Genomic DNA, 106,179 nt, shown 5'->3' with positions numbered 1-106,179 from the left:
CTTCCGGCACGTCCCTCCTTTTCTAAAAAAATAACGTCTTTTTCTGTTATAGAACACAAAAAAAGAGCAAATGGCGGTAACCATTCGTACACATTAAATGTTGAAAACATATAATATAGTAGATAAATAGCTTTTCGACAAATTTCACAAGTTGTGGACAACTTTCTACACATGCTGTGTGAAATCAATCCACATCTTATCCACAGTTTGTGGATAAAGAGTGAAAGCAAGATTCGTAATCAAGAGTTAAAACACAAATATAATACCAAATTAAACGAGAGCTTGCAATGGTTGTCACAATCTTATCCACAAAGCAGACAACCTGTTGAAAAAAATTTGTCCACAGGAGTTAGCAGTGTGAAAATGTTGTCGATAACCTTTGTGGATATTAAAAAAAGGGAAAAAAGATATCCACAACACGAATTTTCAGCTCAGAATGTCATTTGTATCTGACTTTTTTTCGTTAAATTCAGGAATCTGAAAAAATAAGGTTTCGAAAGTCGAGAAGGTATGGTATCCTATTATGGTTGCAAGAAACAAAAGCACTAGTGAAGTTGACAATGAATAGGTAACGCAAATATAATAAGTAAGACTGTCTTTAACAGCTATTCCTCGAGGGAGGTGTCATAAATGAAAAGAACATTCCAACCGAATAACCGTAAACGCAGTAAAGTTCATGGCTTCAGAAGCCGTATGAGTTCAAAAAACGGTCGTCTAGTTTTAGCGCGCCGTCGCCGCAAAGGCAGAAAAGTATTATCAGCTTAGGCCACTGAATAATGTCAGTGGTCTTTTTTCACTTTAAGGGAAAAGATATATGTGATGTGTATGAGCGGGGGATATCCCTCTCTCTGCACATCTCATTTTCAAATAAAATTAAAAGTTTCTGCCAGCCAGTATCGGAGTGAGTCAATTTGAAGAAGCGAAATCGTTTAAAGAAAAATGAAGATTTTCAAAAAGTGTTTAAGCATGGCACGTCAGTAGCGAATCGCCAGTTTGTCTTATATACGCTTGATCAGCCTGAAAACGATGAGCTGCGCGTTGGTCTTTCCGTCAGCAAAAAAATTGGCAATGCAGTAATGCGAAACCGGATAAAACGTTTAATCCGGCAAGCTTTTCTAGAAGAGAGAGACAGGCTGAAGGAAAAGGATTATATTATTATTGCCAGAAAACCAGCAAGTCAGCTGACATTTGAGGAAACGAAAAAAAGTCTGCAGCATTTATTCAGAAAGGCCTCATTATATAAGAAAACTTCGTCAAAAAAGTAGGTGCCACTGCTTTCTTACAACTTTTAAAAGCGCTTCCTTTCTGGTTGAACAGAAAAAGACACCATTTAAAACTGAAAGATGCTAAAATACATACAAGTATGTTTTGTAATAAGAGAGTGTAAAGAATGATTATAGGAGGAAATGTTGTTGAAAAGGAGAATATGGTTGCTATTAAGTATGGTCGGCGTATTCATGCTTTTGGCTGGATGCTCGAGTGTCAAAGAGCCGATCACTGCAGATAGTCCGCATTTTTGGGACAAGTACGTAGTATTCCCATTGTCTGAGCTCATTACGTATGTTGCGAAATTGACGGGAGACAACTATGGACTTTCAATTATTATTGTTACAATTTTAATCCGTTTATTAATTTTGCCGCTGATGATCAAGCAGCTGAGAAGCTCGAAAGCGATGCAGGCTTTACAGCCGGAAATGCAAAAGCTTAAAGAAAAATACAGCTCAAAGGATCAAAAAACGCAGCAGAAACTTCAGCAGGAAACAATGGCTTTATTTCAAAAGCATGGCGTCAACCCATTGGCAGGATGTTTCCCGATTTTAATTCAAATGCCGATTTTAATCGGATTCTATCATGCGATCATGAGAACACAGGCGATTTCAGAGCACAGTTTCTTATGGTTTGACTTAGGGGAAAAAGATCCTTTCTATATTCTTCCGATTGTTGCCGGGGTTGCCACTTTCGTACAGCAAAAATTAATGATGGCGGGCAACGCGCAGCAAAATCCGCAAATGGCAATGATGCTTTGGATTATGCCGATTATGATCATTGTGTTTGCGATCAACTTCCCAGCGGCGCTTTCTCTTTATTGGGTAGTCGGTAACTTGTTTATGATTGCGCAAACTTTCCTCATTAAAGGGCCTGATATTAAAAAAGATCCTCAGCCGCAAAAAGCCGGAGGAAAGAAAAAGTGAGGAATGTGACTGCTGCAGGGCGAGATGTCGATGAAGCAGTACAGTCCGGATTACGTGAGCTGCAATTAACGAGAGATGAAGTTGACATTACCGTTATTGAGGAAGGAAACAAAGGCTTCCTCGGTATATTCGGCAAAAAGCCGGCAATCGTAAAGCTGGCTGAAAAATTTGATCCGATTCAGGAAACAAGGATTTATCTTAAAAGAATTGTCGAATCCATTGCCGGAGAGTCTGATGTGACTGTAAAAGAAAGCAAAAAGGCAGTATGTTTCCATATAACGGGTGAAAAAGCGGCATTGTTGATTGGGAAAAGAGGACAAACCTTAAATGCCCTTCAAACTTTGACCCAGCTTGTCCTTAATCGTTATTCAGATCAGTATAAAAATGTGACGGTAGATGCAGAAAACTACCGTTCGAAAAGGAAAGATACGCTGAGTCAGCTGGCTGTGAGACTGGCAGACCAGGTTTTGAAAACGAAAAAAGATGTTCATTTAGAACCGATGCCGTCCAGTGAAAGAAAAATCATTCATGATGCTCTTTCCAAATATGCAAATCAGCAGATCAATACGTATTCAATGGGTGAAGGCGATAATCGCCACCTCGTTATTTCCCAGAAAAGATAACATAAAACCGAAGTCCGGTAAAAATCGGAGCTTCGGTTTTTTTGTATAGAAAAATCTATTTTCCCTTGTAATATCAAGCTTTTTCCGTTTAAGTTTTTCTTTTTTAGGTGTATCCTGTTGATAAAAAGGAAGTTCAGGAAATAAAATTAATTGTTATTCACATGTGGATAAGTTAAAGTAATAAGGGATGAATTTCTAAGTCTGTGGATAACACATCTTCCACTTCGAACCAAACTATGTTATCTTTTAGTTTTGGCATAATAAAATATTTTTTTATATAGATGAATGAGAGTATAGAAAAGAGAGGTGAACAACATGGATACAATTGCGGCCATTTCTACACCGATGGGTGAGGGTGCGATTGCTATTGTACGGCTGAGCGGACCGGAAGCAATCCAGATTGCCGACAGGATTTATAAAGGGCCGAAAGGGAAAACGATCAGTTCGGTCGAATCACACACGATTCATTACGGCCATATCGTAGACAAACGTACCGATCGGGTCGTGGAGGAAGTAATGGTATCGGTGTTAAAAGCACCGAGAACTTTTACACGTGAAGATGTCATAGAAATAAACTGCCACGGGGGAATTGTGACAGTAAACCAAGTGCTCCAGCTCGCATTAAGAGAGGGAGCGAGACTGGCGGAGCCTGGTGAATTTACGAAACGCGCATTTTTAAATGGCCGAATCGACCTTTCACAGGCGGAAGCGGTAATGGACTTAATCAGAGCGAAAACGGATCGGGCAATGAACGTCGCTTTGAATCAAATGGAAGGGCGTCTCTCTGCTTTGGTGCGCCGTTTGCGCGATGATATTTTAGAAACGCTGGCCCATGTTGAGGTAAATATAGATTATCCGGAGTATGATGATGTAGAAGAAATGACACATCAGCTTTTAGTTGAAAAGGCAAGCTCCGTTAAAAAAGAAATTGAGGCGCTGCTTAGAACGTCTGAGCAAGGCAAAATTTTACGGGAAGGTCTTTCCACTGTCATTATCGGCCGTCCGAATGTCGGGAAGTCTTCTCTTCTGAACAGCCTGGTTCACGAGGCAAAAGCCATTGTTACCGATATTCCGGGTACGACACGGGATGTGATTGAGGAATACGTGAATGTGAGAGGTGTTCCGCTTCGTCTTGTTGATACTGCAGGTATTCGTGAAACAGAGGATATTGTTGAACGAATAGGTGTTGAACGCTCTCGTCAGGTTTTGAAGGAAGCAGACCTGATTTTACTTGTGCTCAATTATAGTGAAGAGCTTTCTGAAGAAGACGTGAAGCTTTTTGAAGCCGTTAAGGGAATGGACGTCATCGTTATTATGAATAAGACTGACCTCGAGGCGAAAATTGACATAGAACGTGTACGTGAGCTGGCCAATGGACGTCCTGTTGTAACGACCTCCCTTCTAAAAGAAGAAGGCGTTAATGATTTGGAGGAAGCGATTCAATCGCTGTTCTTTACAGGTGCTATTGAAAGCGGAGATTTAACGTATGTCAGCAACACACGCCATATATCAATTTTACAGGAAGCAAAACGCGCCATTGAAGACGCGCTTAGCGGCATCGAACAGGATGTCCCGATCGACATGGTGCAGATTGATCTAACAAGATGCTGGGAGCTTCTGGGCGAAATCATTGGAGACGCTGTCCACGAAAGCTTAATTGATCAGCTCTTTTCACAGTTCTGTTTAGGAAAATAATAAAAGGAGGAATTAGAATCATGGGGTATGAAGCAGGCCAATACGATGTGATTGTGATTGGCGCCGGGCATGCCGGTGTTGAGGCTGCCCTCGCATCAGCACGCCAAGGCGCCAAAACGCTTGTCTTGACCATCAACTTAGATATGGTTGCGTTTATGCCATGTAATCCGTCTGTCGGCGGCCCTGCAAAAGGGATTGTCGTCCGCGAAATTGACGCGCTTGGTGGAGAAATGGGCAGAAACATCGATAAAACGCATATTCAAATGAGAATGCTGAATACTGGAAAAGGTCCTGCGGTCCGTGCATTGCGTGCCCAAGCAGACAAATTCCAATATCAGCACGAAATGAAAAATACGCTTGAAAAAGAACCAAACTTAACGCTGCTGCAAGGAATTGTGGAGCGGCTGATCGTTGAAGACGGCGAGTGCCGCGGTGTCATTACACAAACCGGTGCGCATTATCGCGCGAAAGCTGTTGTCATGACGACTGGAACATATTTGAGAGGGCGTATCATTCTCGGTGATCTTTCTTACTCAAGCGGTCCGAACAACCAGCAGCCTTCTATTAAGCTTTCTGAGCATTTGGAAGAACTGGGCTTCGACCTTGTTCGTTTTAAAACAGGTACGCCGCCTCGCGTCAAAAGCGACACGATTGATTACAGCAAAACGGAAATTCAGCCTGGTGACGAAGTGCCTCGCGCTTTCTCATATGAAACGGTTGAATATATCACAGATCAGCTTCCTTGCTGGCTGACATATACGAGCCCTGAGACACATGAAATTATCGACAGCAACCTGCACCGTTCACCGATGTATTCCGGTATGATCAAAGGTACAGGTCCGAGATACTGCCCATCAATTGAAGATAAAGTTGTTCGTTTTAATGATAAACCGCGTCATCAAATTTTCCTTGAGCCAGAAGGCAGAAATACGCAGGAAGTTTATGTTCAAGGTTTGTCTACTAGTCTTCCAGAGGACGTGCAGCAAAGAATGCTTGCAACGATTCCGGGTCTGGAAAACGTTCAAATGATGAGAGCCGGCTATGCGATTGAGTACGACGCGATTGTCCCGACTCAGCTATGGCCAACGCTTGAAACGAAAAAAATTACAAATCTCTACACTGCCGGCCAAATTAACGGAACATCCGGTTATGAAGAAGCCGCGGGACAAGGCATTATGGCGGGAATCAATGCAGGACGAAAAGCGCTTGGAAAAGAAGAAGTGATTCTAAGCCGTTCTGACGCCTACATTGGTGTTCTCATTGATGACCTTGTGACAAAAGGAACAAATGAGCCATACCGTCTTTTGACATCTCGTGCTGAATACAGATTGCTTCTTCGCCATGACAATGCAGATCTGCGTCTGACAGAAATCGGCCACCGTATCGGATTAATTTCTGATGAGCGATTTGCGGCTTTTGAAAAGAAAAAAGCGGCGATCGAAGCGGAGAAAAAACGTCTGCATTCTGTGATTATCAAGCCGTCTCCAGAAAATCAAGAATATATCCGTTCTCTTGGCGGAAGCGAATTGAAAGATGGAGTACGCGGCACAGACTTGATGAAACGTCCTGAAATGAACTATGAAACTGTGACTAAACTTGCGCCGCCAGAAGTGCCGGTTCCGCAAGAAGTGGCAGAACAAGTAGAAATTCAAGTGAAATATGAAGGGTATATTGAAAAATCCCTTCAGCAGGTGGAAAAACTGAAGAAGATGGAAAACAAAAAAATCCCTGATCGAATTGATTATGACGCAATTAAGGGGATTGCAACTGAGGCTCGTCAAAAGCTGAAAAACGTACGGCCTTTGTCTGTTGCCCAAGCTTCCCGTATTTCCGGTGTGAACCCGGCAGACATTTCAATTCTATTGGTATATTTAGAGCAGGGCCGCATTGCGAAGATAGCCGAGTAGAAAGGATGACGGCATGAATATTGAAGAATTCACCTCTGGACTGGCGGAAAAAGGGATCTCCCTTTCTCCTCGTCAGCTGGAGCAATTTGAGCTGTATTACGATATGCTGGTTGAGTGGAATGAAAAAATCAATTTGACTTCGATTACAGAGAAAAAAGAAGTGTATCTGAAGCATTTTTATGATTCCATTACAGCTGCATTTTATGTCGACTTCAATCAGGTGAATACGATTTGTGATGTCGGAGCGGGAGCGGGTTTTCCGAGTCTGCCGATTAAAATATGTTTTCCGCACCTTCATGTCACAATTGTAGATTCATTAAACAAACGAATAACATTTTTAGAAAAGCTGTCTGAAGCTTTACAATTGGAGAATACGACATTTTGCCATGATAGAGCTGAAACATTCGGGCAACGGAAGGACATACGGGAAAGCTATGATATCGTGACAGCGCGAGCGGTTGCGAGACTATCTGTTTTAAGCGAGCTTTGTCTGCCTCTGGTGAAGAAAAACGGTTTATTTGTTGCTTTAAAAGCCGCATCTGCTGAAGAAGAATTAAATGCGGGGAAAAAAGCAATCACAACGCTTGGAGGAGAACTGGAGAATACCTATTCCTTTAAGCTGCCTATTGAAGAAAGCGATCGTAATATTATGGTGATACGCAAGATTAAAAATACACCTAAGAAGTATCCAAGAAAACCGGGAACTCCTAATAAATCGCCAATTGAAGGGTAATTTAGACAGCCTGATATGACAATACCATCATATTTTCTTCAAAATTAATGACGGTACAGCAGGAAAAACCATGAGAAAATAGAATTATAAAAATGGCAGTTTTTAAAGGTGGTGTAGGTACATGAAGCATTCATTCTCTCGTTTCTTCGGGCTTGGTGAGAAGGAACAGGAACCGGAGATTGCTGAACATGAGACAAACAAAGAAGAGATTCTTGAAATACCGGTAAATGCTATCGTTCCCAACCGTTTTCAGCCACGCACCATTTTCTCAGATGAAAAAATCAAAGAGTTAGCAATGACCATTCATACACACGGCATTATTCAGCCGATTGTTGTCAGGCATACAGAAGAAGAAGGCCAATACGAACTCATTGCAGGTGAAAGACGCTGGAGAGCGGTGCAATCGCTCGAGTGGGAAAAGATTCCGGCCATTATTAAGGATTTTTCCGACACGGAAACCGCTTCTGTGGCGTTAATTGAAAATTTGCAACGGGAGGAATTGTCTTCGATTGAGGAAGCGCATGCCTACGCAAGGCTCCTTGAGCTTCATGATTTAACACAGGAAGCACTGGCGCAGCGTTTAGGAAAAGGACAGTCAACGATTGCGAATAAGCTGCGGCTATTAAAGCTGCCTCAGCCGGTTCAAGACGCAATCATGGAGAAGAAAATCACTGAGCGTCATGCCAGAGCGCTGATTCCCCTGAAACAGCCTGAGCTCCAAGTCACACTGCTCACAGAGATAATTGAGAAAAGCTTAAATGTAAAGCAGACAGAAGACCGCGTGGTTAAAATGCTGGAGCAAGGCCAGAGAAAACCAAAGCCTAGACGCAAAGCGTTCAGCAGGGATACTAGAATTGCAATGAACACGATTCGCCAGTCACTGTCAATGGTTGAAGACAGCGGTGTAAAATTGAATACGGAAGAAGAAGAATTTGAAGAATATATTCAACTGACGATTCGCATACCAAAATAAAAGCTCTCCTGCTGTCCAGGAGAGCTTTTTCGCTAAAAGGAAATTAATCACTTTTATTTGCGATTATTATATTAGAATTCTTTTCTTTGAGCTGCTGGATAAATTCTTCCGTGTCTTTTGGAGAAATGACTGCATGTCCCCAGCCTCCCCGATAATAAATTGTAATCGCATGTCGTGAGCCAATAAGCCGAAAACCTGACCACAGCTTCTTTTGTTGAATCACTTTGTCGATTTTTTCATAAGGAATTTGATGTTTGATCAATCCGGCTTTAATGATCAAACGGTGCTCCTTCAATACATATTTCAGATCAATGAAACTCCAAATGATGAGCACATTTAAGAGAGTCAGAAGAACAAAAATGATTGAGTCGGATATCCTCATATTTCCCAGCACAAAAGGAACTATGGCATCTGCTTGTATCAGTAATATGAGAAACACAATCATAAGAGAAACGGGTGCATCTCTTTTTGTTTTGTAAACCATATGATCACCGTCCTGTTTGTACTTTCTGTCTTGTAACTTCTTCTTTTTTTCTATTTAAAATCCCTTTTTTAAGTCAAAAAAACATATAAGGATTAGAATTTATAAGAGAAAGCAATAAAGCGCTGATTGAATTTCCAAATATTCCTTTCTGATAAAAGACAAAATGATGAAAAAAGTGAAACGCTTTAATCTTTTTTTGATAAAATAGAAATATGACAGTACATGTTCATGTGAAAGTAGGTGACATCGTGGGAAAAATCATAGCAATTACGAACCAAAAAGGCGGAGTCGGAAAAACAACGACGTCTGTTAACCTTGGAGCATGCTTAGCTTACATAGGGAAAAGGGTTCTGCTGGTAGATATTGATCCGCAAGGGAATGCAACGAGCGGATTGGGGATTGAAAAAGCCGATGTAGATCAGTGTGTGTACGATATTTTAGTAGATGATGCAGATGTAATAGATATTATTAAAGCAACTTCAGTAGAGAATTTGGATGTGATTCCTGCGACGATACAGCTTGCAGGAGCTGAGATCGAGCTGGTTCCGACAATTTCAAGAGAAGTGAGACTTAAGAGAGCGCTTGAAGCAGTGAAGCAGAATTATGATTATATTATTATTGATTGTCCTCCGTCATTGGGATTGCTGACAATTAACGCGTTGACTGCTTCAGATTCAGTTGTCATACCTGTACAGTGCGAATACTATGCCTTAGAGGGACTGAGCCAATTATTAAATACAGTACGTCTAGTGCAAAAGCATTTGAATACTGATTTAATGATTGAAGGCGTATTGCTGACGATGCTTGATGCCCGGACAAACCTCGGCATTCAAGTGATTGAAGAGGTGAAAAAATACTTTAGAGATAAAGTATATCAGACTGTTATTCCGCGTAATGTCCGTTTGAGCGAGGCACCGAGTCACGGTAAACCCATCATTTTATACGATCCGCGATCAAGAGGAGCGGAAGTATATTTAGATTTAGCAAAGGAAGTGGCTGCGAATGGCTAAAGGCCTTGGAAAAGGGATTAATGCGTTGTTTAATCAGGTTGATTTGTCTGAAGAGACAGTTGAGGAAATCAAAGTTACCGATTTACGCCCTAATCCTTATCAGCCAAGAAAACACTTTGACAACGAAGCGCTAGCTGAGCTAAAGGAATCTGTGCTGCAGCATGGCATTCTCCAGCCGCTTATCGTCAGAAAATCTTTAAAAGGCTATGATATCGTTGCGGGTGAACGGCGCTTTCGGGCGGCAAAGCTTGCAGGATTAGAAACTGTTCCAGCGATTGTCCGTGAATTATCAGAGGCGTTAATGAGAGAAATTGCTTTACTGGAAAACCTTCAGCGTGAGGATTTATCACCGCTGGAAGAGGCTCAGGCTTATGACTCATTGCTTAAGCACTTAGATGTTACGCAAGAGCAGCTTGCAAAACGTCTAGGAAAAAGCAGGCCGCATATTGCCAACCATTTAAGATTGCTGACACTGCCTGAGAACATTCAGCAGCTGATTGCGGAAGGCACGCTCTCTATGGGGCATGGCCGCACACTTCTTGGTTTGAAAAATAAAAACAAGCTTGAACCGCTTGTGCAAAAAGTGATTGCAGAACAGCTTAACGTTCGTCAGCTTGAGCAGCTGATTCAGCAATTAAATGAGAATGTTCCACGTGAAACAAAGAAAAAAGAACCTGTGAAGGATGCAATTATCAAAGAACGGGAATCGTATCTCCAAAATTATTTTGGTACAACAGTAAATATTAAGAGACAAAAGAAAAAAGGTAAAATCGAAATTGAGTTTTTCTCCAACGAGGATCTTGAACGGATCTTAGAGCTTTTATCAGAACGAGAGTCGTAATGAAAGAAAACCATCTCTATTGAAGATGGTTTTTGTTTTATAATCGTCCTGTGAGTCTTTGCAGCGGACTAAGCCGTTCCTGCCTCCACTCTGTTCGATCTGTTAAACTCAGTCCTTCAGCAAGAACATTTGCCATACTCATGACCAAGTGGAGCCTTGTATTTTGTAAAACAAAGTACTCCATGAAGCCGCTCACATTTACAATTCCGTTCACATGGAGATCTCCTACCTCAGGAAGATCCTTCTGTACACCGGCCCCAGGCTTTAAAGGACCCTCTCCGATTTGGAATGAACCTACGCTTTTCACACGCCCTAAGCATGCATCCACCGCTATAATAAATGGGTTTTTATGTAATTTTTGAATTTCCATTAATTTATCCTTCATGTTTACAGCATGCACGGGATCTGACAGGGTGCCGTAGACGTGGAATCTGGTGAGCTGCATCTGATTGAGTTTCATTCCTACGAGCGGGCCTAATGAGTCACCAGTTGAACGGTCTGTTCCGATACAAACCACAACAATTGGTCTGCCGGCAGCTTTACGTAAGGATGAAGAAAGAATCGTTTGTATTTGTTTTGCTGCAGCTGTATCTGTATGTGAAACATATTGCTTTACTCGTTCCTGAGAAGAAAAAAGCCCGCCTTTTCGATTCATAGGTTTCACTTCCTTGTTAGGTATCGGAATTGCTAGGGATGTGTTTTTTTGGTATGTAAGGTTGTTTACATTATATCCAGCAGTTAGGTTTTTTATGCTTTGTGTCTGTTTACGGATTTTTGAATACAGAGAGGAGATGATAGAGGTTGTTTACAAGTATTGTGTCGCAGCGCTTCAGATGACGCAAGATTTGGTCTGCTGTCTAATTTGGTTATGGTTCTGGTAATGAAGCAATCATTTGAATACGGAACGCCTAATGAAGTTTACAATGATCGAAGGATTGAAATTGACTTGTAATACCGGAATTTTTGAATTTTTGGCATTGAGCCTGTCGAATATTATTTTAGGAAGTATCAGGATAGCTTGGTGAAGAAAAGTGGAGAATGGAATTCTGTGTTTTGACTGCCTGTTTAGGCGGTCTTTTTTTATGTGTATTTTGTATGATAATTTCACTCCAGTCATTATTTTTTGTTTTTCTATGAAAATAGGCATTTTTGTTATTAGCGTTTTATATAGTAACAATAACGGAAACAAGCTGAACTCTGTACCTATGAGGTGATAATGTTGTGGAGAGCCGGAATGAGGTGGATGCTCCTTATATTGGGCAGTCTGATCGGCGCCGGATATGCAAGCGGTCAGGAGATATGGCAGTTTTTTGGCGCAGAAAGCGGACTGGCTATTGTGCTGTTTACAGTAATGTTCATTTTCTCGTCTTATATTGTGATGAAAATCAGTTTTAAGGTTCAATCCACTCACTTTCTGCCGGTTCTTGAACATTTAATGGGACCGTGGCTGGCGAAAATTTATGATATTCTCATTGTCTTTTATTTATTTTCTACAACCATGGTGATGATCGCAGGAGGCGGAGTGACACTGCAGATGTACAAGCTCCCTTTTTGGTGGGGGATTGCGCTGCTGTGCATCGTGACGGTTTGTTTGTTTTTTTGGGATGTGAATGGGATTTTATCTGTGAATGCCATTTTAATTCCTATTTTAGTAGCGGGTCTGCTGTACGCGTTATTTTCATTTCAGAGCACTCATCACCATACGTGGACGATAGATTTGAGCCGGCAGTATAACTGGCCTGCCAGCATTACGTTTACTTCCTTAAATATTCTTTCGGTGGTCGCAATACTATCGTCTGTCGGGAAAGAAATGAAAGGGCTGGGGGAAGCTAAAATCGCCAGTGTGGCCAGCGGTCTTATTTTTGGCGTGATCTCTTTTGTTTATAATGAAACATTAGTGGAGCTGGCGGGCTCCCTTTCTCAATTTGAAATTCCGCTGTTTGCCGTTCTGGAAGGCGCCCCTTATTTTCTTTTTTTATGTATGACTGCGGTGCTGTGCCTTGCGATATATACGACGACAGTGGCTGGTTTATTCGGATTGTCCAGTCGGCTCATGGCATTTCTTCACATGCCGAGATGGATGATTGTATTGATTCTGTTAGTGTTGATGGTGCCTTTTACTTCTTTCGGTTTTTCAGATTTAATCGCTTTTCTGTATCCCATTTATGGAATGCTGAATCTCTATCTATTAGTTTGTTTGCTGTTATACCCTATTTTAAGTAAATGGAAATAAGAGGATGTTCTTCTTTTTGGGTATGATGATTGCTCTATTGATCAGTTTTTTTGTACAATAGATTCAGCAGTTTATGAAGAGAGGTGAAGGGTCTTGGCGGATAAAGACTTTGGCCTGAAAGATATTGTAGAAATGAAGAAACCGCACCCATGCGGAGCAAACAGATGGAAAATCATACGTATGGGAATGGATATTCGGATTAAGTGTGAGGGTTGCTCTCACAGTGTGATGATTCCGAGAAAAGAATTTGAAAGAAAAGTAAAAAAAGTACTGGTCAAGCATGAGGAGCCTACTTCATAAAAAGGCTGACACTCATGCTTTTTCATATAGAAGGTAAGGAGAAGACGGCGATGAGCAAAGTGCATCAGTCAGCATGCCCTCTGAATTGCTGGGACAGCTGCGGTTTTGTGGTGACTGTTGATGACGGAAAGGTAACAAAAGTGGACGGAGATCCAAACCATCCGATTACAGAAGGAAAAATCTGCGGCCGCGGCAGAATGCTAGAGACGAAAACAAACTCGCCTGATCGGCTTCGCTATCCGATGAAGAAACAAAATGGCGAGTTTGTGCGGATTTCCTGGAAGCAGGCTCTTGATGAAATTGCCGATAAACTTCGGGACATTAAGGAGACGTCAGAAACAACAGCAGTTTTGCACAGCCATGATTACGCCAATAACGGTTTGTTAAAAGCGCTAGATCAGCGTTTTTTTAATGCGTATGGCGGTGTGACAGAGATTGTCGGAAGCATTTGCTGGGGCTCTGGTATAGAGGCGCAAAGCTGGGATTTCGGCCGGTCGTATGGGCACGGGCCGCTTGATATTTACAACAGCAAACACGTCGTTGTGTGGGGCAGAAATGTATCAAGGACAAATATGCACCTTTATCACCATTTGCAGCAGGTAAAGAAAAAGGGCGCAACACTGACGGTTATTGATCCGATTTTTAATCCGACTGCAAAACTGGCTGACCGTTATATTTCTGTAAAGCCGGGAATGGATGGCTGGCTTGCCGCGGCTGTTTTGAAGGTTCTGATCGAGACGGGAAGAACGGATGAGGATTTTATTTCTCAGCATTCTGTCGGGTTTGATGATGTAAAAGAGCTTTTGAGTACCGTTTCTTTAGAAGAATTTACTGAGAAAACAGAGACAACGATGGAAGAGCTGGAGTTTCTTGCTGGTCTGTATGCCGATGGCCCGGTGTCTACTTTTATGGGGCTTGGTATGCAGCGGTACAAAAATGGCGGCGGGACGATTCGCTGGATTGATGCGCTTGTTGCGGCAAGTGGAAACGTTGGTATTAAAGGCGGCGGCGCAAATTTTGGCAATGTCCAGATTGGTGAAAGCTTTGCAAAAACAAAGCTGACAATGCCGGAATTAAAAACGACATCACGTTCTTTTTCAATGATGACACAGGCTGAAGAGGTTTTAACCGCTGCTGATCCTGCGATCGAGATGATTATCGTGACATGCGGGAACCCGCTGACTCAGGTGCCAAATACAAATAAAGTAAGAAAAGCATTTGAAAAGGTTCCGGTGACCGTAGCGATTGATTCCATCATGACCGATACGGCACAGCTGTGCGACTATGTTTTGCCGACTGCCACTGTTTTTGAAGAAGAGGATATTTACTATTCTAGTATGTACAATCATTATGTTCAGTATGGGAAGAAGCTGGTGGAACCGCAGGGCGAAGCGAAGCCGGACAGATGGATATGGGCAGAGCTTGCAAAACGCCTTGGGTTTGGAGAGCTTTTTGAACACAGTACTGAAGAACTTCTGAAGATGGGGCTTTCTTCATTGGAGGCAGACGGTGTAACGCTTGAGCGCCTAAAAGAAAAAGGCCATCTCCCGCTTCCGGTTAAACAGGTGCCTTGGGATGACTTTAAATTTCTGACGCCAAGCGGAAAATTTGAGTTTACCTCGTCTTTAGCTGAAGAAAAAGGATTTAGCGGTGCACTTCAATTGGAAGTGCCTGAGGAGTCTGTTTACCATAACGAAGAACTTGCCGAAAAATACCCATACACGCTTTTGTCTATTCATCCGCAGCGCTCTAATCATTCACAGCATATTCCGTTCATCGAGAAGCTTCAGCACATACACGTCGATATTTCTTCAGACATAGCGGCTGAGCAGAATCTTCAGGATGGAGACGAGGTTGTCATTTTCAATGATCGGGGCCGTTTGAATGGCAAAGTTAAAGTGATGAAACAGGCTCATCCGAAGACGATAAATATAGATGAAGGCATGTGGGCGGCTTTTGGCGGCTCCGTCAATACGCTGACAAATGATACAAATTCTGATAATGGAATGGGAAGTACCCTTTTTGACTGTTTAGTGGGCTTGAAAAAAGCATAATGAGAGGGTTCAGCAGGCTGAAGATGCTTTTTTGTCAGCTTGTCTTTTCCAGTGAACCTCCTTATAATTGCTCTAGGTTCAAAATACGTTAATGCAATACGGTTTTATATAGAGGAGATGAAAGAATGGCTTTAACAGCTGGAATTGTCGGTTTGCCGAACGTCGGGAAATCAACATTATTTAACGCAATTACACAGGCCGGTGCCGAATCAGCCAACTACCCGTTCTGTACAATTGATCCGAACGTGGGAATTGTAGAAGTACCGGACGATCGTCTGCAAAAGCTGACTGAGCTTGTCCAACCAAAGAAGACTGTGCCGACTGCTTTTGAATTCACTGATATTGCAGGAATCGTAAAAGGTGCGTCAAAAGGAGAAGGTCTCGGTAACAAATTCCTTTCTCATATTCGCCAAGTTGACGCGATCTGCCACGTTGTCCGTGCTTTTTCTGATGATAATATTACACACGTTTCCGGTAAAGTTGATCCGATTGATGATATCGAAACGATCAATCTTGAGCTGATTCTCGCTGATATGGAAACAGTCGAGAAGCGGATTACACGTGTCAGCAAGCTTGCAAAGCAAAAAGATAAAGAGGCTGTGTTTGAGTTTGACATTTTGTCTAAACTGAAAGAAGCGTTTGAGAATGAAAAGCCTGCTCGTTCTGCTGAGTTTACTGAAGAGCAGCAAAAGCTTGTAAAGCAGCTTCATTTGCTGACGTCAAAGCCTATTTTGTATGTTGCGAACGTAAGTGAAGATGAAGTGGCTGATCCGTCTGGCAATGAATATGTAGCGAAGATTCGTGAATACGCTGCCGGCGAAAACGCAGAAGTCATCGTCGTTTGTGCGAAGATTGAATCCGAAATCGCTGAGCTTGAAGGCGATGAAAAGCAAATGTTCCTTGAAGAGCTGGGTATTGAAGAGTCAGGTCTTGATCAGCTGATTAAAGCATCCTACTCCCTGCTTGGGCTGGCAACATATTTCACAGCCGGTGAACAGGAAGTCAGAGCTTGGACATTCAAAAAAGGCATGAAGGCCCCTGAATGCGCTGGAATTATTCATAGTGATTTTGAGCGCGGCTTCATTCGCGCTGAAACGGTTGCTTATGAGGATCTTCTTGCGGGCGGCGGCATGGCAGGAGCGAAGGAAGCCGGAAAAGTCCGTCTTGAAGGTAAAGATTACGTGGTAAAAGACGGAGATGTAATTCATTTCCGATTTAATGTATAGGATGCAGTTGTAAAGGGACAAGAGCTTTGGTATAATATAAAATTGTGAGTAATAGAATTATTGCTCCTTGCCCATTATGGGCCGCTTAGTCCAAAAGGAGGTGCAAACAGATGAGAAAGTACGAAGTTATGTACATTATCCGCCCAAACATTGACGATGAGTCTAAAAAAGCAGTTATCGAGCGTTTCAGCAACGTTCTGACTTCTAACGGTGCGGAGATCACTGGAACAAAGGATTGGGGTAAACGTCGTCTTGCTTACGAAATCAACGATTTCCGCGACGGTTTCTACCAAATCGTAAACGTTCAAGCTGATGCTGCGGCAGTTCAAGAATTTGACCGTCTAGCTAAGATCAGTGACGATATCATTCGCCACATTGTTGTTAAAGAAGAAGAATAAGCAATTTTGAAATATATAATGGTAAAAGGTGGTCTTTCTTATGCTTAACCGAGTTGTATTAGTCGGAAGACTGACAAAAGACCCAGAGCTTCGTTATACGCCAAACGGTGCGGCTGTTGCCACGTTTACTCTTGCTGTGAATCGTACATTTACGAACCAGTCAGGAGAACGTGAGGCCGATTTCATTAATTGTGTCACTTGGAGAAGACAAGCCGAAAACGTTGCAAACTTCCTGAAAAAAGGAAGCCTTGCAGGCGTAGATGGCCGTTTACAAACAAGAAATTATGAAAACCAGCAAGGGCAGCGTGTCTTCGTGACCGAGGTCCAAGCTGAAAGTGTTCAATTTCTTGAGCCGAAAAGCGGCGGCGGTTCTGGTTCAGGTGGATACAACGAAGGAAACAGCGGCGGAGGCCAGTACTTTGGCGGAGGCCAAAATGATAATCCATTCGGGGGAAATCAAAACAACCAGAGACGCAATCAGGGGAACAGCTTTAATGATGACCCATTTGCCAACGACGGCAAGCCGATTGACATCTCGGATGATGATCTTCCATTCTAATGAGAATATCACTAAATTGACAAAGAAAGGAGGGAAATGACAATGGCAGGAGGACGCAGAGGCGGTCGTGCGAAGCGCCGTAAAGTGTGTTATTTCACTTCTAACGGCATCACGCACATCGACTACAAAGATGTAGATCTTCTTAGAAAGTTTGTTTCTGAGCGCGGTAAAATTTTACCACGTCGTGTAACTGGAACAAACGCTAAATACCAACGTAAATTGACTGCAGCGATCAAACGCGCTCGTCAAATGGCTTTACTTCCATACGTAACTGGTGAGTAAGCTGATACGTAAAGAGCAAGGACCTTCGGGTTCTTGCTCTTTTTTATAGGGGGATAAAAAATGAAGCTCATTTCTTGGAATGTGAATGGCCTGCGGGCTGTCATGAGAAAAATGGATTTCCTCTCTTACTTGAAAGACGAGGATGCCGATATTGCATGTCTGCAGGAGACAAAGATTCAGGACGGCCAAGTGGATCTTGAGCCAGAAGGCTACCACGTATATTGGAACTATGCAGAGAAAAAAGGATATTCCGGCACGGCTGTTTTTTCAAAAAAAAAGCCGCTGAACGTCATGTATGGCATTGGAATAGAAGAGCATGATCAAGAGGGCAGAGTGATTACGCTGGAATTTGAAAACATGTATGTGATGACCGTTTACACGCCTAATGCAAAAAGAGGACTGGAACGCATCGATTACCGTTTGCAGTGGGAAGAGGCTTTATTAGCGTTTATTCTCGAATTGGACAAGAAAAAACCCGTTATCCTGTGCGGTGATTTAAATGTGGCTCATCAGGAAATTGATTTGAAGAATCCAAAAGCAAACCGGAATAACGCGGGTTTTTCTGATCAAGAAAGAGGAGCATTCACTCGTTTCTTGGAAGCCGGCTTTATCGACTCATTCCGTTATTTATACCCTGATCTGGAAGGTGCATATTCCTGGTGGTCGTATCGTGCGGGGGTCCGGGACAGAAATATTGGCTGGCGTCTGGATTACTTTGTTGTTTCTGAGCGGCTTAAGGGGCAGATTGAAGATGCCAAGATATCAGCACACGTCTTGGGCTCCGACCATTGTCCTGTTGAACTTACGATCAATATATGATGTGATAGCAGTAAGGATTGATCCTTACTGCTTTTTTATGATGAAAAAGGAGAAAGAGATGGCAAACATAAAAGAGATTGCAAGGCTGGCGAATGTATCTGTTTCGACTGTGTCACGCGTACTGAATCATCATCCGTATGTGTCTGAAGAAAAAAGGAAGCTGGTGCATCAAGTCATGGAGGAATTAGACTACACACCGAATCGAACTGCGATCGATCTCATTCGCGGCAAGACTCAAACCATCGGTGTAATCCTGCCTTACAGCGATCACCCTTGCTTTGATAAAATCGTAAACGGCATCACAAAGACGGCATTTAGACATGAATATGCAACAACCCTCCTCCCTACCAACTATAACCCCGACATTGAAATCAAATATTTAGAGCTGTTAAGAATGAAAAAAATAGATGGCCTCATTATTACATCACGAGCCAATCACTGGGACAGTATAATAGCCTATCAAGAATATGGACCGATTATCGCTTGTGAAGATACTGGAGACATGGATATTCCTTGCGCTTACAATGACAGAAAAGCAGCCTACATAGAAAGCTTTCGATATCTAAAGAATCGCGGACATGAGAATATCGCTTTTACTTGCGTGAGAAGCGCCGACAAGAGCCCGAGTACGGCGGATAAAGCAGCGGCTTATCAGGCCGTCTATGGCAGCCTGGAGGACCGCCATATGCTGACCGGCTGTAATCATATGGACGACGGAGAGCAGGCGGGTGCGTATTTCTATACAAGCGGCCGGGCTCCAACAGCTATTTATGCAAACAGTGATGAAGTGGCAGCGGGAATTTATGTATTTGCCAAAAAGAAAGACTGGGATGTTGAGATCCTTGGAGAAGGACATTCCTCTATCAGCCGTGCCCTCTGTTTCCCATCGCTTGACCTGAATCTTGAGCAGCTGGGCACCGCAGCATTTTCGTTATTTTTGCAGGAACATCCCATAGATATAAAAATTCAGCATCAATTCATGAAAAAAAGCTTGAACTGAAATGCATTTCATCCCTTATAACTTCATTGAAAGACAAAGGAGGAGGAAGACATGCATATTGAGCACACGGCCATCTGGGTCAGAGATTTAGAGCGAATGAAGGCTTTTTATGAAACGTATTTTAATGGCAAAGCCAATTCTCTTTATCATAATGAGAAGAAAGATTTTAAGTCGTATTTTATGACGTTTGATTCCGGAGCAAGGCTGGAAATCATGAAAAAAGGAGATGTGACTGATCAGCCGACACAAACGATGACAGGCTGGGCGCATATCGCCTTTTCCACTGGAAGCAAAGAGAATGTTGATGAACTGACAGAAAGGTTAAAGCAGGACGGATTCGCTGTAGTAAGCGGTCCAAGGACGACAGGGGACGGCTACTATGAAAGTGTAATTGAAGATGAGGAAGGAAATTTAATAGAGATTACAATTTAACATCTTGGAGTGAATTGAATGCTGACAGAAAAAGAAAAAATGGCAGCCGGAGAATTATACAACTCGGAAGACCGTGAATTATCACTAGAGCGTAAACATGCGAGAAATCTGATTAAACAATATAACGAATCACCAGAAGACGAGTCAGTGCGAACGGAGCTTTTGAAAAATCTGCTTGGTTCGATCGGTGATCAAGTCACCATTTTGCCGACATTCCGCTGTGATTACGGCTATCACATTCATATGGGGGATCGTACATTTGTTAATTTTGACTGTGTCATTCTTGATGTTTGTGAAGTTCGTATAGGATGTGATTGTTTGATAGCTCCAGGGGTGCATATCTACACGGCTGGTCACCCTCTCGACCCGCTTGTTAGGAAGTCGGGGAAGGAATTCGGTAAGCCTGTTACAATTGGAGATAATGTTTGGATTGGCGGGCGGGCAGTGATAAACCCGGGAGTGACGATCGGCGATAACGCGGTGATTGCTTCGGGTTCCGTAGTGACAAAGGATGTGCCTGCGAATACGGTTGTAGGAGGAAACCCTGCGAGAAAGCTGAAGGAATTGAATTGAAATCAGTGCGGTTAAACGCCGCACTGACTTTTTATATCTGCTTGGCATTCGTATTGGGACCAAAGCAGATTAACAAAATGGAGCATGCGAGCCAGCAGCCGCCTATAAAGAAAAAGACACTGACATAGCCGAGCTGAACGGCGATAAAACCGACGAGCAATGATCCGAAGATGTTCGAGAAGCGGCCGAGACCATAGGCTAAACCGCTGCCTGACGAGCGATACTCTGTTGGGAAAGGTTCAGATGTATACGCATATAAGTTTGATGTGAAAACCCGCTCCGTAATATTAACGATGAAACCAAACACGATAATCATGATGGGAATGAAGGTCATGCCATATAAAAGACCTGCGATGGCAGTCAGAAACGCACTGGCGGCCAATATCCATTTTCTCTGGAATTTTTCGGAAATCATTGAACCCAGCAACGCGCCGAGCGGAGCGCCGACCGAGTGCAATACGTTATACCATAATGTATTTTCCATCGTGACCCCGTTGCTTTTTAGCAGGCTGGGGACCCAAGAGGCAAAGCCATAGAATCCAAATGTTTCAAAAATCCATACCGCGGATAACACAATGGTTATTTTCAGGTTTCTCCCCTTTAATAATCCCGCGTAACCCGCATGTTGTACCTGTCCGCTTGCGGTTTGCGGCGCCGGAGCAGGAAGCGGGCCTTTTTCTTTTTCAACGCTTGCTTCAATCCTTTTCAGGATGGCATCGGCTTTTTCATATTCACCGCGATTTTCATGCCAGCGGGGTGATTCCTCCAGCCGCCGAATAAAGAAGAAATAAATAAGACCAACAGCGCCCCATACAAAGACAAGTCTCCATCCCCAAGAGCCGAGCGGAATGACAAAGGCTGATACGATATTGGTGATCGGAACGCCGATCAATCCGATCATGGCACAGAAAGAAATATACTTTCCGCGAACACTTGAAGGGAAAAATTCTGCTAAATAGCTATTGGTGATGACCATGGCAGCTGCGACGCCAAATCCAGTGAGGAAACGAAACGCCATTAAGGATGGGATGTCCCAAGCCGCGGCGTTACATAGCGATGCGATTGAAAAAACGAAGACAAATAAATTCAAGGCTTTTTTTCGGCCGATTCGATCTGAAAGCCGTCCCCCAAGTGATGCTCCCAAAAACATGCCTAGAAACGAAGCAGCAGTTACATTGGCTATGGTTGAAAGCTGGATGCCCCAATGCTCGATCAGCGCCGGCGCTACATTGCTGAGGGTAAATAAATCCGCAAGATCAAAGAAGTAAACAATGCCGAGAGCGGTTAATACTTGGAAGTGGACACGTGAAATCGGGAGGCGGTCTAAACGGTTTGCCGCGTTTGAAAAAGGATGTGTATGTTTCGGTTTGACGCCCGTATTCATAAAATACCCCCTTTATTAATAGAGGGAGAAAGACTGAACATTCTCCTCTTGGCATTATTATAAGTACCTGGAATCATTGGGAACAGTGTTCAAATCACTAGATGGAAGAACTAAATTCACACTTTTCGCCTTAATTTTGCTTAAAAGATTTCCAAAACAGTAGATTAATAGACCAAATTATGCAAATATATAGTAATATTCTCATTGAAAGGAAGAGTCATAGAAGGAATGAATTCATTTATCCGTCCTCTAGAAGGAAACAATACATTGTGGAGATATTTTTTCTCCTTTTTGGTGATGGTTGGCTTATTCTTTTTTGGAAGCATTGTTTATGTCTTTATGATGTTATTGACGGCACTTTTAAGTCCAAATATCGCGTTTGATGTGGATACAGGTATGTTAACCGATTCTTTGGCTGATTTGTTTTTAACTCATATCGTTTATGTATTTGCGATCCCAGGGGTTTGGCTGGCGGTGCGCTTTATCCTGAAACGTCCGTTTCGGTCAGTCATTACACCGCATGCAAAAATCAGCTGGCGCAGCATTTTCTTTGGCTTTATCGCTTATTTCTTGCTGATGGCTGTGGTTCAAGGGATTGATTATGCGATTCATCCGGCGAAATACACTTTTCAGGATTTTGACGCCTCTCGTTTTCTGTGGCTGCTTGTGGCATCTCTGTTATTGGTGCCGCTCCAGACTTCTGCGGAAGAACTGTTTTTCAGGGGATTTCTATTGCAGGCTTTTGGAAAAGTGATAAAGAACCCTTTTATATTGACGCTGATTGTCGGCGGTCTATTTGGGGCTGTACACTTTGGCAATCCTGAAATGAATAATGGCGCTTTTTGGGCAGGCATTGAGTATGTAACAATTGGGATTCTTTTAACGTATTATACGGTTAAAACAGGCAGCCTTGAAATTTCGCTTGGTGTGCATGCCGCGAATAATATGTTTTTATGTCTTTTTATTACTGAAAAAAACAGTGTATATGGAGATATTCCTTCATTATTTGCCATCACACGGGGAAATCCGATGTGGGAGACTTTCTTTACGGTTGTCATTAATCTTTTATTTGCATTTATCGTTGTACAATACCATAAGAGATCAAAAAGAAAGCAGCAAGGTGTTTAATCCCTGCTGCTTTTTAATGTTTGTAAGGCTTCTTCGATGTCTGTTGTCGGCTGCTGGCAGGCGAAATTTTCACAAATATACACGGTTGTTTGATCGTCTATGATGCGATAGTCAGCCGCGAATGGCGCAATGTCTTTGCACTGGTCGGGATGCTCTGCCACCAGGATGGAATCGTTTGGAATAAAGGCCTGTTGAAGCGCGCTTGTGATTTGTTTTCTGTCTGGATCGTCCGGGCGCCCAAAAATCACAATTTCCTTTTTAGGCGTCATATGTTTTAACACACTTTGCATAAAGAAAGAGTGGCCGCTCGGGTATGCCTCAATTTCAGGCTTGAACACGGAAAACATCGTTTCGGCTTTTTCAATCAGCGACAAATCACCTGTGACTTGCCCGAGGCGCAGAAGCTGAACGGCTGCCACGCTGTTTCCTGAAGGCACGGCGCCATCGTACACTTCTTTTTCTCTGACAATTAATGCTTCTGCATCATGTCCGGTAAAGTAGAATCCCCCATGCTCCTCGTCCCAAAACAAATCGATCATATCGTTTGACAGCTTCTTCGCTTTTTCTATATATGATAGATCAAACGAGGCTTCATAGAGATCGAGATAAGCCCATAAGAGAAAGGCATAATCGTCGATAAATCCTTTGTTTTTCACTTCGCCGTCACGATACCGAACCATCACCCGGCCGTCGATAATTACATTGTTTTCAATAAAGGTGATAGCGTCTTCAGCCAAGCTGAGGTATTGGGGTTCCTGAAATACCTTTGCCGCTTTAGCAAGACCCGCAATCATCAGGGCGTTCCATGACGTCAGCACCTTATCATCGACATGCGGATACGTTCTTTCTTCACGTGTCTTTAACAGCTTCAATCTTGCATCTTCAAGCTTGCGGCTGAGCTCTTCTTCGGTTAAGCCGCTATCCGCTTTGATTTGATCCCGCTTGGTATGAATGAGATTGGGAATGTTTTTGCCCTCAAAGTTGCCTTTTTCTGTGATGTCATACACGCTGCAATACAGCGTGCCGAGATCCTCTCCGAGCGTCTTCAAGATCTCTTCTTTTGACCACACGTAGTACTTTCCTTCTTCGCCTTCTGTATCCGCGTCTAAAGCGGAGAAAAAACTTCCGTCTTCATGGGTCATTTCCCGTTGAATGAACGTAATGATCTGCTCACAAATGTTTTTGTACCGGCTGTTTTGCGTAACTTGATAAGCTTCAGTATAAGCTGTCAGCAGCAACGCATTGTCATACAGCATTTTTTCAAAGTGAGGGACGAGCCACTCATCATCGGTCGAATAGCGGGCAAACCCATAGCCGATATGGTCATAGATGCCTCCATTTGCCATGCTGTCCAGTGTTTTCGTGACGTTGTACAAAGCGTTTTCCTGCCCCGTCGTGTGATAATAACGAAGCAAATACATGAGCATATGAGGCATAGGAAATTTCGGCGCCTGTCCGAAGCCGCCGTAGATTGTATCGAAACCATTGGCAAGCTGCTGGAATGTCCGGTGGATCGCTGATTCGCTCAACCCCTCGCTTGTTTTAGCTGCTGTTTTTGTCTGTAAATGGTTAGCGGCGTTTTCTGCAATATCCTCGACATGCTCACGATCGTTCGCAAACGTTTCTGAAAGATGCTCAAGCACGTCAACAAAACCCGGACGATTATATTTACTGGTCTTCGGAAAATATGTACCCGCGTAAAACGGCTTCTGATCAGGCGTGATAAACACATTCAGCGGCCAGCCGCCCTGTCCGGTCATCAGCTGGCAGATTCTCATATAAACAGAATCGACATCAGGGCGCTCTTCCCGATCCACTTTAATCGCAACAAAACGTTCGTTAAGAAGGCGGGCAATTTCCTCGTCCTCAAAGCTTTCATGAGCCATGACGTGGCACCAATGGCATGTTGAATAGCCGATGCTGACCAGAACAGGCTTGTTTTCGCGTTTTGCTTTTTCGAAGGCTTCTTCTCCCCAGGGGTACCAGTCAACTGGGTTGTGGGCGTGTTGAAGTAAGTATGGTGATTTCTCAGCGATTAATCTATTGGGTTTATTGTTAGTGGGCATGGGATCACCTTCTTTCTAAATGTTTTTTTAAGTATTCTCTTTCCTCTATTTAATATACCAGAAGTTAAGGCTCGTCATCATTTGTCTGTGAGGTATTCCATAATGAAAATCAAGGGCTATAAACCCTTGATAGATTCATTATTTCACCTTTGACCTATAAAGATGGGTCTTCAATCGTAATGCTTTAACACAATTGCTGAATTATGTCCTCCAAAACCAAAAGAATTTGATAGCCCATATTTCAATGGAAGGTGTCTCGCTTCTGATACAACATCTAAGTCGCAATCTGGATCTTGATTCTCTACATTAATAGTTGGTGGAATAATTCCTCGTCTCAAACTTTCCACTAAAGCAATTGCTTCTACTCCGCCAGCAGCACCGAGCATGTGCCCAGTCATTGACTTGTTTGCAGTTGTTGGAATGTCACGTGAATGTTCCCCAAATAATTTCTTAATAGCTAGAACTTCTGAACGATCACCTACTTGTGTACTTGTTGCATGAGCACTAATAACATCAATGCTACTTGTTGGTATATTTGCACTTCTCAATGCTTTTTTCATGGCTAAGTAGGCACCCTTACCTTCTGGGTGTGATGCTACCATATGATGAGCATCTGAACTAGCTCCGTACCCCACTACTTCACATAATATCGGCGCATCTCTGAGAATAGCGTTTTCTAATGATTCTAATACTAAGATACCTGCGCCTTCACTCATAACAAAGCCATCTCTATCTGTATCGAATGGACGGCTGGCTCGACTTGGATCTTGGTTTCTTGTAGATAGTGCATGGGCGTTTCCAAAACTAGCCAAAGATATCTGTGTGATTGCAGCTTCTGCTCCACCGGCAAATATAATATCTGCTTCATCATTTCGGATAGCATTGAAAGCTTCACCAATAGAGGTATTCCCAATTGAACAGGCTGTGACTGGTGATAATGATGGTCCTTGTGCTCCTAATCTTATGCTTATTTGGGCCGCAGCTGCATTTGAAATCATCATTGGTACAAGGCTGGGGCTTACTCTCGCGGGACCTCGTTTATTTAATACATTCACATTATCAACAAGTGATTGTATGCCTCCGATTCCTGAACCAACATATACCCCTAAACGTTCAAGATCAACATGATCTAACTGTAATTGTGAATGTTCTAATGCTTGTTCGGCTGCTGCTAAGGCAAACTGACTAAAACGGTCTAATCGTTTTGCTTCTTTTCTCCCCAATATTTCATCTGCATCGAAATCACGAACGATTCCAGCTATCTTTGTTTTATAATCAGCAGTATCAAAAGAATCAATGAGAGATATTCCCGAGTGTCCTTTAATTAGTTGATTCCAAAAGCTATTTACATCATTTCCTAGTGGAGAAATAACTCCCATTCCAGTAATGACAACTCTTTTCATGATCATTCCCTCCTCGTTTTTATTAACTTTAGCTATTGTGTTATCCTATTACAAGTTGTTGTTTATCCTAGTATAATTAATACTATTTTAAAGGGAGATCTTAATGAAACCTGAAACAAGACTTCAAGCTTTATCAGAATTTCTAAAGAACCAACGTTCGAAAATTACTCCCCAAATGGTTGGTTTACCTGTAGGAACCCGCAGAAGAACACCAGGACTAAGAAGAGAAGAAGTGGCTCAACTAGCCGGTGTAAGTCTTACTTGGTATACATGGTTAGAACAAGGCAGAGATATAAAAGTATCTACTTCGGTATTAGATGCTATTTCTCGAGCATTACAATTAAATAACGATGAAAGGAGATATTTGTATGCTCTAGCGTTAGAGGAAGGAGTGAAACAACCCTTTATAAATGAGAAGGAGAAGGAAATCAGTCCAGCTTTAGTAAAAATGTTGCAGGAACTTCGTTATTGCCCAACGATTATATCAGATAGAAGAAGTCAGATTGTTGGGTGGAATCAAGCAGCAGCTAATGTATTTTTGGATTTTGAACAAATCAACCCGGCAGAAAGGAATATAATACGCTTACTATTCGCAAGAAAGGAATTTAAAAGTTTAGCAGTGAATTGGGAGCATTTTGTTAGAGGTTATATTGCAATATTTAGAACGTATTATGGCCAGTATGTGGCTGATGACTGGTATGAGCAATTTATACAAGAAATGGAACAGGCATATCCTGAGTTTCGTAAAATTTGGAATGAAAATGAGATAAGCTCTGCTCCTGAAGTATTAATTGAGTTTCGTCATGCTAAGGTAGGTAAAATGTTGTTTAATCTTACTTCATTACAAGTGCATGGGGATACTGATTTAAGATGCAGCGTCTATACCCCAGTTGAGGATACTGAAACTGAACTTAAGTTAAAACGTTTAATTGAAGGCTAGCTACCGTTTGGAGAGTAGAAGTTATTCAAGTAATACTTCCTTTACTTTGTTTAGACTGTAAATAAAACAACAACAACTGGTATATAGTTCCCACTCGTTTTTGTATTTGGGTGAAGTTGTTGTGTACATTTAATATAAAAAAGATCCTATGCCACCAATGGCATGTTCTTTAGATTAGCCAAGGTTAGCTATACCCAATAGATACGAGAACAGGCTTGTTTTCGCGTTTCGCTTTTTCAAATGCTTCTTCTCCCCAAGGGAACCAGTCCACAGGGTTATGAGCATGTTGAAGTAAATAAGGAGACTTCTCAGCGATTAATCTATTGGGTTTACTTTTGTTTGGCATGGGATCACCTTCTTCCTATAATTAGTGTATATTTAACTTAACACATTTTCTCAAAAATAATCCCTATTTTATATAGCTGACTGTTCTTTAGTATTGTACTTAGGAATACGTATTACCCCCGAAGCAGTTAAAACCCCTAATATAACTAACACAGCCCCAATAACTTGAAATACCTTTATCGGTGTTCCAACGGCAAATGAAATAATCATCGTTACAACGGGAACAAGGTTGAAAAATAAAGATGTTTTTCCTGCCCCAATCTCCTTAATCCCCTGATTCCACCATAGGTAACCCAAAACACTTGTAAAGAAAGCCATAAAGGCAATTGCCCCCCAAACTCCAATCGGGATGTTCGATAAAGAAACAGGTTTGGATGTAAATAAGGAAACTACTATTAAACTAATAGCACCGATAACCATCGTAATGGTAAGTGAAATGTGTGGCAACGCTCCTATTAGAGGTATATATAACAGTCCGTTCCTTTCATTAGAAGATAGCCACAACCTTATGTTTTTACGAGAGACCAATGAGAAGTAGACTCTCTTTCAAACCTATGTAGGACATCTTGGTCTTTCTACTTAATAACAGTGTTTGATAATAAATTAAAAAGACCTCATAAGGAGATCTTTTATCTACTAATAAAAGTTGATTTTTCCTTTAACACCTGTCTTTTTTGGGTGCTGATTATAAAACTTAGAACGGCAGCAATACTACAAGCATATGGAAGAGTAGAATATCCCCAATTCGATATCACGTAACCGCCAAGCATTGACCCGAGGGTAATACCAATATACAGAGCCGTATTATTCCATGCCATTACAATTCCCCGTTCTAAAGGATATTCAACAGCTAATCGAGCTTGATAAGATGTGAACCCTGCATATCCAACTAAAGCCCATATAAACATAAAGAAATACAACCAATCACCGGATGAGAAAAATACGCCTAGACAAAGGAGTATTAGGGCCAATACAATCAATGTATTTATAGAAATTTTTCTTTCCCCGAACTTATCAGTTAATTGTCCACTTGAAAGGCTTCCTAAAACTGCACCAATACCGTAAAAAGTTACGGCTAATGCAATTTCTGCCGGTGAAAATCCATTATTAAAGTGTAGAGCTGCACCTAAATAAACATACAGGGTGTACATTGAAATGGCCCAAATGGCAGTAACACTTACGGAACCGAGTATTCTTATTAGATTTCCTTTTAGTAAATTTGTTGTTAATTCATTACTAGGAACAGACTTCCATGCTATAAAATTTACAAACATCAATAGAACTCCTAGTATGGCCATTACAATAAATACAGAACGCCAACCGAGAAAATGTTCCAACAATGTACCGAGTGGTGTTCCAGCCCAAAGGGCTGTTAAGTGACCAGAAACAACGATTGAAAGCCATGTTCCCCTTCGGCTTGGTGGTGCGATATCTCCAATAATAGCGTAAATTAAAGGGGTAATGGAAGCTACTGAGAACCCAGTTAAAATACGACTAACAATCAACCACAAGAAGGATGGGGCACAGGCCGTTAGGATATTAGAAGCAGCAAACAGTAATAACCCCAATGTAATAAAAGATCTTCTGCCTTTCTTATCTGAGAGCCATCCAAAGAATGGAGCTGAAATAGCATACGTAATTGCAAAGACCGTTACCATCCATCCAGCCGTAGCTGAACTAATTTTATATGCTTGTGAAATGAATGGTAATAATGGAGATACAACAAATAAATCAGTTCCCATTAAGAATAAGGTAATCCATCCGACACTTAAACTTAATCTTCCTTGTATCTTCATCACATTCCCCCTATAATGTTATATTTCATGTATATTCTCTAAGTATCCTCTATACAAATTTAGTTAACATAACCATGATAGGAACCATCAAGAGAGGAGTGTCCATATATACCAAGGGTTCTAGATATATCAAAATTAATCGTTTATGCACGATATCAAAAATAACATTAAGAAACGTGGATTTTATGCACACAACGCAACTTTTGAGCCATTGAAATATATTTTACTACATATAATCAGCTTTATTGTATAATATATTATACAAATGTTTGTTTATTAGTATTTTATTCATTATAATAATTAAAACATTAATGATTATTTTAATTTATGTTTTCTCATGATATTGCAAAGGGTGGCTAAAATGCATTTAGAATCTGATAATCCAAAGCAAGTTGTTTTACAAGTTGGGGGAGTACTAAGAAAACTTCGTAAAGAAAAAAATTTAAATCTTGAAGAACTATCAGAACTATCAGGTGTAAGCAAGTTAACGCTGGGAAATATAGAACGAGGAGAAACAAACCCCACAATAGGAGTGTTATGGAAAATTTCAAGAAGTTTATCTATACCACTCATGGCTCTATTCTCAACTGAAAGTGATGTAAATCTATTTCGAGCTGGGGAAGGATTACGTATTGTTGGAGAAGAATCTAATTGGGCAATCGAACCAATTTTTCAAAATGTAAATAATAATATGGAAATGTACCGTGCTTATTTACAGCCAAATAGCTCCTATTATCCGGAAAAACATCATCATAATACAACAGAATTTGCAACTGTCATGTCTGGAACTATCACAATTAAAGTTAACAATGAATCATATAGCCTAAATCAATATGATTCAATTAGTTTTTCTACAAATGGTACACATTCGTACACCAATCATACTAACGATGTTGTTGTTCTTCATATTATATTGAAATACGCAATCTAAATTTTTTTCTTAGCTTATCCAAATACAAGGAATGCTCCGATCCATTAGGTGGATTGGGGCATTCCTTGTATTTATTTAAAATAGTTCTTCTTTGAGGATAGACAAAATCCAATTGTTATACTATATTATACATTACTGAGCATTAAATATATTATAATATATAAAGATTGTTCAACTGCAAATGTTTTCTTTATTCATTATTCATCTTTACAGTAATTCATAATGAATAAACTACATTACATGATTTTTCAAATTCTAGGAGGAAACAGAATGAGTTCAATGGGTCAAGTAATTAAAAAGGAGAATAAGGGGCGTACATCAACAGTTGGAAAATATTCCGTTTTGATAATGATTGTTGGTATTGTATTTATAGCAGCTAACTTACGAGCCCCTTTGACCTCAGTAGGACCAGTGGTTGGTTTTATTAAGGATGATATAAATATCTCAAATACAATGGCAGGTATGATTACCACACTGCCGTTATTAAGCTTTGCGTTATTTTCACCTATTGTTCCCAAGTTAGGGCAGAAATATGGGGTAGAACTAATTATTCTTGGCTCTATCGTCTTTTTGACAGTTGGTATTGCTATACGTTCCTTATCAGGAGTTGTTTCTTTATATATAGGTACTGCAATCCTTGGTTTGGCTATATCCGTTGGGAATGTATTGTTACCTGGACTAATTAAACGTGAATTTCCAAAACGTATAGGTCTAATGACTGGCGTGTATTCTATTTCTATGAACTTATTTGGAGCAATAGCTTCCGGTGTAAGTGTTCCCATTGCACTTGGATGGAGATTTGGCTGGAAGGGTGCATTAGGAATTTGGGGTGTTTTAAGCTTTATATCTATCTTTTTTTGGTTATTACAGATGAAACATAGTAACGTGAGAAGAGATACCGTTCATAAAGAGAAGGCTGACAGTCATGTAAACTTGTGGAGTTCGGCACTAGCATGGCAGGTAACCTTATTTATGGGACTACAATCCATGTTCTTTTATGTCCTAGTTGCTTGGCTGCCAGAAATCCTTAAGCAACAGGGATTAAATTCAAGTCAATCCGGCTTAATGCTTTCCGTTATGCTATTGGCTCTTCTTCCTTTTACTTTTATTGTCCCAGTCATAGCAGGACGCATGTCCGGTCAACGTTCGTTAGTGACTATTACAGCGATTTTATTTTTCATCGGGACGGTTGGGTTACTATACGGTCGTTCAAATTTAATTATTTTTTGGATCATTGCTTTAGGTATAGGAGGAGGCTTCGCATTCAGCCTATCCATGATGTTTTTCGGCTTACGTACAAGGAATGCGCAGCAGGCTGCAGAATTATCTGGCATGGCACAATCGGTTGGGTACTTGCTTGCAGCAATTGGTCCAACCCTTTTTGGATTTATACATGATGCCACTAATAGTTGGACTATTCCTCTTTTAATATTAGTCGGTGCATCAGTCTTACTCTTTATATTTGGTCTTAGTGCAGCTAAAGATCGATATATAGGCTCTACTAACTCACAAAACATATAACTGGGGATAAAAGAACGTTAGATATTTTTATAACCAGAGAATTAAACTTAAAAGCCTTCTTTATTTAAAAGGAGGCTTTTCTTTATTCACTCCTTATTTAAATAATCACCACTTTCGGAAGGAACATATATATACAGTCAATTCCTTTAACACTTTGCAATAATTTCTAATAATGAGTTCGTAAAAGTATACAGAGTTTTAATGGGTAATCTAAGAGACATGCCACCAATGGCAAGTCGAATAACCGATGCTGACCAGAACCGGCTTGTTTTCACGTTTTGCTTTTTCGAAGGCTTCTTCTCCCCACGGGAACCAGTCCACAGGGTTGTGAGCATGTTGAAGGAGATATGGTGACTTCTCAGCGATTAATCTATTGGGTTTACTGTTAGTGGGCATGGGATCACCTTCTTTCTTTTGTTTTAATTACATTTCGGCTACCACAATAATTATAAATAAATACAAAGCTTAGCCGATTTACTTAAAAGAGGGAGAAGGAAAATAATATAATGTTTAATTATGTTAATGAAGGAAGACACCGTCCTTTTCAGTTTTCTTTTCTTTTATTACAGGAGAATGGATATTTTTAGCTCTGTTAAATTTGATGTTGATCATTCCATAGTATTAAAGGGAACCCATTATTAATGGACGCCCCTTTAGTTCAATAAGAAAAATTACTGTCGAGTGTTACCTAACAATATATACTTTGGACTGAAAGGTTTTTAGCCATTCCAATGATAAACGATTTGCACAACGCCAGAGGAAAATGTTCTTGTATTCAGCATTTTTAAATTTATCCTTTGTTTTAAATCAATAAACAACGGTTTTCCTTCTCCCAAAACAACAGGGTGAATAGATAATCTAAATTCATCAACAAGCCCCAAATTTATAAAAGTTGTAATGAGACTCGCTCCACCATATAGCCAGATGTCTTTACCAGGCTTTTTCTTTAATTTATTTACTTCTTCAAGAATATTATCATTTATAAATATTGCTTGATTATCAATCTCATGTTGTGTTCTGGAAAAAACATATTTCTTTTTACTATGAACCAATTTCCAAATTTCCTTTTCCGTATCAGGGTCTTCTATTTTGGGGATATACTGTCCCCATAAATCGTAGCTTTTTCTACCATATAAAATAGTATCAATTTGATTTAAGAAATCAGTAAACCCCATATCAGGGTCCATAATACACCAATCAACTTCTCCATTTTTCCCTTCAATAAAACCATCTAGAGTAACTGCTAAATCTAAAATTATTCTTCTCTGTTTTAAGTTATTTGTCATAACTATTCATCCTTTTACATAAGAAGTTGGTAGAAATTCTTCTTCTATTCACACACCAGATGGATTAAGTTGCGTTTGTGGACAGAGTGAAGAACAATATCCTAAAATGAAAGTGCCCACTACTCTTTGCAGCTCGATTAGCAGGAACACTCTTTATCTTCACTTGGTTAAATGAAAGCTCTGTTCGATTAAGTTATAGATTTCGCTTTCTGGATCTGTCCGTTCTAAAACAATTGAAATCCAATGTTCCTTATCCATATGATATCCGGGTAAGATATTTTCCCCATTTCTTAAGCCATCACTTATGTCAGGGGGGCATTTTAAATTCAGAATATCAATTTCGTCGTGTCCTTCCAAGCCTAATTTTTCTGGGAGAACATTCATGATAAGACCATACCATTTTTTGTTTGATGTATGTCTCAAAGAAGCATAGTTTGGGTATTCCTCCCACGGATAATCAGGCGATGAACCGTACTTTTCTTTGACGTGTTTAAAGATATCTTCTCTTGTTAACATACTTCAATCATCCCTCCAACTACTTACGGTTAATTTCTTCTCTCTAATGTCACTTTTGAAAAAATCACGGGATTTGTAGTCTGCGATCCTTGGCTTGTCTATTTGGTTACTTTAATAGACATGGCACCAATGACAAGTCGAATAGCTGATGCTGGCCAAAACCAGCTTGTTTTCACGTTTTGCTTTTTCAAATGCTTTCTTTCTTCACCAAGGGAACCAATCAATAATTATTTCATAAAGTGCGGACTGCAAAATTACTTGTTTGGTTATTCTAACGAAAATGGCACTCTTGAAGGTAAATGTGTTTGAGTTTGAAATGTTATTTTAACATTATGTTCAAATCTTTTAATCGTTTTCAATAACTCTGTAATCACAATATATATCTTTATCTTTTGGAAAGAAGCTGCTTTGAACAAAAGTAAGGATAGCCAAAGATGATGAGTGGAGCTGCTAATGCAAGTAGTAACCCAGAACCTGATTGAGTGTCTTTGATGACTCCTATGAATATACAAGTACCGATGAGAAGGTACAATAAAACACCAAAAAACCAATACATACCTTGTTCCTCTTTTCCCTATAGGGTTTCTTTATTCTTTAATGGGTCATTTTGTAGAGCCCTTCTGCTTTACTTCTTTGAGGATTTTGGACCGTTTTTCAAAGGTTTTTTTAGCCCTGATTCCTTTTCTAAGTTTATAATGATGAGATCAATTGGTTTCAATACATTTCAATCCTCCCATATGAAAGTAACTCTCCATATATTTTAATTTTAAAATTGAATATTGAAAACGTACATAAGGGCATATCCTTATGTACGTTGAGGCACATCTTGCATACTAGATAAGTCCGCATCTTGTTAGGTTTTCCTTCTTGCCTTGCTGGGTGATAAATGAAATGCCTGACGGCTCTTATGATAAGATGACAAATATGACCGGATTGTCCCTATTTTTATTGTGAATCCTTTGTGATTATACTGTCAAAGGAAAGGAAGTGATGCAATATGTTTCGAAGAAAACCTTTTGATAAAAACTACGTTTCACGAGATAGGCGGGCATTAAATATGCTTGCTCTCAGAGTACCAGGCTTAGCTTTTATTCTCATGATCTATATAGCCTCTATCGTGCTGCAGTTTGTTTCTGGGAGCTGGTCTATTTTATTGCTTCATGTGTTTACAATATTAATCGCTATTTTTACTCTGCTGCATTGGCACTCATATCGATGGGTTAAGAATAAGGTCATTCTCTATTTTGTACTGCAAGGTTTGATTACTTATGCACTTGCTAATGTCATGACGGGCTTCTTAATGCTGGTCATCATTGGCCTTTATGCATTTTTGATTGGGCAGATTATAGGAATGGCAGATAGAAGAAGAGCGTTCCTCATTGTATATCTATTACTTCTGATATCAGCCAATGCGATATATCAGATTCACAAAGGCGAGTTTTTGCATTTTCTTGTTATCGCTGTACCTATCATGGTTGTCATTATCACTTATGCTGCAACATTTTTTGCGCAAGTTGATGAAAAAATAAAAGCGCAGCTGACTCTTGAAAGGCTGGAGCTTGCTCATCAACAAGTAGAACAGCTGACGTTGCAAAACGAAAGACAGCGTATGGCTCGGGATTTACATGACACCCTTGCACAAGGATTGGTTAGTTTAAATATGCAGTTGGATGCTATTAATGTTCATATATCGAAAGGTAACACAGATAGGGCAAAAGAAATCATTCAACAATCTATGAATAGAGTGAAAAGCACATTAGCTGATGCACGTTCAGCTATTGACAATCTTCGCAGCAAATCAGAAGAAATCGGTTCTTTAAAAGAAAGAATTACCTTACAAATGGATCATTTTAAAGATGCAACAGGTCTGTCTTGTTTTTTAGACTACAGATTAACTCAATTGCCTGATGTTCGTACTGCTGAAAATTGTTATTACATCATAGGAGAATGTCTTACAAATGCAGCAAAACATGCTGAAGCAGAATCCATATGGGTATCAGTTTGGGATGAGAAAGAAAACATCCATTTAACCGTCAGAGACAATGGAAAAGGATTTGATGTTGAAAGAGGCAGGAAAAAGAGAGGTCATTATGGACTTCTTGGTATACAAGAACGCGTCAGAGCAATGAAAGGCCAATTCGATATAAAGAGTACAAAAACAATAGGCACACAAATCGAGATAATCTTGTCAAATCAGGGAGAGATTGAAGATGAATAAGGTTTTAATCGTTGATGATCATCTAGTTGTGAGAGAAGGTCTCAAGCTGTTAATTGAGACGAATGATAACTACACAATAATCGGAGAGGCGGAAAATGGAAAAAAGGCGGTCCATCTTACAGATGAATTAAAGCCAGATATCATTCTTATGGATTTATACATGCCAAAAATGAGTGGGTTAGAAGCGATTAAACAAATAAAAGAAAAACACAACATACCCATTATTATTTTGACTACTTATAATGAAGATCACTTGATGATTGAGGGAATTGAATTAGGGGCGAAAGGATATCTGTTGAAGGATACGAGCTCAGAAACCCTATTTCATACAATGGATGCAGCATTAAGAGGAGAAGTGCTGCTGCAGCCTGATATTCTTAAACGTTTTCAAGAAATTCAATTTGAAAGAATGAAGAAACCAAGCAGCGATACTCAGTTAACAGAAAAGGAAATAGTTGTTCTAAAAGCGATTGCAAAAGGTCTCAAAAGCAAAGCGATAGCCTTTGATTTAGGAATCTCAGAGAGAACTGTGAAGTCAAGACTAACGTCCATTTATAATAAATTGGGAGCGGATTCTAGAACGGAAGCAGTTACAATTGCCATGCAGAGAGGTATTTTAACTTTAGATTTATAACACAGGTTATTTAAAAGTTGCCCAAACGTACATGCCCTCATGTACGTTTTTTTCATTTCCTTATGAACTACAATTAGGGGGAATGTTATCAAGCAATGTGTTGAAAGGAGATTATGATGTCAAGAATGTTATATAAATTAGGCGGATGGGTCGCTCGCCATCGCATTAAAGTACTATGTGCGTGGATCGTTGTGTTGATTGCAGCGATAGGGGCAGCCGGCATATTAAAACCTAGTTTTTCTGAGGATATGTCAATACCAGACACGCCTTCGGAAAAAGCAATGAAGGTGATCAATAAAGAATTTCCTCATGGTCCTGATAAAGGGAGCATACGGGTCATATTCGGTGCTAACGATGGGGAGAAACTTACTGCAAAATCAGCAAAAAAAGCAATAGAGAATACATTAAAGGAAATGAATAAAGACGATTCCATTGATTCAATTGCAAGTCCTTTTCATGCAGGAACGATCGCAAAAGATGGGACAGTGGCTTATGCTGATATCAAATACAAATCATCAGCAGATGATATAAAAGATTACTCTATAAAACATGTGAAAGATAGTTTGTCCATTGCTGATGATGAAGGATTACAAACGGAGTTAAGCGGAGATATACCAGGAGCCGAGATGGAGATAGGCGGTGTATCAGAGATAGTCGGTATTGTCTTGGCTTTTGTTGTTCTAGCTATTACATTTGGATCTTTATTAATAGCAGGCTTACCGATTTTAACAGCGCTTATAGGTTTAGGTGTAAGCATTGGGCTGACTTTGATTGGAACACAAGTGTTTGATATTGCCTCCGTCAGTCTTTCATTAGCCGGAATGATTGGCCTTGCAGTTGGTATTGATTATGCTTTGTTTATTTTTTCGAAACACCGCCAGTTTTTAGGAGAAGGTATACAAAAAAATGAATCAATTGCGAGAGCTACGGGAACAGCTGGGAGTGCTGTCGTTTTTGCCGGACTTACAGTTATTGTCGCACTTTGCGGATTGACTGTCGTTAATATTCCTTTTATGTCTGCAATGGGGCTAACAGCAGGGCTCAGTGTGCTCATGGCTGTTTTAGCGTCAATTACATTAGTGCCTGCCGTCTTATCAATAGCAGGGAAACGCATGATTCCGAAAGCAAACAAGAAAAAAGAAATACAAAGCGCTGAAACAAATTTCTGGGGACGCTTTGTCACAAAGAACCCTATTCTTCTAAGTGTATTTAGTATTCTCATCTTGCTAGTCATTAGTATCCCATCTATGCATTTGGAGCTAGGTTTACCTGATGCAGGAATGAAAGCTAAGGATAATCCCGAGCGCCGAGCTTATGACTTGCTTGCCGAAGGGTTTGGAGAAGGATTTAATGGCAAATTAACGATAGTGGCGGATGCCACAAGTGTTACAGAAAATAAGACTGATGCATTCGCAGATGCAGTAAAAGAAATTAAGGATTTAGATCATGTAGCAAGTGTTACTCCTGCAATGCCTAATGCAAAAGGCAATTTTGCTATTATTACGGTTGTTCCTACAACAGGTCCAAACGATAAAGCTACTAAGGATTTGGTACAAGATGTGCGCAGCTTAGCAGATCAAAACGGGGTAGATTTGCTCGTAACTGGATCCACGGCAGTGAATATAGATATTTCAGATCGCCTTAATGATGCAATACCAGTATTTGCTTTACTCATTGTTGGTTTTGCGTTTATATTGCTGACAATCGTATTCCGTTCGCTGCTAGTACCTCTTGTTGCTGTAGCAGGTTTCATATTAACAATGACAGCAACTCTTGGGATTTGTGTATTTGTGTTACAGGATGGAAACTTAATTGACTTGTTCAATATACCTGAAAAAGGGCCGATACTCGCGTTTTTGCCTATTTTAACGATTGGTATTCTTTTTGGCTTAGCGATGGATTATCAAGTATTCCTTGTAAGCAGAATGCGTGAAGAATATGTAAAAACAAAGAATCCAGTACAAGCAATTCAAGCTGGATTAAAACACAGTGGACCTGTTGTCACCGCAGCCGGACTAATCATGATATTCGTCTTTGCAGGGTTTATCTTTGCTGGTGAAGCTTCTATCAAAGCAAATGGATTAGCTCTTTCCTTTGGTGTATTATTTGACGCATTTATTGTAAGAATGACACTCATTCCAAGTATTATGAAGTTGATGGGGAATGCAGCTTGGTATTTACCAAAGTGGTTAGACAAAATCATTCCGAATGTAGATATAGAGGGTCATCAATTAACAAAGGAGATACAGCCCGAGATAGAGAATGAACAAAAACACCGAATCAGTATGTAGCAATATAGGCTCGCTCTAATAACATGTAAGGATGTAGCTCCTCTTTTTTTAAAGGGAATACAACTAATGGCAAAGTATTAGAGGTTAAATTTTATGGGCAATAAACAACAAAAGAAGAATATATAGAACGAGAGAAATAAAATTCATTTAAGAGTGGACTGAAAGGTCTACTCTTTTTTCATTCCGTCATCTGAATGAAAAAATGGTTATTCTAATAGACATGGCACCAAGTGCATGGCGGTTACAGAACTGATTTGAGTAGAAATAAGAAGAAGTGATATTCGTTAAAAATTCAGGTAATAGCACACCTAGACAATTTTAAAGTTTTTGCCCTTGGTCTTAAAAAATATATAAAACACAGGATGAATTCTAAATTCTTTACCGATCGTTCTTAAATTTGATATACTTAACACATGTTAGGTCTAACTTTTTTTTTCTCAAATGAGAATGATCGTTCTTTAATTATTTAAGAATAGGGAGAGATGAATGATATAAAGTTATTTTGCCCTAGTGCATCAATGATTCTCAGTACTTTATCAGTGTTAATAGATGATACGTTATAAGGTGGGATTACATGGCTAGAAATAAAGAATTTGATGAAAAATTAGCATTAATAAAAGCGATGGAGCTTTTCTGGGAACAGGGTTATGAAAAAACATCCATGCAAGATTTGGTGGACCATATGGGGGTTCACCGCAGAAGTATCTATGATACTTTTGGTGACAAACATACTTTATTTATGAGAGCTTTAAGTCACTTTGTAGAAGTAATGGAAATGAGAATGAAGAATGAGGTGAAAGCTGATTTAACGGTTAAGCAGACTATAAGAAAAATATTTGAAATGGTTATTGATCCAGAAGAAAATCTGCCAAAAGGATGTTTAGCTGTTAATACAGCAGTTGAATTATCCTTGCTAGATGAAGAAGTAGCTAAGAAAATTAAAGAGATTTTTATAAATACGGAAGCCTTATTATTTGATCTGCTAAAACATGGTCAAGAAAAAGGAGAAATTCCTAAACACTATAACATCAAAGGGCTTTCTCAATTCATTCATAATTCACTCGTAGGGGTACGAGTATTAGCAAAAACGACAAATGATAAGGAAAAATTTGAAGCCATTATTGATTTGACTTTGTCAACGCTAGACTGAGATATATTTTGTGATATGGAGAATTAATAAAAAAATATGTTTTTGAGGAGAGAATCATATGAAGTACACAGTTATTACAGGAGCAAGCTCAGGCATAGGATATGAGACAGCATTAGCGTTTGCTGCTCGCGGCAAAAACTTAATTATTGTAGCTAGAAGATTAGATAAATTAGAAGAGCTTAAATCAACAATTCACAATATTAATCCTGATTTGGATGTTGTTATTCGTACAAGTGACTTATCTGTCACAGATCAGGCATATACACTGTATGACAATTTAAAGGAATATCAAATTGAGACTTGGATTAATAATGCCGGGCTTGGTGAATCCTCTTCTGTCACAGATCAGAATTTAGATAAAGTGGAAACCATGTTGCGTGTCAACGTAGAATCCTTAACGATTCTTTCTACACTATTTGTACGTGATTATTCTGATGTAGAAGGAACTCAGTTAATTAACGTATCATCAGCACTCGGGTATGCAATTGCTGTTGGCAGTATTACGTATTCTGCATCTAAATACTTTGTTAGTGCATTTACAGAAGGACTTGCAAAAGAACTGGAACGCAAAGGTGCGAAAATGAAGGTGAAAGTTTTAGCACCAGCAATCACGGAAACAGAATTCATGAAAAATGCATCTGATACGAAAGAATTTGATTACAAAGCAAATATCCCGATGTACCACACAGTTGAGCAAGTGGCGAGTTTTATGATGGAGCTTTATGATCGTAATCAAGCAGTAGGTATTGTAGACGAAAACTATGAATTTAAATTAAGAGATCAAATCTATCCGATTCTAGAGATGTAATATTTAACCTATATAACGATACTCTATATCACTGCCACTTAAAGGATGAGAAACATTTATTTACAGAAGCGGTTCTAAAAAATTTAAGCATTTGAGAATGATCGTTCTAAAAATGACTAATGTTAAAAAAAAATAGGAAATGTAGTGAACTCTTTATGGTTTAGGTGGCGGGTTAAAATAGGAATAAGATTCCCCTCCGCCTAAACGATTATACAAAAAGGTGAAAACTCAATACATGTAATATGATAGAGGATGCTGATAAAAAATGAAAACACTCATGAAAGCAGCTCAGATCACCAAGTACTCAAAAAATCTCTATGCCCAAATCAATGACATTCCAATTCCAGAAATCGGTGAAAATGAAGTCTTGGTAAAGGTCAAAGCTGCGGCGGTCAATCCACTCGAAATGTTAATTATTACAGGTAGCGTGAAACTGATTCAAGATTATGAATTCCCACTAACGCTTGGTAATGAATTGACAGGAGTTGTCGAAAAAGTCGGAACAAATGTGACAGAATTTCACGTAGGAGATGCCATCTATACACGTCTCCCGCTCGAAAAAATTGGTGCTTTTGCGGAATATGCCGCAATTGACGCTGCTGCAATTGCACCCATGCCAAAAAATTTGTCTTACGTGGAAGCCGCTGCTGCACCACTGGCTGGACTCACAGCGTATCAAGGTTTGCATGAAGAACTTGAGGCACAGTCAGGTAAATCTGTTTTCATTCCAGGTGGATCAGGCAGCTTTGGCCAAATGGCTGTACCAATTGCAAAGGCAATGGGCCTAAATGTCATTGTTAGTGGCAGCTCAGAAGCGCGCGAACGCACTTTGGAAATGGGTGCAGACCAATATTTGGATTATACAATAGAAAACTATGTTGACTTGTTGTCGAATGTGGATTACGTGATGGATACACTGGGACCTAAAGAATTTGACAGTGAATTGAGTATCATCAAACCGGGCGGAAGATTGCTCTCTCTCCGTACAGGACCAAATAAACGTTTCGGAAAAGACCGAAATTTCCCATCGTGGAAACAAATGCTATTTTCCCTTGCTGGTGCAAAGTATGACCGCAAAGCCAAGAAACAAAACGTGAAATACCATTTTATCTTCGTTCGTTCTGATGGCGCACAACTTGAAGAGATTACCAAAATCATTGAAGAAAACAACATTGTCCCAGCAATTCATCCAACACGATTTACCATAGAAAACGTAAATGAAGCGCTAGAACTAGTCGCAAATGGACGACCAAAAGGGAAAGTGATTATTCAATTTTAAGGGGAATATAAGGAAAGCAGTCAAAAAGTTGAGATCATTTATGTAAAGGATTTTGAAACAAACCGCGAGTTCTGCCGATTAAAAAATGGAAAAGATAAAAAGCCAGGTCAGATCATAGAAAAACTTCAGCAAGCCGGAGTCCTGTCTCAGTAATGGTAAGACATGGAGAACTAGCCATTTCAATTGTTTCTTATAAAAAATGTTGGAATGAAATTGAGACAGGTGCTTACTCTAACAGACATATCACCAATGACACGTTAATACACGTAGCCACTACTGAGAAATTTAACATAACAAAAACAGCAGACTTCTTCAGGAATCTGCTGTTTTGATCATAATATCAAATTATTCGATAGAGTGATAGATAAGATCGAAATTACAACACTGAGAAAATTTAAAACTATCCCAGACAAACAACTATTAGTAAAAGACAAATCAAAACTAAACTTAAATGTTTATTTTTCATCTAACGTAACCTTTACTATTCTTGAGATAAATAATTGAAATCGGTTTCTTCATATTCAGGGAGTTTTTTGTCAATTTTTAAGGTGGACAATAACTCTTGAACATATTCACGTATAGCGAGCATATCAAATGGGAAATTGAAATCAAATTCCTCTGTAACAGCTAAAGTGTCCATTACATATGAACAATTATGTTTCATACCCAATAGATCATCATTAAAACGTAGCACATCTTGATATGATGAATCAGGTAGCTCAAAGTGAGAAATCAAATAAACATTAATTTTGTTACCTTCTTCAGAGTCTGGCAATCTTTCATCAACGTATAATAAAAAAGCACATCTCTCATCATCGTTTAATTCTACCTGAAAGAATTCAAAATCTCTTAATCTCAATAAACGTTTAAATCTCGTATGTAAAGTTCTCATTTTCAATATCTCCGTTTTTATTTTTAAGCTGTTACTAACGGTTTCCATTGAAACATAGAAGGGGTATAATACGCAATTTCCCATTAAAAGCTTTATTTTGAGTCATGTTTCCGAACGAAAGGTCTTTCCTATTTCTTTTCCTAAACCAAAATAGTGTCTGAAATTATAAATAAGCGGACTCCATTTTGAAGGGTCAATGTGGTTGTCGTTCAATATGATCTTTTCCTCGGCATGGAAATGTAAAGCTTGTGTTTCCACAATCGCAAATGATGGTTCGTAATCTGGTATCCGAATATGCTTCACTTCTGCTTCTATTTGGATAGGGCATTCTTTAATTCGTGTTGGTGCTACTGTCATTGATGGTAAAGGTGTTAACCCTGCCGCTTCGTATTTCTCTTTTTTGTACGTAAACCCGAGCTGTTTCTTCAAAGGCGGGATATTCTTTTTTCCGCTAAAAGACGAAATTTTTTCAACGTTTTTCCATAAATCCGGGCTGGGCAAGTTAATGACACATTCTTTGTGACTACTTAAATTTTCAATCGCTTTTCCTCCTAAGCCTACTCCCAGAACAATATAGTTTCCAAGCGCCCATGAGGAAGACATCGGACTGATATTGGTGGTTCCATCTTCATTCAAAGTGGAAAGAAGGAATGTGGACGTGCCATAGTACATAATGTTTGGTTTGATTTCTTTAAAATGGAGAGTGTCTTGTTTTTCACTGTTCAACGATTATGCCTCCTAATCATTATTTATTCATATTGTAAAGGTTTAACATTTCAACTATCATCGAAATATGAATGTAAGGAGGAGAATGATGAATCCTAATATTGCAAAGGTTGCTTTGTTACTATCTGACCCCACGCGTTCTTCTATTCTTTTGAGCCTTATGGATGGAAGAATACACCCTGCTGGAGAGCTTGCATATTTCGCTAAAATCAAGCCTCAAACTGCCAGCTTTCACCTGCATAAATTACTTGAAGCACAGCTCATCAGTGTAGAGAAGCATGGAAGACATCGGTATTATAAATTGGCAAACGCCGATACTGCAAAAGTGATAGAACAATTGCTTAGTATTTCGCCAGATTCAAAAGTGAAGTCTTTCAATGATTCAAAAGAAAAAAGTGATTTACACTTTGCCCGTACCTGTTATGATCATCTGGCCGGTTATATCGGCGTGCAAGTGACATATTCATTAGTCGAGCAAGGCTTCTTACGAAAAGTGGATTTACAATATGAGGTGACTTCAGAAGGCTCTTTATTTTTAAAAGATTTTGGAGTCGACGAAGAAAAACAAAGAAATAAGAGGAGAGCTTTTGCGCTTTGCTGTTTAGATTGGAGCGAGCGGCAGCATCACTTAGCGGGAGCTTTGGGACATGCATTATTAGACAGGATGCTGGAACAACAATGGATTTTGCGTATGCCTAAAACTAGAGCTATTAAGGTTACACAAAGCGGAAAAGCTGCATTTGAGAAATACTTTAAATTGAGTATCTAAGATTTGAATAGAAAATGTCACCGTTGAAGGGAAGAAAAGTACTTTACGAACTTATAACATTAGCAACCCACTTATTTTTTTGCAGACAAATAAAAAGCAGGGTTTGAAACCTGCTTTTCCCCATTCAAATCAATTTTACATATGTCTACTAGATATGTTCCCTCTCTACATACTCTGATATTTCGATGAGGTTCTGATCGGGATCTCGAATATAAACAGAGATAATCGGGCCAAGGGCGCCAGTTCTTTTAACAGGTCCTTCCTCAACCATCACGTTGTTTTTTCTAAGATGTTCGATTATGGAATGAATCGGTTGATCAGTGATAAAACACAAATCCGCAGATCCCGGTAATGGATGCTGTGCCTTAGGTTCGAATTCATGACCGGCCTCATGCAAGTTTATTTTTTGATTGCCACAACGCAATGATCTTCTCCCTGAGCCAAACGTTTCTTCCTGCATTCCCAAAACAAATGTGTAGAAGCGGATTGTCTCCTGAATGCTTTTCACCGTTAAAACCAAATGATCAAGTCGTTTTATCATTCATGATCCCTCCTGCAAAGTAAACATCCCACTAAACGATTATTAATCCGCCTAGCTGCTTTCGTATCAGATGAGACCAACTAAAGGAAGATACTAACGGCAGAATAAATAAGCAGCAAACACATGATGACTCGAAATGCCTTATCGTGTTTTTCAAAAAGCTTTTTAAAAACAGAGCCGAACCCTGACCATAGCAACAGGGCGAACCAGCCCAGAAAGATGGCCAATGAGAGATAAAAAATAATTGATGTCATGGAATGCTGAAACGGCAGTATAAAAGCACTCATTAATGTTAAGAAGAACAAAATGCTTTTCATATTGATGATCTGGAAGATGAAACCGGATAAAAAAGAAGAGTGCGTATCCTCGGAATCCTTCTTTGAGCCTTTGGCGAAACCGATCTGCCAGGCCAAATAGAGCAAATAGACTGCACCAGCTATTTTGAAGTAGGGCTCAACAAGAGGAATCCAATTGTACAAACCTATTGTAAATATACCGCTGAGAATTCCGAGCGCTGCAAAACCTGATAAGATGCCGCTATTGAAACGCCACGAACCTATAAAGCCAAACCTTCGCGCTTCGTTCATCATTAGGATGTTACTTGGGCCAGGCGTAATGGATGTCAAAATCACATACGAAAGAAAAGCTATGATACTCATTGAATCACCTTCATTTGCTAAGTCATATTGGGCAGTTTTTATTGTATGATAGTGATATCTATAAATAAAATTGAAATATAAAAAAGCATTATCATTTTTTTCGATAGAAGGGGAAAACGTATGGAGATCAGACATCTTGTCACGTTCCAGGCCATTGTAGAAATGGGAAGTTACACGGGAGCTGCTGCTAAGCTGGGTTATACGCAATCCACGATCACCACTCATATCCAAGCGCTTGAGCAGGAGATCGGCGGAGCTTTATTTTCGTATGAAAAAAGAAATCTAAAGCTGACTCATTTAGGCAGAGAGTTAATCCCTTTGGCAGAAGATTTACTTTCTGCCCACGAACAGATCAAGAATATGAAGAGTGTTCATGAAATCAAGGGAGTATTAAAGGTAGCCGCACCTGAGTCTTTAACCATTTCCAGACTAGGGCCGATCATAAGGGAATTTTCACTGACATATCCTCATGTGAAAATCATCTTAAGCAACGGGACATGCGGGGAAAACCAGGTAGATTTATTGAGCGGCCGGGTCGATATCGCGTTAATGGTCTATCCGGAAATTAATATTGAAAAATGCATTCATCACACGTTAACCGAGGAGAAGATTGTCCTTGTGGGCAGTCATGACGGACCGGACCATTTTGATGACTATAAACAAGAAAATAGCAGTCATTTCTTTATTACAAATGAAGAGGGTTGCAGTTATCGGACCATGTTTGAAACATATCTAGTGAAGCATGACATTCGCAGCTTTCAAACAATGGAGCTGTGGAGTATCGAGGCGATTAAACAAACGGTCATGAGCGGACTTGGATTTTCTGTACTGCCTTATGTGACAGTGAAAGAAGAAGTGGAGGCGGGTAAGCTGAAAATCCTTCATCATGCTGAAAGCTTTGAGCCGCTTTACTCTCATATGCTAATCAAAAAGAAAAAATGGCAGCTGCCCGCCGCAGAGGCGTTTGCGGAGCTTGTTTTACATTCATTCGTGAGGCGGAGTGCTGAAAATCAATGAGAAAAGGGAGTGAGTGTTATGCTCACTCCTTTTTTATTTAAACGGCAGCTGCGAGCTTTGGTTTTACAAATTTCATAAAAATCCCTCTGACTAATGGACCCATAATCAGCAATTGCAAAGGGTAGGCTAAGATAAAGTTTTTCAGAACGATCATAAGGTACGCACTGAATAGGCTGTTCTCGTTAAGTCCATTCGATAAAGTTGCCGTGATTAATCCGAAAACAGACATACAAAGTACCATACCAACCACCATACAAGTCGACATGGCAAGGACGACATATAATTTCTTAGACTTGTCGAACGGCATTTTGAATGTCATTTTTCTTGCGAGCGGTCCGACTAACAGTAAATCTAACAGTAACGCTACAATGAATCCTATGATCATCTCAAAAGCTGTAACCCATGAAAAATCATGTATGGCTCCGTTGATCACTGCATTGTAAATCGACATGACGCAGACCATCCCAAAGCACATCATCACGCCGAAGATAAGGCCTTCTTTTTTATTTGCTGGCATACAATCAATCCTTCTCTCCATAATCGGTGATTAGTATACCAATGAATCACACATGCTCATAAGTGACAAATTTGTGGACAATTTATTGTCCGGAAACGTCTCCTTTTGTCATCAGCACATGCGGAATGCCATCCAATATAAATTCTTCTGATGCTGTCTGATAGCCGAGCTTTTCATAAAAGCCTGCTGCCTGTGTCTGACCGTAAAGTTTACATGTAACAATCCTTTTTTCTTTCACAATACGCTCTAACTCATCGACAATCACTCTCCCCAATCCGAATTTGCGATAGGGCTTCAGAATACAGATTCTTTCCAGTTTCCCCGCGTGATCCACGATACGCACACGCGCTGTGCCAACCGGCTGATGTTCATGGTAAACCAGAATATGCTGGCAATCTCCATGGAGTGTATCGAACTCATCGAACTCGTCAGAAACTGGACAGCCTTGTTCCTCAACAAATACTGTCTTTCTGATGTCAAACGCTGTATGTAAATCATGTTCTGTCGTTATTCTTTTCACATTCATGATTGATCCTCCTCTTTATCAGAAAAATGGCTGATGACATACTGTTTAAAGGTCTCTGCCACCGGGGATAAAAATCTGCCTTCTATCCAGGCAATTCCTATGACGCGCTGACATTCCGGCCAGCTGACACGAATTTTTTTGATTTTGCTTTGGTCTAACCCTTTCAGATCGGGCAGAATGGATATGCCAAGACCGGCTGCCACAAAGCCTGCTGCGGTGGCTGCTTCTTCACCCTCAAACATAATGTTCGGTTGAATATCCGCTTTCTCAAACAATTCATCAACCGTCATGCGCAGCGCATATCCTTTTTTCAATAAAATGAAACGCTCATCCGCAACTTCAGTCAGTGAAATGCTTTCGCGATGAGATAACGGATGGTTGTTTGGCACAAATACAAACAGTTCTTCGCTCCATAATTGTATCCATCGGATCAGCTTTTCAGGTTTGATGGAGGCAAGGAGACAGAGATCCAGATCTCCGGATTTTAATCGTTCAAGCAGCCAATATGAATGGTTTTGCTTCAGCTGGAAGGTAATGTCGGGATATTTCTGCTGAAAGCTGCCGATTAAATCGGGAACCAGCGTAGTTCCTAATGTATGTAAAAAACCGAGAGACACTTCACCTTGGTCAGGCTGCAACAAAGCCTGGATTTCTTCTTTCCCTTCGGTATATTCCTTCATCATGGCATGGACGTGTCTTAAAAATATTTCTCCGTATTTGTTTAGTTTAATCGAACGTCCTTGCCTGTCGAATAGCGGGACGCCTACATGGTTTTCGAGTCTGGCGATTGAGCGTGAAAGCGCAGGCTGTGTGATCGACAGGCTATGTGCCGCCTTCGTGACGTGCTGCATCCGGGCCAGTGTTTGAAAATATTCAAGTTGTTCCCATTCCAATCGTCATCACCTCACATATTACATATAAGCATGAAATGGATATTTATTATGCATTATACAACATATTTTCACAGTGCTAAGATAAATGTATAAACAGACTCGAGGATGTTTGAAATCGCAAAAAATAAAGGATGGATGTTTATGGAGAGCAGTATTACACAAAATGGTGAGGGGCAGATAAAGTCCCCATGACATACATTCAAAAAGGCACACCGGTTTTTCGGAAAATTACGTTTGCTTTCTTTGCCGCAGGTTTTAATACATTTGCCATTCTGTATTGTGTACAGCCGCTCATGGAGGAGTTCACGCGGGAATTTCATGTGACACCTACAACAGCGAGTCTCTCTTTATCTGTTACAACGATGCTCTTAGCTGTCAGCATGCTTGTTTTCGGTTCGTTGTCAGAGGTATGGGGACGTAAGCCGATTATGGCTGTATCCATGCTGGCCGCATCCGTTCTCTGTCTGGCATCGGCCTTCAGCCCGAATTTTCATACGCTGCTCGTATTGAGAACCATTCAAGGGATTGCGCTCGCTGGTCTCCCATCGATTGCGATGGCTTATCTTGGAGAAGAAATTGAACCTGGGAGCCTTGGGTCGGCGATGGGGCTGTATATCAGCGGAAATGCGATTGGCGCCGTTTTTGGAAGGATTGTTTCAGGGCTCTTGAGTGAGTACTTTACTTGGCATATAGCGATGGGGTCAATTGGTGTGATTAGTTTGATAGCGAGTATGATATTTTTTATGAATTTGCCTCAATCGACGCATTTTACGCCGAGAAAACTTGAGATCGGGCAGTTGGGAATGTCTTTAATCAGTCACTTGAAGGACCGGAAACTGTTAAGCTTGTTCCTCATTGGTTTTTTGCTTCTCGGAAGCAATGTTGCATTGTTCAACTACATTGCGTATGTGCTGTTAGCGCCGCCGTATTCCTTTAACAAAGCGATTGTCAGCTGGATATTTATTGTGATGATTGTCGGGATTTTCAGCTCGTCTTTTATTGGAAGAATGGTCGATCAATACGGGTATCATAAAATACTGATGATGAATATTTTTATCGTTACTGCAGGTGCATTATTAACGTTAAACGGCGTATTAGCAGTAAAAATTTTCGGGATTGCCCTTTTTACCTTTGGATTCTTTGGAGGGCATTCAGTCGCCAGCAGCTGGGTTGGACGGAGGGCCCTGCACAACAAAGCGCAGGCCTCATCGCTGTATTTGTTCTTTTATTACGCAGGTTCAAGTATTTGCGGAACAGTCGGCGGTGTGTTTTGGTCTGCTTTTCAATGGCTGGGTGTCGTCGGAATGATCACGTTCATGCTGCTGTTTGCTTTCGTGCTGTCGGTATTTCTGGCAAGGAGTGAAAAGGTGTCGGGCAGCGCGCTATGACTAATTTATTTTATTTTCCGTTGACACGAAAGAATGCCTATCTTTTTCTGGACTGAAGATAGGTATTCTTCACTTATAGGCGATATATGAGCAAGGGCCAAACTTCTGCCTTGAATAAATTCTGTCATTTCCTTTATTGATAGTCCAGTTTTTCAAAAGCATTTCATAAGCGTGATCGTTTCGATGTCTTTTTGAAAATAAACACGTATTAATGTAGTTTATAATGCTTAGACATTCTGAAACAAGACGGGCTGCATGTGATCTGCTGTGTCCTTTTCCTGCATATCATGATTCATGAAGGTGAATAGGAAAGGGTGAATTCAATTGAATCCATACAACAGCAGAATGGCACCTTATTGGGTTTATTATGGTGGAGAATCAACGCCTTACCAGTATCCATATGGATATAGGCAGCCCGTTTTCTCGCGCGCTATTATTACTTCAGCGCGGGGTGATGTGACGGGAGATGGAGTCGCTGATGAAGTCTTCCTTACTGGCAATCAAACGTCAGGCAGTCCGCTATGGAGAAATATCACTTTGGTGATACGTGACGGCAAGACACATCAGGAACGGCAAATTCAGCTTCATAACAATATCGGGTACAATCCTTCACTATTTCTGGCTGATGTGACAGGCAATAAAACGGAAGATGTGGCTGTTGTAATTGATACCGGGGGAAGCGGAGGCTCTATATATGCGTATGTGTTTGCTTATATGAACCGGCAGTTCAGGCAGATTTTCAATTCTGATTCGTTTAATGATGAATTCAAGTACAGTGTGAGCTATCAAAATCAATATAAAGCGAGCGTGATCAGTCAACGCCAGCATGACCAATATATACTGGATCTTACTTACAAAGGCAGAGACTATTTGAATGAGATCTATACGAATCAGGGTGTTTTAAAAGCGCCGATAGAAGGCTGGGTGAATCCTTTATCCGGCTTGTATCCGGTTGATTTCAACAGAGACGGCGTATACGAATTGCTGGCGTATCAGCGGATCGCCGGAAGGTATAACGCCGACTCATTGGGATATGTTCAAACCGTATTGAAATGGAACGGGCGGAATTTCGGCGTTGACCGGCAGAATGTATCGATTGTTGGCGGTGCCGCAACTTGAGCAGAGAGAATGCGTTAGTGGCAAAGACTCACGCTACAGGTGTTCTGCAACGATGGTCAGTTAATAAGATAATGGTTTGCTGCTCTTCTAACATTTCTCGATGAAAATCATCCTGCATAAAAAATCGCGTTTGTTTTACGTAATCTTCTTTGCTTGTCGGATGTCCGTTTTGATTCAGGAACGTAATATGATTCATGACATGCTCTTGCATGGCAGGGGCATGATACGTCACATCGCTTCTTAAAAAATCAGGCTGGCGGCTCTATTTTTATGATCAAAGAAAAGAGTGCTTTCACACAAGCACTCTTTACTCCAACTTAATTCTTTTCACATCCCCTAACACAAACACGTAAAAAATCAGTCCGAGCAGCAATACAAAACCTGCAACCAGAAAGCTGAGCGTAAATGAACCTGTCACATCAAACAAATATCCCGTGAGTGAAGCAGCGATTATGCCTCCGAATAGGTTATTTGCCAGGTTTACCATGGAACTCAGCATGGAAACGGAGCCAATCGGGGCCAGTTCTGCGGAGATGGACCAGCCGACCGGAGCCGTTGCAGAAACGCCGGCGAGGCCGATTGAAATGCAGATAATCGCAACGGTGATATTATTGGTCAGAATGGAGCCCAAAAAGAAAAAGCCGAAGCTCATCCCTACAATAATTACGGTTCGATACACCTTGGTGTTGGAATAGCCTTTCTTGATAAGATAATCGACGAGCCAGCCGCCGACCACAATGCCGGAAATGGTAGAGATCAGCCACGGCACGGCGGTGAATAAACCGGATGACATGAGATCCATTCCGTATGTATGCTTAAAGAAAGTCGGAAGCCATGTAAGCAGCAGGTTGAATGTATAGCCGTACCCTGTAAATCCGATCATTAAGCCCCATACTTTACGATTAGTGAAAAGCTTTTTTAAAAGCGGACCCGTTTTGTAAGGGATTTGTTCTGTTGTGATTGTATTGTGTTTCTGAATATAGTTTAATTCGCTTTTGGAAATGCGTTTGTGCCGTTCGGGCTGCTCATAGTATTGCCAGAAAAAGATGGTAAACAGCACATTGATGCATCCGATCGTTAAAAAGGCGACCCGCCAGTCAAATGTTGTGACGAGAAAGGCGACCAGCGGCGCACCGATCACGTTTGAAAATTTGGCGGCAGAATCAAACAGCGAGTTCGCCAGACCCCGTTCGCTTGGGGGAAACCATAGAGCGGTTGCTTTGGAAGCGGCGGGGAACGCCGATGCGCTCGTCAGCCCAATGAGAAATCGGAACACATATAAGAGCAGTTTTCCTTGTAAAAAAGCGAGAATGATCGTTAAAAAGCTCCAAACCGTCATTCCGATTCTAGTGACCCAGGCCACGCCAAACCTGTCCAATAAACTTCCGACGGGCAGCTGCATCAGTGTATACGAATAGGTGTAAATCGAAAACACAATGCCGAGTTCAGTTGCTGTGAGGTGAAACGAATCTTGTATCGCCGGGGCAGCTACAGAAATGGCCACTCGATCAAAATAATTAAGAATGATAATGCCGCTCAGTAACGAAGATATGTACCACCTGGTATGCCCGGGCCGTTTCACGCGCTCTTGACTCATGATGAAAACCTCCTCTGTTATAGCATGATCTCCGGATGTAAATACCATTCAAATTTTAAATACCACACCTATCTTTTATGTAAACGAACAGCAGGAATTTGACTGGAAAAGCCTATTGCTTTAGAATGAAAGTAATAAAAATGAACACTCCAAAGGGGAGTAGCTTTCACAGTAAAGTCGTCATTACGGGACTAGGTGTCCTCGGCTTTGCTGGCAATTTGATTGTTAGCGAGACCTTTGCCAAATCTGATTTGGTGAAGGTCTTTTTGTTTCTGAACTTCACCAAATCGGTGGAGTTTTTTCATTTTTATCAAAAAAGGGAGAGGAGATTCACTATGTCTAAGCTGAAGAAATGGCTGAAACGTGAATTGGTGAAGAAGGGGCTGCCATTAGCGAAAGAGAAATTGATCCCGATCTTGAAAGAAAAAATGAAGAAGAAACGATAAGGGGGCAAACAATGAAGAAAATGGTTCTGACGGTTTTGGCCGGCGTGGGTCTTTTAGGGGCAGGCGGATGCGGAATACTGGATCAGGTGAATGACGGGCTGGATTATACAAATGAAGCGTCAGCTTATGTGGAAAAGGTGAAGACGTTTGCAGAGGAAGCGCCTGCATTGGCTGAGGAAGCTGTAAATGACACTGAGGCGAAAGAAAAACTAGAGACACAGCTTGAGTCTATTCAAAAGGCAGCAGCTGATTTTAATGAATTAACACCGCCTGATGCCGCAGCGGAGCTTCACAGCACCCTACAGGAGCATAACGACACATTGCAAAAAAGTGCGGAAGACGTCTTGCAGCAAGTGGAAGAAGGAAAGGCATCGCTTGAGGAATTGGAGCAATCTGAATTGGTCCAAAACGCTAAGCAAATTACTGATGTGATGGGGCAAATTGAAAAGCTTGGCGAATAAGAAAAAGCATCCCGGGAGCGGGATGCTTTTTTATTATTCTGCAATCGCGTCTGTTAATACAGGAACGACTTGTTTTTTACGAGAAACAACGCCTTTAAGAAGGGCTGTGTTGTTTTCTAATGTGACGTTGAATGCTTTTTCCACTTTGTCCGCTTCGTTACCGATTGCAAGTGCAAGTGAATCGTTTTCTAAGATGTCTGTGATGACAAGAAGGAACAGATCAAGGTTCTTCTCAGCCACAACTTTAGAAATCACTGCTTCTAACTCAGCTTGGCGTTTTCTCACATCTTCGATATCCACTGTGTTGACTTGTGCGATTTCGACTTTTTTGCTGCCGAGTGTGAATTCTTTTGCATCAAGAGAAATTAGCTCTTCAACTGTTTTTTTGCTTAGGTCAGCGCCTGCTTTCAGCATGTTTAAGCCGTATTCTTCAGCATCTACGCCAGCGATTTCAGCAAGTTCTTTTGCTGCCGCTACGTCTTGATCCGTGCAAGTTGGAGATTTGAATAACAGAGAGTCAGAAATGATAGCAGACAGCATAAGGCCGGCAATATCTTTCTCGATTGTTACGTTATTTTCTTTGTACATTTTGTTTAAGATTGTAGCAGTACAGCCGACAGGCTCAGCACGATAGTAAAGCGGCTCAGCTGTTTCGAAGTTTGCGATTCTGTGGTGGTCGATGACTTCAAGAACTTGAACGTCTTCAATATCCTTGATGCTTTGCTGGCGTTCGTTGTGGTCAACAAGGATAACGCCGTTCACTTCGTTTGCAGCTGTTTCTACAAGACGAGGGCTTTCTTGTTTGAAGTAATCAAGTGCATATTGTGTTTCGCCGTTGACTTGTCCAAGTCTGACAGGCTCAGCGTTGAAACCGAGTTTGTTTTTTAAATCAGCGTAAGCAATAGCAGAGCAGATCGTATCTGTATCTGGATTTTGGTGTCCGAAAATAAGTATTTTTTCCATGATAACTCCTTATCCTTTTTTAAGTAGTGTAAACATTCTTTTTATAGTTTAACACGTCTTGCTGCGGGTGTAATCATGCAAACCCTTAAAAATTGATGTGAATATAAAGCATTTTTTTTGAGTGAAAGAGGAAAGGTGTGTAAAATGCTGGGTAGGTCAGTTGCAAAATGATCTGTAGTATCAAAAAAGGTACTATTGGAGGGTCGAACATGAGCCGAAAAAATAATATTTATCCGAACAAAGAAGGCTGTCCGGTTGAATTTACACTAGATGTCATTGGCGGAAAGTGGAAAGGAATCCTTTTTTATCACATGATAGATGGCAAGAAACGGTTTAATGAGTTTCGCAAAATATGCCCGAGTATTACCCAAAGAATGCTGACCCTACAGCTTCGAGAGCTTGAAGCGGATGGCATTGTTCATCGCGAAGTTTATCACCAGGTGCCGCCCAAGGTTGAATATTCTCTGACAGAATTCGGACGAACGCTTGAGCCGATTGTATTGCAAATGAAAGAATGGGGCGACGCCAACCGAGAAGCACTGGAGGCGCGTCGTTCAACCAGTTTATTAAAAGAACAGCAGAAGTAGCAGCAAAGGGAAGCCTTTGCTGCTTCTTTTATTTCATCGAAATGGCTTTATTGGCGTTTCTGACGTCATTTTTTAACAGGTCAGAAAGATTGTAAGATGGGTAGTATCCATGCTGATACATGTATTGATAAACTTGCGCATGCAACTTAATGGCAGCGTTCAGCTGTTTGACAAGTACGGTTCTTAATTGAGGTGTTGCTGTTTCTGTAATTGCGATGGCATAGTTGCGGACAGATGTTTTGGCAAAGCCGAGCAGGTCACCGCTGAAAAATGGGTTATCCGCACGCTCTTCTTCTTCATCATCGCGAGGCATCGGCGCCTGAGGGAAGAATGGGAGAAGCTCTCTTAAATTCTGCTCAACGGCCTGAATGGAAACGCTATAAAGCTGTCTGAGCTGAGGGTCTCTAACTTCTCTAATCATTTTCTTCAGTTTAATGAGCCCGTTTGACTGAAAAGCAACCAGCTCATGCATCTCTAATGTTTCATGCCAAGCCAACGTTCTGCGTTCATCCATGTAACAAATCTCCTTTATCAATCAGATTCTGTATCAGCATATGCCCAACGTTCAATGTTGTTCATGATGTTTTGAAGTTTTTAAAAAGGGAATCCACCTTATATAGGATACGGGTTGAGAACATCCAAAAAGAGGTGAAACACGATGTGGGACATGATAAAGAACTTTTTCTTGTTTAGCAGCGGCGTTCTGCAAGCAACAACCCTTTTACTTGTGATTTTAATATTTGTATATGTCAGAAAAACGAAGAAGAAAAACAAAGAATCTTCTGGTTTTATGGATGATAAAGAATAAGAAGTGATGGGCATTCTTTTAAAGAATGTCTTTTCGTTTGCAATGTTTCACATGAAACATTGGCGTCATTTTACTTGCGATTTGGACTTATGTTAAAATATAAAAGTAATTTTAGAGATGATATGAAAACATTGGTGCAAAACATGTTGCGGCGATGAAAAAAAGAGCAGTCGTTTATGCTGCTCTTTTCTATTCGTATGTTCAGTATGATACGAGGTGACTAAGTGAAACAAACAAGAGCATTAATGGAAGGTGCTATTTTAATCAGTTTGTTTGCGATCATCACACTGCTGGTCGTTTATGTTCCATTGATTGGAACCATTCTGTTATTTGCACTGCCGCTGCCTATGATCCTTTATACGATCAGACACGGATTGAAATTAGGATTATGGATGGGCGCTGTCAGTCTTCCTGTTGTCTTTATTGTCGGGTCCTTTAACGGACTGATTGTAGCTTTTATGTCAGCTTGTGCGGGCATAGCCATGGGGCATTTTTTCAAAAAAAGAGAACCCGGTCATGCTATTATTTCGGGTGCCCTTATTTATATGCTTTGTATCGTGTTCTATTTTGTGATAAGCATTCAGTTTTTGGGTATCAATATCATTGATGAAGCAATGACACAATATCGGCAATCACTCGATATCGTTGAATCCGTTTTGAAACAATCGGGTAATGCTGAAGAACTTGAGAAACAAATGAAACTGATGGAAGAACAATTGAGTACGGTTCAATATCTTTTTCCAACAGCTATCGTGATGGTAGGAGCCATTTTTTCTTTCCTCAGTTACCTTATCGCTAAGCCGCTCTTAAGGCGATTCTCCCCCGATATTCCTAGTCTAAAGCCTTTTAGAGAGTTGAAGTTTCCGCAAAGTGTTGTAGTACTGTATTTGTTGATTGTCATGCTTTCATTTCTGCCTTTAGAAAAAGGCCAAATGCTGTACTCTATCGCTTTAAATGGGGAGTTTATACTCGGATTTCTTATTTTTATCCAAGGTTTATCATTTATCTTTTTCTATTGCCATAAGAAAAAATATCCAAAGGCAGTGGCCGTCATTGCAGTCATTCTTGGTCTGCTGCAACCGATTTTTATGGCAGCCATTCGCATTTTAGGCGTTATAGACATGGGCTTTAACATAAGGAATAAGGTGAAGTGAAAATGAGTTTTACTCACATGGTGGGGAGTGATAGAAATGCCAAGCTTTTATGAAAAACCGTTGTTTCGGTATCCCATCTATGCATTGATTGCTTTGTCAATCATTACAATCCTCATCAGCTTTTATTTTAACTGGATCATAGGAACCGTTGAAGTGTTGCTGCTGGCAGTTATACTGTTTTTTATAAAACGCGCGGATTCTCTTATTCGAAAAGAGATTGACGCTTATATTTCTACGTTATCCTACAGGTTGAAAAAAGTCGGGGAAGAGGCATTGATGGAAATGCCGATCGGTATCATGCTTTTTAATGATCAATACTATATAGAATGGGCAAATCCGTTTCTCTCTTCTTGCTTTAATGAAAGTACATTAGTGGGGAGATCACTTTATGATACTTGTGAATCCGTTGTGCCGCTCATCAAACAAGAGGTAGAATCGGAAACGGTTACATTGAATGACCGAAAATTTAAAGTGGTCATCAAACGGGATGAGCGTCTGCTTTATTTCTTCGATGTGACGGAACAGATACAGATTGAAAAGCAATATGAAAATGAAAGAACTGTGCTGGCCTATATTTTCCTTGATAACTACGATGATGTGACGCAAGGATTAGACGACCAGACGAGAAGCACGATGAACAGCCAAGTGACCTCTTTGCTCAACGCTTGGGCGCAGGAGTATGGAATATTCCTAAAAAGGACATCGTCAGAACGTTTTATCGCTGTGCTTAATGAGAATATTTTAACCGAACTTGAAAATTCGAAGTTTTCGATTCTGGATGAGGTACGGGAAAAAACCTCATTTGACGGCGTTGCGCTGACCTTAAGCGTCGGTGTCGGAGCTTCCGTCTCATCGCTGAAGGAGCTTGGCGATTTGGCGCAATCCAGTCTGGACTTAGCGCTGGGCCGCGGCGGAGACCAGGTAGCCATTAAGCTGCCAAACGGAAAAGTGAAGTTTTACGGCGGTAAAACGAACCCGATGGAGAAGCGAACAAGGGTGCGCGCCCGCGTGATTTCTCATGCTTTAAAGGAAATTGTTTCTGAAAGCAGCAATGTGATTATCATGGGACACAAATTTCCCGATATGGATTCTATCGGTGCGGCGATCGGGATATTAAAGGTGTCACAGGCAAATAACAAAGATGGTTTTATTGTGATTGATCCGAATCAAATCGGTTCAAGTGTGCAGCGCTTGATTGAGGAAATTAAAAAATATGAAGAGCTGTGGTCAAGGTTCATCACGCCCGAAGAAGCAATGGAAATTGCCAATGACGACACGCTGCTTGTCATCGTGGATACGCATAAGCCGTCGCTTGTTATAGAAGAACGGCTGGTAAACAAAATTGAGCATATTGTGGTCATCGACCATCACCGCAGAGGCGAAGAATTTATCAGAGACCCGCTGCTCGTCTATATGGAGCCGTACGCTTCATCAACAGCGGAATTGGTGACAGAGCTGCTTGAGTATCAGCCGAAGCGCTTAAAAATCAATATGATTGAAGCAACGGCCCTATTAGCTGGTATAATAGTGGATACAAAGAGCTTTTCACTCCGCACTGGCTCGCGGACCTTTGATGCGGCTTCATATTTAAGAGCAAAAGGCGCCGATACGGTGCTTGTGCAGAAGTTCCTCAAAGAAACCGTTGATTCCTATATTAAACGAGCGAAGCTAATCCAGCATACGGCCCTCTATAAAGAGAACATCGCGATTGCATCACTGCCTGAGAATGAGGATGAATATTTCGATCAAGTGCTGATTGCGCAGGCTGCGGATTCTCTGCTGTCGATGAGCGAGGTTGAGGCTTCATTTGCGGTAGCAAGACGTGATGAACAAACTGTTTGTATCAGTGCGCGGTCTCTTGGCGATGTGAATGTTCAGATCATCATGGAGGCGCTGGAAGGCGGAGGACATTTAACAAATGCGGCGACTCAGTTATCCGGCATTTCAGTAACAGAAGCACTGGAGCGGCTGAAGGGCGCCATAGATGAGTATTTTGAGGGAGGCGTACAAAGATGAAGGTTATTTTCTTACAAGATGTAAAAGGAAAAGGAAAAAAAGGCGAAGTGAAAAACGTAGCAGATGGTTATGCGCATAACTTTCTGATTAAAAAAGGCCTCGCGGTTGAAGCGAACGCGTCAAACATCAGTGTACTAAACGGTCAAAAGCAGAAAGAGAAAAAAGAAGCCATCGCAGAGCTTGAGCAGGCAAAGAGCTTAAAAGAGACATTAGAAAAACTGACTGTTGAGCTCAGCGCGAAATCAGGTGAAGGCGGCCGATTGTTCGGCTCTGTCACAAGCAAGCAAATTACTGAACAGCTTCAAAAAGACCATAACATTAAAGTGGATAAGCGGAAGCTGGAACTGCCGGACGGCATTCGTGCGTTAGGTTATACAAACGTTCCTGTGAAATTGCATCCTGAGGTGCAGGCTGTGTTAAAGGTACATGTGAAAGAAGAAGCTTAATAGAAAAGAGGCTTGGATTGATCCAAGCCTCTTTTTTTATTCTACGAGATAAAGGGTTTGCTGGCTTTCTCCGCCAGGTCCACCTTTCATGCTTTGCTGGCTGCTTGTGCTGCTCGAGGAACTGCTGTACTTGTCAGAAGATATTTCTTGGCCGTTTTTCTTGATCCAAGAAATGAGTTCAGTATTGCCTGAGTTCTTTTCTGGCAGCAGGAAGTATTTTACTTTTCCCTCTTTGACTAGTTTTTTCAGATCAGAGACAGTCAGGATCGGATCTGTGCCGTTGAAGCCGCCGAGTGCCATGACGGATTCATCTGTATTGATGATATATGGCGCAGCCGTTACGGTTGTCAAAGCAGCAAATAGATACTCTTCGCCGGTATTATGCTTTCTCAGATAGGACAAGAGTCCGGTATCAACCTCTTTCACCTCTTTATGATGTCTTATTGTAAAAAACAAATATGAAAAACTTATGAATAAACCATAAAGATTCAAAGAATGTCTTGCAGTTTTTTTCATAAAAAAGAGGCGGAGACAAGTTCACCGCCCATTTTCTATGCTGAATTTCGCTTTCTCTCTGTCTGAAGGACGTATCGATCGCGTCCTGCCCCGAGTCCTGCTGTTCCCATGACGATTAGAGCAGCAATAAGAAGCACAATCGGCATTGTCCATGAATGTGTCTGGTCAAAGAGAAACCCGACAAAGATCGGCCCGACAGCAGCAAGAAGGTAGCCAAATGACTGGGACATGCCCGACAGCGCTGCAGCCTGATACGCATTTTCACTTCGGAGCCCAATGAGAGTAAGTGCCAGACTAATGCTGGAGCCTTGTCCGATACCGATAATCACCATCCAGATGGCAAGCATAGCATGGCTGCCCCCCGTTAATAATCCGCATAGACCGATCAGATAGACTGCGGTCAGCGCTGCAACGATCCCGCGCTGATGTTTCACGCGGTCAGCTAAAACCGGTGTCAGAAAAGTGGAAGGCAGACTCGCAAATTGCATGAGTGATACCAGCCATCCGGCGGTTGACGTATCAATTCCGTGTGAACGGAGAATCTCAGGAAACCAGGCGATACTGCTGTAAAATAAAAAGGATTGCAGGCCCATGAAGATGGTGACGAACCATGCCATTTTGGAAGCCCAAATCGGACTTGTTTGAAGCTGCGGCGTCTGGTTGGACACATCCCGATGGCGAAGCTGGGGTATCCAAATCAGCAAGGCTAGACATGCCAAGCCTCCCCATAAGAGAAATCCCTGTTTCCATCCGCCATCCAACTGGGCCGCTAAAGGTACGCTGATACCTGATGCTAAAGCAGCGAATATATTCATTGATGTTGTATACAGGCTGATCATGAGCCCTGGCTTTTCAGGGTATTTATGTTTGATTAAGCTTGGCAAAAGTACGTTTCCGATCGCAATTCCGATTCCGATAAGTGCCGTTCCGAAAAACAGAGCGGGGGTATAGCCGGCAGATCGAATCAAAACACCGATAAACAGTATCAGGAGACCAAGCCATAAGGTTCGCTCATTTCCAAGACGACGTCCTAGCTTAGGCGCGAGCGGAGAAAGAACGGCAAACGAAAGCAGCGGCAGAGCGGTCAAAAACCCGGCTGCCCCGTTGGACATGTGCAGCTCTGTCCTGATGGAGCTGATGACCGGCCCAACTGAAGTGATTGCAGGTCTTAAATTAAACGCGATAAAGATAATACCGGCAATCAGCCAAAACGATTGGATTTTTTTATTTTGTGGATGTGGCAAAGCAGTTACTCCTCTTTTCTAACATATACTTAATATCATTCCGATACATGTAAGCAAGTATGCGAGTGCGGGTTATGATTTGTCCTCTTTCTGCAATTCAGCCATTTTGGCAAGCAGGATATGCTGAGGCATATGCATGATCTGTTCAAGCGGCAGATTCAAAGACTCTGCAAGCTTTTGTGCAGTATCAGCAGAAATTTGCAAAGGTCTCACAAAGATCCCTCCTCTCTTTTGTCCATTGTACAAGAATCAGATGTGAAACGTAAGAAGATATCACAAAGGAATGGTGCAATCCGAAAATGCCCCTTATAAAAGAGATAAGGAGGGTTCAGCATGAATAAACCGTTATCATTATTAAAACAAATGCTGTATGAGCATCAGATCGACACTGAGAGAGCTGTCACATTGGAAGAATATATCGCTTTGCGGCATAAGCTTCAGGAGCTAATGGGGAAATTTGCTTCATTTGAAGAGTGGGAGCTGTATCAAAAGGCGGCGGATATCATGATGCGTACCGGATTCAAATGGATGGAATAGCGTGTCTTACCCGTTAAAAAAAGCCCCGCGGCAGCGAAGGCTTTCAGTTTGTTAGAAAGAGAGTTCCTCTTCCACATTTTTATGCTGGTCATAAATCACAAGCTTTGCCGGGCTGTTCTCTTTGGCTACCTGCTTCGCTTTTTCAATTGCGGCGTCTTTAGAGGTGTATAAAGCTGTAGGCGCCACATTATCCACTGTGATAAACCAGCCGTCCACATCGACGTTGGGTGTTACGGCGTATTTTTTCAGCATATTTATTCCTCCCTCAAGTTTTATCAGTTTTTTTCCCCAGGCTGACACTGTCCGAAACTATCCAATCTGCTGACTGAAAAAAATAGGAAACAAAGAATTTTTCTATTTTTTTTCTGGATAAATGGTAAAATGGAGTTTGGAGATTTTTTAATGAGAGGACGGTGCTTAGCATGACAGACCTTCTGAATGATCGGCTGCCGCCGCAAAATATAGAAGCCGAACAAGCCGTGTTAGGCGCTATTTTTTTACAGCCGTCTGCTTTAACACTGGCTTCAGAGGTATTGATTCCAGATGATTTCTATAGAATGTCCCACCAAAAAATTTATAATGCAATGCTGGTGCTCGGAGACCGCGGTGAACCGGTTGATTTAGTTACGGTGACGTCAGAGCTTGCCAACACGGACCTGCTGGAAGAAGTGGGAGGCATATCGTATCTGACAGATATCGCAAACTCGGTGCCGACAGCGGCTAACATAGAATATTACGCAAAAATCGTTGAGGAAAAATCAATTCTTCGCCGGTTAATCAGAACAGCGACAACAATCGCTCAGGACGGATATACCCGCGAGGACGAGGTTGAAGATTTACTCAGTGAAGCGGAAAAAACGATTATGGAAGTGGCGCAGCGCAAAAATACAAGCGCCTTCCAAAATATCAAGGATGTCCTTGTTCAGACGTATGACAACATCGAACAGCTTCACAATCGAAAAGGTGATATTACCGGGATTCCAACAGGGTTTTCTGAACTTGACCGGATGACTGCCGGATTCCAGCGCAATGACTTGATTATTGTGGCTGCCCGTCCGTCAGTAGGGAAAACGGCCTTTGCCCTGAATATCGCGCAAAACGTAGCGACAAAGACCGACGAGAGTGTAGCCATTTTCAGTCTTGAGATGGGTGCCGAGCAGCTCGTTATGCGTATGCTTTGTGCCGAGGGAAATATCAATGCCCAAAACCTTCGTACAGGAAATCTGACAGAAGAGGATTGGGGCAAGCTGACGATGGCGATGGGAAGCCTGTCCAACAGCGGAATTTATATCGATGACACACCAGGTATCCGTGTCAGTGAAATCCGTGCCAAATGCCGCCGTTTGAAGCAGGAAAGCGGTCTTGGCATGATTTTGATCGATTACCTTCAATTGATTCAGGGAAGCGGACGTTCAAAGGATAACCGTCAGCAGGAAGTATCAGAAATTTCCCGTGAACTGAAATCGATCGCCAGAGAGCTTCAAGTCCCTGTTATTGCGCTTTCTCAGCTTTCGCGTGGTGTTGAGCAGCGTCAGGATAAACGTCCGATGATGTCTGATATCCGTGAATCAGGAAGTATTGAGCAGGATGCAGATATTGTTGCGTTCCTTTATCGTGATGACTACTATGACAAAGAAACTGAGAACAAAAACATTATCGAAATCATTATTGCCAAACAGCGTAACGGCCCGGTAGGAACCGTGTCTCTTGCGTTCGTAAAAGAATACAATAAATTCGTCAACCTGGAACGGCGTTTTGACGACGCAGGTGTTCCGCCCGGTGCGTAAACCCCAAGAGCTTTTTCTTGGGGTTTTTTTCATCCAAAAGACGGAAGAGAAACCAGCCGCTTAGCGGATGTGAAAATGAAAGCGGTTTAATAAAATGAGGCAAAAAGGAGAGGGTAACAATGAGGAATCGTTTTTCACAATTTCATGCCGCACAAATTCGGATAGCGAGACCCACGGGCCGGCTTGACCAGATCATTCGGTTTTATGAAGAAGGGCTGGGCTTAAAACGACTTGGTGAATTTCATCAGCATAATGGGTATGACGGTGTCATGTTTGGCCTCCCCCACACCGATTACCACTTGGAATTCACCCAGCATGAAGGGGAAAGTACAGCGCCCGTGCCCCATCCAGACAGCCTGCTCGTCTTTTATGTGCCGAACGAAGAAGAAATCAAAGCCATCACTGCAAAATTAAAAAGAATGGGTTATCAGGAGGCGGAACCTGAGAACCCGTACTGGAGTCATGGAGGGGTGACAATAGAGGATCCAGACGGCTGGCGAATCGTGTTCATGAACACAAAAGGGATTTCAGACAAGTGATTCTTTCCTCCACTAAAGGATGAAAGTTTCATGAGCTTTTCGAGGAAAAGCTTTAAGAAAACGCTTCTAATATCAATTAAAGCGAACGAATGAGGATTTATAAGAATTTAATGTTCGGATTTGCGATTGACTTTCTGTTTCTTCACTGATAAACTTGATTTGTTTGAATAGAATCGTTTTTGAAAGGTTAACGGAGGTGCACGGACATGTCTTCAGTAGTTGTAGTAGGTACGCAATGGGGCGATGAAGGAAAAGGTAAAATCACAGATTTCCTATCAGAAAATGCAGAAGTGATCGCCCGTTATCAAGGCGGAAATAACGCAGGGCACACCATCAAGTTTGACGGAGTCACATACAAGCTTCACTTAATCCCGTCTGGAATTTTCTATAAAGATAAGACGTGTGTGATCGGAAACGGAATGGTTGTAGATCCAAAAGCATTAGTCACAGAGCTTGCGTATCTTCATGAGCGCAACGTCAGTACAGATAACCTGAGAATCAGCAACAGAGCTCACGTGATTCTGCCTTATCATTTGAAGTTGGATGAAGTGGAAGAAGAGCGAAAAGGAGCAAACAAGATCGGCACAACGAAAAAAGGAATCGGCCCTGCTTATATGGATAAAGCAGCCCGAATCGGCATTCGTATCGCAGACTTGTTGGATCGTGACGCGTTTGCGGAGAAACTCGAACGCAATCTTGAAGAAAAAAACCGTCTGCTTGAGAAAATGTACGAGACAGAAGGATTTAAAATAGAAGATATCTTAGATGAGTATTATGAATACGGACAGCAGATTAAGAAATATGTCTGCGATACATCGGTTGTTTTAAATGATGCGCTTGATGAAGGCCGCCGCGTGTTATTTGAAGGCGCGCAAGGGGTTATGCTTGATATCGACCAAGGAACATACCCGTTTGTTACGTCATCTAACCCGGTTGCCGGCGGTGTAACCATCGGTTCAGGTGTCGGCCCGACAAAAATAAAGCACGTAGTCGGCGTCTCAAAAGCCTATACGACTCGTGTCGGCGATGGTCCTTTCCCGACTGAGCTGAAAGACGAAATCGGAGATCAAATCCGTGAAGTCGGACGTGAATATGGAACAACAACAGGCCGCCCACGCCGTGTCGGCTGGTTTGACAGTGTCGTTGTCCGCCACGCCCGCCGTGTCAGCGGAATCACAGATCTTTCTCTGAACTCAATTGACGTCCTAACAGGAATTGAAACGCTGAAAATCTGTGTGGCTTACCGCTATAAAGGCGAAATCATCGAAGAATTCCCTGCAAGCCTTAAAGCACTTGCTGAATGTGAGCCGGTATATGAAGAAATGCCGGGCTGGACTGAGGATATTACAGGTGCGAAAAGCTTGAGCGAGCTTCCTGAAAACGCGCGTCACTATCTTGAGCGCGTGTCTCAGCTGACAGGCATTCCGCTTTCTATTTTCTCTGTCGGCCCAGACCGTTCACAAACAAATGTCCTTCGCAGCGTGTATCGTGCGAACTAAGCAGAACACCCGTAAGCCCCTGTTTTCAGGGGCTTTTTTTTTGTTTGAAAACTGCATATAAGTTGGTCTGAGAAAAAAATATGAAAAAAAACCAAAAAAGTTATTGCCACTTCTATTTGTTCGTGATATTATAAATCTCGTTGTTACGGAAACTACTTCAATAGAGTACAAGATAAGAACTTGATCCAAGTCGTTTGCTCTATGGAAAATCCGGCATCTTAGGAGCCATTAGCTCAGTTGGTAGAGCATCTGACTTTTAATCAGAGGGTCGAAGGTTCGAGTCCTTCATGGCTCACCATTTTTGTGAAGGCCCGTTGGTCAAGCGGTTAAGACACCGCCCTTTCACGGCGGTAACACGGGTTCGAATCCCGTACGGGTCATTGATTTACTTTAGCGTTATTGCTAAATTCCTTATTTGTCTGCGAGAGCTGACACGACAGCTCTCCAGACAAATTACTGTAAGGTCCGGTAGTTCAGTTGGTTAGAATGCCTGCCTGTCACGCAGGAGGTCGCGGGTTCGAGTCCCGTCCGGACCGCCATTTTACTTTACTTAGTAGAGAAAAATAAATCATTTGGCTCGGTAGCTCAGTTGGTAGAGCAACGGACTGAAAATCCGTGTGTCGGCGGTTCGATTCCGTCCCGAGCCACTTACCAAACGCATCTGCAATCGTAGGTGCGTTTTTTCTTTTAAGAAAAGATAGACATGCGGAGTGTTATAATAGAAGAAAAAGGGAGAACCGGCCCTGCGGCCGGTTCAAAGAAGAAGACGTCAATGAAAAGACGCACGCAGGTGAGCGGAGGTTTCATTTAAATTATCTTTTTTAAGAAAAGTTGAAAAACATGACAAAAGATAGACAACTGGTGGATGAAGGTGAAAAATGTGTTTTTTTCTAAACCTTTATTTTTTTTATCTTTTGACCTTAAACCGTTATAATAGACAAGGACCCATTGTTCTATTTGGGCCATAAGTGATGTAACGAATGTGTATAGATGAAATGAAGACCATTCGGCAGGAGGAAAATTAAAAATGATGGATAAAAAGATCCTTGTAGTAGATGATGAAAAACCGATTGCAGATATATTAGAATTCAACTTAAGAAAAGAGGGCTATGAAGTGCATTGCGCCTATGACGGAAATGAAGCCGTCGAAATGGTGGAAGAGCTTCAGCCTGATTTAATTCTTTTAGATATTATGCTTCCAAATAAAGACGGCGTTGAAGTATGCCGTGAAGTCAGAAAGAAATACGATATGCCTATCATTATGCTGACGGCTAAGGATTCAGAAATTGATAAGGTCATCGGGCTTGAAATCGGTGCTGATGACTATGTTACGAAACCGTTCAGCACACGTGAGCTTTTGGCCCGTGTGAAAGCGAACCTGCGCCGCCAGCTGACAACAGCGCCAGCGGAGGAAGAATCATCTTCCAACGACATTCATATCGGCTCCCTCGTGATCTTCCCTGACGCGTATGTAGTGTCTAAAAGAGATGAAACGATCGAATTGACCCATCGTGAGTTCGAATTGCTGCATTACCTGGCAAAACACATCGGTCAAGTCATGACACGTGAGCACTTGCTGCAAACAGTCTGGGGCTACGATTACTTTGGGGATGTCAGAACGGTTGACGTAACAGTGCGCCGCCTTCGTGAAAAAATTGAGGACAACCCAAGCCATCCAAATTGGATTGTCACACGCCGCGGCGTCGGTTATTACTTGAGAAACCCAGAACAGGACTAATGCCCAATGAATAAGGTTGGTTTTTTTCGGTCGATCCAATTTAAGATTACCTTGATTTATGTGCTTTTGATTATCATCGCGATGCAAGTCATTGGTGTGTATTTTGTCAATCAGGTAGAGAAGTCGCTGATTACATCTTATGAACAATCGCTTAATCAGCGAATCGACAACCTTTCTTATTATATTGAGCAGGAATATAAGAGTGATAACGACAGCACCGTCATTAAGGATGATGTCAGCCGTATTTTGAATGACTTCACGAAGAGTGATGAAATTCGGGAAATTACTTTTGTTGATAAAAGCTATGAAGTGGTTGGCTCTTCAAGGCCATATGGAGAAGAAGTTGCAGGGAAACAAACGACGGATCTCATTTTCAAAAGAATTTTTTCTACTAAACAGTCTTATTCTAGAAAATATTATGACCCGAAAAGCAAAATAAGAGTCCTCATTTCCGCAAAGCCCGTTACCACTGAAAACCAAGAGGTTGTCGGAGCGATTTATGTGGTAGCGAGCATGGAAGATGTCTTTGGCCAAATGAAGACCATCAACACAATACTGGCCTCCGGCACTGGTTTGGCCCTCGTTTTGACAGCCCTTCTCGGTATTTTTCTAGCCAGAACCATTACCCACCCGCTTTCAGATATGAGGAAACAGGCAATGGAGCTTGCGAAAGGGAATTTCTCCAGGAAGGTTAGAAAGTATGGTCATGATGAAATTGGACAGCTCGCCACAACGTTTAATCACTTAACGAGAGAGCTTGAAGATGCACAGGCCATGACAGAGGGTGAACGCAGAAAGCTTTCCTCTGTTATTGCCTATATGACGGACGGCGTTATTGCCACAAACCGAAACGGAGCAATTATCCTCTTGAACAGCCCGGCGCTGGAGCTGCTGAACGTTTCACGTGAAACAGCTTTGGAAATGCCGATTACAAGCTTGCTGGGGATTCAAGAGAATTATACATTTGAAGATTTAGTTGAACAGCAGGACTCTATGCTGCTCGAAATTGAGCGGGACGACGAACTGACAGTGCTTCGCGTCAATTTCTCCGTGATTCAAAGGGAGCATGGCAAAATCGACGGCTTAATTGCGGTCATTTACGATGTAACCGAGCAGGAGAAAATTGATCAGGAACGCAGAGAGTTTGTGGCGAATGTATCACACGAGCTGCGGACGCCGCTTACGACAATGCGCAGTTATTTAGAGGCGTTAGCTGAAGGTGCATGGGAAAACAAAGACATTGCACCGCGTTTCTTAATGGTGACGCAGAATGAAACAGAGCGGATGATTCGGCTTGTAAACGATTTGCTTCAGCTTTCTAAATTTGACAGCAAGGATTATCAATTTAATCGTGAGTGGATTCAAATCGTCCGATTTATGTCCCTCATTATTGATCGCTTTGAAATGACGAAGGAACAGCATGTAGAATTTATCCGCAATCTGCCGGACAGAAACCTGTATGTAGAGATTGACCAGGATAAAATTACGCAGGTACTCGATAATATTATTTCCAACGCTTTAAAATATTCTCCTGAAGGCGGACATGTCACCTTCTCGATTGACGTAAATGAAGAGGAAGAACTTCTCTATATCAGTGTTAAGGATGAAGGGATCGGGATTCCGAAAAAGGATGTCGAAAAAGTCTTTGACCGCTTCTACAGGGTCGATAAAGCGAGAACGAGAAAGCTCGGCGGGACCGGTCTGGGACTTGCCATTGCGAGGGAAATGGTTCAGGCGCACGGCGGAGATATTTGGGCAGACAGTGTAGAAGGAAAAGGCACAACGATAACTTTTACTCTTCCATATAAAGAAGAACAAGAGGATGATTGGGATGAAGCGTGAAAATATAAAAACAATATTACTTACGGTACTTGTCGTCATCAGTCTTGTTTTTACATGGAGCATATGGACATTTCAGCCTAATTTTTCTGAAGGCTCGTCATCAGCGGAGTCTATGGTGCGTGAGAAACATAAAATTGAGAAAAATACCCAAAAACTGTCTGAAACGGTAAAACCGCGGGAAATGTTTATTCATGATGACGGTGCTCATTATAAGGTCGATGATGAAACACTTTATGATGAAGTCTGGTCAGATTTGCCGCATTGGGATGTAAAAGGCATTAAAGATATATCGGATCAATATGATAAGGCCGGATTCAAGAGCTGGTTTTATGGAAGAGGCGGTTCTGCTGCCAAGCTTGATCTGCAATTCAGTGACACGATACCTATTGATATTATTCAAACGCTGCTTAAATGGTCCAATCAATCGTTTGAATACAGCTCGTTTGATCATATTATGATCCCATTCGAAGAAACAAAAACGAATAAGAAGATTTATTTGGTATCTTACAGCAAGCAGCTTATTCTGGAAGTGACGGTTGAATCAGCAAACTACCGGAATATCATGAATGATTTACAAAACAAAAAATCAAACATGCCTGCGTACAGCTTGTTTTCGATCGGAACAAAGAAAGAGTTCTTGCTTCCGAACAAATCGCTTACGATGGATAAAAAGGAATTTGTCACGGAATCAATTAAGACAAACACTTTTAAACAGGCACTGTTCAGCGATCCGAGCATCGTAAGAGAAGATTCAAATTATAATAACAGAAATGTACTGACGGATGGCATCAGCCGTTTAGATGTCAGCTTGACTCAGCGACAGGTTCAATTTCAGCAGCGTAATTTAGTGCAGAGCACCTCGTATCAAACAGGTGAGTTAATCAAAAAGAGTCAGAAATACCTAGAGGATACAGGAAGCTGGACGGATCACTATCAATTTTTTAATATCAATGACAGCCAGCAGCTGAGTTTCTATATCTTTATGGACCAGCTCCCGGTCATTAACAGCATGTCTAAACCGTTTGGCGGCACTTCGGCGATCACCGTGCAATGGGCCAATGACGATATTCTCAGCTATAAACGGCCGAACTACAGTCTTGGAACGAATCCGATTAAAACAAGTGAAACAGAGCTGATGAGCGGTAGTGAAGTGAGGGCTCTTCTATCCAAACAAACGGCGTATGATACGGACAAAATTGATCAGATTTTCCCTGCGTATCAGTTGGTGTCAACATCAACTAACGATGATCCTCTTGTTGAGCTTGAACCGGTTTGGGCTATGAAAATAAACGGAAAAATGGTGCCGATTACGAAGGAATTATTGACGAAGGAGGGGGCAGACAATGGAGTGGAATAAGACAAAAACAATCTTCATCGTTGCCTTCCTCATTTTAGATATTTTCTTAGGCTATCAGTTTTTTGAGAAGCGATCGATCAGTAAAGAATATGAAGTCATTAAAAACGATGTAGAGCATGACATGAAGGCAGATCATATCACGTATGAAGGTCTGGATAAGGAAGCGATAGAAGGCTATCGAATCACGGCGAATCAAAAGGTCTTCACGAAGGATGATATTGAATCACTCAAGGATCAAAAGCCTATGATGGATATGCCTAGTGATGATCATAAAGTAACGAACCTAAAGATGAAGTTTACGAGCCCGATTGGCCTTTCCAAGAAAAACATAGAGGGCGATGCACAGGCGCTTGTGTCTTCTAAAATTCAAGATGGTGAAAAATACAAGCTTTGGAAGGTGGATAAATCTAAAAAAGAAATCATTTACTTCCAAACGTATGAAGGCCATTACATTTATCAGAAGACTGATAACTCCTCTAATATGATCGGACAAGTGATTTTGCATTTAAACGATAAAAACGAGGTTGTGTCATACGAGCAGTCGACCCTTGAGACCTTTAAGCAGATTCAGAAAGAAAGCTTAATTACTGAGCTTGATGCGGTTGAATTATTGTACTATCAAAATCAGTTAAAAGAATACTGCACCATAAAGAGTGTGAAATTCGGCTATGTGGCGCAATATCCGCTGACAAGTACGCAGGTACTGGCGCCGGTATGGAGAGTTACGGTGGAGTATGATAAAAAAGTGAACGGCGAGAAAAAGAAAGTGCAAGAGTATTTTACTGTGAATGCTTTGGAGAGTACGATTTTAGATACAGATCAATCAAAATAATGGAGTGAACTGAAATGAGCTTGCAATTTAGCGTACTTGCGAGCGGGAGTACGGGAAATGCGTTTTACCTGGAAACAGAGGATCACGCGTTTTTAGTGGACGCCGGTTTAAGCGGGAAAGCCATGGACGGATTAATGGCGCAAATCGGACGTAAGCTGGATGATGTGGACGGCATTTTTGTGACGCATGAGCATAGTGACCATATTAAAGGCCTCGGCGTCATCGCCAGAAAGTACAAGCTTCCGATCTATGCGAACGAGAAGACGTGGAAGGCGATGGAGAACCAGATCGGCAAAATTGATACCGATCAAAAGTTTGAGTTTCCGATGGAGACGGTGAAGTCGTTTGGCGGACTTGATGTAGAATCGTTTGGCGTCTCTCACGATGCGGCTGAGCCCATGTTTTATGTGTTTCATTGTAATGGGCGCAAGCTCGCGTTAATGACAGACACAGGATATGTCAGCGACCGGATGAAGGGCATTATCCGTTCGGCGAATGTGTTCGTTTTTGAAAGCAATCATGATGTTGGCATGCTGCAAATGGGAAGATACCCTTGGAGTATTAAGCGGCGCATTTTAAGTGACGTCGGGCACGTTTCAAATGAAGATGCTGCTTTGGCGATGACTGATGTCATCGGCGATGAGACATCTCGTATCTACCTCGCCCATTTGAGTCAAGACAACAATATGAAAGAGCTGGCCAGAATGTCTGTTCAGCAGACCTTGGCTTCTAAAGGGTTTGTGGCAGGCGAGACATTTGATTTGTTTGATACCGACCCGAAAAAGGCTACTCCGCTTTGCGCTGTATAATTTTTTCTTGTGTAACATGACTATTATAGGAGTTTCTAATCCACAATATAACCATATCAACGTTCTCTGAAAGGATGGAATATGGTGGATTACGAGCGTGAGGAACATAATACTCCTGAACAGCCGAAGAGAAGCAAAAAAGGTTATTTTCTTTCAAGTCTGATCGGGGTGATTGTCGGCGCTGTATTGATGGCGTTTCTAATGCCATACCTTTCAAATGAGGGGTTAGATACAGGTGAGGCAGATCAACAGCTGAACAACAGGCAGGAACCAATTCGAACAGTGAATGTCAGTGTGAACAACGCTGTCACTAAGATTGTCAGCAATGTGTCGCCAGCTGTTGTCGGTGTCGTAAACATTCAAAAAACAGATATTTGGGGAGAAAGCGGTGAGGCTGGGAGCGGCTCAGGTGTCATCTACAAGAAAAATGACAACTCAGCTTATGTCGTGACCAACCATCATGTGATCGAGGGCGCTTCCCAAATTGAAATCAGTTTAAAAGACGGTTCGCGCGTGTCTGCTGAGCTTGTCGGCAGCGACCAACTGATGGATCTTGCCGTCTTGCGGGTGAAAAGCGATAAAATCAAAGCCGTCGCTGATTTTGGCAATTCAGATAAAGTGAAATCAGGCGAACCGGTAATTGCGATCGGCAACCCGTTAGGCCTTGAATTTGCAGGCTCTGTCACACAGGGCGTCATTTCGGGAACAGAGAGAGCGATTCCGGTTGATTCCAATGATGACGGTCAGCCTGACTGGAATGCAGAGGTGCTGCAAACCGATGCGGCCATTAACCCGGGGAACAGCGGCGGCGCTTTGTTAAATATGGACGGAAAAGTCATCGGCATCAATTCAATGAAAATCGCGGAGTCAGCGGTTGAAGGGATTGGCCTGTCTATTCCATCTAAACTTGTGATCCCGGTGATAGAGGATTTGGAGAAATATGGCGAAGTGAAGCGCCCGTTCCTTGGCATTGAAATGAAATCGTTAAATGATATCGCAAGCTACCATTGGGATGAAACGCTGAAGCTTCCTAAACATGTGACCAACGGAGCGGTGATAATGGGTGTAGATGCCTTTTCACCTGCCGGAAAAGCGGGACTCAAGGAACTGGATGTCATCACTGAATTTGACGGGCAAAAAGTAAATGATATTGTGGATCTTCGGAAGCGGCTTTATCAAAAACGTGTCGGTGATCGGGTAAAGGTGACGTTTTACCGAGGCGGAAAAGAAAAGTCCGTTGAAGTGAAACTGTCTTCCGCAGATCAGTTAGGGAGATAATGGAAGCAGTCTGGCACCAATGCCAGGCTGTTTTTTTATGTAAAAGAGCGGAACGGGGTCACGCCCGTTCCATAGAAAATACATGGATGTTACACGTGAAACAGTGTGTAAGGGCTTGTCAGCTTTCCATTTTCAGCGTTTATTTTATGTATGATTACTGGTTGTTATTTTGCGTGCAGAGAAAACTTCTTCAGCCGGTATTGCAGGCTTTGTCTGCTGATGCCGAGCTCCTGGGCGGTTTTTGAAATGTTATGGCCGTGTTTTCTTAGAATGTTCTCGATTACATATTTTTCGAAGCTCTCCATTTTTTCTTTTAAATCAGCTGTTGGCTGATGCCCTTCGGTTTCTGGCTCCGATGTGTCAGCCGGCTTGATTTTCATTCGGTATTGGTATGGCAGATGGTTAGCTGTAATCATTTGTTCATCTGTCATGAAATTCATCGCACCCTCGATCATATGCTCAAGCTCGCGAATATTTCCCGGCCAATCATAGGATAAGAAAAATTGCTTCACATCTTCACTGATCTGTTCGACATTCATTTGAAATAGGTGGTTGTTTTTCTGGATGAATTCCGACGCGAGAAGCAAAATGTCCTCTTTGCGCTCCCGAAGAGGCGGGATGATCAGCGTCACGACGCTCAGCCTGTAATACAAGTCCTTACGCATTCGCTCTCCAGCAATGGCATCAATCGGGTCTTCATTCATCGTGGCGATAATGCGCACGTCAATCGGTGTATCCTTGGTCGAACCAATGCGTCTGATTTTCCGTTCCTGCAGGGCACGCAGCAATTTTGCCTGCAAGCTCAAATTCAGCGAGTTGATTTCATCTAACAGAAGTGTCCCGCCATGGGCTTGCTCAAACAGGCCAGGCTGGTCAACGGCACCTGTAAACGCACCTTTTTTCGTCCCGAACAGGATGCTTTCCACCAGGCTGTCAGGCAGAGCAGCACAGTTTTGAGAAATAAACGGGCCGCTTGATCGGTCGCTGCCGTTATGGATACTTTGTGCGAACAGCTCTTTTCCCGTGCCGGTTTCACCTGCGAGAAGCACCGATGAAGACGTTCGGGTCGCCCGCTTGGCGTTTTCGATGACATCCTGAATCGCCGGACTGGTGCCGAGAATGCTGTCAAATGTGTACGTCGCGTTTCCTTTTTTATTCATATTCTCTCTGATCAGGCGTTCAAGCTTTGTCACATCCTTGGCAATTTCGACAGCGCCTTTGATTTCGCCGTTTTGGATAATCGGATATGTATGATTGATCGTCGTGATTTCCTGGCCTTTATTATTGAAATAGCTTTGCTTTACATTGTTGATCGTTTTGCCTTCCTGAAGGGCTTGCACAAGCGTGCTGTCCTGCTGCTTCGAAAACATAAACACATCCATCAGGTTTTTATTTAAGACGTCCTGCTTCTCCATATCTTCAATCTGCATCATCTTGTTGTTATAAACAATGGTGTTTCCATGCTCGTCCACCACGTGCAGGCCGACATCAATTTCATCCAGAATGCTCTGAAACACTAATGTGAGGAATTCGCTGTCTTTGACCAAAGTATAAACCTCCCTCATTTATTTTCTTAATATTGCTTCTATTTTATAAAAGATTGGAGAGGATATGCAAAAGAATTTTGCACTTTATGAAAATTTCGCGCGAAATATCTGAATATTTTTGCACCCATGCCTCGAATATTGTAGAAAATACACGAATGTGCGAGTTGGCACGAAACTTGCATTTATAAAAAGGGAAAGCAGGATATAGTGTGGAAACAGAAAACAAGGGGGAATTCAAATATGCCAGCTTTATCAAAATCCAAAGAAATTATTGATCAGACGTCTCACTATGGTGCCAACAATTATCATCCACTGCCGATTGTTATTTCTGAAGCGCTGGGTGCTTGGGTAAAGGACCCGGAAGGCAATGAATATATGGATATGCTGAGTGCTTATTCTGCGGTGAATCAGGGACACAGACATCCGAAAATCATTCAGGCATTAAAGGATCAGGCTGATAAAATTACGCTGACGTCTCGCGCGTTTCACAACGATCAGCTCGGACCGTTTTACGAAAAGGCGGCTAAGCTGACGGGTAAAGAGATGATTCTGCCGATGAATACGGGGGCTGAAGCGGTTGAGTCTGCGGTAAAAGCAGCGAGGCGCTGGGCTTATGAAGTGAAAGGCGTAGCCGACAATCAAGCGGAAATTATCGCATGTGTCGGGAACTTCCATGGCCGGACGATGCTGGCGGTTTCTCTTTCTTCTGAAGAAGAGTATAAAAGAGGATTCGGTCCGATGCTTCCGGGAATCAAACTAATCCCTTATGGAGATGCGGAAGCGCTGCGTCAGGCGATTACGCCAAACACAGCGGCATTCTTATTTGAACCGATTCAAGGCGAAGCGGGCATTGTGATTCCGCCTGAAGGGTTTTTGCAGGAAGCGGCGGCGATTTGTAAGGAAGAGAATGTGCTGTTGATTGCTGATGAAATTCAGACGGGTCTCGGACGTACAGGCAAGACATTCGCTTGTGACTGGGATGGCATTGATCCTGATATGTACATTTTGGGGAAAGCGCTTGGCGGCGGTGTGTTCCCGATCTCATGCATTGCGGCGGACCGCGACGTTTTAGGCGTGTTTAACCCGGGCTCACACGGCTCCACATTTGGCGGAAATCCACTGGCGTGTGCGGTGTCCATCGCCTCACTGGAAGTGCTGGAAGATGAAAAGCTGGCGGAGCGTTCTCTTGAGCTTGGCGAGTATTTTAAACAAGAGCTGGAGAGCATTGATAACCCTATCATTAAAGAAGTCCGCGGCAGAGGGCTGTTTATCGGTGTGGAACTGACGGAAGCGGCGCGTCCGTATTGTGAGCGTTTAAAAGATGAAGGACTTTTATGCAAGGAAACGCATGATACCGTCATTCGTTTTGCCCCTCCATTAATCATTTCCAAAAAGGATCTGGATTGGGCAATTGAAAAAATTAAGCATGTGCTGCAAAAGGCATAAATCCGCACCATGGCGGGATATTCACTTCGTTTGTATAAATTTACAACATAAAAATCAGCACTCCCTATTTGCTCAGCTACAGTATTTTAGTATAATGTATCTTTATGAGAAGAAGTGAATTTTATATTAAATAGATAGAGACTCTTTGGACAGCAAACTGGGATACGCACCATGTAGATGTTCCAGCTTAGATCCAATACAAGTTGCTGAAGGGGTGCAGAATGTGAATACGAACCAAGATAACGGAAATCAGCTCCAGCGGACAATGAAATCTCGCCACTTGTTTATGATTTCATTGGGTGGAGTGATCGGAACCGGTTTCTTCCTGGGAACCGGGTTTACCATTAACCAAGCAGGGCCGCTCGGCGCGGTTCTGTCCTATTTAGTGGGCGGCTTTATCATGTTTTTGACCATGCTTTGCTTAGGGGAGCTTGCGGTCGCCTTTCCTGTGTCTGGGTCCTTCCAGACCTATGCGACAAAATTTATCAGCCCGGCCTTCGGGTTTGCGTTTGGCTGGCTGTACTGGCTCGGCTGGGCGGTTACATGCGCTATTGAATTTTTATCAGCGGGACAGCTGATGCAGCGCTGGTTTCCGCATGTGGAGGTCTGGATCTGGTGTCTGGTCTTTGCGGCCCTCATGTTTACCTTAAATGCGATAACCGCGAAAGCCTTTGCAGAATCTGAATTTTGGTTTTCGGGCATTAAAATATTGATTATCCTTTTATTTATTATTCTCGGCGGAGCCGCTATGTTCGGCTTCATTGACCTAAAAGGCGGAGAGCAAGCACCGTTTCTGGCGCATTTTTATGAAGATGGGTTATTCCCGAACGGCATAAAAGCAATGCTGATCACAATGATTACTGTGAACTTCGCGTTCCAGGGAACAGAGCTGATCGGGGTTGCTGCGGGAGAAAGTGAAAACCCTGAAAAAACGATTCCGCGGTCAATCAGACAGACGGTTTGGAGAACACTGGTCTTCTTTGTTCTATCAATCGTTGTCATTGCCGGCATGATTCCGTGGAAACAGGCGGGAGTCGTGGAAAGTCCGTTTGTTGTCGTATTTGAGCAAATCGGAATTCCATACGCTGCTGACATCATGAACTTTGTGATTTTAATCGCGCTGCTATCCGTTGCAAACTCAGGTTTATACGCATCGACACGTATCCTGTTCGCGATGGCGAATGAAGGACAGGCCTTCAAAGCGATTGGCAAGACAAATAAACGCGGTGTGCCGATGAATGCGTTAATCGTGACGATGGCTGTTGCCTGCCTGTCACTTCTGACAAAATTTGCGCAGGCTGAAACCGTATATATGGTGCTTCTATCATTGGCGGGCATGAGCGCACAGGTCGGCTGGATTACGATTTCGCTTTCCCAAATCATGTTTAGACGCAAATATATCCGTGAAGGCGGCAAGACGGAAGATTTGAAATTTAAAACACCGCTATATCCGGTGCTTCCGCTGATCGGTCTAACGTTAAATACAGTCGTTCTCATCAGTCTCGCGTTTGATCCGGAGCAGCGTATCGCGCTGTATTGCGGAGTACCGTTTATGGTCATTTGCTACATCATTTATCATGTCGTCATTAAAAAACGCAAGCAGGCAAATCGTCAGCTAGAGCTTTAAAAACGTTGTCCGTAAGTCATCTTTGTTATAACCCGCATAGGACATTATCTTATATGTTGAGGTGGAATCACAGATGGATAAAACGATTTCGGTTATTGGAATGCCAATGGATTTAGGACAAGCACGACGAGGAGTGGACATGGGGCCAAGTGCCATCCGGTATGCCCATCTGATTGAGAGGCTGTCAGAAATGGGTTATACGGTTGAAGATCTCGGTGACATTCCGATCAGCCGTGAAAAGATCAAAAACGATGAAGAACTGAAAAACCTAAATTCCGTACTGGCAGGAAACGAAAAGCTCGCTCAAAAGGTGAACACCGTGATAGAAGAGAAAAAATTCCCGCTTGTCCTCGGCGGCGATCACAGTATCGCGATCGGCACGCTCGCAGGTACAGCGAAGCATTACGATAAGCTCGGCGTCATCTGGTACGACGCGCACGGTGACCTGAATACGCTTGAAACATCACCTTCAGGCAATATTCACGGCATGCCGCTTGCGGTCAGCCTCGGCATCGGGCACGAGTCACTGGTTAACCTTGAAGGCTACGCGCCTAAAATCAAACCGGAACATGTCGTCATTATCGGCGCCCGGTCACTTGATGAAGGAGAGCGCCAGTATATTAAGGAAAGCGGCATGAAGGTGTACACGATGCATGAAATCGACCGTCTCGGCATGACAAAGGTGATCGAAGAAACCCTCGATTATTTGTCAGACTGCGACGGCGTCCATCTCAGTCTTGATCTGGACGGACTTGATCCAAACGACGCACCGGGTGTCGGAACCCCTGTCGTCGGCGGCATCAGCTACCGCGAAAGCCACCTGGCTATGGAAATGCTGTATGACGCAGGCATCATTACCTCAGCTGAATTCGTTGAGGTCAACCCGATTCTTGATCACGAAAACAAGACTGGCCAAACAGCAGTAGAGCTCGTAGAATCCCTGCTAGGGAAGAAGTTGCTGTAGACATGTGAAAACCCCCGCATCCCAGCGGGGGTTTTTTTATTATCCAATCATTTTCTCAGCGACTTTCATCTCTTGTGAGTGTGATTGATGATCTGCAATAAACCAGCCGGATAAAATCACTGCTGCAACGCCTGCGCCAATTAGAAACTTTTTCATTTACATAACCTCCGTTTGTTTAATGAGTTCCTCAATCTGTAATGCTTCATAAAAAAAGTGGGCAGCTTCTTTGTAAAGCTCGTTTTCCCTATACCGTTCGCCAGCCAAAATGGAAAGTTCTCTTACACTGTCGTATTCTCTCTCCGACATCAACATATCCATATGTTCTTTGCATAAGTGAAACGTTTCCGCATGACCTCCTTCTGCGTAAATGGCATATAAAATATCAATTTTTGCCTCACATATCTTATTCGGCTCAGCCTTTAATTTTTCCTTCAAATCTTGGTAATAAGCTAGGGCCTGTTCTTTCTTTTCCGTCTTAAACAGCTCTCGTATCAGTAAGTAAACAGAATGATAGTAATAGGCAGATCGGGCGTATTCTTCGTTCTGTAACGCCTCTTTTAATTTTGAGATCGCCTCGTCTGATTTGCCGCTTTGGGCATGGAGAAGTCCAAAGTTATGTAAAAGCTGGGCTTCAAAAAAATGGTCCTCTAATTCTCTCGTCATGCGAATGGCTTCATCCAAATAGCTTTCCGCCTCTTCAAACTGGTTCATCTCGGTAAAATTGCCTGACATCGTAATTAACGCGGAGGCGAGTTTCTTTTTGTAATCCGTTTCTTCTCTGAACGTTTTGACCGCTTGCCGTGTATGGTTGAGAGACACAATATTTTGTCCCAGCTTATAATAGAGCTTTCCAACCTTCAGATGAAATTCAGCCTTTTCGATCGGATCGGGGATGTTGCTGAGATACTGCTCCGCTTCTTTATAGAGCCCGATGGCAATTTCGTAATGATTTTTATAGGCTTCATACATGCCTTCAAACAGAAAAAAGTAATATTTCAGCATGTCTGACGTAGCATTCATATGAGGAGACTCCTCATGCTGAAAGCCCAGCCCTCTCGCTTCATGAAGCAAAACTTTATGGCGCAATTCTAATAAGGAGAAGTAGGCAAGCACCTCCTGATCCTCTTCCATATCATCCAATAAAGGCTTCACTTCTTCAAAGATACGGGCGGACTCTTCAACTTCATGTTTCTTGATCGCAAGGTACCAATCGTTGAGCATGTTAGCGATTTCTGCAGGTGCAATCTTATTCATTTGAAACTCCCTTCTCTATTCATTTATCAATCTCATTGCTTATCATGATAGTAACACCTCCTTCTATTTTATGTAAAATCCTCTAGTCAATAAATAAAGGAGAGGCGATATGACCATTACGCTGACACCTATGCAAGCCGAGGAATTTCGATCCTATCTGACATACACGACTAAGCATTATGCAAAAGAAAAGATAAAGGCAGGATCGTGGCTCCCTGGAGAGGCCATGCTTTTGTCCAAACAGACTTTCTCTGATTTGCTGCCGAATGGGCTGCACACACATCATCACCATTTGTGGAGTATCATACTGAACAGTAAGGAAACAGCTGGCTGGCTCTGGATTCACGCAGAACCGGAACACCCGCAGCAGGAAGCGTTTATTTACGATTTCGGATTGTATGAATCATATCGGGGAAAAGGTTTTGCGAAGCAAGCCTTGAACGCACTGGATGAGATGGCGGGAAACATGGGCATTCGAAAGCTGTCTCTCCACGTATTCGCTCACAATGAGACAGCAAGGCGGCTGTATGAGCAAACTGGATTTCAGGAGACTGATGTGATCATGAGTAAGAAGCTTTAGGCCTGGGGAAGGCCTTTTTTGTGAGACAACCTCCCTGTAAATGATTTCTAAAAATTCTGTAAATCACCTAGTTACCTTCCACTTTTCCCTAATATAATGTTGATAAAGGAAAGTATCTTTCCTACACACATGAAAAGAGGAGATGTCATGAGTATGAAGAAAAAGGTATCAATTATTTTGGTAGCGCTTACAATGTGCGTCGGCCTGTTTGTTTCTCCCGCTATAGCTGCAAGGGCCACGAACTATGCTGAAGAAATCGCAGCACTTCAGCCAGGCACGACCCCAGAAGAAATCACAAAATCCGCCAGCCAGATTGCCAAACAGCAGCGCGTAAAGACCGATGTCATTCTCAAACAGTTTTACAAGGAAATCACCGCCGATAAAGCAGAAGGAGACCAGCTCGCCAAGGAAAGCGGCATGTCCGTGATGGGCGGCTCATCCGGTACGAAAAAACTTCCCACTAGCACGAAAGGAAACATCTACTACACCAACTCCTACACAGCCTACTACAACCATGGCCACGTCGGTATGTACTCCGCCGCTGACAAGATTGTTGAATCGGTTCCAAGCGACGGCGTCAGGCAGATCGCTTATAATGCCAGAGACGTGGAAGACAACTCCATCGTACAAACAGTCAACGTCACCTCATCTAAAAAAACATCCGCTGCCGACTGGGCGGTATCAAGAGTCGGCGACCCATACTCATTTAACTTCGTCAATAACAGAAATACCGGCCATGACGGCGCCAAAAACTGTTCGAAGCTCCTATGGTCTGCATTTTTACTGAAAGCCGGCATTGATATCGACAGCAATAAAGGATTAGGCGTTTACCCGCGCGACATCACAAGTTCTTCCTATACGACAACCGTCATGACGATCAATTAGGGAGACGGATATGAAAAAATGGATGATCACCATTGTCATGCTGATTCTCGCAGGAATCGCACTATTTGTCTTCGTTTCTCCTCTTAAAAGCCATAAAGCCGTGAGTCAGCAGGATCTCCGAAACCCTGATTTTCTGAACGACAAAGAAGTCCTGCTGTATTTCTCAACCTCAGCGGATCAAGATGCATTCGGCGGCGGGAAAAGCTATGCCCTGTTTATCAGCCAAGACAGGTCGCTGTCTTCATTTCAGATGAAGGGCCTTGAGCTGGGTTCCGCCAAGGTTCATGACGACAGTGTGATGCTGGAGGACAAAAACCAGATTTTCACGATCAAAGACGGTCTGAGCTCCCATAAAAGAGCCTATCAGCACACCGGTGACAGCGCAGGATTTCTGCAAAACCCGGACGGCTTTTACACCCTCTACAATTCCGGCTACAACAAAAAGGGAGACGGGTACCGCTCAGAGCTGTACCGCCAGTTGGACGGGGAGTGGAAAAAAGACGTCATCCCCTACTACATCCGAGCCTCCGGTTTTCACGGTGGCGCCATTTACGCACTTGTCCCAACAGACGACGAGAAAGGCTATCAGCTCCTTCAGATTCAGGCCGATCAAAAGAAGCTTACCTATCACGCCATCACGGAATGGCAGTATCGGGAAGGAGCCTCAATCGAGTCTCAGCTTGCTGCGGACGATCAAGCTGTATATGTGATGGTTCGGGGGCAAAAAGCCAGCAATCTCTATCAAATGGTGAAAATCATTAAGAAAAACGGCAAGGTGAAGCTTTACGATATCGCCGAATACAAAAACGACGAGCAAACAATATACAGCTCTATGCCGTTCAGCTTCAAAAAAAGCTTTTTCTCGTATCACGGGTCCCTGTATTTCATTGACGGCTTCGGAAAGGTATACAAGATCGATACAAAGACAGGAAAAAACCGGATTGCCTTCGCCCTTTCCCCAGAAAAAATGAAGGCCGATTTCAAAGAAATTACCCAAAAAGGAAGCAGCCTCTATTTCTTCACATATACCTACAACCAGCCTGCATACATTGAACAATACAGCCTGAAAACCGGAAAGAAAGTGAAGGAAAAAGAGATTGGGAAGGTAAAGGAGATTGTGACGCCGAAGAGTCATTTGAAGCTGTATGATTTTGAGATGATGAAGAATTTTTAAGGTGAAGGGGGTTCCGACTTGGGAGCCGTTATACTGCTCATCGTTTTTGTTTTTCCGATGATGTCAGGCGTAATTGGTGCAGCGGGTTATTTCATATGGAAGAAAGTTTGGATGGGTCCGCTCATCGTGCTTATTGCGAGTTTGATATTGTTGTTTACGTTAGCCTCTGGCAACAGTTCATTCATGTTTTGGGTTGTGCTTTATACTGCAATTGCGTTAGCAGCCAGTGTTGTCACATTATTTCTCAGGAAATTATTATTCAACTGACCGCTGTTTATGAAGAGACTGGTGAAGTCTCTTTTTTCTGTTGCGCAATGTGCATATCAATGATAGAACGTTGTCCAGCCTCCATCTAAACATATAAAGCTCGAATGGCCTTTTCAAGCAAACAGGTGTTAATTACTGTAAAATGAATATATAGAATGGATGCAGATAAAGGAGGAAGCATAGGCGCACCAAACGGGTCATTCTTCTGGCTGTTATCATCGGCATCATCTCGGCGGTTGTTGTGTTCCTGTTGAATGGAGGAAAATTGGACTGGTTTGACCTCACCGGAACCATTATCGGCTGCTTTCTTGGCATATTTGTTGTTGTAAGAATACAGAAAAAGCAGGCGTGAAAAAGGGAAAGGGTCATGGCGAACCGAAGTCATGTTCAAGGACGCAAAGTCCAAAGACATGAATGGGAGGAATGGCGTTGACAGGAAACAAAGCGGTTGTGTACAAAGGCAAAGGAAACGTGGCGGTGGAGGATATCGGCTATCCGGAGTTAATCTTGAAGGACGGGCCCGGCGTTCCGAAGGCGAATGTGAATCGGAAATGTGAGCACGGGGTGATTTTGAAGGTGATTACCACAAACATTTGCGGAAGCGACCAGCACATGGTCAGAGGCCGCACGACGGCGCCTGATGGCTTGGTGCTCGGGCATGAAATTACGGGAGAAGTCATTGAAACAGGTCGGGACGTTGAATTTATCAAAAAAGGCGACATCGTATCCGTTCCTTTCAATATTGCCTGCGGACGCTGTGTGATGTGCAAAACGCAGAAAACGCATGTGTGCCTGAATGTCAATCCGGACCGGCCGGGATCGGCTTATGGCTACGTTGATATGGGCGGCTGGGTCGGCGGGCAGTCGGAATACGTCATGGTGCCGTACGCCGATTTTCAGCTGTTGGTCTTCCCGGATAAAGAACAGGCGTTAGAGAAAATTCTTGATTTAACCATGCTGTCCGACATTTTTCCGACCGGATTTCACGGGGCATATACAGCGGGCGTGCAAACAGGTTCTACCGTTTATATCGCAGGAGCGGGACCTGTCGGCTTAGCCGCTGCGCACTCCGCCCAGCTGCTTGGCGCTTCTACAGTCATTGTCGGGGATTTGAACGAGGACAGACTGGCACAGGCGAGAAGCTTTGGCTGTGAAACGGTCAACGTGCAAAAACACGACCGCCTTGGCGAACAAATTGAACAAATACTAGGTGAACCGACCGTGGATGCCGCAGTGGACTGTGTCGGCTTTGAAGCGTCCGGACACGGCAGCCAAGGAGAAGCGCCAGCCGCCGTGCTGAACTCGATCATGGATGTCACCCAGGTCGGCGGAAGCCTTGGCATTCCAGGTTTATACGTGACCGAAGATCCCGGTGCAAAGGATGCGGACGCCAAAACAGGCTCTTTAAAAATCCGCTTCGGACTCGGCTGGGCCAAAGCCCACACCTTCGTCACCGGACAAACGCCTGCCATGACATACAACCGCAACTTGATGAAAGCGATCCTCAGCGGCAGAGCGCAAATCGCAAAAGCCGTCAACGCCACTGTCATTTCTCTGGACGACGCGCCAAAAGGATACAGCGACTTTGACAAAGGAGCGGCGAAGAAATTTGTGATTGATCCGCATGGAACATTGAAATAAAAAAAAGCCGGCCGTTCAATCGAACGCCGGCTTTATTGCTGATAATCGGTTTCTTCAAAGCGATCTCCTGATTCGTCTTGGACGATTAAATTCCCTTCAATTTTGTCCAGTCCAATCAAAATATAAGGGTTTTTCTCATTTTCCTCGGAAGCCGGCTTTCGTTTCACAGTCACAATCGTTTCTTTAGGTGAGTATTTGACGTCTGACACCTCAAGCTTCTTATCCTTCTCGCTGCTTCCGAGAGAGACCACGACCATTTTTTTGCCTTCTGATATGGTGAAGACTTGGTATCCTTTCACTTCATCATGTGTTTGAAGGTAATTTGCGTATAATTCTAGCTCGGAACTCCCTTCACCGATCCGATCCTTCTCTAACACCCAATAAGACGACTGACACCCAGCAAGCAGCAACATGATCACAAAAAGCCAAACCCATCTGAAGCGCACATGCAGACCTCCCCAAACATCGGTTACAACCAAACTAACATACGAGCGAAATAGAGTCATCAACAGCTTGTTTGTCGATTTGTGGATAAAACTCAGCCCGAAGCACTACTAACATGTGAATAAATAGGTTATATTGGGAAGAGAATATTTGCAAAAATGCAAGAAACCATCGGAGGATTTGAACATGAAACAAACGTATTATTCCTGTGAAGAACACATCGAAACCGTGCTGGATATGTACATAGACGACCACGAGCTGCCGCCCGAAATCAGAAAAATCGAACATACTAACAGTTTATCCACAGCCTGTGAATTATGTGGAGACCCCGCAGTATATATAGTGGGGAACGAATGATCTTACACAAAATACAGAAAAGATATCCACAATTGTGGACAACATATATGAATAACTTGTTTTTAAAGTGGGGATGACCTGTGAATATCAATATTGTGACAATCGGAAAACTAAAAGAAAAATACCTCAAGCAAGGCATTGAAGAATACACAAAACGACTTTCGACCTACGCAAAAATCGACATCATCGAACTCCCGGACGAAAAAGCGCCGGAAAACCTAAGTGACCAGGACATGAAAATCATAAAAGACAAAGAAGGCGACCGCATCCTATCCAAAATCAGCCCCGACGCCCACGTCATCGCCCTCGCCATCGAAGGAAAAATGAAAACATCCGAAGAACTAGCCGATACAATAGATAAGCTGGCTACTTATGGAAAAAGCAAAGTTACTTTCGTTATCGGCGGATCACTCGGATTGAGTGACGCAGTGATGAAGCGAGCGGACGAGAAGCTATCGTTCTCGAAAATGACGTTTCCTCATCAGTTGATGCGTCTCATACTAGTTGAGCAGATTTATCGGGCTTTTCGGATTAATCGTGGGGAGCCTTATCATAAGTAGCTTCAAACGAACTTTTTGTTAGAAAGAGTGTCAATTTCTTGAGACTCAAATATTGGCGTTATCTCAGGTGTTGCTTCCAACTTTAACAACAAGTAACAGGGGAGTGACAACCTAATCAATCTCCTTTAAAGTGGAAGGAAGAGAAAGAAATCATTTAAATTCCCCTAAAGAAATAACTTTATAAATATATTTATTGATAGAATTAACTTAGGACATTTTTACTGTATGGAGGGGGAAAATTGTTCACAAAAGATAGTTTGACATTGGATGATTTATTTGCAATACATGGATTTAAACCAAATGAGGGTCAACGGGAAGCAATTTTTTCACTGGAGGGTCCTCTATTTTTAATGGCAGGTCCTGGTTCAGGAAAAACAAGAGTTCTTTTATGGAGAACAATTAATGCAATTGTTTTTCAAAATGTATTGCCAGAAAGAGTCTTTTTATCAACATTTACAGAAAAGGCCGCAAAGCAAATAATAGACGGATTACAAACGATTTTAGGGACCGTAACTAATCTTACAGGTGTTCCCTATGACATTTCAAGAATGTATATGGGGACCGTACATTCACTTTGTCAAAAAATAATTAGCGATAGACGGTTTATCAAAAATCGTTCAAGAATTAAACCCCCTATTCTTATGGATGAATTAGACCAATATTATTTTATAAATTCAAGTTCATTTTGGAATTTAATTGAGGATTTACTTCATGTGAAAGAGGATGAATGGCGTTCAGATATGAAGCAATACTTTGGGAAGCGTTCAGAATCACGTCATGATACAGCTTTATCAATCATTTCAATATTTAATAGATTTTCAGAAGAAAACCTTCCAATTGAAACAATTAAAAGACATGCAACCAATAAGCAAGATGAAATATTGCTCCAAATTGCAAAGTTATATGAATGGTATAAGGAAAAACTCAATTCTAATAATATGGTGGATTTCTCACTTCTTCAGCAAAGAGCTTTACATCAATTGCTTGAAAGTGAGCACGTTATATCTGAATTTGAGCATGTTGTAATAGACGAATTTCAGGACACAAATCGAATTCAAGAGCAACTATTCTTTCGGTTAGCAAAGGGAAATAAGAACCTTTGTGTGGTTGGTGATGATGACCAAGCCTTGTATCGTTTCAGAGGTGCGACCGTTGAAAACTTTGTTCAGTTTCCGCAAAGAAGTCAATTGTATCTACAAACACCACCAAAAGAAATAAAGTTAAACATTAATTATCGTTCAAAAAAGCAAATCGTTTCAACTTATACGAACTTTATTGATAAGGTGAGCTGGGTAAGGGAAAACGGTGATGGATACTACAGATTACATGATAAGGATATCCAAGCATTTAAACAAGACAACGACATTTCGGTTATAACGACCACTCCTTCAAAATCTGAGGATGTAGCAGAGGAAATCGCTCAATTTGTTAAAAAACTTATTGACGAAAAAAAGGTTGAAGATCCAAACCAAATTGCATTTCTTTTCCCTGCATTAAAAAATAATCAGCATGTAAAACGAACGAAGAGGGCTTTAGAAAAAGAAGGAATTAAAGTATATGCTCCAAGGGCAGGGCGATTTTTAGAAGTAGAAGAAGCCAAAGCCATGTTCGGTATCTTTACAAAGGTAATTGGAAGACCTGCAAGGCAAGACTTTTCAGGTGCATATAAAGACTACCATGATTGGTTAGATGTAATAGAAAGTGAAGCAAAAGAATTAATACAGAAAGATGAAAAACTGGAGCGGTTTGTTGCTGTAAAGACAAAAGAATTGAAAAGGTGTAAAGAGGACTATATCCGATTATTAAAAGTGGTCAACGATAATGGCTGGACTTTAAAAGATAACTATATCCCTCAGTCACATAAACGGATATTATCGAAAACACCGTTAATCTCCCAACACACTATTAGGGGATTAGGCTCAAATAGATTGGATAAAATTATTGAGCAAAGAAATAAGGAAGGGAAGCCTTTCAGTTTGCAATATATTCTTAATCGAGCAACTTCAGTAGACTGGAATGTTTTAGACTTATTTTATCGTTTGTGTGGATTCCCATATTTTTCGCAAATGTTTAAACTTGCGGAAGAGGGATTAGATGAAGGACCAATATGCAATTTATCCATGATTTCGGAGTATTTATCACGATATATGGAGCAATCTGCCACTATAATTACTGGTTCAAGACTGATTGAGGATCATCTTGCGAATGATTTATTTGGGCGTTATGTTTATGGATTATTTAGATTAGGAGAAACCGAAGTAGAAAATGATGAAACTCCTTTTCCAAAAGGTCGTGTGGCATTTTTAACAATTCATCAGTCTAAAGGATTGGAATTTCCTTATGTGATTCTTGGAAACCCTGGAAAAAAGAATCAGAATGTACCCAGAGAAGAAGAGATTGTTAGACCCTTAATTGATGGTGATAATGAACCATTAGAGCGTATCCCTGAATTTGATACAATGAGATTGTTCTATGTGGCATTATCACGAGCAGAAGAGATGCTAATTATCAGTCATTTAAGAGGAGCTGGGCAAAAGGTTGAACCAGCATTTAAGCAATTAATAGAAGAAATGAAATATCCTCAAATACCCAACGTAGTCGTATCGGACATGCCTAAAGTAGAAGTGAAGGAAGCAGAAATTCCGAAAGTTTATTCATACACAAGTGATTATTTGATGTATTTAAAATGCCCAAGGAATTACATGGTGTTTAAAAAATACGGATTTGTTCCTTCTCGTTCGCAAACTATGTTGTTTGGGTCTTTGGTTCATCAAACGATCGAAGATATCCATAACCAAATCATTTCGTTAAGAGGTGATAGAAATGAATAATGATGAAATGTTAAAATTCATTGAGGAAGCATTTGAAGAGAATTATGAACTGTTGAGATTGGAAGGGGGACATTCATTGTCCCCTCATGTCAAAAGAATGGCTTTAGAACAAGTAAAACAATATTGGAAAAAACTTAGAAACCTTGCTGAGAATGTTTCCGATACAGAAGTAAGACTGACTCTTCCACAGCAAAAAACACCATCGGGAAAATCTTATACGATTCAAGGTGTAGTGGACGTTGTGAAAGAGGATGACAAGACGGTTATGTATGATATTAAAACCCATGATGTTGATTTTGTTCGATGTAATAAAAAAGATTATGAAGGACAACTCAACATCTATGCTCATATTTGGCAATCTGTACGGGGGCAACATTTAGATGGTACTTCCATTATCGCTATCGGTGAAACAGAGGGACTAAGAAAAGCAAAGCAACGGGCATCCCAAGCTAATAATGAACAAATTTTAGAAGAAGCCATTACGGAATGGAATCCAGAAGTTCCAATTGAATTAGAGATGGAACAGGTAGAGGCTTATTTAGAATCCTTTGGAGAAGTGGTTGATATGATTGAAGGGTTTGAGTTCAGCCCCCCGCCTGTTGAGAAATTACTTTCTAAAGTTCAAGACAACAAAACATTTGCAGTACACGTTTGCCGAAACTGCGATGTGCGTTTCTCGTGCGAATCATTTAAAGGATATGCATATTCCTCCAGTCGGGCTAAGAGTAACTTCTTAGCATTCTATGATGACTATGGTACGGAGCATGAAAAAGTCGAAGTAATTGAAGCGAATTTAGAGGAAGAAGAGGTGTAAGAAATGCCTATTGAGGAATTAAAAAGACCTGAGCGGGTTGATGAAGAAAGAATAGAGAAGTTAAAAGAGTTGTTTCCAAACGCTGTTCAAGATGGAATTTTAAACTTAGAGATTCTGAAGGAAGAAGTAACAGCATTAAATTATGAAAATGAAGAGAGCAATGAGGAGTTTTTTAGTTTTAATTGGTCAGGGAAAAAAGAAGCTCGAAAACTTGCTTTCCTTCCCCCAGAAGGGACATTAAGATTTTCTGAAGGTGACGGAGTAGATGAAGAATCTACAAAAAATATTTTAATAGAAGGAGATAATTTAGAGGTACTTCGCATATTGCAGAAGAGTTATACTGGGAAAATAAAGTGTATATATATTGATCCTCCGTATAACACAGGGAAAGACTTTGTATATAAAGATGATTTTAAATTACCTGTAGAAAAATACTTGCAAAAGTCTGGACAAGCAGACGAACAAGGATTACTTACAAGTAACCCAAAATCAGGTGGGAGATATCATGCGAACTGGTTGAACATGATGTATCCTCGATTAAGATTAGCAAGGAATTTACTTAAAGATGACGGTGTTATTTTTGTAAGTATAGATGATAATGAACATGCTAATCTAAAACAAATAATGGATGAAATATTTGGTGAAGAAAATTTTGTAACGAATATTGTTTGGCAGAAGAAATTTGCTCCACAAAATGATGCCACATATTTTAGTGATATGCACGACTTTATAGTCGTATATGCTAAGAAAAAAAAGCATAGTAAAAACGATGAGATAGGTTGGAATAGGAACTTGTTCCCGAGAACTGCCGAGCAAAATGCACTATATAAAAATCCTGATAATGATCCAAGGGGCCCGTGGCAATCTGATAATATGACAGTTAAAACTTATTCAAAGGATTATGATTATCCTATTGAAACTCCGAATGGAGAGGTTGCATATCCAACAAAAGGACGTTGTTGGTTTACGTCTAAAGAAAGAATGAAACAATTAATTGAAGATAATAGAATTTGGTTTGGGAGAAATGGTGATGGAGTTCCCAGAATAAAGAGATTCTTGTCAGAAGTTCAATCTGGAACTGTGCCTGTAACTTGGTGGAAAAGGGAGGACTTTGGAGATAATCAAGAGGCTACTCAAGAATTAAGGGATTTATTTAATGATACTGGTGTCCCTTTTGAAACTCCGAAACCAGTAAGGTTAATTAAGAAAATATTAGAGTTGGCTACAAATAAGGATAGTGGAGACTTGGTATTAGACTTTTTTGCGGGGTCTGGCACAACTGCCCAGGCAGTATTAGAAATGAATCAAGAAGATGATGGAAACAGGAAATTTATCTTAGTTCAAGTTCCAGAACCAATAGATAATGAACATTACTCTACAATAGCAGAAGTTACAAAGGAACGTATTATAAGAAGCATTCAAGTTATTAAAGAAAAAAGTGAAAATGATTTTGCTTTAGATCAAGGATTTAAAGTTTATCATATGGATAAAACCAACATTAGAAAATGGGAACTATTTAAAGAAAAAAAACCAGAACGTTTAAACGAACAAATTGCATGGATTACAGATACACCAATTAAAGAAGGTGCAGTAGATTTAGACGTAGTTACTGAGTTAATGCTTCAGCAAGGGTTTCCACTTGATAGCAATTATAAAAAGGTTATTAAGTATTCTAACTCACTTTGGGTCATTATGCATGAGGATGTTCCGTTTCCCTTAGTTGTTTGTCTGGATGAGAAATTACAAGGAGAGACAGGTAGATTCTTAAGTGATGAATATGAAAAGGGTACATTTATTTGTCTTGACAATGCGTTATCAAACGAACAAAAGATTCTTCTCAGTGAATCGATGAACGTCAAAACAATCTAATGGAGGTGGACTAATTGGCGAAAAAACTTACTTTGCAATATAATCCTGATCAACAGTTCCAGTTAGATGCCATTTCCAGCGTTGTTGATTTGTTTGAAGGAGTACCCTATCAAGAGCAGATTGACTTACCTGTAGGGACAATGAATGATGTTACTCCCAACTTTCCTGCTGATGAATTTTTAGACGAGATTATGTTGTTTGAAAATCTCCAAAAAGTTCAAGAGGGTAATAACGATGAAAGTCGTGGAAGTGAACTGGAATTCTCAGATGACTTGTATGTTGATGATGGAATGGTACTTGAAGTAGCAGGGAACGATTCAATTCGTGTTCCGCACTTTACGGTTGAAATGGAGACAGGGACAGGTAAGACATATGTATATATTCGGACAATGTATGAATTGAAAAAGAATTATGGGTTTACAAAATTTATAGTTGTTGTCCCAAGCATTGCTATTTATCAAGGGGTTATTAAGTCCCTTAAAACAATGAGAAATCACTTTCGTCAGTTATATGATAATCAAGACGTTGCTGTTATTGAATATGATAGTGCGAAATTAGGTGAGTTAAATACTTTTGCAAATAGCAGTGATTTAACCGTAATGGTGATGACGATAGATTCATTTAATAAAGCGAGTAACAACATTTTTAAACATACTGAAAAACTTCAGGGGGAATGGAAACCCTATGAGTATATACAGGCAACGAGACCAATTATTATTTTGGATGAAGCCCAAAACTTTGAAACAAACAAAGCAAAGGAAGCAATTCGTACGCTAAAACCTTTATTTGTTTTAAGATATTCAGCAACCCATCGGGAAACACCGAACTTAGTGTATCGACTAACACCAATTGATGCTTTCAGGAACAACTTAGTTAAGCAGATTGAGGTAATTGGGATTTCTGAATTGGGGAATCTAAATGAGGGAATTCTTCGTTTATTGGAAATTAAGAGAAACCCAATGACTGCTGTATTAAGGGCTTTGGTGTTAGATAAGGGGCAGTTGGTTGAAAGGGACATTTCCTTAAAACAAGGGGATGACCTGTTTGTTAAAACGAAAAACCCTGATTATGAGCAATTTGTTGTTGAAGATATTCGATACGGTCGAAATGAAGAAGATCAGTTGGTTGTATTTGAAAATGGTGTAACCCTATCTGTTAGTGACTCCATGTTGTCGAAAGAAAGTATCTTTAGAGCACAAATTGAAAGAACAATAAGCGTTCATATGCAACGCCAACAAACATTAAAGGCCCAAGGAATCAAGGTGCTTTCTCTGTTTTTCATTGATAGAGTAAAGAACTATACTGCTCATGATGGAATGATAAAGAGACTATTTGATGAAAGTTTTGAACGATTAAAACGTCATTACGATGATTTTAAGGGTTTATCTGCAAACGAAGTGCGACAAGGTTACTTTTCAAAGCCAAAAGCGGATTCTCCTGAAGAAGAAGCAGTTGATACAGAGGGTAAAAACCAAAAGCAACGTGAAATGGAAAAACAGGCGTTTGAACTAATAATGAAAGATAAAGAACGTCTTTTAAGTTTTGGTGAGCCAGTTTCTTTTATATTTGCTCATTCTGCATTAAAAGAAGGTTGGGACAATCCAAATGTCTTTCAAATTTGTACACTTAATCAAACAAGCTCAACAATGAAAAAACGTCAAGAAATTGGTCGTGGATTGCGATTAGCGGTGGATCAAGAAGGCAAGAGGGCGGAAAACCACGATATAAATATTTTAACGGTCGTAGCAAACGAGCAATATGAATCATTTGTATCGAGATTACAGCAAGAATACATTGAAGATGGTGTAGATGCACCACCAACGCCTAAGCCACCAGAACCAAGTGAAGTAAACAGAAGAGACGATATTTATAAGTCAGAAGAGTTTAATGAGTTTTGGAGAAAGTTGAATAAAAAGATGTCTTATAATGTATCTGTTGATACTGATAAACTGATTGAGCAGTGTGTTGAAAGGCTCAATAATGCAAAATTCCCATCTCCTCTAATTGAAATAACAAAAGGTCGCTTTATTATGTGTGAGTATAAAATCTCTCTTGTTTCTGTTGAAGGAGAGAGTGCAAAAATAAAAATCGAAATGGAAGATTCCAGAGGGGAAAAGAATCATTATGAATTCATAGTAGAGGCTAATGATGACCTTAAGAAAAAGACAAAAGATGAGCGTCTACGTGGATTTAAAGTGCTCCATATGGGTGAATTATATGGAGAGTCTTATGTAAAATTTGCAAATGAAATTACAGTAAAGAAATTTGAGCCATATAAATTTCAAACTGAAAAAGCTGAGAAGCCTAAAAAGCAAGTTGAACAGGCTGAAAAGTCAACCTACCCAATTCCAGACTTTATTACTCGAACTGCAAATGAGACCAACTTAACGAAGAAAACAATTGTAGACATTTTTAAACGTATTAATAAAGAACAGACGGAAAAGATCTTCTATAACCCTGAAGGATGGATTTCAACGTTCCTTTCTGAAATTCGTATTACGTTAAGTGACCATATTGTTGATAATATCGAATTTGAAATTGACGATAATACAGAAGTCTATGAATTAGATACTCTTTTCCCTGAAATGGTTAAACAACCTCAAAGAGAATTAATTGAGGCTGGTAAAGCAGGACTGTACGATAAAATTCAGGTTGATTCCGATGTTGAACGTGAATTCATTGAGAATCTAATCAAACCAGATGTGGAGAAAGATAATACAATTCTTTATTTTAAGTTCCCACCTAAGTTCAAGATCTTGTTACCAAAAATAATCGGAAACTATAATCCTGACTGGGCAATTGTGAGACGGTATAACGGAAAATTAAAACTTGAGTTAGTGAGGGAAACAAAAGGTGGAGTTAAACTGGAAGATCTACGTTTTCCACAAGAAAAACGGAAAATATTATGCGCAATGAAATACTTTGAAAAAATTGGAGTTAGTTATAAAGTAGTAACTTCAACAAGCCATGACTGGATGCAACTAAATGAAGCAAAACAGTTGAGTTTTAAAGAAAATTAAGGTTTACAACGCTAGACAATTGATTATTATTTCTTATATAAAAATGCTGATTAGTCTCAGCATTTTTTCTTTTAGAAAAGGCTAAAATAGTGTTTGCTTCATCACTTAAAGCCAGCTCATCTGATGTTTTTGATTAACTGTCTGTCAATGTCTCGTTGGTTTTGCAATGCATTGAAATGAAGAATTCTTTCCAAAACTCTTTATTCACAACGAAAGAGGAAGGATTAATATATCTAGTCGAATGAGATATTGTACTTTCTTATTTTACATGCTATTTCTCTGTATAAACTCCAGTAGACATAAAGAAATTAAAGGTGATTTAGTTTCTATCAATCATGAGAATATTTGTTTCCTCTTAATTTATCACGGTGAACCATTATTTGTATGGTCTTATTTACATACTTATGAATGATCAGATAACTAGACTTGTTAGCTATATTCTGTGCTAAATAAGTATTGTAGTACCATAAGAAAAGAGCCCAGAGAATAATCCCTGAACCCCACACCCCTCACTTCATATACCGATACTCCCGCAAACTCTCCAAAATCGCAACTTCCTGCAACAGTTCCTCACCAACATTCGTTTCCTTCACTTTCTTCCGCTCAAGCTCTTTGTCCACTAATCGTTTCACCGTTAACACATCGGTTCCGGTGCTTAGGACTTCTGCCTTGGAGTTGAAGTGTTTATGGGCGACGAGCTGCATGCCGTAGGAGTTGTATAACAGCGTGTAGCCGGCGATGCCTGTTGTGGATTGGTAGGCTTTGGAGAAGCCGCCGTCGATGACGATCATTTTTCCGTTTGCTTTGATTGGGTCTTCTCCTTCGATTTCTTTTACTGGTGTATGGCCGTTGATGATATGGCCATGATCTGGATTGAGGCCGAATTCTGCCAGGATGTTTCGGCAGGTTGCCTCGTCTTCACGTAAATAATAATACGGGTTTTTCTTTTCTTTATGCGTTTCCTTCTCTTTAATGAAATACCGCTCAAATGTCGTCATGGCACGTTTTCCGAAGAGGGAAGAGTACTCGCCTGTCCATAAATACCAAGCCATATCTGTCGCCAGGTCATCGGTTTCTTCCGGGTGGGCAAACGCTTCCCGCAAGAATCGTTCAAATACATCAAGCAGCTCACGGCCTGCATACGGTTTATCCTCAATCATCATCGTTTCCATGTTGCCGTTTTCATCGACAGGAATACAGCCGTGAATCAACAGGTTGCCGTTATATTTTAAATAAAGGCTGCCTTTTTTCATCATAAAATTCATATGGCGGCCCAGCTTTTCGGAATGCTGGACAGAAAATAGCAACTTGTCTATGACCTCTGCTTCTTCTTCTAATAGCTGGTCTGGCTGTTCCGGATTAATTGTCGCAAAGCAGGTGTTTTCCAGCTGATATGTTTTTCCGTGCAGCGTGATTTCGTTTTTGTCGTAATCTATTTTCTCTAATAACAGCCGTTCCTCCATATTAAAGTTCGGCCGTCTCTTGATAATCGGGCTCTCAAGCTTGAATTGGATCATGGCAATGGCTTGATGAATTTTTGTGATTTGCTTAATCTCATCCTCTGGCCTGTTGTCGTCTGCTTTTGGACGGAACGCTGGATTATCGTCATAGTATTTTTCGGCCAAGTTCAGCAGCGGTCTTAAGTTGATGCCGTACACGTCTTCAATAATATCCAGGTTGTCATAGCGGGCACAGATACGGATAATATTGGCCAGGCACACTTTGGAACCGGAGTAGGCACCGATCCAAAGGACGTCGTGATTCCCCCACTGAATATCGACAGAATGATAATTGATTAGCTCCTCCATAATCCGATCCGGCTGCGGGCCGCGGTCGTAAATATCGCCGACCACATGCAGATGGTCGACCACCAATCGCTGAACGCTGTAAGCGAGGCCAGTGATCAGCTTATCAGCTTGGCCAAGTTCAATGATCTGATCAATGATTTCGGAGTAATATTGCTCCTTGTTGCCAGCTTGTTCTGTTTTGTATAGCAGCTCCTCCGTAATATAAGCAAACTGGGCAGGCAGTGCTTTACGCAGTTTGGAGCGGGTATACTTCGAGGAGCAATAAGAAACAAGCCTAATCATTCGGTTAATCGTTTCTTTATACCACTCGTTTAACGCTTCTTTCGCATCAAAATCATGTTTGATTAACTTCAATTTGTCTTCCGGATAATAGACCAATGCTGCTAAGTCATCAATTTCTTTATCGTAAATGACACCACTGAAAATGTCGCGTATCTTCTCTTTGACTCGTCCCGAACCATTACGCAGCACGTGCTGGAATGCTTGATATTCCCCGTGCAAATCACTGACAAAATGCTCAGTGCCCTTTGGCAGGTTCAGTATTGCTTTTAAATTAATGATTTCCGTTACCACTTTTTCTTCACAATCATATTTTTGTGCGAGTAAATCTAAGTACTTGCTTTCCAAAACCGTCCATCCCCTTTTTAGAATAAACCCCTATTTATGAGCATGTGCATATCAGGTTAATTTAAAAGTATGTCATTATTTTTCATCATTGGACCCTTATACGATAGTAACGCATAACTCCTTTTAGAGACAATGAAAATGAGGGAAAGAGGGTGGCGAAATGAGTGAGGATAAAATGGATGAATAAAAGTGAAGCACAAAAAAACCAGATTTCAGTACAAATCTGGTTTCCTATAGCCGTTCAATGCTTTTCTTTCGCCATCTTGATAAAGAGGAAAAAGATAATAAATACGATAAAGTAATTCATTGGATTCTTAAAAATGCTCATCTCTAGTGAAATCTGTAATAGTATCCAGAGCACGAAGATGGCTAGTATGGCAGGAATGATGATTTTGTACATGTCGACCACCTTCCATAGTTGATGATAGAAGAGGGGGATTTCTTTATCAGAGCAAGATGCAGCTGCCCTACAACAAAAAACTATTCGCCTGCACCACAAACTGCGACTGCTCATAATGATAAGAGATTTTCGAGAAATCAAACGGCTGCCCATTTGTCAGATGAAAAATACTTTCTATATAAAGCTTGGGCAGTCCAGCCTTCAGCCCCAAGTACTCCGCTTCTTCCTCATTAAGCTGGCCAACATGAAGAAACAAATCAGAAAAGCCAATCTTCAGTCCCAATCCTTCCCGGATGTAATGAAAGATTGAGTGAGACACAATTTCCTTGTTCAAATACGTCACGATGGATTTGTTGTAATAGGATTCTTCGAAGCATAGGGTTTGGCCGTTGATATAGCGGACCCTTTTGACATAGTAGACGTCTTCATCAAGTCCGATGTTGAGGTTTTCTGCCGCTTCCGGTGTTGGCTTTCTCACGTCTAGTTCAATGACCTTTGAGGTGACATTGAAATCCTCGAGGTCTTTTTTAAATCCCTGATTCGACAGGAGGCTGATGTAGCCTTTTCGTTTATGCTTTCGGACGAAAATGCCGCTTCCTCTGAGCTGAAAGATCGCGCCTTTTTGTTCCAGTAGATCCAGAGACTTTGTGATTGTGCTTTTGCTGACCTCAAACTGGGCCATGAGGGTTTCTAGCACTGGCAGCTTATCTCCCTGTTTAAGCTCGTGTTCTTCTATATACTTTTCGATCTCCGCTGCGATTTGCTGGTACTTTAACATACGCATTCCTCATTCATTCGTTTAGTTTCACTTGTCAAAATTATAGCATAAACCGCTTACAGATTTGATGGAGGTATAAATACTTTGTTAGAGTATTGATAAATTATACCGGTACAATTATAATGAAAGCGTAACCAAAACAAAGGGGTGGGTGAAAATGTCGGGGAAAGTGAGAAATTATACGAGACTAGCAAAAGACATTTTGGAGGCGGTAGGCGGGGAAGAGAATGTGATAGGGGCTTCTCGCTGCGCAACCAGGCTTCGCTTGGTGCTGAAGCGGTCTAAGCCGCAAGCGAAAGATATCGTTAAATCCATGCCCGGCGTGATTACGGTAGTGGAGAACAGCGGGCAATTTCAGATTGTTATTGGACAGCATGTAGGGGACGTTTTCGAAGCGTTTTCGAAGCTGGTCAATATTGATCTGACTGGTGACCAGAGCGAAAATAAAGGAACGATCCTGAACCGTGTTATCGCGACCATGTCAGCGGTATTTGCGCCATTTGTGTACATTTTGGCTGCGGCCGGTATTTTGCAAGGTGCATTAATTCTTATTAATTTATTGTTTGATGGCTTTGAGAAAACGGGAACTTATCAGGTTTTTAGTTTCATATCTTGGGCGCCGTTTACGTTTTTGCCTATTTTTATCGCGATTACGGCATCAAAGCATTTTAAAACCAACATGTATATTGCTGTGGCGTGCTGTGCCGCGTTAGTCAGCCCGACATGGGCGGAGATGGCGACTCAAATCGCAGACGGAAAGAGCATTTCCTTCTTAGGGATTGCTTTATCGCAAACGACATACACGTCTTCCGTGCTGCCGCCATTATTTCTAGTATGGATGTTGTCTTACCTTGAACGATTCTTGAATCAGAGAATGAACGAAGTGATCAGACCGTTATTTGTTCCTTTTCTATGTATGGTCATTATGGTGCCAGTAACAATTGTCCTCATTGGCCCTGTGACAACATTGGGCGCAAATGGAATTGCAAACGGTTACAACTTCTTGGCGGAAAACGTGCCGGCTTTGGCTGGAGCCATCATCGGCGCATTCTGGCAGGTCATCGTGATCTTTGGTGTACATTGGGGCATTACGCCTATGGTATTGGCGAACTATGATCTATACGGACGGGATTCATTCCAGGCGTATCAAACGATTGCGGTGGTTGCACAGGTTGGCGCAGTGCTTGGCGTTATCTTAAAGGCGAGAAATAAGGAAACGAGAAAAGTCAGTGTGTCAGCTGGGGTAACCGGACTGTTTGGCATTACTGAGCCGGCGATCTACGGTGTGACCTTGAGATTTAAGAAGCCGTTTATCTTTGGATGTATTTCCGGTGCGGTTGGTGCCATCACGGCCAGTTTCTTTAATCCGTATTACTTTGCATATGCCGGACTTCCGGGACCTCTGACGATCGTGAATGGCATCAATGAACAATTCCCGACGTCCATCTGGGGTATTTTAATCGGTGCTGCGATTGCGGTGATTCTTCCTGTTGTGCTGATTCAGGTCTTTGGCTATGGTGAAGATACAGCTGCACAGCCGGAAAAGGAAAGTCTTCAAACGGCACAGGCAAATGAAGAAACCGTATATGCTCCGTTTAGCGGCAAGATCATTCCGCTTTCTAAGGTGCCTGATGAGGTATTCAGCTCAGGTGCCATGGGACAAGGCTTGGCGATCGAGCCATCCGATAATAAGCTCTATGCTCCGTTTGACGGAACCGTCGTCATGGTTGCGCCTACAAAGCACGCGATCGGTCTGCGTTCAACCTCTGGCGTCGAATTGCTTGTGCACATCGGGCTGGATACAGTGACGTTAGACGGAACTCCTTTTGCCTTAAAGATGAAAGAGGGAGATACAGTCAAAAAAGGCGAGGTGCTTGCCGAATTTGATAAAGCACTCATTGAACAGAAAGGGTTAACAACGATTACCCCAGTCATCATCACGAATTCACATGCGTATCAGGAAATTCTCATCGAGGATCTTGAAGTAAGTGCGTTAGATCAAAAATTATTTACAGTCGTAAGCTAGGGAGGAATATAAGATGGAAAAAATGCCGAAGGATTTCTTATGGGGCGGCGCTTTAGCTGCCCACCAATTTGAAGGAGGATGGAATCAGGGCGGTAAAGGGCCAAGTGTCGTCGATGTGATGACAGCGGGTGCGCACGGCGTACCGAGAAAAATCACGGAGTCCATTGAAGAGAATGAATTTTATCCAAACCATGAAGCCATTGATTTTTATCACAGATACAAGGAAGATATCGCTTTGTTTGCGGAAATGGGATTAAAATGCTTGCGGACGTCCATCGGCTGGAGCCGGATTTTCCCGAAAGGCGATGAGGCTGAACCGAACGAAGAAGGCTTGCAGTTCTACGATAATGTATTTGATGAATTGCTGAAGCATGGAATCGAGCCGGTGATTACCCTGTCTCATTTTGAACTGCCGCTGCATCTTGCAAGAGAATACGGCGGCTTCAGAAATCGAAAAGTCGTAGACTTTTTCGTCAAATTTGCTGAGGTTTGCTTCAACCGATACAAAGATAAAGTGAAGTACTGGATGACATTCAATGAGATCAATAACCAGATGGATGTGAACAACCCTCTATTCCTATGGACGAACTCAGGAGTTGTGGTCGGAGAAAATGAAAATGCCAAGGAAGTCATGTACCAAACGGCGCACCATGAGTTACTTGCAAGCGCATTGGCAGTGGCAAAAGGAAAAGAAATCAATCCTGAGTTCCAAATTGGGGCTATGGTGTCACACGTGCCGATTTATCCTTACTCCTCTAATCCGGAAGATGTGATGCTTGCTGAAGAAGAAATGAGACAGCGTTATTTCTTCCCGGATGTGCAGGTTCGCGGTTATTATCCAAAGTATGCGTTAAAAGAGTTTGAAAGAGAAGGATACAATATCACGTTCGAAGATGGCGATGACGAGATTTTGAGAAATGGGACAGTCGATTATTTGGGCTTCAGTTATTATATGTCGACAACTGTGAAAAGCGATGTCGAAAATGACAATACGGGAGATGTCGTAAACGGCGGATTGCCGAATAGTGTTGAAAACCCGTACATCACATCCAGTGACTGGGGCTGGGCGATTGATCCGACTGGTTTAAGATACACATTAAATCGTCTCTATGATCGATACCAAATTCCATTATTCATCGTTGAAAACGGCTTTGGGGCGGTTGATACACTTGAAGAGGACGGTACCATCCATGATCCGGAACGTATTCAATATTTGAAATCACATATTGAAGCACTGGAAAAAGCGGTCACTTATGACGGTGTAGATTTAATCGGCTACACGCCGTGGGGCATTATTGATATCGTTTCCTTTACAACAGGCGAAATGAAAAAACGCTACGGCATGATCTATGTTGATCGTGACAACGAAGGAAATGGATCCATGAAGCGGTATAAGAAGGATTCATTTGAGTGGTACAAAAACGTCATTCAAACGAATGGTGAGGAATTATAAAGCAGATGGCCCGAAGCGAGCACTTAACCGAAGTGCCTGGTTCGGGTTTTTGATGGGCAAAAAAAGCCGCTATACTGCAGCTCGAGCAGCATAGCGGCTTTTCATATTAGTTACGGATTAGGTAATCAAACGCGCCTAAAGCGGCAGTTGCTCCTGATCCCATTGAAATAATGATTTGGTTGTAAGGGCCGTCTGTGCAGTCGCCGGCAGCGAATAAGCCTGGGACGCTTGTAGCGCCATGTTTGTCGACTACGATTTCGCCGATGCGGTTGCGTTCAACGGTTTCGTCTAACCATTCAGTGTTTGGCACGAGACCGATTTGGACGAATACACCTTGGAGTTCAACGTGTTTTTCTTCGCCTGTTTCACGGTCTACATATGTGATGCCGTTAACACTCTGATCACCTGTGATTTCTTTTGTTTGTGCGTTTTTCACGACAGTAACGTTTGGCAGGCTGTAGAGACGTTTTTGCAAGACTTCGTCTGCCTTCAGTTCCGGCGCGAACTCTAGCACAGTGACGTGATTGACAATACCTGCAAGATCAATCGCTGCTTCGATACCAGAGTTTCCGCCGCCGATAACGGCTACGTCTTTGCCTTCAAACAATGGGCCATCACAGTGCGGGCAGTATGCGACACCTTTGTTTTTGAACTCTTGTTCACCAGGTACGTTGACATTGCGCCAGCGGGCACCTGTTGAAAGGATGACTGTTTTACTTTTCAGGACAGCACCGTTTTCGAGTTCAAGTTCGAACAGATCTTTTTTCTCAAGTCGTTTTGCGCGCTGAAGGTTCATGACATCAATATCATATTCCTTCACGTGCTCTTCAAGACTTGCAGCAAGCTTCGGTCCTTCAGTTGCTTTTACGCTGATGAAGTTTTCGATGCTCAGTGTGTCGAGAACTTGTCCGCCGAAGCGTTCAGCGACAACACCTGTGCGGATTCCTTTACGCGCCGTGTAAATGGCTGCACTTGCGCCGGCAGGTCCGCCGCCGACAACAAGAACGTCGTAAGGATCTTTGTCAGCAAACTCAGATGCATCTGCGCCGCTGCCCATTTTCGCAAGAATCTCTTCGAGGGTCATACGGCCGCTTCCGAAGGATTCGCCGTTTAGATAAACCGTTGGCACTGCCATAATGTTTTTGCTTTCAACTTCTGATTTGTATGCCGCACCGTCAATCATGGTGTGAGTGATGTTCGGGTTCAGCACGCTCATCATGTTTAAAGCTTGTACAACATCAGGACAGTTGTGGCATGTCAGGCTGATATAAGATTCAAAGTGGTATTCACCGCTGATCTTTTTCACCTGATCAATGACTTTTTGATCTACCTTAGGCGGTCTGCCGCTCACTTGCAGCAATGCCAACACTAAAGAAGTGAATTCGTGTCCTAGAGGAATACCGGCGAAAGTGACGCCAGTGTCTTCTCCGACGCGGTTCACACTGAAGCTTGGCGTTCTGTTCAATTCAGCTTTTTCAACAGTGATTTTAGATGACATGGAAGCCAGCTCATCAACGAGAGCCAGCATGTCCTTAGAAGTGTCATCTTCACCTGCACTCACTTTGAGAACAATGTCGTTCTCAATTAGCTGCATGTATTGATTTAATTGTGCTTTGATATTTGGATCAAGTACCAATTGAATGCACTCCTTAGATTTTACCTACTAGATCAAGGCTAGGTGTAAGCGTTTCGCCGCCTTCTTCCCATTTAGCTGGGCAAACTTCACCTGGATTTTGACGAACGTATTGTGCTGCTTTTACTTTGCTGATCAGGTTGCTTGCGTCACGGCCGATACCGCCTGCATTGATTTCAACAGTTTGGATCACGCCATCTGGATCGATGATGAATGTTCCGCGGTCAGCAAGACCAGTTTCTTCGTCAAGCACATCGAAGTTGCGAGAGATCGTTTGAGATGGGTCACCGATCATTGCGTAAGTGATTTTGCCGATTTTTTCAGAGCTGTCATGCCAGCCTTTGTGTACGAAGTGAGTATCTGTAGAGATAGAGTACACTTCAACACCTAATTCTTTAAGTGCAGCGTATTGGTTTTGAAGATCTTCAAGCTCAGTTGGGCATACGAAAGAGAAATCTGCTGGGTAGAAGCAGAATACGCTCCATTGGCCTTTCAGAGATTCGTTTGTTACATCGATGAATTCACCGTTTTTGAATGCTTTTGCTTCGAATGGTTGTACTTCTTTACCGATTAAAGACATAATGTTATTCCTCCTAAAAATGGTTTAGAAAGCAATAGTGCTTTCAATAATAATTCTAATTATATATGAATTATTAATTAATATATATTTTTTGTCAAGACAAAACCCCTTAATTATTTTCTCTTTTTCCACTCATCGTGAAGGAAAGTGCTGGTGTGATCAGCATAAATTGCACTTTGACACATATTAAATTTTATATGTTTGATTCTCAATTAGTTGTGATATGTGAGTTTATCCTATAAAAAAAGCTGGCAGCTGGTATAAAAGCTCCAGCTGTCAGCCTTATCTATTAGTTTGCATCAGACCAATTGGTATGAAAAACGCCATCCATATCTGTCCGCTCGTACGTGTGGGCGCCGAAATAATCGCGCTGCGCCTGTAATAGGTTGGCGTTGGAACGCCCTGTACGGTAGCCGTCGTAGTAAGAGAGCGCGGTGCTTAAGCATGGGAACGCGCTGCCGGCGCTGATTCCCTCGCAAACGACTTTTCGCATGCCTGTCTGATAGGCTTTCATTTTTTCTGAAAAATAAGGTGCAATCAGCAGGTTTGAGAGATCTGGCTGCTCTTGGAATGCCTCGCTGATGACATTTAGGAAATCCGCGCGGATGATGCAGCCGCCGCGGAAAATCAAAGCGATGTCTTTCAGCGGCAGGTTCCATCCGTAAAGCTCAGATGACATTTTATATTGAGCAAAGCCTTGTGCGTAGGCGCAAACTTTTCCCATGTATAAGGCTTGTCGGACGTATTCAATCCAGAGGTCCTTATCGTAATGTTTTTCCTCTGTTTCCGGACCGGCTAACAATGGTTCAGCCGCCATACGTTCTTCTTTTAAGGACGACAGGTAGCGCGCGAACAAGGACTCGGTGATAATAGCGGATGGAATGCCGTTATCAATGGCTTGCATGCTTGTCCATTTTCCTGTGCCTTTCTGGCCGGTTTTATCAAGAATGACATCGATTAGCGGCTGACCTGTATGTTCGTCCTTTTTCCGTAAAATCTCCGCTGTAATCTCTATTAAATAGCTTTTCAGCTCACCTTGATTCCACGTTTCAAAGATGCTGGCAATTTCTTCGAGCGGCAGACGAAGCGTTTCTCTAAGAAATGTATAGGCTTCTGCAATCAGCTGCATATCTGCATACTCAATGCCGTTGTGCACCATTTTTGTAAAGTGCCCTGCCCCTTTTGGCCCGATGTAGACACAGCAAGGGTCTTCTCCGACTTGCGCTGCGATTTTGGTCAGGATCGGAGCGGCTTTTTCATAGACGTCTCGATCTCCGCCCGGCATGATGGAAGGCCCTTGTAATGCGCCGACTTCCCCGCCGGAAATGCCGATTCCTAAGTAGCCGATTCCTTTTTCCTTCAGCTCGTCATATCTTCTTTCTGTGTCTTCGTAGTGGGAGTTGCCTCCGTCCATAATGACGTCTCCTTCTTCAAGCAAAGGCATTAACGAATGGATGACGGAATCGACTGGTTTTCCCGCTGTGACCATCAGAAAGATTTTTCTTGGTGTTTCTAGTGATTGAACAAAATCTTGAAGCTCGTAGTACGGGCTTAACGATTGTCCATCCAGCTTTTTCACAAGCTGGTCCGTTAAATCCCTGGTGTAATTATAGACGGCGACTTTTTCGCCTTTATTTGCCATGTTTAAGGCGATATTGCTTCCCATTACGCCTAAGCCTATGACACCAATTGTATTGAACATGTGTTACATCTCCTTCAATAATTTCATACAACTAAACTTAACAATAAAATAAATCCTAGTCCAGCAACGGAGATAATTGTTTCCAGCAAGGTCCATGTGGAAAATGTTTCCTTCATGCTTAATCCAAAATATTCTTTGAACATCCAGAAGCCGGCATCGTTGACGTGTGAAGCGATGACGCTTCCCGCGCCAGTTGCGAGCACCACTAATGCAAGGTTGGCATCGGACTGTCCCAGCAATGGAATGACGAGCCCCGTCGTGCTTAATGCGGCAACGGTTGCTGATCCTAAGGAGATGCGCAGGATCGCTGCAATGAGCCATGCCAGCAGAATCGGTGATAATGCCGTTTCTTTGAATAA

The 106,179-nt window shown here is 41.8% G+C and carries 103 protein-coding genes, 4 tRNA genes and 4 pseudogenes (1 of these 111 cut by a window edge); 72 read left to right on the top strand and 39 right to left on the bottom strand.

The genetic code is table 11. From position 1 onward, the window contains the following. The first annotated feature begins 630 nt into the window (after positions 1 to 630). From rpmH to noc, 8 genes are all read left to right on the top strand, one after another. Positions 631 to 765, top strand: coding sequence for a 50S ribosomal protein L34 (gene rpmH / locus NST56_RS21985; protein WP_003178075.1), 135 nt, complete (start codon positions 631 to 633; stop codon positions 763 to 765). A 146-nt stretch (positions 766 to 911) separates the two neighbouring features. Next, positions 912 to 1,265, top strand: a complete 354-nt coding sequence (gene rnpA, locus NST56_RS21980) for a ribonuclease P protein component (RefSeq protein ID WP_010332672.1) — start codon at positions 912 to 914, stop codon at positions 1,263 to 1,265. A gap of 141 nt (positions 1,266 to 1,406) precedes the next feature. Continuing rightward, complete coding sequence (gene spoIIIJ, locus NST56_RS21975; protein ID WP_081638392.1) at positions 1,407 to 2,192, top strand: YidC family membrane integrase SpoIIIJ; 786 nt, start codon at positions 1,407 to 1,409, stop codon at positions 2,190 to 2,192. Next, entirely contained in the window at positions 2,189 to 2,815 is a 627-nt protein-coding gene (gene jag, locus NST56_RS21970) for an RNA-binding cell elongation regulator Jag/EloR (protein WP_339179191.1), read from the top strand. Before spoIIIJ ends, jag begins: the two co-directional genes overlap by 4 nt. 315 nt (positions 2,816 to 3,130) lie before the next feature. Then, positions 3,131 to 4,510, top strand: a complete 1,380-nt coding sequence (mnmE, locus tag NST56_RS21965; RefSeq protein WP_026014643.1) for a tRNA uridine-5-carboxymethylaminomethyl(34) synthesis GTPase MnmE — start codon at positions 3,131 to 3,133, stop codon at positions 4,508 to 4,510. A 20-nt stretch (positions 4,511 to 4,530) separates the two neighbouring features. Next, the gene (gene mnmG, locus NST56_RS21960; protein ID WP_010332668.1) at positions 4,531 to 6,417 is read left to right on the top strand and encodes a tRNA uridine-5-carboxymethylaminomethyl(34) synthesis enzyme MnmG; all 1,887 of its coding nucleotides are present in this window, start codon (positions 4,531 to 4,533) and stop codon (positions 6,415 to 6,417) included. A gap of 13 nt (positions 6,418 to 6,430) precedes the next feature. Then, positions 6,431 to 7,150, top strand: coding sequence for a 16S rRNA (guanine(527)-N(7))-methyltransferase RsmG (gene rsmG, locus NST56_RS21955; protein WP_010332667.1), 720 nt, complete (start codon positions 6,431 to 6,433; stop codon positions 7,148 to 7,150). A 121-nt stretch (positions 7,151 to 7,271) separates the two neighbouring features. Beyond that, positions 7,272 to 8,123, top strand: coding sequence for a nucleoid occlusion protein (gene noc / locus NST56_RS21950; protein ID WP_003219249.1), 852 nt, complete (start codon positions 7,272 to 7,274; stop codon positions 8,121 to 8,123). 43 nt (positions 8,124 to 8,166) lie between these two features. On the opposite strand, the gene NST56_RS21945 is transcribed toward noc, so the two are convergent. Continuing rightward, on the bottom strand, positions 8,167 to 8,607 hold the full coding sequence (locus tag NST56_RS21945; protein ID WP_339179186.1) for a PH domain-containing protein: 441 nt from the start codon (positions 8,605 to 8,607) through the stop codon (positions 8,167 to 8,169). A 248-nt stretch (positions 8,608 to 8,855) separates the two neighbouring features. On the opposite strand from NST56_RS21945, the gene soj reads away from it, so the two are divergent. Together soj and spo0J are read left to right on the top strand one after the other, a co-directional pair. Beyond that, positions 8,856 to 9,617, top strand: coding sequence for a sporulation initiation inhibitor protein Soj (soj, locus tag NST56_RS21940; protein WP_010332665.1), 762 nt, complete (start codon positions 8,856 to 8,858; stop codon positions 9,615 to 9,617). Continuing rightward, positions 9,610 to 10,458: a stage 0 sporulation protein Spo0J gene (gene spo0J / locus NST56_RS21935; RefSeq protein WP_168749326.1), complete on the top strand. Its 849-nt coding sequence runs from the start codon at positions 9,610 to 9,612 to the stop codon at positions 10,456 to 10,458. Before soj ends, spo0J begins: the two co-directional genes overlap by 8 nt. Positions 10,459 to 10,495: 37 nt before the next feature. Here the strand turns inward: spo0J and yyaC are convergent, their stop codons facing one another. Continuing rightward, on the bottom strand, positions 10,496 to 11,113 hold the full coding sequence (yyaC, locus tag NST56_RS21930; RefSeq protein ID WP_339179182.1) for a spore protease YyaC: 618 nt from the start codon (positions 11,111 to 11,113) through the stop codon (positions 10,496 to 10,498). Positions 11,114 to 11,674: 561 nt separating this feature from the next. On the opposite strand from yyaC, the gene NST56_RS21925 reads away from it, so the two are divergent. From NST56_RS21925 to NST56_RS21875, 11 genes are all read left to right on the top strand, one after another. Continuing rightward, the gene (locus tag NST56_RS21925) at positions 11,675 to 12,691 is read left to right on the top strand and encodes a membrane protein (RefSeq protein ID WP_032731139.1); all 1,017 of its coding nucleotides are present in this window, start codon (positions 11,675 to 11,677) and stop codon (positions 12,689 to 12,691) included. Positions 12,692 to 12,784: 93 nt separating this feature from the next. Beyond that, complete coding sequence (locus NST56_RS21920) at positions 12,785 to 12,991, top strand: DUF951 domain-containing protein (protein ID WP_010332661.1); 207 nt, start codon at positions 12,785 to 12,787, stop codon at positions 12,989 to 12,991. A 50-nt stretch (positions 12,992 to 13,041) separates the two neighbouring features. After that, positions 13,042 to 15,045, top strand: coding sequence for a molybdopterin-dependent oxidoreductase (locus NST56_RS21915; RefSeq protein WP_339179179.1), 2,004 nt, complete (start codon positions 13,042 to 13,044; stop codon positions 15,043 to 15,045). A gap of 125 nt (positions 15,046 to 15,170) precedes the next feature. Next, positions 15,171 to 16,271: a redox-regulated ATPase YchF gene (gene ychF / locus NST56_RS21910; RefSeq protein ID WP_339179177.1), complete on the top strand. Its 1,101-nt coding sequence runs from the start codon at positions 15,171 to 15,173 to the stop codon at positions 16,269 to 16,271. A gap of 110 nt (positions 16,272 to 16,381) precedes the next feature. After that, positions 16,382 to 16,669: a 30S ribosomal protein S6 gene (gene rpsF, locus NST56_RS21905; protein WP_010332658.1), complete on the top strand. Its 288-nt coding sequence runs from the start codon at positions 16,382 to 16,384 to the stop codon at positions 16,667 to 16,669. Positions 16,670 to 16,709: 40 nt separating this feature from the next. Continuing rightward, entirely contained in the window at positions 16,710 to 17,228 is a 519-nt protein-coding gene (gene ssbA / locus NST56_RS21900; RefSeq protein ID WP_010332657.1) for a single-stranded DNA-binding protein SsbA, read from the top strand. A 42-nt stretch (positions 17,229 to 17,270) separates the two neighbouring features. Continuing rightward, positions 17,271 to 17,510 (top strand): 30S ribosomal protein S18, encoded by a 240-nt coding sequence (rpsR, locus tag NST56_RS21895; protein ID WP_010332656.1) that lies wholly within the window; start codon positions 17,271 to 17,273, stop codon positions 17,508 to 17,510. Positions 17,511 to 17,570: 60 nt separating this feature from the next. Beyond that, positions 17,571 to 18,329, top strand: a complete 759-nt coding sequence (gene xth, locus NST56_RS21890) for an exodeoxyribonuclease III (protein WP_339179174.1) — start codon at positions 17,571 to 17,573, stop codon at positions 18,327 to 18,329. 58 nt (positions 18,330 to 18,387) lie between these two features. Continuing rightward, a complete protein-coding gene (locus tag NST56_RS21885) occupies positions 18,388 to 19,329 on the top strand; it encodes a LacI family DNA-binding transcriptional regulator (RefSeq protein WP_339179171.1) in 942 nt (313 codons plus the stop codon). A gap of 51 nt (positions 19,330 to 19,380) precedes the next feature. Further along, positions 19,381 to 19,761, top strand: a complete 381-nt coding sequence (locus NST56_RS21880; RefSeq protein ID WP_268445136.1) for a VOC family protein — start codon at positions 19,381 to 19,383, stop codon at positions 19,759 to 19,761. An 18-nt stretch (positions 19,762 to 19,779) separates the two neighbouring features. Next, positions 19,780 to 20,334 carry a maltose acetyltransferase domain-containing protein gene (locus tag NST56_RS21875; protein ID WP_024123563.1) on the top strand — a complete coding sequence of 185 codons (555 nt, stop codon included), beginning with the start codon at positions 19,780 to 19,782 and terminating at the stop codon, positions 20,332 to 20,334. A gap of 31 nt (positions 20,335 to 20,365) precedes the next feature. On the opposite strand, the gene NST56_RS21870 is transcribed toward NST56_RS21875, so the two are convergent. Continuing rightward, positions 20,366 to 21,718 carry an MFS transporter gene (locus tag NST56_RS21870; RefSeq protein ID WP_339179169.1) on the bottom strand — a complete coding sequence of 451 codons (1,353 nt, stop codon included), beginning with the start codon at positions 21,716 to 21,718 and terminating at the stop codon, positions 20,366 to 20,368. A 228-nt stretch (positions 21,719 to 21,946) separates the two neighbouring features. Between NST56_RS21870 and NST56_RS21865 the strand changes: the two genes are divergently transcribed. After that, entirely contained in the window at positions 21,947 to 22,846 is a 900-nt protein-coding gene (locus NST56_RS21865; protein ID WP_010332651.1) for a type II CAAX endopeptidase family protein, read from the top strand. Here NST56_RS21865 and NST56_RS21860 read toward each other — a convergent pair. Both NST56_RS21860 and fabF read right to left on the bottom strand, forming a co-directional pair. Next, a complete protein-coding gene (locus NST56_RS21860; RefSeq protein ID WP_339179166.1) occupies positions 22,843 to 24,912 on the bottom strand; it encodes a thioredoxin domain-containing protein in 2,070 nt (689 codons plus the stop codon). The genes NST56_RS21865 and NST56_RS21860 overlap by 4 nt on opposite strands. 170 nt (positions 24,913 to 25,082) lie before the next feature. Continuing rightward, on the bottom strand, positions 25,083 to 26,315 hold the full coding sequence (gene fabF / locus NST56_RS21855; protein WP_339179164.1) for a beta-ketoacyl-ACP synthase II: 1,233 nt from the start codon (positions 26,313 to 26,315) through the stop codon (positions 25,083 to 25,085). A 103-nt stretch (positions 26,316 to 26,418) separates the two neighbouring features. On the opposite strand from fabF, the gene NST56_RS21850 reads away from it, so the two are divergent. Then, positions 26,419 to 27,255 (top strand): helix-turn-helix transcriptional regulator, encoded by an 837-nt coding sequence (locus NST56_RS21850; RefSeq protein ID WP_010332646.1) that lies wholly within the window; start codon positions 26,419 to 26,421, stop codon positions 27,253 to 27,255. A 184-nt stretch (positions 27,256 to 27,439) separates the two neighbouring features. Here the strand turns inward: NST56_RS21850 and NST56_RS21845 are convergent, their stop codons facing one another. The 3 genes and pseudogenes from NST56_RS21845 to NST56_RS21835 all read right to left on the bottom strand — a co-directional run bounded on the left by NST56_RS21845 (position 27,440) and on the right by NST56_RS21835 (position 29,396). Further along, positions 27,440 to 27,601 (bottom strand): DUF255 domain-containing protein, encoded by a 162-nt coding sequence (locus NST56_RS21845; protein WP_024123559.1) that lies wholly within the window; start codon positions 27,599 to 27,601, stop codon positions 27,440 to 27,442. 68 nt (positions 27,602 to 27,669) lie between these two features. Further along, positions 27,670 to 28,023, bottom strand: a pseudogene (locus tag NST56_RS21840) (DMT family transporter); the annotation flags it as partial. Between the two features lie 206 nt (positions 28,024 to 28,229). Further along, a complete protein-coding gene (locus tag NST56_RS21835) occupies positions 28,230 to 29,396 on the bottom strand; it encodes an MFS transporter (protein ID WP_339179159.1) in 1,167 nt (388 codons plus the stop codon). A 361-nt stretch (positions 29,397 to 29,757) separates the two neighbouring features. On the opposite strand from NST56_RS21835, the gene NST56_RS21830 reads away from it, so the two are divergent. Together NST56_RS21830 and NST56_RS21825 are read left to right on the top strand one after the other, a co-directional pair. Continuing rightward, positions 29,758 to 30,327: an XRE family transcriptional regulator gene (locus tag NST56_RS21830; RefSeq protein ID WP_326227596.1), complete on the top strand. Its 570-nt coding sequence runs from the start codon at positions 29,758 to 29,760 to the stop codon at positions 30,325 to 30,327. A gap of 270 nt (positions 30,328 to 30,597) precedes the next feature. Further along, positions 30,598 to 31,848, top strand: coding sequence for an MFS transporter (locus NST56_RS21825; RefSeq protein WP_326227598.1), 1,251 nt, complete (start codon positions 30,598 to 30,600; stop codon positions 31,846 to 31,848). Positions 31,849 to 32,058: 210 nt separating this feature from the next. On the opposite strand, the gene NST56_RS21820 is transcribed toward NST56_RS21825, so the two are convergent. The 5 genes and pseudogenes from NST56_RS21820 to NST56_RS21800 form a co-directional block, all read right to left on the bottom strand. Continuing rightward, on the bottom strand, positions 32,059 to 32,244 hold the full coding sequence (locus NST56_RS21820; protein ID WP_268451242.1) for a DUF255 domain-containing protein: 186 nt from the start codon (positions 32,242 to 32,244) through the stop codon (positions 32,059 to 32,061). A 323-nt stretch (positions 32,245 to 32,567) separates the two neighbouring features. Then, positions 32,568 to 33,134 (bottom strand): dihydrofolate reductase family protein, encoded by a 567-nt coding sequence (locus NST56_RS21815; RefSeq protein ID WP_339179155.1) that lies wholly within the window; start codon positions 33,132 to 33,134, stop codon positions 32,568 to 32,570. Between the two features lie 159 nt (positions 33,135 to 33,293). Further along, positions 33,294 to 33,650 (bottom strand): MmcQ/YjbR family DNA-binding protein, encoded by a 357-nt coding sequence (locus NST56_RS21810; RefSeq protein WP_326331760.1) that lies wholly within the window; start codon positions 33,648 to 33,650, stop codon positions 33,294 to 33,296. A 117-nt stretch (positions 33,651 to 33,767) separates the two neighbouring features. Next, positions 33,768 to 33,875: pseudogene (locus tag NST56_RS21805) on the bottom strand (DUF255 domain-containing protein); the annotation flags it as partial. 160 nt (positions 33,876 to 34,035) lie between these two features. Then, positions 34,036 to 34,206, bottom strand: coding sequence for a hypothetical protein (locus NST56_RS21800; protein WP_339179153.1), 171 nt, complete (start codon positions 34,204 to 34,206; stop codon positions 34,036 to 34,038). A 441-nt stretch (positions 34,207 to 34,647) separates the two neighbouring features. Between NST56_RS21800 and NST56_RS21795 the strand changes: the two genes are divergently transcribed. From NST56_RS21795 to NST56_RS21770, 6 genes are all read left to right on the top strand, one after another. Continuing rightward, a complete protein-coding gene (locus NST56_RS21795) occupies positions 34,648 to 35,868 on the top strand; it encodes a sensor histidine kinase (RefSeq protein WP_168749295.1) in 1,221 nt (406 codons plus the stop codon). Then, positions 35,861 to 36,502, top strand: a complete 642-nt coding sequence (locus NST56_RS21790; RefSeq protein ID WP_010332633.1) for a response regulator transcription factor — start codon at positions 35,861 to 35,863, stop codon at positions 36,500 to 36,502. Before NST56_RS21795 ends, NST56_RS21790 begins: the two co-directional genes overlap by 8 nt. A 116-nt stretch (positions 36,503 to 36,618) precedes the next feature. Beyond that, complete coding sequence (locus tag NST56_RS21785; RefSeq protein WP_339182352.1) at positions 36,619 to 38,793, top strand: MMPL family transporter; 2,175 nt, start codon at positions 36,619 to 36,621, stop codon at positions 38,791 to 38,793. Between the two features lie 574 nt (positions 38,794 to 39,367). Beyond that, entirely contained in the window at positions 39,368 to 39,943 is a 576-nt protein-coding gene (locus NST56_RS21780) for a TetR/AcrR family transcriptional regulator (RefSeq protein WP_024123547.1), read from the top strand. Between the two features lie 58 nt (positions 39,944 to 40,001). Continuing rightward, complete coding sequence (locus NST56_RS21775; RefSeq protein WP_339179149.1) at positions 40,002 to 40,751, top strand: SDR family NAD(P)-dependent oxidoreductase; 750 nt, start codon at positions 40,002 to 40,004, stop codon at positions 40,749 to 40,751. 265 nt (positions 40,752 to 41,016) lie between these two features. After that, complete coding sequence (locus NST56_RS21770; RefSeq protein WP_339179147.1) at positions 41,017 to 42,030, top strand: NADP-dependent oxidoreductase; 1,014 nt, start codon at positions 41,017 to 41,019, stop codon at positions 42,028 to 42,030. Positions 42,031 to 42,511: 481 nt separating this feature from the next. Here the strand turns inward: NST56_RS21770 and NST56_RS21765 are convergent, their stop codons facing one another. Beyond that, the gene (locus NST56_RS21765) at positions 42,512 to 42,922 is read right to left on the bottom strand and encodes a hypothetical protein (RefSeq protein ID WP_339179144.1); all 411 of its coding nucleotides are present in this window, start codon (positions 42,920 to 42,922) and stop codon (positions 42,512 to 42,514) included. A 102-nt stretch (positions 42,923 to 43,024) separates the two neighbouring features. Beyond that, positions 43,025 to 43,648 (bottom strand): flavin reductase family protein, encoded by a 624-nt coding sequence (locus tag NST56_RS21760; RefSeq protein WP_168749290.1) that lies wholly within the window; start codon positions 43,646 to 43,648, stop codon positions 43,025 to 43,027. Positions 43,649 to 43,736: 88 nt separating this feature from the next. Here NST56_RS21760 and NST56_RS21755 point away from each other — a divergent pair, with 88 nt between their 5' ends. Next, positions 43,737 to 44,417 (top strand): winged helix-turn-helix domain-containing protein, encoded by a 681-nt coding sequence (locus NST56_RS21755; RefSeq protein ID WP_339182348.1) that lies wholly within the window; start codon positions 43,737 to 43,739, stop codon positions 44,415 to 44,417. 148 nt (positions 44,418 to 44,565) lie between these two features. Here NST56_RS21755 and NST56_RS21750 read toward each other — a convergent pair whose 3' ends face one another. Together NST56_RS21750 and NST56_RS21745 are read right to left on the bottom strand one after the other, a co-directional pair. Beyond that, the gene (locus NST56_RS21750; protein WP_339179141.1) at positions 44,566 to 44,958 is read right to left on the bottom strand and encodes a VOC family protein; all 393 of its coding nucleotides are present in this window, start codon (positions 44,956 to 44,958) and stop codon (positions 44,566 to 44,568) included. 80 nt (positions 44,959 to 45,038) lie between these two features. Continuing rightward, positions 45,039 to 45,617 (bottom strand): LysE family transporter, encoded by a 579-nt coding sequence (locus tag NST56_RS21745; RefSeq protein WP_168749286.1) that lies wholly within the window; start codon positions 45,615 to 45,617, stop codon positions 45,039 to 45,041. 120 nt (positions 45,618 to 45,737) lie between these two features. Between NST56_RS21745 and NST56_RS21740 the strand changes: the two genes are divergently transcribed. Next, positions 45,738 to 46,634, top strand: coding sequence for a LysR family transcriptional regulator (locus NST56_RS21740; protein WP_339179136.1), 897 nt, complete (start codon positions 45,738 to 45,740; stop codon positions 46,632 to 46,634). A 37-nt stretch (positions 46,635 to 46,671) separates the two neighbouring features. On the opposite strand, the gene NST56_RS21735 is transcribed toward NST56_RS21740, so the two are convergent. The 3 genes from NST56_RS21735 to NST56_RS21725 form a co-directional block, all read right to left on the bottom strand. Next, entirely contained in the window at positions 46,672 to 47,151 is a 480-nt protein-coding gene (locus tag NST56_RS21735; protein ID WP_268445098.1) for a DUF2798 domain-containing protein, read from the bottom strand. A gap of 82 nt (positions 47,152 to 47,233) precedes the next feature. Further along, a complete protein-coding gene (locus NST56_RS21730; RefSeq protein WP_339179132.1) occupies positions 47,234 to 47,677 on the bottom strand; it encodes a GNAT family N-acetyltransferase in 444 nt (147 codons plus the stop codon). Continuing rightward, entirely contained in the window at positions 47,674 to 48,570 is an 897-nt protein-coding gene (locus NST56_RS21725) for a LysR family transcriptional regulator (protein WP_010332621.1), read from the bottom strand. Before NST56_RS21725 ends, NST56_RS21730 begins: the two co-directional genes overlap by 4 nt. A gap of 188 nt (positions 48,571 to 48,758) precedes the next feature. Between NST56_RS21725 and NST56_RS21720 the strand changes: the two genes are divergently transcribed. Both NST56_RS21720 and NST56_RS21715 read left to right on the top strand, forming a co-directional pair. Continuing rightward, on the top strand, positions 48,759 to 49,958 hold the full coding sequence (locus tag NST56_RS21720; protein WP_339179129.1) for an MFS transporter: 1,200 nt from the start codon (positions 48,759 to 48,761) through the stop codon (positions 49,956 to 49,958). A gap of 324 nt (positions 49,959 to 50,282) precedes the next feature. Continuing rightward, on the top strand, positions 50,283 to 51,077 hold the full coding sequence (locus NST56_RS21715; protein ID WP_339179127.1) for a hypothetical protein: 795 nt from the start codon (positions 50,283 to 50,285) through the stop codon (positions 51,075 to 51,077). Positions 51,078 to 51,137: 60 nt separating this feature from the next. Here the strand turns inward: NST56_RS21715 and NST56_RS21710 are convergent. Beyond that, positions 51,138 to 51,327 (bottom strand): annotated as a pseudogene (locus tag NST56_RS21710) (MerR family transcriptional regulator); the annotation flags it as partial. 57 nt (positions 51,328 to 51,384) lie between these two features. Then, positions 51,385 to 52,695, bottom strand: coding sequence for an MFS transporter (locus NST56_RS21705; protein ID WP_168749532.1), 1,311 nt, complete (start codon positions 52,693 to 52,695; stop codon positions 51,385 to 51,387). Between the two features lie 436 nt (positions 52,696 to 53,131). Here NST56_RS21705 and NST56_RS21700 point away from each other — a divergent pair, with 436 nt between their 5' ends. After that, positions 53,132 to 53,581, top strand: a complete 450-nt coding sequence (locus NST56_RS21700; protein WP_339179124.1) for a DUF6376 family protein — start codon at positions 53,132 to 53,134, stop codon at positions 53,579 to 53,581. A gap of 33 nt (positions 53,582 to 53,614) precedes the next feature. Here NST56_RS21700 and NST56_RS21695 read toward each other — a convergent pair whose 3' ends face one another. Further along, a complete protein-coding gene (locus NST56_RS21695) occupies positions 53,615 to 54,544 on the bottom strand; it encodes a manganese-dependent inorganic pyrophosphatase (RefSeq protein WP_339179122.1) in 930 nt (309 codons plus the stop codon). A gap of 209 nt (positions 54,545 to 54,753) precedes the next feature. On the opposite strand from NST56_RS21695, the gene NST56_RS21690 reads away from it, so the two are divergent. Further along, positions 54,754 to 55,131, top strand: coding sequence for a winged helix-turn-helix transcriptional regulator (locus tag NST56_RS21690; protein WP_339179120.1), 378 nt, complete (start codon positions 54,754 to 54,756; stop codon positions 55,129 to 55,131). A 28-nt stretch (positions 55,132 to 55,159) separates the two neighbouring features. On the opposite strand, the gene NST56_RS21685 is transcribed toward NST56_RS21690, so the two are convergent. After that, complete coding sequence (locus NST56_RS21685; RefSeq protein WP_010332612.1) at positions 55,160 to 55,645, bottom strand: spore coat protein; 486 nt, start codon at positions 55,643 to 55,645, stop codon at positions 55,160 to 55,162. A gap of 144 nt (positions 55,646 to 55,789) precedes the next feature. Here NST56_RS21685 and NST56_RS21680 point away from each other — a divergent pair, with 144 nt between their 5' ends. The 4 genes from NST56_RS21680 to rplI all read left to right on the top strand — a co-directional run bounded on the left by NST56_RS21680 (position 55,790) and on the right by rplI (position 59,555). Beyond that, positions 55,790 to 55,939 carry a hypothetical protein gene (locus NST56_RS21680; RefSeq protein ID WP_010332611.1) on the top strand — a complete coding sequence of 50 codons (150 nt, stop codon included), beginning with the start codon at positions 55,790 to 55,792 and terminating at the stop codon, positions 55,937 to 55,939. A 224-nt stretch (positions 55,940 to 56,163) separates the two neighbouring features. Then, positions 56,164 to 57,093, top strand: a complete 930-nt coding sequence (locus NST56_RS21675) for a YybS family protein (protein ID WP_010332610.1) — start codon at positions 56,164 to 56,166, stop codon at positions 57,091 to 57,093. A gap of 36 nt (positions 57,094 to 57,129) precedes the next feature. Beyond that, positions 57,130 to 59,109: a cyclic-di-AMP phosphodiesterase GdpP gene (gene gdpP / locus NST56_RS21670; protein ID WP_010332609.1), complete on the top strand. Its 1,980-nt coding sequence runs from the start codon at positions 57,130 to 57,132 to the stop codon at positions 59,107 to 59,109. Then, the gene (gene rplI, locus NST56_RS21665; protein ID WP_010332608.1) at positions 59,106 to 59,555 is read left to right on the top strand and encodes a 50S ribosomal protein L9; all 450 of its coding nucleotides are present in this window, start codon (positions 59,106 to 59,108) and stop codon (positions 59,553 to 59,555) included. Before gdpP ends, rplI begins: the two co-directional genes overlap by 4 nt. Positions 59,556 to 59,591: 36 nt before the next feature. Here rplI and NST56_RS21660 read toward each other — a convergent pair. The 3 genes and pseudogenes from NST56_RS21660 to NST56_RS21650 form a co-directional block, all read right to left on the bottom strand. Further along, a pseudogene (locus NST56_RS21660) lies at positions 59,592 to 59,975 on the bottom strand (mannosyltransferase); the annotation flags it as partial. A gap of 131 nt (positions 59,976 to 60,106) precedes the next feature. Continuing rightward, a complete protein-coding gene (locus NST56_RS21655) occupies positions 60,107 to 61,315 on the bottom strand; it encodes an MFS transporter (protein ID WP_268449221.1) in 1,209 nt (402 codons plus the stop codon). A gap of 72 nt (positions 61,316 to 61,387) precedes the next feature. Then, a complete protein-coding gene (locus NST56_RS21650; protein ID WP_339179116.1) occupies positions 61,388 to 61,528 on the bottom strand; it encodes a YycC family protein in 141 nt (46 codons plus the stop codon). Positions 61,529 to 61,648: 120 nt separating this feature from the next. Here NST56_RS21650 and NST56_RS21645 point away from each other — a divergent pair, with 120 nt between their 5' ends. Then, positions 61,649 to 61,852: a hypothetical protein gene (locus NST56_RS21645; RefSeq protein ID WP_010332605.1), complete on the top strand. Its 204-nt coding sequence runs from the start codon at positions 61,649 to 61,651 to the stop codon at positions 61,850 to 61,852. A 51-nt stretch (positions 61,853 to 61,903) separates the two neighbouring features. Here the strand turns inward: NST56_RS21645 and NST56_RS21640 are convergent, their stop codons facing one another. Continuing rightward, a complete protein-coding gene (locus NST56_RS21640) occupies positions 61,904 to 62,104 on the bottom strand; it encodes a DUF2188 domain-containing protein (RefSeq protein WP_010332604.1) in 201 nt (66 codons plus the stop codon). Positions 62,105 to 62,274: 170 nt separating this feature from the next. Here NST56_RS21640 and dnaB point away from each other — a divergent pair, with 170 nt between their 5' ends. The 13 genes from dnaB (at position 62,275) to NST56_RS21575 (ending at position 73,533) form a co-directional block, all read left to right on the top strand. Continuing rightward, positions 62,275 to 63,639 carry a replicative DNA helicase gene (dnaB, locus tag NST56_RS21635; protein WP_010332602.1) on the top strand — a complete coding sequence of 455 codons (1,365 nt, stop codon included), beginning with the start codon at positions 62,275 to 62,277 and terminating at the stop codon, positions 63,637 to 63,639. A gap of 119 nt (positions 63,640 to 63,758) precedes the next feature. Beyond that, complete coding sequence (locus NST56_RS21630) at positions 63,759 to 64,178, top strand: VOC family protein (protein WP_229148245.1); 420 nt, start codon at positions 63,759 to 63,761, stop codon at positions 64,176 to 64,178. 206 nt (positions 64,179 to 64,384) lie between these two features. Next, positions 64,385 to 65,677: an adenylosuccinate synthase gene (purA, locus tag NST56_RS21625; RefSeq protein ID WP_010332600.1), complete on the top strand. Its 1,293-nt coding sequence runs from the start codon at positions 64,385 to 64,387 to the stop codon at positions 65,675 to 65,677. A 222-nt stretch (positions 65,678 to 65,899) separates the two neighbouring features. Continuing rightward, positions 65,900 to 65,975, top strand: a tRNA-Lys gene (locus NST56_RS21620). Positions 65,976 to 65,985: 10 nt separating this feature from the next. Then, a tRNA-Glu gene (locus NST56_RS21615) sits at positions 65,986 to 66,057 on the top strand. Positions 66,058 to 66,139: 82 nt separating this feature from the next. Further along, positions 66,140 to 66,216, top strand: a tRNA-Asp gene (locus NST56_RS21610). A 35-nt stretch (positions 66,217 to 66,251) separates the two neighbouring features. Beyond that, positions 66,252 to 66,324, top strand: a tRNA-Phe gene (locus NST56_RS21605). 383 nt (positions 66,325 to 66,707) lie between these two features. Beyond that, on the top strand, positions 66,708 to 67,415 hold the full coding sequence (gene walR / locus NST56_RS21600) for a cell wall metabolism DNA-binding response regulator WalR (RefSeq protein WP_010332599.1): 708 nt from the start codon (positions 66,708 to 66,710) through the stop codon (positions 67,413 to 67,415). Between the two features lie 6 nt (positions 67,416 to 67,421). Next, complete coding sequence (walK, locus tag NST56_RS21595) at positions 67,422 to 69,257, top strand: cell wall metabolism sensor histidine kinase WalK (protein WP_010332598.1); 1,836 nt, start codon at positions 67,422 to 67,424, stop codon at positions 69,255 to 69,257. Next, complete coding sequence (gene yycH, locus NST56_RS21590) at positions 69,247 to 70,614, top strand: two-component system activity regulator YycH (RefSeq protein WP_268449227.1); 1,368 nt, start codon at positions 69,247 to 69,249, stop codon at positions 70,612 to 70,614. Before walK ends, yycH begins: the two co-directional genes overlap by 11 nt. Further along, a complete protein-coding gene (gene yycI / locus NST56_RS21585; protein WP_010332596.1) occupies positions 70,601 to 71,446 on the top strand; it encodes a two-component system regulatory protein YycI in 846 nt (281 codons plus the stop codon). Before yycH ends, yycI begins: the two co-directional genes overlap by 14 nt. Before the next feature lie 14 nt (positions 71,447 to 71,460). Beyond that, positions 71,461 to 72,255, top strand: a complete 795-nt coding sequence (locus tag NST56_RS21580) for an MBL fold metallo-hydrolase (protein ID WP_010332595.1) — start codon at positions 71,461 to 71,463, stop codon at positions 72,253 to 72,255. An 81-nt stretch (positions 72,256 to 72,336) separates the two neighbouring features. After that, entirely contained in the window at positions 72,337 to 73,533 is a 1,197-nt protein-coding gene (locus NST56_RS21575) for a S1C family serine protease (protein ID WP_268449230.1), read from the top strand. A 164-nt stretch (positions 73,534 to 73,697) separates the two neighbouring features. Here NST56_RS21575 and rocR read toward each other — a convergent pair whose 3' ends face one another. Continuing rightward, positions 73,698 to 75,080 (bottom strand): arginine utilization regulatory protein RocR, encoded by a 1,383-nt coding sequence (gene rocR / locus NST56_RS21570; RefSeq protein ID WP_229148251.1) that lies wholly within the window; start codon positions 75,078 to 75,080, stop codon positions 73,698 to 73,700. Positions 75,081 to 75,320: 240 nt separating this feature from the next. On the opposite strand from rocR, the gene rocD reads away from it, so the two are divergent. The 3 genes from rocD to rocF all read left to right on the top strand — a co-directional run bounded on the left by rocD (position 75,321) and on the right by rocF (position 79,117). Then, entirely contained in the window at positions 75,321 to 76,526 is a 1,206-nt protein-coding gene (gene rocD, locus NST56_RS21565) for an ornithine aminotransferase (protein WP_024123511.1), read from the top strand. Between the two features lie 223 nt (positions 76,527 to 76,749). Next, the gene (locus NST56_RS21560; protein ID WP_326331777.1) at positions 76,750 to 78,153 is read left to right on the top strand and encodes an amino acid permease; all 1,404 of its coding nucleotides are present in this window, start codon (positions 76,750 to 76,752) and stop codon (positions 78,151 to 78,153) included. 73 nt (positions 78,154 to 78,226) lie between these two features. Beyond that, positions 78,227 to 79,117 carry an arginase gene (rocF, locus tag NST56_RS21555; protein WP_010332588.1) on the top strand — a complete coding sequence of 297 codons (891 nt, stop codon included), beginning with the start codon at positions 78,227 to 78,229 and terminating at the stop codon, positions 79,115 to 79,117. Between the two features lie 39 nt (positions 79,118 to 79,156). Here the strand turns inward: rocF and NST56_RS21550 are convergent, their stop codons facing one another. Both NST56_RS21550 and NST56_RS21545 read right to left on the bottom strand, forming a co-directional pair. Next, positions 79,157 to 79,273, bottom strand: coding sequence for a Phr family secreted Rap phosphatase inhibitor (locus NST56_RS21550; RefSeq protein WP_010332587.1), 117 nt, complete (start codon positions 79,271 to 79,273; stop codon positions 79,157 to 79,159). Next, on the bottom strand, positions 79,274 to 80,371 hold the full coding sequence (locus tag NST56_RS21545; RefSeq protein ID WP_339179107.1) for a Rap family tetratricopeptide repeat protein: 1,098 nt from the start codon (positions 80,369 to 80,371) through the stop codon (positions 79,274 to 79,276). Between the two features lie 109 nt (positions 80,372 to 80,480). On the opposite strand from NST56_RS21545, the gene NST56_RS21540 reads away from it, so the two are divergent. The 6 genes from NST56_RS21540 (at position 80,481) to fdhA (ending at position 84,918) form a co-directional block, all read left to right on the top strand. Beyond that, on the top strand, positions 80,481 to 80,951 hold the full coding sequence (locus NST56_RS21540) for a GNAT family N-acetyltransferase (protein ID WP_339179105.1): 471 nt from the start codon (positions 80,481 to 80,483) through the stop codon (positions 80,949 to 80,951). 147 nt (positions 80,952 to 81,098) lie between these two features. Next, positions 81,099 to 81,836 (top strand): YiiX/YebB-like N1pC/P60 family cysteine hydrolase, encoded by a 738-nt coding sequence (locus NST56_RS21535; RefSeq protein WP_339179102.1) that lies wholly within the window; start codon positions 81,099 to 81,101, stop codon positions 81,834 to 81,836. A 10-nt stretch (positions 81,837 to 81,846) separates the two neighbouring features. After that, on the top strand, positions 81,847 to 83,010 hold the full coding sequence (locus NST56_RS21530) for a hypothetical protein (protein WP_339179099.1): 1,164 nt from the start codon (positions 81,847 to 81,849) through the stop codon (positions 83,008 to 83,010). 18 nt (positions 83,011 to 83,028) lie between these two features. Next, positions 83,029 to 83,277 carry a DUF2651 family protein gene (locus tag NST56_RS21525; RefSeq protein ID WP_103672061.1) on the top strand — a complete coding sequence of 83 codons (249 nt, stop codon included), beginning with the start codon at positions 83,029 to 83,031 and terminating at the stop codon, positions 83,275 to 83,277. Positions 83,278 to 83,476: 199 nt separating this feature from the next. Beyond that, positions 83,477 to 83,629, top strand: a complete 153-nt coding sequence (locus tag NST56_RS21520) for a hypothetical protein (RefSeq protein ID WP_339182344.1) — start codon at positions 83,477 to 83,479, stop codon at positions 83,627 to 83,629. Between the two features lie 62 nt (positions 83,630 to 83,691). Beyond that, on the top strand, positions 83,692 to 84,918 hold the full coding sequence (gene fdhA, locus NST56_RS21515) for a formaldehyde dehydrogenase, glutathione-independent (protein WP_339179095.1): 1,227 nt from the start codon (positions 83,692 to 83,694) through the stop codon (positions 84,916 to 84,918). 32 nt (positions 84,919 to 84,950) lie between these two features. Here the strand turns inward: fdhA and NST56_RS21510 are convergent, their stop codons facing one another. Next, positions 84,951 to 85,364, bottom strand: a complete 414-nt coding sequence (locus NST56_RS21510; protein WP_327852819.1) for a hypothetical protein — start codon at positions 85,362 to 85,364, stop codon at positions 84,951 to 84,953. Positions 85,365 to 85,548: 184 nt separating this feature from the next. Here NST56_RS21510 and NST56_RS21505 point away from each other — a divergent pair, with 184 nt between their 5' ends. The 6 genes from NST56_RS21505 to NST56_RS21480 all read left to right on the top strand — a co-directional run bounded on the left by NST56_RS21505 (position 85,549) and on the right by NST56_RS21480 (position 94,813). Then, the gene (locus NST56_RS21505; RefSeq protein ID WP_003236479.1) at positions 85,549 to 85,719 is read left to right on the top strand and encodes a CxxH/CxxC protein; all 171 of its coding nucleotides are present in this window, start codon (positions 85,549 to 85,551) and stop codon (positions 85,717 to 85,719) included. An 80-nt stretch (positions 85,720 to 85,799) separates the two neighbouring features. Further along, complete coding sequence (rlmH, locus tag NST56_RS21500) at positions 85,800 to 86,279, top strand: 23S rRNA (pseudouridine(1915)-N(3))-methyltransferase RlmH (RefSeq protein WP_339179090.1); 480 nt, start codon at positions 85,800 to 85,802, stop codon at positions 86,277 to 86,279. Positions 86,280 to 86,518: 239 nt separating this feature from the next. After that, positions 86,519 to 89,110: an ATP-dependent helicase gene (locus NST56_RS21495; protein WP_339179088.1), complete on the top strand. Its 2,592-nt coding sequence runs from the start codon at positions 86,519 to 86,521 to the stop codon at positions 89,108 to 89,110. Beyond that, entirely contained in the window at positions 89,103 to 89,924 is an 822-nt protein-coding gene (locus tag NST56_RS21490) for a PD-(D/E)XK nuclease family protein (RefSeq protein WP_339179086.1), read from the top strand. Before NST56_RS21495 ends, NST56_RS21490 begins: the two co-directional genes overlap by 8 nt. Positions 89,925 to 89,927: 3 nt before the next feature. Continuing rightward, complete coding sequence (locus tag NST56_RS21485; RefSeq protein ID WP_339179084.1) at positions 89,928 to 91,793, top strand: site-specific DNA-methyltransferase; 1,866 nt, start codon at positions 89,928 to 89,930, stop codon at positions 91,791 to 91,793. A 14-nt stretch (positions 91,794 to 91,807) separates the two neighbouring features. Next, positions 91,808 to 94,813 carry a DEAD/DEAH box helicase family protein gene (locus NST56_RS21480; RefSeq protein WP_339179082.1) on the top strand — a complete coding sequence of 1,002 codons (3,006 nt, stop codon included), beginning with the start codon at positions 91,808 to 91,810 and terminating at the stop codon, positions 94,811 to 94,813. A gap of 509 nt (positions 94,814 to 95,322) precedes the next feature. Here the strand turns inward: NST56_RS21480 and fbp are convergent. The 3 genes from fbp to NST56_RS21465 form a co-directional block, all read right to left on the bottom strand. Beyond that, positions 95,323 to 97,248 carry a fructose-1,6-bisphosphatase gene (gene fbp, locus NST56_RS21475; protein ID WP_339179080.1) on the bottom strand — a complete coding sequence of 642 codons (1,926 nt, stop codon included), beginning with the start codon at positions 97,246 to 97,248 and terminating at the stop codon, positions 95,323 to 95,325. A gap of 241 nt (positions 97,249 to 97,489) precedes the next feature. Next, entirely contained in the window at positions 97,490 to 97,648 is a 159-nt protein-coding gene (locus NST56_RS21470; protein ID WP_010332572.1) for a hypothetical protein, read from the bottom strand. 67 nt (positions 97,649 to 97,715) lie between these two features. After that, positions 97,716 to 98,426: a GntR family transcriptional regulator gene (locus NST56_RS21465; protein WP_339179078.1), complete on the bottom strand. Its 711-nt coding sequence runs from the start codon at positions 98,424 to 98,426 to the stop codon at positions 97,716 to 97,718. Positions 98,427 to 98,583: 157 nt separating this feature from the next. Here NST56_RS21465 and NST56_RS21460 point away from each other — a divergent pair, with 157 nt between their 5' ends. Both NST56_RS21460 and bglA read left to right on the top strand, forming a co-directional pair. After that, on the top strand, positions 98,584 to 100,452 hold the full coding sequence (locus NST56_RS21460; protein ID WP_339179076.1) for a beta-glucoside-specific PTS transporter subunit IIABC: 1,869 nt from the start codon (positions 98,584 to 98,586) through the stop codon (positions 100,450 to 100,452). Between the two features lie 13 nt (positions 100,453 to 100,465). After that, positions 100,466 to 101,905, top strand: a complete 1,440-nt coding sequence (gene bglA / locus NST56_RS21455) for a 6-phospho-beta-glucosidase BglA (RefSeq protein WP_339179074.1) — start codon at positions 100,466 to 100,468, stop codon at positions 101,903 to 101,905. Positions 101,906 to 102,011: 106 nt separating this feature from the next. On the opposite strand, the gene ahpF is transcribed toward bglA, so the two are convergent. From ahpF to gntP, 4 genes are all read right to left on the bottom strand, one after another. Continuing rightward, positions 102,012 to 103,541, bottom strand: a complete 1,530-nt coding sequence (gene ahpF, locus NST56_RS21450; RefSeq protein ID WP_326191348.1) for an alkyl hydroperoxide reductase subunit F — start codon at positions 103,539 to 103,541, stop codon at positions 102,012 to 102,014. Between the two features lie 13 nt (positions 103,542 to 103,554). After that, the gene (gene ahpC / locus NST56_RS21445) at positions 103,555 to 104,118 is read right to left on the bottom strand and encodes an alkyl hydroperoxide reductase subunit C (RefSeq protein ID WP_010332567.1); all 564 of its coding nucleotides are present in this window, start codon (positions 104,116 to 104,118) and stop codon (positions 103,555 to 103,557) included. 289 nt (positions 104,119 to 104,407) lie between these two features. Continuing rightward, positions 104,408 to 105,820 carry a decarboxylating NADP(+)-dependent phosphogluconate dehydrogenase gene (gene gnd / locus NST56_RS21440; protein WP_229148289.1) on the bottom strand — a complete coding sequence of 471 codons (1,413 nt, stop codon included), beginning with the start codon at positions 105,818 to 105,820 and terminating at the stop codon, positions 104,408 to 104,410. Positions 105,821 to 105,843: 23 nt separating this feature from the next. Further along, positions 105,844 to 106,179 carry the 3' portion of a gluconate permease GntP gene (gene gntP / locus NST56_RS21435; RefSeq protein WP_168749245.1) on the bottom strand. Its footprint extends 1,011 nt past the window's final position, so 336 of the gene's 1,347 nt are visible here — the last part of the coding sequence; its start codon lies beyond the right edge, outside the window; it ends in the stop codon at positions 105,844 to 105,846.

The organism is Bacillus sp. FSL R5-0560 (genome assembly GCF_037966305.1).
GTDB lineage: Bacteria > Bacillota > Bacilli > Bacillales > Bacillaceae > Bacillus > Bacillus mojavensis.
The sequence above is the reverse complement of the archived record's forward strand: the minus strand, read 5'-3'. Positions and strand labels throughout refer to the sequence as shown.

What these genes read in the sequence shown, in the direction of transcription:
- NST56_RS21680 (WP_010332611.1), top strand. Translation starts at nt 55,790, where the DNA reads ATGTGGGACATGATAAAGAACTTTTTCTTGTTTAGCAGCGGCGTTCTG.
- dnaB (WP_010332602.1), top strand. Translation starts at nt 62,275, where the DNA reads ATGACAGACCTTCTGAATGATCGGCTGCCGCCGCAAAATATAGAAGCC.
- NST56_RS21645 (WP_010332605.1), top strand. Translation starts at nt 61,649, where the DNA reads ATGAATAAACCGTTATCATTATTAAAACAAATGCTGTATGAGCATCAG.
- yyaC (WP_339179182.1), bottom strand. Translation starts at nt 11,113, where the DNA reads ATGAATCGAAAAGGCGGGCTTTTTTCTTCTCAGGAACGAGTAAAGCAA.
- NST56_RS21580 (WP_010332595.1), top strand. Translation starts at nt 71,461, where the DNA reads ATGAGCTTGCAATTTAGCGTACTTGCGAGCGGGAGTACGGGAAATGCG.
- mnmE (WP_026014643.1), top strand. Translation starts at nt 3,131, where the DNA reads ATGGATACAATTGCGGCCATTTCTACACCGATGGGTGAGGGTGCGATT.
- NST56_RS21755 (WP_339182348.1), top strand. Translation starts at nt 43,737, where the DNA reads ATGAATCCTAATATTGCAAAGGTTGCTTTGTTACTATCTGACCCCACG.
- NST56_RS21540 (WP_339179105.1), top strand. Translation starts at nt 80,481, where the DNA reads ATGACCATTACGCTGACACCTATGCAAGCCGAGGAATTTCGATCCTAT.
- NST56_RS21535 (WP_339179102.1), top strand. Translation starts at nt 81,099, where the DNA reads ATGAGTATGAAGAAAAAGGTATCAATTATTTTGGTAGCGCTTACAATG.
- NST56_RS21815 (WP_339179155.1), bottom strand. Translation starts at nt 33,134, where the DNA reads ATGACAAATAACTTAAAACAGAGAAGAATAATTTTAGATTTAGCAGTT.
- NST56_RS21810 (WP_326331760.1), bottom strand. Translation starts at nt 33,650, where the DNA reads ATGTTAACAAGAGAAGATATCTTTAAACACGTCAAAGAAAAGTACGGT.
- NST56_RS21845 (WP_024123559.1), bottom strand. Translation starts at nt 27,601, where the DNA reads ATGCCAAACAAAAGTAAACCCAATAGATTAATCGCTGAGAAGTCTCCT.
- NST56_RS21465 (WP_339179078.1), bottom strand. Translation starts at nt 98,426, where the DNA reads ATGTTAAAGTACCAGCAAATCGCAGCGGAGATCGAAAAGTATATAGAA.
- NST56_RS21460 (WP_339179076.1), top strand. Translation starts at nt 98,584, where the DNA reads ATGTCGGGGAAAGTGAGAAATTATACGAGACTAGCAAAAGACATTTTG.
- NST56_RS21545 (WP_339179107.1), bottom strand. Translation starts at nt 80,371, where the DNA reads ATGAATAAGATTGCACCTGCAGAAATCGCTAACATGCTCAACGATTGG.
- fabF (WP_339179164.1), bottom strand. Translation starts at nt 26,315, where the DNA reads ATGAAAAGAGTTGTCATTACTGGAATGGGAGTTATTTCTCCACTAGGA.
- walR (WP_010332599.1), top strand. Translation starts at nt 66,708, where the DNA reads ATGGATAAAAAGATCCTTGTAGTAGATGATGAAAAACCGATTGCAGAT.
- NST56_RS21785 (WP_339182352.1), top strand. Translation starts at nt 36,619, where the DNA reads ATGTCAAGAATGTTATATAAATTAGGCGGATGGGTCGCTCGCCATCGC.
- NST56_RS21640 (WP_010332604.1), bottom strand. Translation starts at nt 62,104, where the DNA reads ATGCTGAAAAAATACGCCGTAACACCCAACGTCGATGTGGACGGCTGG.
- yycH (WP_268449227.1), top strand. Translation starts at nt 69,247, where the DNA reads ATGAAGCGTGAAAATATAAAAACAATATTACTTACGGTACTTGTCGTC.
- bglA (WP_339179074.1), top strand. Translation starts at nt 100,466, where the DNA reads ATGGAAAAAATGCCGAAGGATTTCTTATGGGGCGGCGCTTTAGCTGCC.
- spoIIIJ (WP_081638392.1), top strand. Translation starts at nt 1,407, where the DNA reads ATGTTGTTGAAAAGGAGAATATGGTTGCTATTAAGTATGGTCGGCGTA.
- NST56_RS21825 (WP_326227598.1), top strand. Translation starts at nt 30,598, where the DNA reads ATGAGTTCAATGGGTCAAGTAATTAAAAAGGAGAATAAGGGGCGTACA.
- NST56_RS21795 (WP_168749295.1), top strand. Translation starts at nt 34,648, where the DNA reads ATGTTTCGAAGAAAACCTTTTGATAAAAACTACGTTTCACGAGATAGG.
- fdhA (WP_339179095.1), top strand. Translation starts at nt 83,692, where the DNA reads ATGGGAGGAATGGCGTTGACAGGAAACAAAGCGGTTGTGTACAAAGGC.
- gnd (WP_229148289.1), bottom strand. Translation starts at nt 105,820, where the DNA reads ATGTTCAATACAATTGGTGTCATAGGCTTAGGCGTAATGGGAAGCAAT.
- rpsR (WP_010332656.1), top strand. Translation starts at nt 17,271, where the DNA reads ATGGCAGGAGGACGCAGAGGCGGTCGTGCGAAGCGCCGTAAAGTGTGT.
- rocF (WP_010332588.1), top strand. Translation starts at nt 78,227, where the DNA reads ATGGATAAAACGATTTCGGTTATTGGAATGCCAATGGATTTAGGACAA.
- NST56_RS21770 (WP_339179147.1), top strand. Translation starts at nt 41,017, where the DNA reads ATGAAAACACTCATGAAAGCAGCTCAGATCACCAAGTACTCAAAAAAT.
- NST56_RS21915 (WP_339179179.1), top strand. Translation starts at nt 13,042, where the DNA reads ATGAGCAAAGTGCATCAGTCAGCATGCCCTCTGAATTGCTGGGACAGC.
- NST56_RS21700 (WP_339179124.1), top strand. Translation starts at nt 53,132, where the DNA reads ATGAAGAAAATGGTTCTGACGGTTTTGGCCGGCGTGGGTCTTTTAGGG.
- NST56_RS21695 (WP_339179122.1), bottom strand. Translation starts at nt 54,544, where the DNA reads ATGGAAAAAATACTTATTTTCGGACACCAAAATCCAGATACAGATACG.
- NST56_RS21765 (WP_339179144.1), bottom strand. Translation starts at nt 42,922, where the DNA reads ATGAGAACTTTACATACGAGATTTAAACGTTTATTGAGATTAAGAGAT.
- NST56_RS21505 (WP_003236479.1), top strand. Translation starts at nt 85,549, where the DNA reads ATGAAACAAACGTATTATTCCTGTGAAGAACACATCGAAACCGTGCTG.
- NST56_RS21780 (WP_024123547.1), top strand. Translation starts at nt 39,368, where the DNA reads ATGGCTAGAAATAAAGAATTTGATGAAAAATTAGCATTAATAAAAGCG.
- NST56_RS21720 (WP_339179129.1), top strand. Translation starts at nt 48,759, where the DNA reads ATGACATACATTCAAAAAGGCACACCGGTTTTTCGGAAAATTACGTTT.
- NST56_RS21880 (WP_268445136.1), top strand. Translation starts at nt 19,381, where the DNA reads ATGCATATTGAGCACACGGCCATCTGGGTCAGAGATTTAGAGCGAATG.
- NST56_RS21740 (WP_339179136.1), top strand. Translation starts at nt 45,738, where the DNA reads ATGGAGATCAGACATCTTGTCACGTTCCAGGCCATTGTAGAAATGGGA.
- noc (WP_003219249.1), top strand. Translation starts at nt 7,272, where the DNA reads ATGAAGCATTCATTCTCTCGTTTCTTCGGGCTTGGTGAGAAGGAACAG.
- spo0J (WP_168749326.1), top strand. Translation starts at nt 9,610, where the DNA reads ATGGCTAAAGGCCTTGGAAAAGGGATTAATGCGTTGTTTAATCAGGTT.
- NST56_RS21750 (WP_339179141.1), bottom strand. Translation starts at nt 44,958, where the DNA reads ATGATAAAACGACTTGATCATTTGGTTTTAACGGTGAAAAGCATTCAG.
- NST56_RS21835 (WP_339179159.1), bottom strand. Translation starts at nt 29,396, where the DNA reads ATGAAGATACAAGGAAGATTAAGTTTAAGTGTCGGATGGATTACCTTA.
- NST56_RS21925 (WP_032731139.1), top strand. Translation starts at nt 11,675, where the DNA reads ATGTTGTGGAGAGCCGGAATGAGGTGGATGCTCCTTATATTGGGCAGT.
- NST56_RS21775 (WP_339179149.1), top strand. Translation starts at nt 40,002, where the DNA reads ATGAAGTACACAGTTATTACAGGAGCAAGCTCAGGCATAGGATATGAG.
- yycI (WP_010332596.1), top strand. Translation starts at nt 70,601, where the DNA reads ATGGAGTGGAATAAGACAAAAACAATCTTCATCGTTGCCTTCCTCATT.
- purA (WP_010332600.1), top strand. Translation starts at nt 64,385, where the DNA reads ATGTCTTCAGTAGTTGTAGTAGGTACGCAATGGGGCGATGAAGGAAAA.
- NST56_RS21630 (WP_229148245.1), top strand. Translation starts at nt 63,759, where the DNA reads ATGAGGAATCGTTTTTCACAATTTCATGCCGCACAAATTCGGATAGCG.
- NST56_RS21735 (WP_268445098.1), bottom strand. Translation starts at nt 47,151, where the DNA reads ATGCCAGCAAATAAAAAAGAAGGCCTTATCTTCGGCGTGATGATGTGC.
- NST56_RS21790 (WP_010332633.1), top strand. Translation starts at nt 35,861, where the DNA reads ATGAATAAGGTTTTAATCGTTGATGATCATCTAGTTGTGAGAGAAGGT.
- NST56_RS21800 (WP_339179153.1), bottom strand. Translation starts at nt 34,206, where the DNA reads ATGTATTGGTTTTTTGGTGTTTTATTGTACCTTCTCATCGGTACTTGT.
- NST56_RS21690 (WP_339179120.1), top strand. Translation starts at nt 54,754, where the DNA reads ATGAGCCGAAAAAATAATATTTATCCGAACAAAGAAGGCTGTCCGGTT.
- NST56_RS21490 (WP_339179086.1), top strand. Translation starts at nt 89,103, where the DNA reads ATGAATAATGATGAAATGTTAAAATTCATTGAGGAAGCATTTGAAGAG.
- NST56_RS21470 (WP_010332572.1), bottom strand. Translation starts at nt 97,648, where the DNA reads ATGTACAAAATCATCATTCCTGCCATACTAGCCATCTTCGTGCTCTGG.
- NST56_RS21550 (WP_010332587.1), bottom strand. Translation starts at nt 79,273, where the DNA reads ATGAAAAAGTTTCTAATTGGCGCAGGCGTTGCAGCAGTGATTTTATCC.
- NST56_RS21830 (WP_326227596.1), top strand. Translation starts at nt 29,758, where the DNA reads ATGCATTTAGAATCTGATAATCCAAAGCAAGTTGTTTTACAAGTTGGG.
- xth (WP_339179174.1), top strand. Translation starts at nt 17,571, where the DNA reads ATGAAGCTCATTTCTTGGAATGTGAATGGCCTGCGGGCTGTCATGAGA.
- rpsF (WP_010332658.1), top strand. Translation starts at nt 16,382, where the DNA reads ATGAGAAAGTACGAAGTTATGTACATTATCCGCCCAAACATTGACGAT.
- ychF (WP_339179177.1), top strand. Translation starts at nt 15,171, where the DNA reads ATGGCTTTAACAGCTGGAATTGTCGGTTTGCCGAACGTCGGGAAATCA.
- ssbA (WP_010332657.1), top strand. Translation starts at nt 16,710, where the DNA reads ATGCTTAACCGAGTTGTATTAGTCGGAAGACTGACAAAAGACCCAGAG.
- mnmG (WP_010332668.1), top strand. Translation starts at nt 4,531, where the DNA reads ATGGGGTATGAAGCAGGCCAATACGATGTGATTGTGATTGGCGCCGGG.
- NST56_RS21485 (WP_339179084.1), top strand. Translation starts at nt 89,928, where the DNA reads ATGCCTATTGAGGAATTAAAAAGACCTGAGCGGGTTGATGAAGAAAGA.
- rsmG (WP_010332667.1), top strand. Translation starts at nt 6,431, where the DNA reads ATGAATATTGAAGAATTCACCTCTGGACTGGCGGAAAAAGGGATCTCC.
- NST56_RS21530 (WP_339179099.1), top strand. Translation starts at nt 81,847, where the DNA reads ATGAAAAAATGGATGATCACCATTGTCATGCTGATTCTCGCAGGAATC.
- NST56_RS21685 (WP_010332612.1), bottom strand. Translation starts at nt 55,645, where the DNA reads ATGGATGAACGCAGAACGTTGGCTTGGCATGAAACATTAGAGATGCAT.
- NST56_RS21575 (WP_268449230.1), top strand. Translation starts at nt 72,337, where the DNA reads ATGGTGGATTACGAGCGTGAGGAACATAATACTCCTGAACAGCCGAAG.
- rplI (WP_010332608.1), top strand. Translation starts at nt 59,106, where the DNA reads ATGAAGGTTATTTTCTTACAAGATGTAAAAGGAAAAGGAAAAAAAGGC.
- NST56_RS21860 (WP_339179166.1), bottom strand. Translation starts at nt 24,912, where the DNA reads ATGCCCACTAACAATAAACCCAATAGATTAATCGCTGAGAAATCACCA.
- NST56_RS21820 (WP_268451242.1), bottom strand. Translation starts at nt 32,244, where the DNA reads ATGCCCACTAACAGTAAACCCAATAGATTAATCGCTGAGAAGTCACCA.
- NST56_RS21850 (WP_010332646.1), top strand. Translation starts at nt 26,419, where the DNA reads ATGAAACCTGAAACAAGACTTCAAGCTTTATCAGAATTTCTAAAGAAC.
- NST56_RS21870 (WP_339179169.1), bottom strand. Translation starts at nt 21,718, where the DNA reads ATGAATACGGGCGTCAAACCGAAACATACACATCCTTTTTCAAACGCG.
- NST56_RS21865 (WP_010332651.1), top strand. Translation starts at nt 21,947, where the DNA reads ATGAATTCATTTATCCGTCCTCTAGAAGGAAACAATACATTGTGGAGA.
- NST56_RS21875 (WP_024123563.1), top strand. Translation starts at nt 19,780, where the DNA reads ATGCTGACAGAAAAAGAAAAAATGGCAGCCGGAGAATTATACAACTCG.
- NST56_RS21885 (WP_339179171.1), top strand. Translation starts at nt 18,388, where the DNA reads ATGGCAAACATAAAAGAGATTGCAAGGCTGGCGAATGTATCTGTTTCG.
- ahpC (WP_010332567.1), bottom strand. Translation starts at nt 104,118, where the DNA reads ATGTCTTTAATCGGTAAAGAAGTACAACCATTCGAAGCAAAAGCATTC.
- NST56_RS21745 (WP_168749286.1), bottom strand. Translation starts at nt 45,617, where the DNA reads ATGAGTATCATAGCTTTTCTTTCGTATGTGATTTTGACATCCATTACG.
- rocD (WP_024123511.1), top strand. Translation starts at nt 75,321, where the DNA reads ATGCCAGCTTTATCAAAATCCAAAGAAATTATTGATCAGACGTCTCAC.
- gdpP (WP_010332609.1), top strand. Translation starts at nt 57,130, where the DNA reads ATGCCAAGCTTTTATGAAAAACCGTTGTTTCGGTATCCCATCTATGCA.
- NST56_RS21730 (WP_339179132.1), bottom strand. Translation starts at nt 47,677, where the DNA reads ATGAATGTGAAAAGAATAACGACAGAACATGATTTACATACAGCGTTT.
- walK (WP_010332598.1), top strand. Translation starts at nt 67,422, where the DNA reads ATGAATAAGGTTGGTTTTTTTCGGTCGATCCAATTTAAGATTACCTTG.
- NST56_RS21945 (WP_339179186.1), bottom strand. Translation starts at nt 8,607, where the DNA reads ATGGTTTACAAAACAAAAAGAGATGCACCCGTTTCTCTTATGATTGTG.
- rpmH (WP_003178075.1), top strand. Translation starts at nt 631, where the DNA reads ATGAAAAGAACATTCCAACCGAATAACCGTAAACGCAGTAAAGTTCAT.